Here is a 115,343-nt window from a genome sequence, read left to right as displayed (position 1 = left end):
AGTGTAATTATTTACAGATGTCCTGTAAATAATTACACTGTTTTATATATGAGCAAAACTATCTTATCAAAAAACCTTCTTTATCTTTTTTTTCTGTTTACGATTATGGCATGTAATACACCCCAACAGGCGGCTCGTATAAATCGTAATGCGCCAAAAGGGAATACATTGTTAACGGAAACCATTGATCAGCGTTTTAAGCATGCTGCTACGCAATATAAACTGATGATGGAAGACCTCCCTGATGATAAGTTTCCCAAGACATTTGTGAAAAATAAAAATTATTTCGAAACCAGCGGCCCCGATTGGTGGACAAGCGGTTTTTATCCCGGTACCTTGCTTTATTTATTTGAAGAGACACAGGATTCCACTCTTCAAAAAGAAGCAAATAGAGCGATGAGCATATTAGCTAAACAACAAAATAATCAAAAATCAGCCGATCTGGGGTTTATTATGTATAATAGTTTTGGTAATGCTATGAAAATAGAACCTGCTATCTCCTACCATAAAACGCTTCTTACGAGCGCTAAAACACTGGCTAAACGATATAATAAAAAAGTAAAGGCTATCAGGTCATGGGATACAAAGCAAAATGATAAAGAGTTCGTTATCGTAATCGATCATCTTATGAACCTCGAATTATTATTTTGGGCTACACATGCAACGGGCGATTCATCTTATTATAAAATGGCGGTTAACCATGCAGAAACAGTTCTGAAGAATAATGTAAGAGAAGATTACAGTACATGCCAAATTGTAAATTTAGATACGAAGACCGGTAAACTCAAGCAAAGACGTAATGCACAGGGATACAATGATACATCTACTTGGGCGCGTGGAGAAGCTTGGGTGCTTTATGGTCTTACCGTATTATATCGGGAAACCAAAGACCAAAAATATTTAGCACTGGCAAAAAATGTTGCTGATTATATTTTAAATCACCCAAATCTTCCGAAGGATAAAATTCCGTATTGGGATTTTGATTCGCCCGAGATACCGAACACCTATCGTGATGCCTCTGCTGGCGCTATTATGGCTTCTTCCTTGCTGGAACTCTCCGGTTATACACAAGAAAATGGAAAGACATATTTCAAAGCAGCGGAAAAAATGCTGGAAACACTCGCCTCTCCTGCATATACATCTCTTCTGGGGGCCAATGGTGGGTTCATACTCATGCATGGTGCGGGTTACATACCTGTTATGGCTGAAGTGGATGTGCCATTACCTTACGCAGATTATTACTATATTCAAGCATTGAAAAGATATAAAGCGATTGTAACGGGAGTGAGAAGCAATAACGCAAGCGTTGTTTACCCTTAAATATTTATTCAAAAAAGCGATAAAAAAAAATGGATTTTGTTGAGTAATTTCAGGAATATTTTTATGTTTGTCTTTTGCTAAAACGATTTAACTATATTTGCACACGTTTTAATAAAATTGTAAACTTTAATGAAATCTGCATATTTATAGAGCATTGCAGGTAAGCAAACAGGACCAAAAACTTTAATAATATTTACGAATGAATAATAAGATCGTTGTAGGTTGCGATATCGGCGGATCACATATTTCAACCGCTTTGGTTGATCTGGAGAATAGAATCTTAGTAGAAGATACCTTTGAAAGACAAACCGTAAATTCACACGACGAGATAGCCGCTATTATTGATTCGTGGAGTGACTGCATACAGTCTTCTATGAAAAAGGGCAATTTAGAAACTACTGCCATTGGTATCGCTATCCCTGGTCCATTTGACTATGAGAAGGGCGTAAGTCTCATGAAGAACCAAAATAAATACGAGGCGCTTTATGAGATCAATGTGAAAGTACTATTGGCAAAAAAAATTGGTATAAATACAGAAGACATTACTTTCTTAAATGATGCTGCTTGCTTTCTACAGGGGGAGATGTTTGCTGGTGCTGGGGTGTTATTTAAACGTGCGGTCGGTTTAACGCTAGGAACAGGGTTGGGTAGTGCATTGTTCCTGAATGGGCATGCGGAGGATGGAGACCTATGGTGTGTGAAATTTAGGGAGAGCATTGCAGAAGATTACCTTTCAGGACATTGGCTGAAAAGCACCTATATAAAACGTACAGGCAAACACATAGAGAGCGTAAAAGCATTGTGTGCCATTGCAGAAGCAGATGCGGATGCGAGCGCAATTTTACGTGAGTTTGGTTATACCTTAGCAGAGTTTGTTTCTGAGCACCTATTGGATAAAGAACCTGAAGGACTTATTCTTGGAGGCAATATTGCAAAAGGATATGAACACTTTCTAAGTCATACACAAGACAGGTTAAAAGAGAGAGGGATATCACTTCCTATCAAAATTGCGCAGTTAGGTGAAATGGCTGCTATATATGGTGCGGCCGGAGCTCTTAAAACAGGTCTTTGAGCTCCACTAGCTCTTTAATACTATGTTTGATGTCTGTTGGTTCCTGAAGCCCGTTCGGATTGAAATAAATGGCCTCTAACCCAAATGCCTGAGCACCCCTAATATCTGCCTCAACACTATCGCCAATCATAATGCTTTCTGCTTTTTCGGCTTTCGCTGCCCGAAGTGAATACTGATAAATATCAGGATGAGGTTTGTGTACACCAACATCTTCTGAGATCACGATTTGAGAAAAATATTTTTTGAGATCTGTTTTCTCTACCTTAATTTCTGCAGCGTCCTTAAAACCATTAGAAATTAAATGAAGAACATACTTTTCTTTTAAGTAAGAAAGCGTCTCATGTGTGCCTGGAAATAAATTTGTTTTAGTGGGGCAGATGCGTAGATAATCAGCTTCAAAAGAAGCAGGAAACAAAGTAGGAGACAGCCCTAGTTCCGTAAAAGTATCTGCAAAGCGTGCTTTGCGTAATTGTGCCTTATCTATTTTTCCGTTATGGTATAAAGCCCATACGCGCTGATTGTTCCTTCCGTAGGTTTCGATGAACTTATCCGCAGAACTTATTCCTAAATCAACAAATTTATAAACCAGAAAAAGCTCTTGTAAAGCTTCCGTTGCATTTTTGTCAAAATCCCATAAGGTATGATCTAAATCAAAAAATATATGCTTTTTGTTTGAGTAACGCATAGGGCAAAGATAGTGATTTTAGTTGTGAGTTGCCAGTTATGAGTTTCGAGTTTTTACACTGGCAACTCATAACTGGCAACTCACAACTCTCTAAAAGCTTCACATCTTCTCTCCATAAGATAGGTCACCTGCATCGCCAAGACCTGGCACAATATAAGCCTTGCTGGTCATCTCGCTATCCACCGCTCCAATCCATAATTTTGCCTTGGGCAAATAGGCTTTTACATGTTCAATACCTTCTTCACTAGCAATGGCCGACACGATGTGTAGTTGTTTAATTGGATAGGTAGCCAACAGCTCTTTGCAGCATAATACCATGCTTCTTCCCGTTGCCAGCATGGGGTCTGCCATGACAACAATCTTATCTTTTAAATCCGGAGAAGTAACATATTTCTTCTCTATTTCGAAGGCGCCACTTTTCTTCGTTTTGCGATAGGCGCCAATAAAGCCGCTATCTGCCTTATCAAAATAGTTCAATAAGCCTTGATGTAGCGGAATGCCTGCTCTTACAATCGTCATAAGTACAGGTTGATCAGGAATTAATAATGTTTCTGAGATGCCCAGCGGTGTTTCTACTTCCCCCGGTTCGTAGAACATGGTTTTACTTATTTCATAAGCAAATATTTCTCCTAAGCGTTCCATGTTACGTCTAAAACGCATGCGATCCCGTTGAATTTTTATATCACGCAACTCCGAGATAAAATGATTTGCGATGCTCGTATGATTACTTAAGATAAAGGTCATGTCTGCTTGTTTTGGTTATTAGTTATTTGTTGTTAGTTATCCCTCAAACCACCTAACTACGCAACGATTTAACAACTTAACGATACAACTATTTAAGGATTCAATTAACTATCAAACACCTTTTTCGTATCTTTGTTTACATACCAATCAAGATTGCTTTAGACCATTCTGTTATAGTAGTCGACTATAAAACAAGATAAATGAACCCGACATGATTAATATAATCATTAAACACATAAGGCAATGATCACCTTAACCATCAAAGGTTCCATCTTACAGCTAAAAAAACAAAATATAAACGGATGAAATTTAAACTATCATCAACATACATACCAACAGGCGATCAGCCAGAAGCAATTCGTCAGTTGGTAGAAGGAATAAATGGAGGCGAGCATTACCAAACACTATTAGGCGTAACCGGTTCGGGGAAGACCTTTACCGTAGCGAACGTCATTGAGCAGACGCAGCGACCAACATTAATTTTAAGCCATAATAAAACCTTAGCAGCACAGCTATATGGAGAGATGAAGCAATTTTTTCCTGAAAATGCGGTGAACTATTTTGTTTCTTATTATGATTATTATCAGCCAGAAGCTTACATCGCAACTTCCAATACGTATATAGAAAAAGACTTGCAGATTAACGATGAAATAGAAAAATTGAGGCTTAGAACTACTTCCGCACTGATGTCGGGAAGAAGAGATGTTGTCGTCGTTTCATCTATATCCTGTATTTATGGTATGGGTAACCCAGAAGATTTTTCTCGATCGATATTCCGTTTTGGGGTAGGTACTACTATTACCCGGAACGCTTTTTTACATCGTCTCGTGGAAATTTTATATGCGCGTACTACCGCTGATTTTAAAAGAGGTACCTTCAGAGTAAAAGGTGATACTGTTGATGTATTCCCCGCTTATATGGATGATGCCTACCGCATTATTTTTTTTGGCGACGAAATAGAAGAGCTCAGTATTATTGATCCTGTCTCGGGGAAAACCCTAGAAAAAATGGAAACATTAGCCTTGTTTCCGGCAAATTTATTTGTCACTCCCAAGGAAAAATTCACGCAATCAATCTGGGCTATTCAAGACGAGCTAGTTCAACGGAAAGAACAACTTGTAAAAGATGGCAGAATGCTGGAAGCTAAGCGGCTGGAAGAACGCGTGAACTATGATTTGGAGATGATGCGTGAATTGGGATATTGTAGTGGCATAGAAAATTATTCCAGATTTTTCGATGGTAGACAGCCTGGGATGAGACCTTTCTGTTTATTAGACTATTTTCCTGATGATTATTTAATGGTAATTGATGAGAGCCATGTTACCGTTCCACAGATAAGGGCGATGTATGGAGGTGATAGGTCAAGAAAAATTTCACTTGTGGAATATGGATTTCGGTTGCCTGCGGCCTTAGATAATAGACCGCTTAATTTTCAGGAATTTGAATCACTTGCTCCGCAAACAATTTATGTAAGTGCCACACCAAGTGATTATGAACTTCAGAAAACAGAGGGTGTTGTCATTGAGCAGGTGATTAGACCTACGGGCTTATTAGACCCAACCATTGAAATTAGGCCAGTAATTAATCAAGTTGACGACCTGCTTGATGAAGTGGATAAAGTAACCAAAGAGGGTGGTAGAATATTAGTAACTACGCTCACCAAAAGAATGTCGGAAGAGCTTACCAAGTACATGACTCGTTTGGGTATTAAAGTACGTTATATACATTCTGAAATTAAAACCTTAGAACGTGTCGAAATTCTCAGGGGATTACGCTTAGGGGAATTTGACGTTTTAGTAGGGATTAATCTTCTACGGGAAGGTTTAGATCTACCGGAAGTTACCCTAGTAGCTATCTTAGATGCCGACAAAGAAGGGTTTTTACGTTCTCAAACGTCTCTTATACAGACGATTGGAAGAGCTGCTAGAAATGATCGAGGAAAAGTGATTATGTATGCAGATAAGGTTACGGATAGCATGCGGGCTACTATTGACGAAACGAATAGAAGAAGAGAAAAACAGATTGCATACAATGAGGACCATGGAATCACACCGCGTACAGTGGGCAAAAGCCGAGAGGCAATTATGGAGCAAACGTCTGTTGCCGATTTTAAAGGTGGAGCCGCAAAAGCTTATGTGGATCCTGATCCCGCAAGTAGTGTTGCGGCCGACCCTGTAGTACAGTATATGAGCAAGGGCCAATTGCAAAAAGCGATTGATACGGCTAAAAAGGATATGGAAAAGGCTGCAAAGGAAATGGACTTCTTACAAGCAGCTAAACTGAGAGATGAAATGTTTGCATTGGAAAAAACATTTAATGAAAAGTTCGGGTAGTAAGCCAATTAATCTTGTTAGGAACTCTTTGGCCAATGAAGTATGCTACTAATAGAGCTATGTAAAGAAAAAGCCCCAAAAAAAACGGGGCTTTTTCGACTTAATTTGTTGTATTTGAATTAAGTTGATCTATAGTGTATACTTAAAAGTAAGACCAAATCTTCCTGCCTCAAAGTCAGAGCCCGGCGATATAGTCCATGCCGGCCGCCAGTCGAAACCAACGCTAATAGGTATTTGAGATACCTTATATTCTAAACCTACTTGCGGTCTAATCACAAAACCTGTATCACCATCTCCAAAAAGCACTTGCGGCCCAATTCCAGCGTTCCACATTAAACCACCTGCATTAGGGATTGCTTTATTATAAGAATATTCTACTCCCAAAATTGTAATATCGTTGCCAAAAAGTACCATCGCTTGTCCGGCGTCTTGTGCAGTAAAAAAATGTTTTACATGCGGACCGACATAGGTGCCCCCATTACCTAGATCTAAAAATAAGCCAAAAGCCGTATTATACGGCGTACTATTCTGAGCTGACGCAGGCTTTAGCAGAACAACCTGAAGTAACACGAAGAAAGTTGAAAATAGAAAAAATTGTTTCATTTTATATTTAATTATTAAGGTTAATTACTAGATCTTTCCTTCTTTTTTCCACTAATTATTTATGCAGATTCAAAGAAATGTCATGCCTCAAAAATGTTGCTTTTTTTTCGTTTATAATATACTGTGCTTACGGTATTTTTCTCTAATGGTTTTCAGGTATATCATAAAACCTTTTCTTTATGCTTCATAGAATAAGTAGATTTGTTAGGGAGTTAACGTTATTTTATGCACTATTTATTCGTAATAGGAATGTGCGTTGCCTTTTGCTTTAAAGTAAACGCGCAACAAAAGCTTTCTTTCAATCAAGACAGCTTGCTGAATGTCGTCAATGGCAATACTTCTGAAAAGCAGAAAATACAGGCCCTTCAAGATTTATCAGATCATTGGCTTTATATAGATTCGGCTAAGTCGATGCAATATGCGCAAAATGCATTCGCACGAAGTGTTAAAACCAACGATAACTTGGCCACTGCTATCGCACACTATTATGTGGCAGGTGTCTATATGGAGCACTATAATTTGATAAAAGCTCGAAATGAATTTCAGCGAACAGTATCTCTGTTAAAGACAGATACTTCTTACACGGCGCAACGATATTTAGCCAGAACGTGGCATAATATAGGAGCGATCGCTCAGCGCGAAGATAATACAGAAGAATTTCTTCGACTCTTAATAGAAAAAGCCTGTCCGATTTTAGAGCGTATAGGTGACTCTCTTCTGCTTGCCGGGAATTATTATGATATAGGAAATGTATTCTGTGATATTAGACAATACGGGAAGGCATTTTCCTATTTCCAAAAAGCTTCCAATATATTTTCAGCGCATAATGGATATGCACAAGCAGTAGAAAGCCGTTTAGGAATGGTCAAAGCATTACTTTATCAAGAAGATTTCTCTACTGCGAACAAGAAAAAAATGCAAGATAATCTGACTTTTTCTTTCCAGTTATTGAAGAATCATCCCCAAGCCTATCCCTGGTTAGGGTATTATATTTTACAAGGAATGTTTCAACAATATGTAAATAAAAATTATCCCGAGGCTTTAGCTAATTATAACAAAGGTTTAGCTTTTGCCGACAAACGACAGGAACCATATAACCGCATTGAACTGCTTAATCGTAAGTATTATTTGTTCTATGATCAAAAACAATACGCCAAAGCCCGGGATATGGCTTATAGCGTTTATAAAGAAAATGCGAATTATCCTCTTTCTAGAAATAAACTCATTAATCTAAAAAATTTGATTGATGTGGAGGAGGTATTGGGAAATAAGGACAGAGCTTTTTCTCTACTCAAAGAATACGTTGATTTAGCTGATACGGTTAACAAAAAGCAAACGAATGTAAAACTTAACCTCATTGAACAGAAATACGAACATGAAAAAAAAGAGAGAGAGATCGTTGAGCTGAAGGCTGAAAATCACCTAAATGCAGTTGAATTGAAGTATAATCGGGCCATATTGACGGGAACGGTTTTAGCACTGGGCCTATTACTGATCTTGTTGTTTTTAGGGTATCTTTTATATAGGAATAAACAAATGCTTTCCAAACAGGAGAAAGAGCTTCATGAGCAGCAAATAGAGCGATTAAGAAAAGAACAACAACTGAATTTTTTTAATGCCATGATACAAGGACAAGAGCAAGAGAGAAAAAGGCTTGCAAGCGATTTGCATGATGGTTTGGGCGGCCTCTTGTCGAATATCAAACTCCTTTTGTCGAAAAATCCATGTGTAGAGGAAAATGAAATGGCGCAGCAACAGCATCAGACTATCTTAAACAAACTAGACGCTGCGGTGAATGAATTAAGAAGGATAGCCAGAAATATGATGCCAGAAACACTTTTACGATTCGGATTGGTCACCGCTTTGCGGGATTTCTGTGAAGACCTGGAAAGATCAGGCGTAAAAATATCGCTTCAAACCTATGGTTTTTCTCCACAAGATGATAAAAATCAGCAAATTATGATTTATCGCATCTTGCAAGAACTGATTAATAATGCTGTGCGACATGCTTCGGCAAAGAATATTTTGGTGCAATGCATTCAAAATGAAGAAAAGGCCTATATTACGGTAGAAGATGATGGTTTGGGCTTTAATCTTAATGAGCTTGAACAGAAAAAAGGTATCGGTTTACATAACGTTAAAAATCGTGTGAGCTATCTCAATGGTCAGCTCGACATACAATCTGAAAGACATGTTGGAACGACGATAAACATCGAATTTAATCTTATCAATGAAACAAATAAACAAGCGATTTTGGTATAAATGTTATATTAAATGGAACAGCGTATACATATATTAATTGTTGACGATCATCCTGTCGTATTGGAAGGTATGAAGGCTTTATTACAGGATAATGATATGGTGGAAGTGGACGCCTGCTGTAGCAATGGTCAGGATGCGTTGGCGTTTTTACTCGAAAATAAGGTAGATGTTATTTTGTTAGATATTAACCTGCCTGATATTAGTGGTATAGATTTATGCAAGTTAATAAAGCAACAGTACGCTGATATACATATCGTTGCTATTAGCAACTACAATGAAAGAAGCATGATTACCAAGATGTTGCAAAATGGTGCGACAGGTTATGTGCTTAAGAATGCTTCTGCAGAAGAAATTATTGACGCCATTCGGGCAGTAGTAAAAAAAACAGTGTACTTCAGTCCTGAAGTACAAAAATCCCTTTTTGAAGCGGCCTTAGATGACCCTTTGGATTTACCAAAACTTACACGGAGAGAACAGGAAGTACTTCGCTGCATTGCAGAAGGAAAAACAACAGCTGAGATTGGAGATACCTTGTTTATCAGTCCACATACGGTAGAGACACACCGACGAAACCTGATGCAGAAATTTCAGGTCTCTAATGCTGCCGCTTTGATTAGGGTTGCGAGTCAATACCAGTTAATTTAGGTCGCTTTTTTCATAAGTAGTATTTAGAGAAAATATCAATTTCTTCCTTCATAGAGAATTGTTTTCTTTTGTACCTGTCGTATACATTAATTATAAACCACGCCTTTTTATGAAACGAATTACGGGTCTTTTAATCTTTTTTTTATGTTCGTCTATCGGCTATTTACAGGCACAGAAAATATCAAAAGGAATAGCGGTGACCAAGGATGGTCATTTTTTTCAGTACAACGATGGCAGTCCTTTCTTCTGGCTCGGCGACACTGCATGGGAGCTTTTTCATAGACTTACGAAGGAAGAGATTAACAAGTACTTGGATAATAGAAAATCTAAAGGGTTTAATGTTATACAGGCTGTAATACTAGCAGAGATGGATGGCCTTCAAGCTCCTAATAAAGAAGGTGAAGTGCCCTTTAATGGATTAGATCCATCCAGACCAAATGAAGCATATTTTCGATTTGTTGATTGGGTAGTTAATAAGGCAGCACAAAAGGGGCTATTTATAGCACTTCTTCCAACTTGGGGTGATAAGGTCATGAAAGCATGGGGAAAGGGGCCGGTAGTATTCAATGAAAAAAATGCTTATCAATACGGATTATTTTTGGCTGAACGTTATGCTAAGTTCGCAAATGTGATATGGATTGCAGGAGGAGATAGACCCGCATATGTGGATACAATGGATACCCGTCCTATATGGAGAGCCATGATAAAAGGACTTCGAAAGGGCAATACAAATAAAAATTTAATCACATACCATCCTGCGGGAGAGTCTTCATCCACTAATTTTTGGAAAGAGGAAAACATATTGGATTTTAATATGCTACAGTCTGGTCATGCACGCAAGGATATCCCTGTTTGGGAGTGGGTCCTAAGGGATCGTTCAATTAATCCAACAAAACCGATCATTGATGGAGAGCCGTCCTATGAGGATCATCCTATAAATTGGAAAAAAGCTAATGGTTATTTTAATGATTACGACATTCGGAAGCAGGTTTATAGGTCTGTTTTTTCAGGAGCGGCGGGTGTAACTTACGGGCATCACTCTGTTTGGCAATTTTATAGTAAAGAAGTGCCAAACACAGCTTTCGCAAAGATGTATTGGTATGAGGCGCTTAATCGACCTGCAGCCACACAGATGCAATACCTTAAACAATTAATAGAAACAAGATGTTCAAATGATCGGGAACCAGATCAGCGTCTTGTGTTGGATAAACAGCATGATGCAAGTGAATACATTGCCGCGTTAAAATGTCAAAAAAATAAACTGGCAATGTTTTACCTGCCAGTTGCTAAAGCTGTGCAGGTCGATTTATCTTGGTTTGAATCATCTACCATAAAAATTGAATGGTTCGAACCTTCCAGTGGAAAAATTATCAGCAAAGAAACAGCACAGAAGCAAAATCAGATGAGCTTTATACCGCCAAAGGGAGCATATAAAAAAGATTGGGTCTTGCTTGTTAGCTACTAACCTGCATTCCTTCTACTTTAAACGCATCTTCTACTTTTGAAATCTTTCCAAATGGCGCTCTGGTAGAATGATAAAACATACAAATCCAGCCATCCTTCACAGCACGTTCGCCATATTCTTCCCGAAGATGCATCGCCTTCTTTCCGTCAAAGTCATATTTGGCGGCAAATTTTCTAAGTAATTGCTCCGGTTCCGGTAGTTCGTCACCACCGAAAAAATAATGTTCGTTACCTTCTTTTACGTGAAATACTTGATGAAATTCGGTATGCCCACCGCTGTGTTCATAGGAGATTTCTCCATTTATAGAACCATTTCCTTCTACCAGCTGAAGATTGCCACTTCGTTGTAAAATATCAAAAACAGCCGTTTTATAGGAGGTAGATTTTCCACTGTAGGCGGTTTCCCACTCTCCACGTGAAACAACGTACTCCGCTTTCGGAAATGATAGCTGTAATTTTCCGTCTTTTTCATACACCATGCCACTAGCATGATCCTGATGTAAATGCGACATCAACACGAAACTTACATCATCGGGAGAAAAGCCTTTACTTTTTATATTTTTATGTAAAATCAATTCTCCTTTTTCGTCAGTGTAGCCTAAACCTGTATCTAAAAGAATTAAATCATTCGAGGTTTCAATTAGAAAAGGATGAACATGTATAAATAATGAACCCTTTCTATCCTTTTTGTCGTCTTTTTCAGGATCGAAAGGAATGAATTTTTTTGAACTATCGACAGAATATGAACCTTCGTATAAAGAAAATACTTGCATGCTGATAAGTAAAATTAAAAATTAAAAAACCTGCACCATTTACAGGATTGGGTATTAGATCAATCGCAGCGAGGGTATCACTTTTCGCTTTAAGCTTTTCGCTCCACAATTAAAAACGTATATTTACCCGTTGATTAGTGCAAAGATATGCAAAAAAGGTGGGTAGACAGATACAAAGCAGATACTAATAAGGTAGAAACATTAGCTAGTGCGCTCAACATTAATAAAGTGTTGGCTACATTGCTTATTCAGCGGGGGGTGGACGACTTCGATCAGGCGCGTAACTTCTTCCGACCGCGACTAGAACATTTACACGATCCATTCCTAATGAAAGATATGGAACGTGCCATTGGTCGTATTGAGCGTGCTATTGGCATGAAAGAAAATATCTTAATCTACGGAGATTATGATGTAGATGGAACCACTTCGGTCGCTGTACTCTTCAGTTTTCTGAATCGTTTTTATAATCATATAGGATATTATATTCCCGATCGATATAAAGAAGGATACGGTATTTCAACGCAAGGAATTGATTATGCGGCACAAAACAATTATTCGTTGATAATTGCCCTAGACTGCGGTATAAAGTCCATCGATAAAGTTGAATACGCTCGTACTAAAGGAATAGATTTTATAATCGGAGACCACCACACCCCGGGAAACGAGCTGCCGCAAGCTGTAGCTGTACTAGATCCTAAAAGAAAAGATTGTGATTATCCCTATAAAGAACTCTCTGGTTGCGGTATAGCCTTCAAAATTATTCAGGCATTTGCCAAAATAAATCAGCTGGAAGATATTACAGTGTATCAATATTTGGATTTGGTAGCGGTTAGTATTGCCTCTGATATTGTGCCGATCACTGGGGAAAATAGAGTGTTGGCCTATTATGGTTTGAAGAAACTGAATAACAATCCTTGCTTTGGTTTAAAGGCATTGATTGATTTAGCGACCAAAAGCAGTGATTTGAGTTTAACCGATGTTATTTTTCAAATAGGTCCACGTATCAATGCTGCAGGAAGAATCGACCATGCCAAAGACGCTGTTAAGTTGTTGATAGCTAAAAGTTCGGAAGAAGCTAAAACGTGTTGTGGACTGATTGATATACAAAACATGCAGCGGAAAGACTTCGATGCCCGTATAACAGCAGAAGCCCTAGAGCAAATACAGGCAAATGAGCATCTCATGCAACGAAAAACAACTGTTGTTTATCAGGAAGATTGGCATAAAGGAGTGATTGGAATCGTGGCGTCTCGGTTAACTGAAAAGTATTATCGGCCAACTATTGTGCTGACCAAATCAAATGGTCACGTGGCAGGTTCGGCAAGGTCAGTTGCTGGCTTTGATCTGTATGAGGCTCTCTCTGAGTGTAGTGACTTATTGGATCAGTTTGGAGGTCATAAATATGCTGCCGGGCTGACAATGAAGGTTGAAAATGTCATTGCGCTACAAAAACGTTTTGAAGAAGTAGTGGCCCAAAGCATCGACCCGGAATTACTTGAACCGGAAATAAGCATCGACGCAGAAATAAAGTTAGTAGATATAACAGCTAAGTTCTTTAGAGTGCTGCAGCAATTTGCACCATTCGGACCGGAAAATAATGCCCCCGTTTTTATTGCGCGGAATCTATATACGGTTGGAGCCGCAGCATTAGTTGGCGTTAATCATTTGAAAATGACCCTCACACAAGAAGGTGCTGGGATTTTTGATAGTATTGGTTTCGGATTAGGTGAATTTTTACCGCTCATTAATAAAGGCATACCGTTTGATGCATGTTTTAGCATTGAGGAGAATGTCTGGAGAGACAAAAGATCCCTTCAGTTGAATTTAAAGGGAATAAGGTTGGGAAGTTAATTGATAATGTAAATGGGTTAAGTCGTTAAATCGTTGTGTAGTTCAATAGGTGAGTCTTTGAATAGGTGGGTCGTTATTTGAAAGTGAGTTTGGGCTGTGATCATTAATTTAGGTAAATCAAAACGACTAAATCATGCTTACAGTTCGTAACTAATAACTAACAACGAATAACCAGTAACTAACATCGAATAGCTAAAAAAATGATTTTAAAAGCAGAACATCTGGTTAAGAAATATAAGCAACGTACTGTTGTTAACGATGTTTCATTTCATGTTGAACAAGGTGAAATTGTCGGCTTGTTGGGGCCTAATGGAGCAGGTAAAACGACCTCCTTTTATATGATCGTTGGTTTGATTAAACCAAATTCGGGAAATGTTTTTCTTGAAGAGCATGATATTACGGAAGATCCTATGTATAAAAGAGCTCAAAAAGGGATAGGTTATTTAGCGCAAGAGGCCTCCGTATTTAGAAAACTTTCTGTGGAAGATAATATTATGGCTGTTTTAGAAATACATCATAAGGATAAGGAAGTTCGAAAGGAAAAACTCGAGGAGCTCATCAATGAATTTAGTCTACATAAAGTTCGAAAAAATCGAGGTGATCTTTTATCTGGAGGAGAGCGCCGACGTACCGAAATAGCGCGTGCACTAGCCGCAAGCCCACACTTCATTTTGTTGGATGAGCCATTCGCTGGTGTTGATCCCATCGCCGTAGAAGAAATACAAACGATCGTTCATAAACTTAAGCATAGAAACATAGGTATTTTAATAACTGATCACAACGTTCAGGAAACCCTTTCCATTACTGATAGAGCATATCTCCTTACGGAGGGTAAAATTATGCTTACCGGAACACCCGAAGAAATAGCAGTGAATGAGATGGCAAGGACATTCTATCTTGGACAACATTTTGAATTGAGAAGAAAGAAGCTGGGCGGAGCCGTTACTAAGTAAATCTGTCTCCTTAATCAAGTAGTTAATATAGGAGCATCAAAAGTAGGCAGCAGCGGGTGGAAGATTAGCATATTATCGTTTGCATGACCGGTACACATGGAAGACACATTTAATAATGAAGCTAGCACCAACAACTAGTAACTAATAACGAACAACGATAAGGAATAACCATTAATAAACAACCAATAATTTTTATTAGTTTAGCGCTTATTACCTATAGTACCTGATATACCAGAATGGCAATAGTAAATTCCATTATCAATTGGATAATGAAAAAGCGCATCCACCAAATTGAGCTTTTCATGAAGTATCCTCATGAAGTGCAAGAAGAGTGGTTTCAGAGCCTTATAACGACTGCTCAAGCGACGGAGTGGGGAAAGAAATACGACTATAATTCCATATGCACGATCGCTACGTTTAAAGAACGTGTGCCGATTCAAGATTATAATAGCATCAAACCATTTATTGATCGTATGATTGCTGGAGAGCAGAACTTGCTGTGGCCCTCAGATATTAAATGGTTTGCAAAATCCTCTGGTACTACTTCAGATCGAAGTAAATTTATCCCGGTTAGCGAGGAGGCCTTGGAAGATTGCCACTTTCAAGGAGGTAAAGATTTATTGTCTATCTACTGCCATAATAGGCCAGACGCTAAGGTGTTTACGGGTAAAGGTGTTGTGCTCGGAGGAAGCCACAAAATAAATCAGATTGGGAATGGAGAAACAAGCTCGGGAGACTTATCTGCAATCTTAATCAGCAACCTTCCTTTTTGGGCGGAGATGTACCGAACACCTGATTTGGAAACTACGTTGAATCCTAATTTTGAAGAAAAAATAGAGCGCGTGGCGAACTTGATCATTCATGAAAATGTAACGAATCTCTCGGGTGTCCCCACTTGGAATGTTGTACTTGCTAAAAGGGTTCTAGAGCTTACAGGTAAGAATAATCTATTGGAAGTATGGCCTAATTTAGAGCTTTACTTACATGGAGGGGTTAGTTTTAAGCCTTATAAAGAGCAGTTTAAACAACTTATACCTTCCGATAATATGTATTATCTGGAGAATTATAACGCTTCTGAAGGATATTTTGGTATTCAAGACCAATCGGATTCGGAAGACTTATTACTCATGTTAGATTATGGCGTTTACTACGAGTTTTTGCCTATTGAACACCTCTACGATGAAAATCCTAAGACACTAAGTTTGGATGAGGTAGAATTGGGCAAAAATTATGCCTTGATAATTTCTACTAATGCAGGATTATGGCGATATATGATTGGAGATACCATCAAATTTACTACGCTACATCCATACCGAATACAAATTACAGGAAGAACGAAGCAGTATATCAATACTTTTGGAGAAGAACTTATAGTAGATAATGCCGATGATGGACTTCAAGCAGCCTGTAGAGCGACCAGCGCCATCGTAAGAGATTATACCGCTGGACCTGTTTATTTTAAAGATAAGGAAGCGGGAGCACATGAATGGATTATTGAGTTTGAGCAAAAACCTGATGACGTGACGCGTTTCTCACAACTATTAGATGAAAAATTAAGGGAAGTGAATTCGGATTATGATGCTAAACGATTTCGTAACCTCGCTTTAAAGGAACCGATTATTCATATTGCACCTGAGGGAACATTCTACAAATGGATGAAAGGTAGAGATAAACTTGGCGGACAGAATAAGGTGCCTCGTCTATCAAACGATCGTACTTATTTGGAAACCTTGCTGCCACTTTTAAAAAAATATTAATGCCTCTTACACCACTCTTGGTACCAATGACGTGTTACTTTTTTCCGCAAAAAGTAACCAAAAACTCCTGACTGCAAATCTTCTTTCAAAGTTAGTACTTCTACTTAGCTAGTGCTATCCGAAGATTTGGAGGCCAGTTTTTAGCTAACGAACAGCTGTTCCTTGGAGCCCTACAGGGCCAGGGAATATAACTAAATCGTCATTTGGACTCTTTTGTGTTTGCTAAAAAACTGAACTCTCGAAAAGACGATTTAGATTGGGGTCTACTACGTCATTGGTAGGTATCTCTTGGTACAGTGTTTTCTAAATTTTCTGTTTAGCTTTTATCTCTAAATATTTATTAATGGTATTTACCGTCAGTAAGTGCGGCGGACTGAGAATCGACTGGATGCCGTGTCTTGTGAGCTCTCTCACAATCATTTTTTTCTCATATACGAATTTCTCAGCTATGGTTTTTAGATATATCCCCTCTACGTTATAAGCCTTTTCTCGACTGAGGTTTGTCAGTTCTGTGTTTTCAAAAAAAATGACCACCAATAGGTGAAATTGAGCTATTTTCTTGAGATAAGGTAATTGGCGGTTTAAAGCGGAAATACTTTCGAAATTGCTAAACAGTAAAACCAAGCTTCTTTGTTTCATTGTACGCCTAATGATACTGTACAATACTTCCATATTGGTTTCCAGATACCTCGTTTTTTCTTTGTACAGCACTTCCATAATGTAGTGAAGTTGAATGGGGCGTTTGTCGGCAGGAACTACACTTCCTATTTTTTCTGATACGGTAATTAAACCTGCTTTATCTTCTTTTTTTAAAGCAATATTTGATAGTACCAAACTTGCATTGATCGCATAATCAAGTAAACTTAAGCCGTCAAAGGGCATCTTCATAGATCTCGATTTATCGATGATACAATAAACATGTTGTGATCTTTCGTCTATATAAGAATTGACCATTAAGTTACCATGTCTCGCCGTTGCCTTCCAATTCAATGTCCTATAATCGTCACCCTGTACATATGTTTTGATCTGTTCAAATTCCATGCTATGCCCAAGTCGACGTATTTTTTTTAGACCATAATCACTTAAGCGATCAGAAATCGCTAGGAGCTCATAACGCCTCATTTGAAGAAAAGATGGATATACCGGAATGTTTATTGCCGCAGCACTGTTAAATCTCCGTTGAATAAACTTTATGGGCGATTGAACAAATGTGTGAATATCGCCGAAAGCATAAATTCCTCTTTTTACCGGACGAAGCTGATAGGTAATACCTTCTGTCGCTTTGGCAAGAAGTGTTTTATTAAACCAAATGTCTCTTCTTTGAAACTGTGTCGGTATTTCATCAATAATACCCACATGCACATTAAATGGATAATGATTTTTGATGGTTAAATGGATGTCATTATCATCGCTATTACTAAGTCTAGATGCAACCTCCCGGGTTGTAGTCACCTTAGCGCCCTTACTTGCATACAATAAAAATAAATCGGCAACGAACACAATGGCAACGGTTAACAGAAAAATTACCGGAATAATTCCTAACCAAGGGAAAAAAAAAGAAAACAAAAATAATAGCGCGGCTAAACCTAATGCAATAAACAGACGACTGCAAAGGAAAAGATCAGTGTAGAAAAGCCTAAATAATCGATTCATATTTTATCATGTATCAAGATTTATAGTAGCAAGTAGCAAGATTAAAGTATCAAGACGTTCATCCCTCATCGTTCATCACTATTTGACTACTTAACGTTTCAATATCATCACCTCGGTATTTCAATGTTTTTAATAATTTGATTAATGACATCATCTGCTGTTATGCCTTCCATTTCTTTCTCGGGTGTTAACATTACTCGGTGTCGCAAAACAGGTAGGGCTACTTTTGTAATATCATCTGGTGTTACAAAGTCTCTACTGTTCATGGCAGCGATGGCTTTTGCGCTGTTAATAATAGCGAGGGACGCACGAGGTGACCCTCCCAGAAACAAAGATTTATTATTTCGGGTTTGGTAAACAATTTTGGCCACAAATTCTAATAATTTATCTTCTACATGTAGGTTTTTAGTAAGAAGCCTGAACATCTTGATCTGCGTGATATTGAGAATGGGTGATAAGGATAGTAGTTTCTCTTCAGTATTATGTTGATGGTGTTTAGCCAAGATATCGGTTTCTTCAACAAGTGAAGGGTAACCAACCTCGATTTTAAATAAAAAGCGATCTAGTTGTGCTTCAGGCAGGCGATAGGTGCCTTCCTGTTCAATGGGATTTTGCGTTGCTAGCACCATGAAGGGCTCTTCCATTTTATAGCAGTTACCATCCATTGTTATTTGACGTTCTTCCATTACTTCAAATAATGCCGATTGCGTTTTTGCTGGAGCCCTATTTATTTCATCCACTAAAATAATATTGCCAAAAATAGGTCCCCGCCTAAATTCAAAATCAGTACGTTGCGGATTAAAAATGGATGTGCCTAATACATCCGATGGCATAAGATCCGGTGTGAACTGAATCCTACTGAATTGCGCATCAATGCACTTCGCTATTAATTTTGCCGTTAAAGTTTTGGCTACTCCAGGCACGCCTTCAATTAAAACATGTCCATCAGCTAGAATTGCAGCAATTAGCAGTTCTATCATTTCCTGTTGGCCTACTATTATTTGAGATAAGGCCTCTTTAATATGGCGAACCGCCTCATTTAATTCGGTCAAATCTGTTCTTCGTTCAAAAAATTCTTGTTCCATATGTCCCGGATTGGTCGTAAAATGCTTCAATATTATTATTCAGTTCAATCAACTCCTGATCGTTGAGGTATTTTCCTTTATAAATGGCTTTGATTTCCTTAATTAGTTCACGCACAGTGTCAGCGTTTGCACCTGATCGTTGGATGAGGAGTTCTTGGAACTCATCGTTCAGATCTCTTGTTTTTAAACGATAATTTGTACGGATATAATTTAATAAATAAATCACTTTCTTATTGGCAATGTCTTTATTATCCCGCTGCTGATAATAGATACTTCCCACTACTTTTGCGAATTCCACACTTGTGTTAGACATAGGGTCCACTAAGGGAATAACACGTTGTCGACGTTTAATTTCGTATAATACGAAAAGTACGAGACCGAGTAAAGTGATGTAATAGGCCCATTTTAATGCAGGATTTTCAAAAATTACCCGTAGTACTGATTTCGCCCCTCGCATACCGAGAAGTTGGAACTCATCATATAAGAGTTGACGATCAGGATTGAGATAGGATAGCGCAGTGGCGGCGAATAAGGCCCCCTCTGTATTTAATAGCGCATAGTTACTAAAAAAATCAGGCGAAGCTAGTAAATATAAAGAACCACTACCATATTGATAGCGCAGAAAATTTGCGTCACCTTTGTTATTCCGGGCAAGCACAATGGTCTTTGTCGTATCAAATTTGCTGAAATAGTGAGAAGCCATGCCGCGATCAAATTTGTAATTTTTTGTAGAATCTAATCGAGGGTTTAAAAAATGGAAACGAAGACTGTCTTTGGCAAATAGAATATCCCGTGATTGAAGGGCTAAATTTAAAGAGTCTAGTAAGGAATGATTAAAGTTATTAGCTGCAATGAAGATATCGTTACCCTTATTCATGTGCTCACGCATCCGCTGGTAGTCGACAGTACTGATATCAATAGAGGGTGCAATAATTAACAAACTTGAAGTATCTGCCTTCTGAAGTGTTTCAGTTATAGATTCTCTAGCGCTTGTGATCCCCGCCTTGAAGAGCTGAGGAAGTTCATGATATAATACATAAGTGCCGAAAGGAATTTTATCAGTCCTGTTAAAGGTAGGTGTCCAGTCCAGCGGAATAGGCTTATTATATTCTACAAATAGGTAAAGACCCAGCATAAAAAAGGCTACAATGAGATATATTTTTAGATCTTTCATGTTTATCGTTTCTTTCTTAGCCGTCTATTTGTCACTTATTAGCTGTGTTAAATTGTTAAATGCTTCTTTGATGATAATAAAGTGTTGTTTTTGTACAGCGAAATCTCCGTAGCAAGTATATTCAAACTGACTGGTGAGCAATGCAAAATTAGCTTGAAAAGATCTCTCGCTCAATTCTTGAATATATGCTTGATTCGTTTTTCCGGGTTGCCAATCAATATATTGCTGATCTGTAAGTTGTTTCAAGCTCCGAAGGTAAAGAAGTCTAATAGCTGATTTGAAATTGTTATTTTCAATAGCTTGCCGTAGTTCTGCATCGAAATCTATCACATGTATGTTTTCAGCCGGATCAACCAACTGATTTTGATCTGAATGGCTTTTTTTTCCAAAAACAGACATGATGTCCATTCCCAATAGTTTGTATACAAGGAAAATAAGTGCGCTTGCCCCCAATAAAATAAAGAACCATTTAGCGACGATAGTCGACTTTTTGTTTACTAACAAACTACCGAGTTTATTATAAAACCAATGTTTAAATCGTTGCCACCAATTTGAAGGGGCCATCTCTTCCGTATAGTTAAAAGCAGGATCCGTTTTGTAAGCAGCTAATTTTTCTGTTTTGAATGACCTAAAAAGAGGAACAGTGTTGTCGGTATTTATCCTAAGTGTGTCTTTAACCACATGCTGCTGAGGGTCTCTACCTATCGCAGCAGATATATGAAGAATGGTAAAAACAAAGAAAAAAAAGATTCGTCTTTTATTCATAAATTAATATTCCTCTTTGGGCCAGTCGTTTTGATCGTTGCGCTCATTTGAGCCAAAATTTTCGATCCTTTCAAAAAGACCTAGGCCATCTTTTTCCTCACTTAAACTATAGTACCATAATGCGCTCACAATGGCCGGGAGTATGTATATTATTTGAGAGATGCCTGTTAAAAGAGAACTAAAAATACTTCCAGCTAACACTAAATTGGGAGAATCCTCTAAAAATAATGCAAAAATATTTAATAGTGCACCAGGAAGTCCGAGTATACCCATACTAAAATAAGCGATTAATCCTGATATTAGAATTAGCCCAAAGGTTTTCCACCAATTGTCTTTTAACAATTCCATACTTCGGGAAAATGAATCTGCTATACCCTTCTCCTCCATTACCATGATTGGCAAAGCTAGTGTAACGATCGGTAGAAGATAAAATCCAGGGATTAAGCAGAAGAGAAAGCCAATAACAGATAGAATACTCAGCAGTATCATGGCAATAAAATATCGGAGTGCATTACGCTTAAAAGCAAGCCAAACTTCCTCCGCACTGGGTGGGCTGTTGTGTCGGTCTTTATATAATTTAATATAGCAGTAAGTGACTAAATAAATAGCTCCAACGGTAAGCACACTAAACAATATAAGCAGTACATATTCAACACCAAAGACATAAGATGAAAATTCTGTCGAATAAGTCTTTGTGGTGGAAGCTTTAGCAAGCCCTAGTAGCCGCACCGTTTTTAGTTGCTGCATTACTGAGCTAGCCATCGTCGCAATGATAAAAAATCCACAAATATAGAGCATTGGACGAATCAAATTTTTAAAATTCTGCTTTATAAAAGTAAAACTATCATTGATAGTTTGGCTAAAATCCCTAACCTGCCGGAACTCTATTTTTGGTTCAATATTTTCCATTTAATGCACTGTTTTTTAAAATTTTTCTTGGATATATAATTACGTACCAAATGAGAAAAACTAAAGAGCCCATTAATATTAAGCCGCTAAGCCATGTAGGCATTTCTGTATGCCTTGTCACAAAAGACTCCAATAAGGCAGCAGCAATAAAAATTGGAACTAAACCAATGATTATTTTAACACCGTCCTTTCCTCCCCGTTTAAAGGAGATCAATCTTGTGTAAGTGCCAGGAAAGAGCAAACTATTACCTAAAATAAGGCCTGCGGCTCCCGAAAGGATGATGGCCGCTATTTCAAGTGTTCCGTGTACCCAGATTACCATCACAGAAGCTAATCCTAAACCCTTACTGAAAAAATAATATTGGAAAGATCCGAGCATGATACCATTATACATAAGTAACACAACAGTTCCTACGGAACATAAAATGCCCAATAAAAAAGCGAAGCATGATACCTTGATGTTGTTTACAGCAATCATTAAAAACATCATAAAGGGGTCCATTTTTTTGTAAACGCCGAAGGGATCACCTTTGTCTATATTGGCATTTGTCATATCAACATAAGCGTCACCCAATATAAGCCTGACAAAAGTGTCGTCTTTTGCTGCTGAAAAGGCACCAATAACAACAAATGTTATAAAAAAGATAAACGCATATAATAATTGTTTACGATACTCATAAAAAATTAAGGGAAGTTCCAATTTCCAAAAAGTGACGAATCTACTGGTTTGTTCCTTTTTATTGATGTATAAAGATTGATGGAGACGCGCTGCTAGACCATTCAGATACGCAGTTGTTTTCGATTTTGGATAAAAAGTCTTTGAAAAAGCTAAATCATCCGTAATTTCTATGAAGCGCTCTGCCAGCTCATCGGGATGCTTTACTTGCATTTGTTCATAAATTTCCCATTTGTTACTGTTCTGCTTTACAAATAATGCCTCTCGCATACGATTTGAGGTGTAAAAATTTAAACTACTTAGGTATTATCCAAAAGTAACAAAAATCTAATTTAAATATAATTAAATAAGAAATAGGGCTGAACACCTACACTAACAAACAACTATTTCGCTAAAGTCTATTTTTTGGCCATGGGTTGGTATATGAGGAGTAAACATTTTGTCAATGTCCAATTAAGAATATTCATTTTATTTCTAAATCTCCCCGTTTTAATATAATTTAGCTAAAGATGAATCATGTAAGTGTTGTCACTTCGCAGAATATTGCCATCGATTATGATGTGGCTGGGGTGGGCGAAAGAATCGCCGCCCGGATGATTGATTATGCTATTTTTTTAGCCATATATCTATTCTTTTTAATTAGTGCTGGTTCTCTAGGCTTGATTGATAATAGCGGTTATATTATATTATTAATTATATTCGGTGTTTTGTTCGTTTTTTACGATTTACTCTGCGAAACACTTTTTAACGGACAAAGTATAGGGAAACGAGTATTGCATATTAAAGTAATAAGCTTAGATGGTTATCAACCCAGCTTGGGTCAATATTTTTTGAGGTGGTTATTTCGTTTTGTCGATTTTACGCTTACCCTACAAGTTGGAGGATTGATCTGTGCTGCTGTAACCCCCAATAAGCAGCGTATTGGAGATCTCGTTGCCGGCACCACACTGATAAAAACAGTACCACGTACCTCACTAGATGCTGTTGTTTTTAAACCGCAGATACAGGAAGACGATTATGTGCCATTGTTGCCTGAAGCGATGCAGTTATCAGATCAAGAAATTGCGCTTGTACATGAGGTGATAAGTAATTTCAATAAATCGGGTAATGATATGCTTATTTATAAAATGGCAATGAAGGTTAGAGAGACAATAGGAGTAACAATCCCCGAAGCAATGGACGAACTGCAATTCTTACAGCAAATAATTAAAGATTATAATTATTTAACATCGAGAACTGATAGATCTACAGGATTAGTGTAGACTCAAATGGCAAATTCCAAGACCTTCCACGCTCGTCTTTTTGCGGCCGGTTTCTTCTGTTTTATTAAAGCTGCCACATTTTTTGAATATAAGATGCAATAATAATTCCGCCCACAAGACAGGCAAGAATAGTGGCAATTGATTCGCTTTTTTTGAATATAAAATAATGTTTTACAAGAAAGAAAATACCTAAAGATATCAAGGGAATGGCAGGCGGATATAGTTGAATGCTCGCTTTTAAGTCACCCTGCATGAGGTGTAACAAGGAACGTTGAAAGCCACATCCCGGACAGTCAATACCAGTAACAAATTTAAAAGGGCAAGGAATTAAATGGTGTTGCAGCCAAGATATGAAGTCTTGACTGCAAATAATTAGGAATATAGCCCTTGAGATATACCTATTAAACGGTTGGATCTTGAGGCCTGTCGTCGTTTTTCGGTGGATCTTGGGGTTTATCATTATTGTCAAAGGGATTCTTGTAGTTTTTAAATTGATTAAAAGAGTCACCACCTTGTGCTTCTGCTGCCGTTGGACCTAAATAACGATCACTACCGAAGCCAATCATAGGATAGATGATGTACGGAAAAATAAGGGCTAGAACGGTATAGATAACATCCTTCCCAAAACTTTTTATTAACAGGTTAGTAACCCAAATGATTACTACAAAATTTACACAGGGAATAAGGATGCCGATGATCCACCAAAGGGGTTTTCCAACGATTTCTAACATGATAATAAAATTGTAGACCGGAATAATAGCGGCCCATCCGGGTTTGCCAGCCTTCTCAAACATTTTCCATAATCCAGCGATTGCAAGCACAGCCGCAGCAAGGCCAATCAGCGTACCACCGATGCCAATACCAGCTAAAAAGCCTGAGCCCATTGACTCGTCATAATTGTAAGTGTCCATATTGATTGTTGAATTAGTGATGAAATAAGGTTTTATCTATTGTTTTTTTACATTCAAGCCTACCACTTTAGAGGTAGAAATAATAAAGAAAAATTAATCGTTTTTTAAGTTTATTGGTTTATAATAACCAAATATAAAAAGAGCAACTGAAAAAACGGTTAAAATGTTTTGTTTAAGTTAAATATTTTAGGATAATGATAATTGAAGCAGCGTTAACTCGTAATGAAATAACGATAATATAGCTTAACTTCGTAGGGCATTTTTACATTGTTCATTGCTGTCAAATAATGTAAAGGCCGACTTGATATGGTGTTTCACAGATAAGAGCGTAACTTTTGAATGAATAAAGAGCAAATTTCAATTTTTGATATTTTTAAGATAGGTGTGGGGCCTTCTAGTTCACATACCTTAGGCCCTTGGCGTGCGGCCCAAAAGTTCATACAGAAGCTTGATGGGGAGGGATTGCTCGCTTCCACGGAACGTATCAAGATTCTATTATATGGATCGCTCGCAAAGACGGGTAGAGGGCACGGTACAGATATAGCAATACTGCTTGGTTTAAGTGGCGATGATCCTGTTACCTGTGATGTTAGCTTAATACAGATAAAAGTAAATACGATCAAAGAGAGAGAAGTTATTGCACTTGGAGGAACACATTCGATTGAATTTAATTATATAGATGACTTACTGTTTCTTTTTAATGAAAGTTTGCCTTATCATCCGAACGCTGTTACTTTTCAAGCACTATTAAATGATGGAAGGGCGCGTTCAGAGACCTACTACTCCATAGGAGGAGGCTTTGTTGTCCAAGAGGAAGAAGAGCGTGACGGCTCAAAAGAAGTAGATTTGCCATTTCCGGTTCAAAATGCAAAAGAGCTACTGGTATGGTGTATGCGTACCGGTTTAAAGGTGTCGGAAATAGTAATGGAAAATGAGCATGCATGGCGCAGTGAGGAAGAAACTGACAAAGGGGTTTTGAATTTATACTATACTATCCGTGATTGTATATACCGTGGATGTCATACTGGAGGGGTTTTACCTGGAGGGCTAAATGTTGAGCGTAGAGCGGCTAAACTAAATAAAAAACTTTTGAACGGGCGCACGTATTCAGATTATAATAGTTGGATGGAGGCTATTCGGGCAGGGGGAGCATCCTTTCAATACACATTAGATTGGGTTAGCTGTTTTGCGTTAGCTGTAAATGAAGAAAATGCTTCCTTTGGTAGGGTGGTTACTGCCCCTACCAATGGTGCTGCTGGCGTCATACCAGCGGTCATGCAGTATTATCTAACTTTTTGTGATGGTTATAGAGAAGATAAAATATTGCAATTTATCGCTACTGCTTCCGAAATTGGGAGTATTTTTAAGAAAGGATCTACTATTTCCGCAGCAATGGGAGGATGTCAGGCGGAGATAGGTGTTTCCTCCGCTATGGCCGCTGCTGCTCTCACGGAATGTCTCGGAGGTTCGCAACGACAAGTACTAATGGCCGCTGAGATTGCGATGGAGCATCATTTAGGACTCACCTGCGATCCCATCGGAGGTTTGGTCCAAGTTCCTTGCATTGAGCGGAACACAATGGGAGCAATAAAAGCAATTACCGCCTCTCAACTGGCCTTGCAATCTAATCCAGACAAAGCAAAAGTAAGTTTAGATGCGGTGGTTCATACCATGTGGGAAACGGCCCTGGATATGAATGCTAAATATAAAGAAACATCTGATGGCGGCTTGGCTACCAACATTCCGTTGAGTTTGCCTGAGTGTTAAGTAACTAGACCTTCGCTTCTAGTTACATGTATACGCAGCTTTTAGAGATACGCTATTTGATAAGATTTCTGATAGTGTATACTGTGGAACGATTGAGTAAGCTTTTTTGTTACTTTATGGCGATATCTGTTTCATTCATCAACTCCATTTCAAACAAATTCGTGAGATGCTTCTTTAGTTTGTCTTTAACCTCTTCAATGTTTACTTCTTCTCCCAGTTCACCTTTCATGGAGGTTACTGCCTTGTCTTCAATGCCGCAGGGAATGATATTATTGAAATAAGATAAATCGGTATTAATATTAAATGCAAAGCCATGCATGGTTACCCATCTACTGGCGCGCACACCGATGGCACAGATTTTTCGTGCGTTGTCATTGTCGGCATCTAACCACACACCCGTATAGCCAGGATAGCGGCCGGCTGCTATACCATAATCGGCTAGTGTTAAAATAACGGCCTCCTCAATCGTTCGCATATAAAGATGGATATCCGTAAAGAAATTATCTAGATCTAAAATAGGGTATCCAACTAATTGTCCGGGGCCATGATAGGTGATGTCGCCTCCACGGTTGATTTTATAATAAGTTGCGTGCTTATCAAGCAATCCCTGTTCGTCTAACAACAAGTTTTCCGGTTTGCCGCTTTTACCTAGCGTGTAAACATGTGGGTGCTCTACAAAAACCAAGTAGTTATCGGTAGGATTGCTTGTTCCATTTACTCGATTATCCATTTTTTGTTGGACCACCTGCGCAAAAATACCTTCTTGACGGTTCCAAGCTCCTTGATACTCCACCATGCCCCAGTCTTGAAAAAACACTTTTTTATTCATTTTTTTCTCTTTTGGAGATTTTTTACAAAGGTATAGATTTTTATTTTGTTGATTTATTAAATAGTCGAATCGTTAAATGGTTTAAGTTGTTGATTAGTTGAGTGGTTGATTTGTTAAATGGTCGAATAGTTAAATAGCAAAATTTTATGTAGGGATTGTTAATTTGTGGCTCTGATAACTAATAACCAACAATTAATGCTCACAACTCACAACTCGTAACTAATATTGTCTTGATACTGATGTCTTGCTACTAATAACCAATAACGAACAACTGATAACCAACAACTAATCTACCCCATCACATAACCTAACATATATTCTTGAAAGCGCTCATAATATACTTTGTAGGTGACGTTTTGATAAGGGCCATTCAAATGCGCTGTAATATAACCACCTTCCGATTGATAAGAAAATGGGTCGACCCAGATATTATCTTTGAATGAAACTCCCTTTTTGCCTTGTAGCTTGTAAACCGCTTCTTTGGCACACCAGCAGACATATAGCTGTTCTATATACTGATTGGCTGAAAGCTGATTTAGTTCCCCTTCCTGCATAAATTTATTTGCAATGAGTTCGATTTTTGGCTTTACCAATTCCATGTCAATTCCTACTTCATGTTGGGTACTGAGCATCACGGCAGCATAATCAAAAGAATGACTCAGTGAGATCTTATGAGGAAAATTTACCAGGTAAGGTTTCCCATTTTCATCTGACGGACAATCGATATAACCGGGTGTGTCTAACATGGAGCGTAGCAGCACACGCGTGCCTAACCAATTGAGCGTACGTTTACCTTTGTTTAGTCGTTCCAAAAACGCCCGTTCGCTTCTGCTTAACTGTAGCTTACTAAGTAATTCATCTGCAGATTCTTCTATTTTCCATATAGCAAAACGTGTATGTTGATTAATTTCTTTAAGGTATACTAGTGCCATGATCTAAATTAAGCAAAATATCTAAATTAAAAAATAGATAAAAGGTGGCATTGCAGATAAAAGCAAATTGTCTATGTTTGTCGTTCTTCTTGATCGAAGAATATACAGCGTAAATACAATCTCAAAAAAATGATTTTATCAGATAAAAGAATCCTAGAAGAAATAGAAAAAGGAACCATTATTATCGAGCCGTTCGAGAAAGAGTGCTTAGGTTCTAATTCATATGACGTTCATTTGGGTAAATATTTGGCTACCTATAAAGATAGAGTGCTCGATGCGAAAGCGCATAATGAGATTATACATTTTGAGATTCCAAAAAGCGGTTATTTGTTAGAACCAAACACGTTGTATCTGGGGGTGACCTTAGAATATACGGAGACGCATAAACATGTTCCTTTTCTGGAAGGTAAAAGTAGTACCGGCCGATTGGGGATCGATATACACGCTACTGCAGGGAAAGGCGATGTGGGGTTCTGTAATACCTGGACATTGGAAATTTCCGTAGCACAGCCTGTAAGGGTTTATGCCGGAATGCCAATCGGACAGCTTATTTACTTTAGTGTGGAAGGAGATGTCCACACCATGTATAACACAAAGGGTAATGCAAAGTATAACCGTAAAACAACACGCCCCGTAGAATCTATGATGTGGAAGAATAAATTTTAGTTACCACCAAATTCCATTAGATAAGATTTTAAGAACTCATCAATTTCCCCGTCCAGTACAGCTTGTGTGTTGGACGTTTCGTGGCTCGTTCTTAAATCTTTCACTAATTTATAAGGGTGTAACACATAATTTCTAATCTGAGAGCCCCATTCAATTTTTTTCTTGTTCCCTTCAATGGCAGCGGTGGTTTCCATTCGTTTCCGCATTTCAATTTCATACAGCTGAGATTTAAGTAATCTCATTGCATTTTCTTTGTTCTGCAACTGAGAGCGTGACTCCTGATTTTTAATAACGATGCCCGAAGGTTTATGGTGCAAACGAACTGCGGTTTCTACTTTATTTACATTTTGACCGCCAGCACCACCGGAGCGAAAAGTGTCCCACTCTATGTCTGCATCTTTTACATCGATTTCAATAGTATCATTTACCAAGGGGTATACATATACAGACGCGAACGAGGTATGCCGTTTTGCATTTGAATCAAAAGGGGAAATGCGCACAAGACGATGCACACCGTTTTCACCTTTTAAATACCCATAAGCAAAGTTTCCTTCAAATTGAAGTGTTACCGATTTTACGCCAACAACATCCCCCTCAAGAAAATCCTGTTCTGTGACTTTATAACCATTTTTTTCTCCCCACATGATGTACATTCGCATAAGCATCGCGGCCCAGTCACAACTTTCTGTTCCACCTGCTCCAGCAGTAATCTGTAAAATGGCTGTAAGCTGATCTTCTTCGGCACTGAGCATATTCTTGAACTCTAACTCCTCTATTTTGCTTAATGCATCCTGATATATATCCTCGGTTTCTGCTTCGGAAGCATCACCGCTTTGATAGAAATCAAACATAACAGAAGCGTCATCGATCGCTTTGCTTAGCTCATCAAAACTATCCGTCCAGATTTTTTTACTCTTAATAGATTGAAGTACCTTTTCTGCTTCTTTTGGAGTATCCCAAAAAGTGGGACTAAGCGTGATTTCCTGCTCTTGGTTTATTAGCTTTTGTTTGGCGTCAATGTCAAAGATGCCTCCTCAGGGAAGCTGCTCTATCCCTCAAACTTTGAATATTCTCTTTGGTCATGCTGCAAAGTTAATGATTTTTGTGTAAGTAGTTGAATCGTTAAGCGGTGGAATAGTTAAGTGGTTGAACCGTTGAATAGTTAAATCGTTAAGTTGTCGAGTCGTCAAGTAGTGATCAGTAATTGCTCACAACTGGCAACCGGCAACTCGGAACTAATATATGCTCACAACTCGCAACCGATATAGTCTTGTTACTTGCTACTGATATCTTGCTACTAAACATTAAATCAATGTCTTACGCAATTCTTCAGCCTTTGGGTAAATTGACGATTCCTTTGGGATTTTTTTAAGCCACTTTAAAGCACTTTCCTTGTAATCCTCTTCATCCTCCTCTTCTGTATAGCTAAGCGCTATATAGTAAGCTGCTTCATACATTTGTACAGTGTTGGCAGTATAAATCTTTAAAAAATCTCTACGGGCAGAACCCAGGTATTTTAGATTTAGAAAGGTGAGGCCCCTATAATAGCGTATATACAGGTCATCAGGCTTTTCAGTGAGCGCAGTATTTAGAAGCGGTAGTACTTCGGCATATTTGTTTTTATTGAATAAGTCAATGATATCAGCATATTTGTTGTCAACAGGTATTCCTTCGGCACTAACCGTAGTCATTTTTACTTTGGTTGCTTCTTGAATTCTATTATTTTGCCAAGGCGACCAAATAAGAATACCCCCAAAAATTAAAGCAATTGTAATTAGGGCAACCCATCTGATGGTGCTCATGTCTTGTTGTTTTTTTGTGTTTAGGGATTTAAAGGTGGTATGCTCGTCGTAATATTTAAAAGAAGAATGATGATGAAGGCATTCTGAAATGCTTTGATTGACATACATATAAAAATGGAGTTCCTGAGCTAGATCTTCATTTTCATCTAACTCGTTTTCAAAGCTGTCACGCTCTTTTTCAGACATGTCGCCAGCGAGGTAACGTTCAATATTTTCGTAATTTACATCAGTCATCTCGAACTCCCTTTAAGATGGTTGATACATTTTTTAGCCGTTTAGTTTAATAGCTGATTTACAAATGTTTTTTGTGAAATCATCACGATAAAGGTATTGAAATTTTATGTTTTTTTAAAGCAAAAAATGTTAAAAAGACTAAATGTATAAATAATGAGAATAATGCCACAAGCAATCGCTCGATCATCTCTTTGATCAACGCAAATTAAATTAATATTGTACCGATTTTTTTGTGTTGGGGTGTTGAGCTATAAAAAAATGATAATGGATAATGATATTTAACGCAAGAGAGAATGAAACACGCTTGTGGACCAGGGGCGGTACGCTAATAGCTATTATTAAGTCAATAAATGGTGAGCACTATCTTTAAGAAAATTTACTGATCAGCAAATAGCTTCATTACCTTTAAAAGACAATTTTATTCAAATGAAAATTGTAGTTTCGTGAAAATTTTGATGCAATTATGTTACCAAAAATAAATTTCACCGAAACAGATGCTTACAGCTATTTAAGTAACCACTACATTAATATTGCTCCGAAGCATCTACGCGATTTGTTCGCTTATGATCCTAATCGTTTTGAAAAGTTTTCAATTGCGTTTGAAGATATTTTATTTGATTATTCAAAAAATCGTATTGATGAACAAACAATTGCTTTACTCATACAGTTGGCGAGAGAATGCAAACTTGAAGAAGCTATTGAAGCCATGTTTGATGGTTCACCCATCAATCAAACAGAAAACCGTGCGGTACTTCATACTGCACTGCGGAACGTGAGTGGTAAATCGATAAAAGTAGACGGTCAGGATGTAATGCCAGCCGTAAACAGCGTGCTAAATCATATGAAAGAATTTAGTGAGTCGGTTATCAATGGTAATTGGAAGGGTTACAGCGGTAAGGCCATTACAGATATTGTTAATATAGGAATTGGCGGCTCTGATTTAGGTCCGGTAATGGTTACAGAAGCGTTGAAAGCTTATAAAAATCATTTGAATTTACATTTTGTTTCAAACGTTGATGGTACGCACATTGCAGAAGTTTTAAAGACAGTTAATGCTGAAACCACCTTGTTTTTAATAGCGTCTAAAACTTTTACTACACAAGAAACAATGGCCAATGCACATAGTGCGCGTGATTGGTTTTTATCTAAGGGCGCGAACGAAAATGATATAGCTAAGCATTTTGTAGCCTTAAGTACCAATACAAAAGCAGTCCAAAGTTTTGGGATAGATCCTAAAAATATGTTTGAATTTTGGGATTGGGTAGGTGGACGTTATTCTTTATGGAGCGCTATAGGTCTTTCAATCGCTTTGGGAGTAGGCTATGATAATTTCTATGAGCTATTAACTGGTGCGCATGCCGCCGATGAACATTTTAAGAATATACCTTTCGAAGAAAATATTCCTGTCATTATGGCTGTTTTAGGCATATGGTATAATAACTTCTTCGATGCCGAAAGTCATGCTATATTGCCATACGACCAATATATGCATCGCTTTGCTGCCTATTTCCAGCAAGGTGATATGGAGAGTAACGGTAAGTATGTAGATAGAAACGGTGTTCCCGTTGAATATCAAACAGGGCCAATCATTTGGGGAGAGCCCGGCACTAACGGACAACATGCATTCTATCAACTCATTCATCAAGGCACAAAAATGATTCCATGCGATTTCATAGCGCCTGCGCAAACCCATAATCCTATAGGTGATCATCACGTCTTGTTGCTTTCTAATTTCTTTGCCCAAACAGAGGCCTTAATGAACGGAAAAATGGAAGATGAAGTAGAAGAGGAACTCCGCGCTACAGGAAAGTCAGAAGAAGAGATTAAAACACTGATACCTTTCAAAGTTTTTGAAGGCAATCGTCCAAGTAATTCGTTTCTTATTAAAAAAATTACTCCTTATACGTTGGGAAGCTTGATCGCCTTATATGAACATAAGATTTTCACACAAGGCGTGATCTGGAATATCTTTAGTTTTGATCAGTGGGGAGTTGAACTCGGTAAGCAGTTGGCAGGGAAAATACTTCCCGAATTGAGAAACAATGAAGACGTGATCTCTCACGATGGATCTACAAATGGTCTAATTAATAAGTATAAAGCTTGGCGATAAAACTTTTTTAATTTCACGGTGTTGAGCTATAGAACAATAGCCTAAATGCAATGAAATTAAAAGTGTTATTCGTTTTCATATCATTCCTTTCACTCGCTTGCATTACGTCTTGTAAAGGGAGTGGGCCTGATGAAGGCAAGAAAGATGACACACCTACAGATTCGGTGAGTGAATACGGGGCAACTGTTACACTCGCTGAACCTTTTGCTACAAAGTCTGTGTCAGTACGACCAAAAGTTGTTGGCTGGCCGGCCGAAAAAACGCCTATAGCACCTGCCGGGTATCGTGTAGTAAAATTTGCTGGTGAACTCAAGAGTCCCAGATGGGTTTATGTTGCGGCTAACGGAGATGTTTTTGTCGCCGAATCTGAGGCGAATCGCATTAGCCTTTTTCGTGATACTAATGGAGATGGAATAGCGGATACGAAAAGTTCCTTTCTCGAAGGACTTAATCGTCCGTTTGGTATGCTACTGCTGGGAGCGTACTTCTATGTCGCAAATACAGATGGTTTATTAAGGTATCCATACAAATCTGGAGATACTAAGCTTTCAACGAAAGGTCAAAAGATTTTATCGCTTCCCGCTGGTGGGTACAATAATCATTGGACGCGTAATATCTTAGCGAGCCAAGATAGCTCAAGTATTTATGTAACCGTAGGTTCAGGGAGCAATGTGGGAGAAAACGGTATGGAACAGGAACGAAGGAGGGCCAACATCCTTGTTGTAAATCCTGAGGGAAGCAATGAGCGGGTTTTTGCTGCTGGTCTGAGAAATCCAGTGGGACTGGCCTGGGAGCCAAGCACTGGTAAATTATGGACCGCTGTTAATGAGCGGGATGAGCTTGGCGATCAATTAGTGCCCGATTATATTACAAGTGTTCAAGAAAACGGCTTTTATGGTTGGCCATATGCCTATTGGGGTAAAAACGCTGATCCTCGGATGAAAGGAAAAAGAGAAGACCTCGTTGCAGAATCAATTATTCCTGATTTTGCGGTAGGTGCTCATACGGCATCCCTGGGTCTGGCTTTTAGCAAATCGAATAGATTTCAAGCAGGAGCATATGTTGGCCAACATGGCTCTTGGAATCGTTCACAACTTGTTGGCTATAAGGTTCTTTTTGTTCCTTTCGAAAATGGAAACCCCATTGGGGAACATAAAGATTTTCTTACTGGTTTTGTTGGAGATGGCACGGACGCTGCGGTATACGGAAGACCCGTTGGGATCGCTTTTGCAAAGCAAGGTTATATGCTGGTGGCTGATGATGCCGGTAATACGGTTTGGGCTGTTGTGGCTAAGTAGTTATTCGTTATTGGTTGTTAGTTATTTGTTATTAGTAGCAAGACTATCTTAGTTACGAGTGCGAGTTGTGAGTATGATCACTACTTAAAACTTGACGATTTAACAACTTAACGATTTAACTATTCGACTATTTAACCAATGAACTACTCAACAATTTAACTACTTAACCATTCAATAATTCATCACTCATCACTCAACACTCATTCATAATTTAACCTACGCGAACAAATATTCTATATAAAAATCACTAACTTTGTCAATTGTATTGATGTCAATATGACGGATTGCAGAATTTGGCGCATTTGTTGAAACCAAAAGCGTATATTATTAGATTTATTTTTAACATGTTAGGATTCTTAAGTAAAATTTTTGGCAGTAAATCTGACCGCGATATAAAACATATTCGTCCCCTAGTTGATAAAATAAAAGAGGAGTTTGCAAAACTGGAGTCGTTAAGTAACGATGAACTGCGGGCTAAGACATCCGATTTCAAGCAACGTATTACAGCATATCTAGCAGATATAGATCAAGAAATAAATAGTTTAAAAACAGAAGCTGAGCAAGCAGAGGTAGAAATGGCAGAAAAAAATGCCATTTATGACAAAGTTGATAAGCTAACAAAAGAACGCGATAAAAAATTAGAGGAAGTATTAATGGAAATACTTCCAGAAGCATTTGCTGTAGTGAAAGAAACAGCAAGACGCTTTACTGAGAACACTTCATTAGAAGTGACAGCAAACGATTTTGATAGAGAATTGGCTGCACAGAAGGGCAATATTGAAATAAAGGGAGATAAAGCTTTGTGGCGGAATTCTTGGATGGCTGCAGGTACTACCGTTACTTGGAACATGGTACATTACGATGTACAGTTAATAGGCGGTATTGTGTTGCATGAAGGTAAGATAGCCGAAATGGCCACGGGTGAAGGTAAAACCTTAGTGGGTACTTTGCCAGCTTATCTGAATGCGCTTTCCGGTCAAGGGGTTCATATTGTAACGGTGAATGACTACCTGGCACGTCGTGACTCTGAATGGAACGGTCCTTTATTTGAATTTCATGGATTGCGGGTAGACTGTATAGATAAACATCAACCTAATTCTGCAGCAAGAAGGAACGCTTATGCCGCTGATATTGTTTTTGGTACTAATAATGAATTTGGTTTTGACTATTTGCGTGACAACATGTCGCAGGCTCCTGAAGGCTTAGTACAGCGTAAGTTACATTATGCAATGGTGGATGAGGTGGATTCAGTGCTAATTGATGATGCGCGTACACCTTTAATTATATCAGGCCCTATACCTCGTGGCGATGAGCATGAGTTTTATGATCTTAAACCTAGAATTGAGCGATTAGTAAATGCACAAAAAGCATTCGTTAACGGCGTACTCAATGAGGCAAAAAAAGGGATTAACGCCGGTGAAACGGATGTTGATGGAGCAGGCAAAGCTTTGTTACGTGCTCATAGAGGTTTACCGAAAAGTAAAGCGTTAATTAAATTCCTAAGCGAAGGGAGTAACCGTCAGGTTCTTACAAAGACGGAAAACTACTATATGCAAGAGCAGAGCAAAAATATGCCAAAGGTAGATGCGGAACTGTTCTTCGTAATAGATGAAAAGAATAATCAGGTTGAACTTACAGAAAAGGGGATTGAGTTGATTACCACTTCTGGCGAAGATCCTCATTTCTTTGTGATGCCTGACGTGGGGTCTGAAATTGCTGAGATTGAGAAATTACAGATTTCAAATGAAGAGAAGGCACAGAAGAAGGATGAATTAATGCGCGATTTTTCTATCAAATCTGAACGTATTCACTCCGTTAATCAATTGTTGAAAGCCTATACACTTTTTGAAAAAGATGTAGAATATATTATTGAAGAAGCTAAGGTTAAAATTGTAGATGAGCAAACCGGCCGTATTATGGAGGGTCGCCGTTACTCTGATGGTTTACATCAAGCAATAGAGGCCAAAGAAAACGTAAAGGTGGAAGATGCTACGCAGACTTATGCTACCATCACCTTGCAAAACTATTTTAGAATGTATCACAAGCTTGCGGGGATGACAGGTACGGCAGTAACGGAGGCAGGTGAGCTGTGGCAAATTTATAAATTAGATGTGGTAGAAATTCCTACCAATGTTAATATTCAACGTGACGATCGTGAGGATTTGGTTTATCGTACGGCACGTGAGAAATACAATGCGGTAGCAGAAGAAATTCAGAAACTAACAGAAGCAGGAAGACCCGTATTAGTGGGTACTACTTCCGTTGAAATATCGGAGCTATTGAGCCGAATGCTGAAACTTCGGGGTATTAAACACAATGTGCTGAATGCAAAATTACACCAAAGGGAGGCAGACATTGTTGCTGAAGCTGGTCAAGCAGGTACGGTAACAATCGCAACCAATATGGCCGGTCGTGGTACGGATATTAAATTGGGAGCAGGCGTGAAAGATGCTGGTGGGTTGGCCATCGTTGGTACTGAGCGGCATGAGTCTCGACGTGTTGACCGTCAGTTACGTGGACGTGCAGGTCGTCAAGGAGATCCCGGTTCTTCGCAGTTCTTCGTTTCACTGGAAGACAATTTGATGAGATTGTTCGGTTCTGAACGAATTTCGAACATTATGGTCCGTATGGGGATTGAAGAGGGGGAAGTAATTCAGCACTCGATGATTACCAAATCAATCGAAAGAGCACAGAAAAAAGTAGAAGAAAATAATTTCGGGATACGGAAGCGTCTATTAGAATATGATGACGTAATGAATTCCCAACGTACCGTCATTTATGCTAAAAGGAAAAATGCGTTATTCGGGGAGCGTTTAGATGTAGATTTAAATAACACCGTTTATGATGTTGTAGAAGATATCGTAACTGAATTTAAAGAGACAGGAACCTATGAAGATTTTCAGTTGGAATTTATCCGCGTTTTTTCTGTCGATCCTGCATTAGATGCCAATACTTTTGATAGTGGAAATATAGCATCTTTAACGGATACTGTATTTGAAAACGTGATAGATTTCTATCATCGTAAAGCTACCAATATAGCCGCACAAACTTTACCGGTGTTAAAAGATGTGTTTGCGACAAGAGGCGAGCAGATTGAAAATATCGTAGTGCCATTTACGGATGGTTTAAGAGGATTACAGGTAGCCGCTAATTTGAAGAGGGCAGTGGAAACGGAAGGAAAAGAAGTGTTTAAGTCTTTCGAAAAGGGTGTGGTGTTATCGTTGATTGATGAAGCTTGGAAAGAACATTTAAGAGAAATGGATGATCTAAAGCAATCTGTACAAAATGCAGTTTATGAGCAGAAGGATCCTATCATTATTTATAAGATGGAAGCTTTCAATCTCTTTAAACAGATGTTGGTAACGATGAATAAAGATATCGTATCTTTCTTGTTCAAGGGGGAGATCCCTCATCAACAACCGCAAGAAGTACGGGAAGCACGTAAAATACCAAACCAAGAGCCTAAAGTACAAGTTTCTAAACCAGAACTGGCTTCAGCCACATCTGGGGGAGGGATTCCAGTAGAAGATACAAGAGAAATTCAGAAGACTCAACCCATAAGAAACGATAATAAAATTGGAAGAAATGATCCTTGTCCTTGTGGAAGTGGCAAGAAGTATAAAAACTGTCACGGCATAGGACAGGTATAAAATCAGTTACGAGTTTTTAGTTATGAGTTACGAGAATTTTTAGGCCTCATAGCTGATAACTCACAACTCACAACGCTATGAAAAGATATTTTCTTTTAACGTGTTTTTTTAGTTTGTTATCTATTGCTTCTTACGCGCAAGATAGCTATGGAATTGTAGAGGAGCATAAAAGTGCACTCATTGGTCGCTTGCAAAAACAACGAATGTTGATGGGAAGCAGTATGCCAAATGGCGGGAGCCCAGAAAACAGTAGTAATAAGCCTGGTGTTCCTGAGAAAACGGGAAGGAAAGTAACGGCACGTGGCTATCGTGTGCAAATTTATTCAGGATCTAGCAGATCAGAAGCATATGACGCCCAAGCTAGATTTAAAAAAGTATACCAAGATTTAAATACCTATTTAGGTTATGAACAACCCAATTATAGGGTTAAAGTTGGCGATTTTACCAGCCGAAGTCAAGCGCAGGCATTGATGAATCAGTTAAGAAAGAATTTCAGCGCAGTCTTCATATTCACGGAAACCGTCAATATTGAATATTAATATTAGGCCCTCATGTTAAAAGATACTATACAAGCCCTTGCCCAATCTATTTTTTCTGAAGTCGTAGCAAATAGACGTCATATTCATGCGAATCCTGAACTCTCTTTTGTAGAATATAATACTTCCACATTTATTAAACAACAGCTTGATGTGCTAGGTATTGACTGGCAAGAAATGGCCAATACCGGAATTGTAGCCCTCATACAGGGAGCCATACCGAGCGACAAGGTTATAGCATTGAGGGCTGATATTGATGCTTTACCTATAACGGAAGTGGAGGGCAGGGTTTATGGGTCTAAGAATGCGGGTGTTATGCATGCATGCGGACATGATGTACACAGTTCTTCTTTATTAGGGACAGCCAAGATATTACATTCGCTAAAAGATCAGTTTGCGGGAACGATAAAGTTGATCTTTCAACCAGGTGAAGAGAAATTACCAGGGGGTGCTAGCATCATGATTAAAGAGGGTGTACTTGAAAACCCAGCACCGCAGGCTATAGTAGGGCAGCATGTCATGCCTTTGATTGAAGCGGGGAAAGTTGGATTTCGTTCTGGGAAATACATGGCTTCTACTGATGAGTTATACGTAACCGTAAAAGGTAAAGGTGGACACGGAGCGCAACCTCAACAGAACATAGACCCCATTGTTATTACAGCGCATATTATCACAGCCTTACAGCAGATCGTGAGTCGTATCGCCGATCCAAAAATGCCCACAGTACTTTCTTTTGGAAAAATAGTTGCCAACGGAGCGACAAACGTTATACCTAACGAAGTGAAATTGGAAGGAACCTTCCGTACTTTTGATGAAGACTGGCGTGTTGAAGCACACCAGAAAATGAAGAAGATGGCAGAAGGTATTGCTGAAAGCATGGGCGGTTCTTGTGATTTTGAGATAGCGAACGGTTATCCTTTTTTAGTGAATAATGAAGCGTTAACCAGCGATGTAAAATCTTATGCTGTAGACTACCTAGGGAAAGAAAACGTATTGGATTTAGATATGTGGATGGCAGGAGAAGATTTTGCCTTCTATTCTCAACTAACAGATGCTTGTTTTTATCGTTTAGGAACCCGTAATGAACAACAAGGGATTACGGCATCCGTTCATACCCCAAATTTTGATATCGATGAAAAAGCACTGTCACTTAGTACAGGGCTGATGGCTTACATTGCCATCAAACAACTTGGAAACTAAGATCAAAATTGTATATTTCCTCTATGCAAGGAGATTATCTTGCATATAAAAGAAAATTTATCTAAGTTTGCTTACTTCAATGAGGGGCTCTCTATAGCTCTTTATTTAATTCTATCACCTCTTTATTCGTTGAGAATAACCGGCGGGAAACAATAGAACTTATTTTTTTATCTAATTTTCCTTATCCTTATTTTAAGGGAAGGCGAGTTAAAAAACCTATTCCAACAAATGGACAACTTAGAAAATAGTCTTGAAAAATCTTCCAATTTTATTAGTCGTTTTACTTATCATAAGCTTATTGACGCAGGTGTAAATGAAAGTATCGCATCGTACGTAAATGTTTTTATTTTATTAGCCGTTTTAATATTACTGGTTTACATTGTTCAGTACTTAGTGAGGAATATGCTTCGGATAGTTTTTACGAAATTAGCTACCTCTTCTAATCTACGCTTTTTTGATTACCTACTTAAAAACAAATTTCCGCACTTCCTTGCTTTAATAGCACCTTTCAGTTTAATTAAGAACGCCATTCCGATCGTTTTCGACGATTTTCCAACGCTTATCAAACCCTTGGATATGCTAATGGATATTTATATGGTCTTTATGATTATATCGATAATTATGTCTATTGTACGTTCGGGCACGGATGTGTTAAGAGAACGACCTGCATTTCATGCAAAACCAATGGAAAGCTATTTATCTGTTGTACGAATGGTGTTTTTTTTATTCGGAGCAGTATCTATATTCTCTACTGTAACCGGAGAGTCGCCAGCGGCATTTTTTACAGCGATGGGTGCAGCATCAGCTGTATTGCTTTTAATGTTTAAAGATAGTATTATGGGTTTTGTTGCGAGTATACAAGTAACGACTAACGATATGGTGCGTATAGGTGATTGGATCACGATGCCTAAATATGGAGCCGATGGTGATGTAATGGAAATTAATCTTACTACTGTTAAGGTGCAAAATTTTGACAAAACAATCACGACCATTCCTACATATACCTTAATTTCGGACTCCTTTCAAAATTGGCGTGGTATGCAAGATTCTGGTGGACGAAGAATTAAGCGGTCCATCATCATTAAGCAATCCAGTATTCGTTTCATCAATGATGATGAATTAACTCGCTTCCAAAAAATACAAGGAATTAAAGATTACATAGAGAACAGAAGCCAGGAAATTAAAAAACATAATGAGCAAATTGGTGCGGATCGAAGTGTAGCATTGAATGGCCGTAATTTTACTAATTTCGGACTTTATAGAAAGTATATCGATTGGTATCTCAATAACCATCCGGGAATCCGGAAAGATATGACATTAATGGTGAGGCAACTTGCGCCATCAGAAAATGGCTTACCATTAGAGCTCTATGTCTTTACCAATACAACAAAGTGGACAGAATACGAATACATAATGGCGGATGTTTTTGATCATTTGATTGCCGCAGTACCTTATTTTGATCTTAATATTTTTGAACTGGAATCTGGTTCTGATGTTTTCGGTATTAAATTCGCTAATGAACTAAAGGTAAAGAGCAATCGTTAGGTAGTTGAGCCGTTGAACAGTTAAGTCGTCGATTAGTTAAGTGGTTGAATAGTATTACCCTAAGGAACGTTATTACTAATAACTAACAACGAACATAACTCACAACCAACAACCAACAACTACTATAATCTTGATACTTCTGTCTTGATACTTAACAACTATTAACCAACAACCAAAATTACTATCTTTACAATAATGATTAAGCAAGAAACCGTAGGTAAGATATTAGATGCTGCTCGTATAGAAGAGGTAGTGGGGGATTTTGTTGAGTTAAAAAAACGGGGAACAAGTCTTATTGGCGTTTGTCCTTTTCATAATGAAAAAACACCCTCCTTTCATGTTTCTGTAAGTAAGGGTATTTATAAATGTTTTGGCTGTGGTGCGGGGGGAGATTCCGTGCGTTTTGTTATGGATCTCGAAAAATATTCTTATCCGGAAGCCCTCCGGTATTTAGCTCAGAAATATAATATAGAAGTAGAAGAGACCGAGCAGTCCGCCGAACAACTAGCCGCCAATGATCAACGCGAGAGCCTGATGATCGTTACTAATTGGGCAGCTAAATTTTTTCGGGAGACCTTATGGAATTCGGATGATGGGCAAGCAATAGGTTTAAGCTATTTTAAGGAAAGAGGCTATCGCGAAGATATCATCAAAAAGTTCGAATTAGGTTATTCTCCTGAGGCGTGGGAAGCATTATATGAGCGGGCTATCAAAGAAGGTTTTGGAGAAGAATTTTTGCAGGAAACAGGACTTATTGTAAAACGGGATGATGGTAAGTGTTATGATCGTTTTCGTGGGCGTGTTATGTTTCCTATTCATAACCTAACGGGCCGTGTGTTAGGTTTTGGTGGACGTACATTAAAAACCGATAAAAAGGTACCTAAGTATGTCAACTCGCCAGAAAGTTTAATCTACCACAAATCGGATGTACTCTACGGCTTATTTTTTGCCAAAAAGGCCATTACGGAACAAGATAATTGCTTCCTTGTGGAAGGTTACGCAGATGTTATCTCTATGCACCAGGCAGGGGTGGAGAATGTGGTGGCCTCCTCTGGTACATCACTAACTACCGGGCAGATTCGGTTAATCGCTCGCTACACAAAAAATGTAACCATCTTATATGACGGAGATGCGGCTGGTATAAAGGCTTCTCTGAGAGGCTTAGATATGTTGCTGGAAGAGGGGATGAATGTAAAAGTGTTGTTATTTCCAGACGGAGATGATCCTGATTCTTTTGCGATGAAGCATGGAGCAGAGTCCTTTAAACAATATATCGCTGGAAATAGTAAAGATTTTATTTTTTATAAAACAGATGTTCTCTTAAAAGACGCGGGGAATGATCCAATAAAGCGAGCTGAAGTAATACACGATGTTGTAGAAAGTATTTCGCTTATACCGGATGACATCAAGGCTTCGGTTTTTATAAGAGAGTGTAGTCTTCTATTAAATATTGAAGAACGTCTGCTGATTTCTGAGCTAAATAAATTAAAGCTTACGGCGGCCAAGAAAAGTCAAAAAGCGAGCGAAAGACCCCAACCTCCTTTTGGAGGGAATGAACCTCCACCTGATCTTTTTATGGATCCTATGCCGATAGGCGCTGGACCATCGGCAGAAGAAGTTGATGAATCTATCAGCGGTCCTGAATCGCTTGTTCTTCAAGAACGTGAGATCATTCGGATTCTCCTGCACTATGGCGAAATACCTGCGAAGTGGGAGCAAGATTATCCCATCGCGATTGTACTCTTTGCGGGTCTAGAGGACGTCATGTTTACAGATCCCATATGCCAACGAATAGCTGCCGTTTATTTGGAATTTATGGAAAAGGAAGAACTGCCCGACGAAAGGTATTTTATCACGCATAAGGATAGGGAAATTGCTGATTTGGCCATCACCTTATTAGCTTCTCCTTATAGCCTGAGCCCTAATTGGAACGATGAAAAGCGTAAAATATATGTCGCTCAAGAAACAGATAACCTAAAAAATGTTGTACTAGGCGCATTATACAGAATAAAAAGGCGTAAGGTAGAACAAAACATGCAAGAGATCAGAGAGGAGTTAAAACGGGAAGACAATATGGAGAACATTGAAATCCTGATGGGGAAGTATCAGAAATTAAAAACGATGGAAAGAGAGTTGACAGGATTTCTGGGGACTGTAATTGTTAAATAAGGAATTATGGCGCAGCATCATATTACCGGAGCAAAAGGAGAGGAGGCAGCGTTGGCTCACCTGCTTAAGTTGGGCTATCGATTGGAGTGCAAGAATTGGCGGCATAAACAGCTGGAAGTTGATCTTATTATGTCTGATGAAAAAATCTTAATTTTCGTCGAGGTGAAAACACGGTCAAGTGGTAATTTTGGCTTGCCTTATGAATCTGTAAATTGGCATAAACAACATAAATTGGCAAGAGCGGCAAATATTTTTATTCACCAAAGAAGGTATCAAGGAGAAATCAGATTTGACGTCGTTTCTATATTTGCAAATCAGGATAATGAGTTTAATATCAGACATATCAAAGATGCTTTTTGGCCAAGATATTCGTAAATAGCGTTGAATCGTTAAGTTGTTGACTTGCTAAATCGTTGAGTAGTTGATTTGTCAAGCTTTAAGTAGTGATCATACTCACAACTCGCAACCGGCAACTCGTAACTAAGATAGTCTTGCTACCAATAACTAACAACGAATAACCAATAACCAAAAGCTTATACTTATTAAATTATGTCATATACCTTACATATTCTATATTTGTGTATGAATAAATTTTTGCTGTTCTGTTTAGCAACTTTATGTAGTGTAGCAGCCTGTAATCGTGATAAATCTGCTAATGGATCTTCTTCCGATACTTCTTTCAATTTTGAATCACCTGAATCAGGGACATTAATCAACAAAGGAGATAGTGTCGCCTTACAACTCAATATACCTGCCAATCTCCCTTATGATTCGATTGTTTATAAATTGGATAATAAACCTTATAGAATAACGAAAGATAGTAGTGCCATTTGGCTTAGAACAGACAGTTTGCGAATGGGGAGCAGGTTGGTAACAGCTACTGTATATGCTAAAGGTGAGACAGAAACTGCGAATACAAACGTGGTGGTCATTGCATCAAAACTACCAGAACAATACAGCTTCAGCGTGATAAATACTTACCCGCATGATGACCATGCCTATACACAGGGACTGGAATTCCATAACGGATTTTTGTATGAAAGTACCGGTCAACGAGGACAGTCTACTTTACGAAAAGTGGAGCTGAAAACAGGTAAAGTAGTCCAAAAATACGACCTACCTTCCAAATATTTCGGTGAGGGTATGACCTTTGTTGGAGATAAGATTATTCAGCTTACTTGGCAGGAGGGTGTTGGTTTTGTGTATAATAAAAATACTTTCGAAAAGGTTGGTGAGTTTTCTTATCAATCTAGCACAGAGGGGTGGGGAATTTGTTATGACGGGAAAAGGCTTATTAAATCGGATGGTTCCAATAAACTATATTTTTTAAATAAAGATACCTATAAAGAAGAAGGATTTATTGAAGTTTATAATAACAAAGGACCAGTAGACAACCTGAATGAGTTGGAATATATTGATGGTAAAATATACGCTAATATTTATTATTCAGATATTATTGCCGTTATTAATCCTACATCTGGAGAGGTAGAAGCTGAAATAAACCTGATTGGTTTACTTCCTCAAAAAGATGTAAAAGAAGATACCAACGTACTCAATGGTATCGCTTATGACCCGCAAGGGAAACATCTATATGTAACGGGTAAAAATTGGGATAAGCTATTTGAGATTAAGCTTCTTCAAAACTAAATTTTTTTCCTAAATAATTTTTGGATACCATTGGCAATTTGCCTCAGGCAACTTGTCGTTGGAACGCCGTTGTATCGTGTTATGATAATAGTCGGTTAAGCAATCGATTGCGTTTTCTTTCTTGTTGTAAATACGGACGATAAAGATTATTATTGATTGTCCTTAAGATACTAAACGATTAATAAACCATGAAGATCGCTAATCAACGCCGAAAATTTCTAAGCCAGCTAACAGCTGCTTCTGCATTAACAGTCGTTAATATAAGTCCTTTAAAGGCAAGTGTTTTCGAGCCGATGCAGCAGGGCGAACACCGGTTCTTGACGCCTCCATATTTACAGGTACTTACGCCAACTAGTGTTGATCTCGTTTTTCTGACATCCAATAAGGCCTATAGTTGGGTAGAGTATGGGGAAGACCAGCTGGAGCATAAGGCGCAAGAAGAAAGCGATGGATTTGTGGAAGCATATCAGCGTATAAACAATATACATATTCGCAACTTGAAGCCTGGAACTACTTATAAGTATCGTGTTATTTCAAAGGAAATATCGTTATTTAAACCCTACGAGCTTGTTTACGGTAAACAAATAACAAGTGAACAATATAGTTTTACGACGCCGGTAGAAGATGCTGAAAGTGTTACTTGTTTAGTTTTTAATGATATTCACGATCGCCCGCATTCTTTTAAAGACCTGATGGCTATACGAGGCGAAAAATCCTATGATTTTGCTTTTTTGAATGGCGATATGTTTGATTATCAAGAGGATGAACAACAGATTATTGATCATTTACTGCTTCCGGTGACTACCCTATTCGCCAGTGAAAAGCCTTTTATCATGAGCAGAGGAAATCATGAAACCAGGGGTAAATTCAGAAGAGAATTTAAAGACTATTTTTCTTATCCAACGGATAGCTATTATTATAGTTTTAAACAAGGCCCAGTTTATTGGATTATTCTTGATACGGGTGAAGATAAACCGGACGATCATCCGGTTTATGCAGGTATAGTAGATTTTGATAGTTATAGAAAAGAACAAGCTCTTTGGTTAGAACAAGTGACGCAGCATGAGGAATATAAGCGGGCGACATATAGAGTGGTGATGATGCATATTCCTCCCTTCCATTCGGGCGACTGGCATGGGACCTTACATTGTCGCGAGGTTTTCGATCCTATTTTTGAGCATAATAAAGTAGATCTAGTAATTTCAGGGCACACGCACCGATATGGCGTACATCCACCTAATGAGGAACATACTTATCCAATTATAATAGGAGGTGGCCCTAAAGAGGGGAATCGTACCATTATCCATTTTGAAGCCAACCAAAAAAACTTAATAATCGAAATGAAGAGAGATGATGGGCAAGTGGTAGGTGAATACGAAATAAAGAAATAAAAGTACCGATCATATCGATTAATCCTATCATTAGGAGAAAGCTTCAATCCTTTTTAGCGCAATCGGTTGCGTTTAAGAAGGATTTGTTTTTCTTCTAAAAAGTTTCTACACTTGATTAAAATAATCAATCTTTCAGATTAAATAGCTAATACAATTTTATAGACCAGTATTAAACACAGGGTATTTAAAGGATATTTAATTATCTACATTAAAGTAAATACGCTTTATGATAAGTCGGCGCATTCATAGGGATCAATCTGGTCTTTTATCAATTGAAGAATTGTTTAAAAGATATTATCCTCGTCTTTTTGAATTTGCATATCATTTATTGGAAAATGAAGAAGAGGCCGAAGATCTCGTGCAAGATGCATTCGTCATTTTCTGGGAACAAAGAGCGCATATTGCCATGAATGATCAGGTGGTAAAATCTTATCTCTATACAACGATTAAGCATGATGCCTTAAATCGTATACGGCATGGAAAGGTCATTAAAAATTATCAAAAGAATTATCCTCCTGTATTAGTTGATGAAAAACAGGTAATAGATGAACTTATTCATAGCGAAGTGCTAGGAGAACTAATGGAAGCATTGGAAAAACTTCCTAAAGGTTGTTCGATGGTCTGTCGATTAGGGTATCTTGAAGGGCTTAAAAATCCACAAATTGCCGAGCTGATGGGCCTTAGCATTCATACGGTTAAAAGTCAAAAACAACGGGCATTGACTTTATTAAAACAACGGCTTAAACCAGAGCTATTTAGTGTTTTAATAGCAATCCTTTTTCGTTAGATATACTTTTTCAATCAGTGTTATTTCCGATGCCAATGTAAGAAGAGGTAGTGGGGAGTGGAGAAATTTATTTTTAGCCACGATCGACAAGACCTAGTATGAAGATAAACCAAATTCCAATAACTCCATACCTCAAAAACATCCTTTACTAATTTTTTTTAAAAAAATTCCATTCTTTTTTCATGCCTAGGTGCCTTAGTAATAAAAGGAAAAAAACAGGTATGAAGCACGATCCTTTGGAAATAGCTCGATTGATTTCTGGATATATACATCAAACGCTTTCGAAAGAAGAAGAGGAGGCATTCTTGGCCTTAAAAAGGAAGGATGATCATATCAGAAACCTTTTAGAATCATATAAAGAAACCGCATCGATCGAGCATAGATTAGCTTCTATGAAAGAGCGTGACGCAACAGCCGCTTGGGAGCGGTTCAAGGGGAAGAAGATCAAAAGGCAGAAAAACTCTTGGAAACAATGGTTAGGAGCCGCGGCAGCTATTATGTTTTTTTTATTTTTTAGTTTATGGTATAAAAAAAAGGACGACAAAATCGTTCCCGATAAATCTCATCGCTACGCAAATGATGTACTGCCCGGAGGGAATCAAGCAAGGCTTGTTTTATCGAACGGACGATCTATCGCACTAACGGATGCTTCCATAGAGTTAAATGAAAAGAATGGAACGAGTGTAAAAGGAAAAGATGGCGAGTTAGTATACGGTAATAATGCTAATGAAAATAAGATAGATGCGCTTTTTAATACGTTGGAAATACCCAAAGGAGGAACTTATAAACTTTCGCTAGCGGACGGTACACGTGTATGGATAAATGCCTCCTCTAGCTTGAGCTTTCCAATCAACTTTACGGCTAAGGAGCGAAGAGTTAAACTCAAAGGGGAAGCGTATTTTGAGGTTGCTAAAAATAGCTCCTTTCCGTTTAAAGTCGAACTTGACGATACTGAAATAACTGTGCTGGGAACCAGCTTCAATGTATCAAACTATACTAGTTCTAGTATTACGACATTGGTAGAAGGGGCCGTTCGTGTACAGCGAGCTGAACAACAGAACTACCTAAAACCAGGTGAACAGGCAGTCGTTAACAATGGGAGAATTAAGGTTAGCCCGGCAGACATCGAGAAAACCATTGCCTGGAAAGACGGATATTTTTTGTTCAACGAAGATCTTCTTAAGCCCATATTGGAAGAAGTTGCACGTTGGTATGACTTAGAGTTGATTTTTAAGAAGGATATACCCGATATCCACATTGGAGGAAGCATTAGCCGTAAGGAAAATCTAAGTGAGGTGCTTGAAATGTTAAAAGATGTTAGTGGACTAACCTTTAGCATTGATGGGCGCAAGTTAATCGTTGATGGTGAAGCACCTAATTAATATGTTTAATATGAAAGCAAAACCAACCTAGTGGTGATAAAATAAAGTTTAAAACAAAAACCGGAAGTGCTCCAACACTCCCGGATAATTGTTAAGGCTAGTCTGAAATTATTTAATGTCTCTAATTAACACCCAACCCTAACTATACGAAAATATGAATTACTTATTTTATGACAAAGAACCGAATGATAAAGGGCTTTGTTTTTTAATTGCAAGGATTATGAAATTGACATTATTAATGGTCTTTGCTTTTTCTCTGGGGCTATATGCTGCTGGAAATGCACAGCAAGTTAGTATATCAGTAAAAAATGCATCCCTTAAAGAGGTATTGTCAGTATTAAAGAAACAAACTAATTACAGGTTTCTTTATAACGAAGAACAGCTTAAACAGGTCGGAGAAGTTTCAGTACAAGCGGATAAGACTCCCATGAAAGAAGTATTGGAAAAAGTCTTAACCGATAAGAACCTTGATTATAGGATACATAATAGCACCATTACAATTATTCCCGTGAATAAGAATAAGCCACCGAAATTTCTCCAAGATATAGAGATCAGCGGGACAGTGAAAGATTCATTGGCCTTTTTAGCGGGAGTTTCGGTGTTTGTTAAAGGAGCAACATCGAAGGGAACTACTACCAATGCTAATGGGAATTATACCCTTAAAGTTCCGGCAAATGCAATTTTGGTTTTCCGATTTGTTGGATATGCAGAAAAAGAAATTCCTGTAGGTAGCGGCGGCACCGTCAATGTGGTTTTACAAAGCGTTGAGTCTAGGTTAGATGAGGTCGTAGTAGTTGGATATGGTACGCAAAAGAAAGGTGATTTAACCGGTGCTATTTCATCCTTAAGTGCGGACGACTTGACCAAAGGGGGAGCTGTCAGCAATGTCGCACAAGCCTTGCAAGGTCGTGCATCGGGCGTGGTTGTAACCCAAAATTCCAAGGCTCCTGGAGGTAGTATGTCTATCCGTATCAGGGGTTCTAATTCTGTAAGCAGTACCAATGAGCCGCTCTATGTAATTGATGGTTTTCCAAGTAATAATGGCGTTAACATTAATCCGGACGACATCGCATCGATGGAAATTTTGAAAGATGCTTCTGCAACAGCTATCTATGGTTCCAGAGGAGCCAATGGAGTGGTTATGATCACCACAAAAAGAGGGAAATCAGGACAAAATAATATTGCTTACAGCGGCTATACAGGGGTTCAAAAGGCGATTGTGCCCTTTGAGATGTTAGATGCCAAGCCTTATATGGAACTATCAAATGCGCTATATAAAGAGATAAACGGACAGGAGAATCAAGAATATGGTGTGTATACTCCTTCTCAACTTGAATCGGACGTAAATACAGATTGGATCGCGGCAACTACACGAAAGGGGGTGGTGCAAAACCATAATCTCCAGTTTACTGGTGGGGGCGATAAAACCAGAGTATTGAGCAGCCTAGGGTACTTTAATCAGAAGGGGATTTTACAGAACACGGATTTTAGTAGGTTCTCCGGAAGAGTAAACATTGATCAAACGATAAACGACTACATAAAAGCGGGAGCCACTATATTTGCCCAGCGCGAAAATTCAAATTACCAAGTATATGATGGGAATATACTGAATTCAAATGTGTTATATGGCATCTTAACCTATGATCCTACTGTTCCTGTGTATAACGCTGATGGCTCTTTTGGACGCCCTCCAGGGGGTAAAGGTGATAACCCTTTAGCGAACCTTTTATCGAGAAGAAATGATGTGCAGCGGGATAAATTTAATGGCAATATGTACCTGGAAATTACACCCATGAAAGGATTGACTGCTCGCTTTGATGCAGGTACTGAAATTTTAAATGATCAACTGGGCGGATACTTAAGTCGTGAATCGTATCAAGGAAGTATTGATAATGGTGTGGCAAATGTAGCAGATTATGGTTTGACACATAATTTGGCAGACATGTTTGTAACTTATAATAAGACTTTTGCTTCGAATCATAACCTGAGTGTTATGGGGGGGTATTCTTACGAAAAATTCATTAATAACAGGAAGGGAATAGATGTATATGGCTTTTCAACAGATCTATACGGCTATAATAATTTAGGTGCGGCTTCTACCATTACAGGGGTGAGCTCCTATAAATCTGAAAATATCCTGGTATCTTTCTTTGGCAGAGCCAACTACTCATTCGACGATAAATATTTATTTACATTCACGGTTCGACATGATGGGTCTTCGAGATTCGGTGCCGATAATCGGTGGGGCACCTTTCCGTCCGGATCTTTCGCTTGGAAAATTATCAATGAGTCTTTTATGAAGGGCCAAACGACTTTTTCGGATATGAAATTTCGCCTTGGTTATGGTAAGACAGGTAATGAGCGAATTGGTAACTACGCCTCTTATGGTTTAATGAGCAATGCTAACTATACTTTTGACGGAATAAATAACGTAAGTGGAAGTTACCTGAATGCCACGTCTCCTGAAAACAGTAAATTGAAATGGGAAACTACTTCGCAGTATAATGCCGGGGTTGATCTGGCAGTATTAAATGACCGCATCTCCTTTACGATGGATGCCTATTACAAGAAAACAAATGACCTACTTATTAAGGTAAACCTTCCTATCTATACGGGTTATACCACTGGACAAAGTAATGTGGGCTCGGTTGAAAATAAAGGTTTGGAGTTTGCCGTGGCTAGTAAAAACCTAACAGGCGAATTTAAATGGGATACGAAGGTTAATATTGCTATGAATCGCAATAAGGTGTTGAGTTTGGGTGGTCAAAATGAAATTTTATTAACATCTTCTAAACCAATAGGAAATGTTTCTGAAGAAGCATATGCTATCATTCGCGAGGGAGAGCCGCTCGGCTCTCTATTTGGATATAAATATAATGGTGTATTGCAGCAGGGAGAGAATTATGGTCCGCAACCAAATGCGAAACCTGGAGATCCTAAATTTGAGGATGTGAATGGCGATGGCTTGATTACATCTGCTGATAGAGCGATTATAGGTTCTGCCTATCCGAAATTAACGTACGGTATCACCAACACTTTTTCTTATAAGAATTTTGATCTTGCCGTCTTTATTTACGGAAATCTGGGTAATGACCTGCTCAATATGACCCGTATGAATATGGAGTGGAAACGTACTACCGAAGCATTGAATCGCTGGACTCCAGAAAATACGGATACCAACTTACCGAGAAACGGCTTCTTTTATTCACAATATGGAGGGTATGTGAATGATCATTTTATTGAAGATGCTTCTTTTTTAAGGTTGAAAAATCTAACCTTAGGTTATACAGTGCCTTTTAAAACAAAAGCCATTAGTTCTTTAAGAGTGTACGTGATGGCAGAGAATTTATTCACCATCAGTGGTTATTCTGGCTGGGATCCGGAGGTCGATACGAAGGCCTATGAAAATGATGCGCTCATAAAATATAGCGGAAATGCACAAACCGCTAATGCAGGAGCGGGATTAGACTTTAACTCGTATCCAAGTATGCGGGTATTCACTTTTGGGATAAATGCCAATTTTTAACGTAGCCTAACTTAAAATACAATACAAATGACACGGATTAAAACAACTATAAAAGAGCTTACATTAAGCATGTTAGTGTTCATAACGCTCGGAGGGACATTTAGTGCATGCACTAAATTAGAACCGGAATTGTACAGTGATCTAACAACCAAAAATGCCTATTCGACAGAAAGTGATATTGATGCAGCTTTGACGGGTATCTATGCCAGTTTATCACCTTACCCAGGCGATGCCTATCTTTATTACGCTGGTTATTTGGTTATGACAACGGATTACACCACTGATATGGGTTTTTCAACGGCTGCCGGTGATCCCACGAAGCTGAGTAATTTTACCTATGATGATAATAACCGGTATTTTAAATTCAACTGGCAGAATATGTATCAGGTAATCAGTAATGCGAATATGTTAATTGCAAATATTGATAATGTACAGATGGCAGACGATCGAAAAAATCAGATATTGGGTCAAGCAAGATTCTTAAGAGCCTTATCTTATAGTGATCTTGTCGATGCCTGGGGACCAGTACCTTTAATTGTTGAAACAAAAAATCCGGCAGAGAGTTACAATGAACCGCTGGCATCAGTTGAAAGGGTAGACTCATTGATTGCTGAGGATTGTCAATTTGCCATCGCGAACCTGCCTGAAAAATGGGCAGCAGAATTAGGGTTGGGTAGAGCTACTAAAGGGGCTGCGTTAACGCTGTTGGGTAAAATGTATATGCGATCGCATGATTATGTGAACGCTAAAGTTTATATCGATCAAGTACTTGAATTAAGGGCTCGCGGAGTTTACAAGCTTAACCCCGATTTTAAAAATGAATGGTCGGATAACAATAAGGTGGATATGGGGATGATTTTCGGTGTGCTTCATGAACCGGCACTTAATGGTGGGGAAATAACCAATCACTTTGGACCTTCGGATAATCGAGAAGTACCCGATCGATGGCAGTATTATGGCGTATCGCTGCAGTTTTGGAGAAAGTACGCTGATAGCGATCCCAGAAAGCAATTCTTTTATTATAACTATGAAGGGAGAGCTGAAAGAGATGCGTCTACTACACACGGCTTTTATTATATGATGCCCGATGAAGGACAAACAAAGCCACCTGCAGATACCGTCAAATTATTACAGAATGTTGCCACGAAAAAATACTCTTACGAAATGGTTAACAACTCGTATTTAGACGGTCGGACTATTCAGGTCTTTCGTATCGCGGACGTTATTTTATGTAAAGCAGAGATTGAAAATGAGCTAGGGGGCCCAGCGCAGGCCTTGCTCTATTTAAATGAGATCAGAGGAAGAGCGGGCGCTCCTAAATATGGAGAGAGTGCTGATTTTCCAGCACCCGCTTCTAAAGAAGCGATGGTGCAAGCAATTGTTGATGAAAGAGGATTCGAATTGGTTTTTGAGTACAAAAGAAGACCAGATTTAATACGTCTTGGTAAATATGAGGAAATAAGCAATGCCTACTTACAGGCTTGCGGACTGCAACCGGTTGTTACGGAGAAAATGAGACTTTTTCCGTACCCACTAGACGAGGCACGCCTACACCCGGAAATGGCCGCAGCGAATGCACAACGTTTGCCTTAACATGTATTATATGAAAAAGGTCAGGTTTATTGTCATATTAGTTAGTATAGCGGCTATCGGATACATTAGCTACTATTTTTACAGTAGTGCTGTTTCCATTATTAATATAGCCCTTAGCTCACCAGATAACTCGGCAATCAAAGAGGATATTCAGGTTACACTGAATAAATCTGCAAAGCTTTATGTTGAGTATTGGAAAGAGGGGTCCTCTCAACATTTTAAAACACCAGTAGCCAGTGATCGAAAAGAGCATACTATTCATTTATTGCTTTTGGAAGCGGGGTCAACCTATCATTATCAAGTGATTTTGGACCGTGCCTTTGATGTGAAATCAAAAGTGATGACTTTTCAAACGAGGAAACAATCTCCCTGGATGATACACGATTGGATCAAAGAGCATAATCCCCATGATGAAAAAGCGTTGGGGAACGGATTAGTGATGCTTTGTTACAGGGGATACCCTGGTTATATTGCAATGGTTGATGGCAAAGGGGCGATTAGATGGTATTGGCAAGACAGCAAGCTTGGCGTACGGGTAGCATCCATTACACCTAGAGGAACTATCTTGGCTTTATTAGCTCCCGCAAGTAAGGATGAGTTTAATAAACCTCAAACAAGCAGCAAAGTAAAAAGAAACGCCGGATATTACTTGCGAAGTGGAAAAACAGGATTTGTAGGAGGAACAGAATTAGTGGAAATAGATTTAACAGGGAAAGTGTTGTGGAGAATAAACCTCGAAAAGAAAGGGATTATCATGCATCATGATCTCCGCATGGACAAGGCCAACCATATCGTCGGTGTGGTGAGAGATTTTAAATTGTGGGATCTTAATGGGAAAGGCTTGGCACAAGATACCCTCTGGGGTGACGCCGTTATGGTAATGGATACCGAGGGTAAAGTACTAAAAAAATGGTCGGCCTGGGATGTGTGGGATATTGCTAAGGATACGCGAATGGATAGTCTCAAGCACGATCGCTTTCATTTTAATACCATTTCATTCGATACAGATAGTAACTATCTGATCTCCTCACCGATCGAAAACCAAGTATGGAAAGTAAATCCAAAGAACGGTAAGATTGTATGGAAACTTGGAAAAGGAGGAGATTTCAAAATGGATGAGAAAAGTTATTTTTATTTTCAGCATGCTCCTCATATCAATCAAGATGGAGATCTGATGTTATTTGATAATGGTGACTTCTCTCCCAAAGATACCGCCACGGTAAATAAGCGCTCGCGTGCGCTATCTTTTACGCTTGATACTGTTGGCATGATCGCTACTGCGAAAATTAATGCAGCTATTCCTAAGAAGCAGTATACTGCAAGGATGGGGAGTGCCTATTTGTTACCGAACGAAAAAATATTACAAACGAGCTCTAAAACTGGAGGAGTGCTTATCACGGATAAAGACGGGAAAGTGTTTTGGGAGTTGAACGCCTATTTTATTCCCTACAGGGCGGAATACGTGCCCACGACATTATGGAATAAATACATAAGAGCCAATTAATAATAGTCATGTATACTAAAACAAAATTTTTACTAATTATTGCTTGTGTATTAAACCTATTCGCTGCCAATGCACAACATATATATCCACCTCAACAAGCACGTTGGGACGCAGATTCTTTAGGAAATCAACGCGCAGTATTGTTGGTAAATGGAACAGCTAAACTTGTCAAAGCCGTTATTCCCTGGAGAAATCTACGTGTAGCGAATGATCAGCAGATTATTATCGTGGATAGCTCAACAAATCGTAAAATAACGCCATCGTCTTATATTTCAATGGCGCAGGAAGAAGGTGTTATTCTCTTTGATGCAATTTCTGGACCGGGCGTTTATTATGTTTATTATTTGCCCTATCATTTGGGCGGAAGGAGTAAATATTATCCTGATGCAGAATACCTGAAAAGATCTGATATGCCTTTGCTTAATGATGCGCCGAAGAATGCTAATGGGGTGAAAAATGAAGCAAAAATTGTACGTTTCGATGCGGTGGACGATTTCAATAGTAACGATCCGATGGAGGTACTTGCTACGCAGGAAGAGGTGAAAGAATTTTTAAACACACGCGATCAGGCAGCTTATTATGTATTCCCAGAGACTGGTGAATTTCCAATTAAGATGAGCCATCATATTCCTAAAAGGTGGACGGATCCAAAACGAGATAACAGTTTTTTCACTGGAGCGGCCAAACGAGGGGAGTACTGCTCCTTCCAACTAGGCGTGTGGCCAATGAAAACCGATTTAAAAGATGTACGGATTTCCTGCTCTGCATTAAAGAGTGCTACAGGAGAAATTATTGATGAAGGTTCATTTGATTGTCTCAATACAGAAGGTGTAAGCTATACAGGCGATAAAATGAAGATGCAAGTGGCCATACCTAAGAAACAAGTACAGGCCTTCTGGTACGGGATAAAAATCCCTGAGAAAACGAAATCAGGAACATACGATGGTACCCTAACAGTGAAGCCTGCTAATGGCCCGACAAAAGAAATACGCATTCAACTGAAGGTCATTGATTCGCTAGCATTCAATGGGGGGACGAACGAACCCTGGAAAATGACGCGCCTGCCTTGGCTAAATTCGACTTTGGCACAAGAAAATACCGTTATAAAACCCTATACTCCGCTTCAAGTTGAAGGGGATACAGCGGTAACGCTATTAGGTAGAAAAGTGATGCTAGCAGCGAATGGGTTCCCGAAACAGATTCAAACTTTTTTTACGCCTGAAATGACCGGGGTTTCTGATAAAGCGAATAATATATTGTTTGAACCGATACATTTTCACTTCTTGCGACTGGAGGATAAGAAAGACATTAACCTCAAAACGAAGGGTTTTTCTTTTACAAAAAGAGAACCCGGTACGGTGTCATGGAAGAGCATCAGTAGCGCAGACGAGTTGCAAATGGAAGTGAGCGCATCGCTGGAGTTTGACGGCTTTCTAAATTATACGGTTAAAGTTATAGCATTGAAAGACGTTTCACTGCAAGATATTGCAATGCATATCCCTTATAAGCAAGATATGGCTACCTATATAATGGGTTTAGGCTTAAAAGGCGGTTACCGGCCGGATAAGGTTTCTTGGAAATGGGATGTAGCAAAGAAAAATCAAGATGGGGCATGGCTCGGAAATGTAAATGCAGGTATTCAGTTTTCATTACGAGATGAAAAATACTCGCGGCCGCTGAATACCAATTTCTATTTGCAAAAACCATTGCTATTACCGCATTCGTGGGGCAATGAAAATAAGGGTGGTATTGACGTTGGCGTAAAGGGATCTTCTATGTTAGTGAACAGCTATAGCGGAGAACGAAGGATGATAAAAGGCGATACCTTATATTATAATTTTAATTTATTAATTACACCCTTCCATGCGCTAAATACCAATGCACAATGGAACGATCGATATTTTCATGCATATAAGCCAGTTGATACGGTTAAAGAAAGTGGTGCGAATGTGATCAATATTCATCACGGAAACGCGCTAAATCCTTATATTAACTATCCATTTATCGCCACCAAAGAGATGAAGAGCTATATCGACTCTGCCCACCGGCTTGGCCTAAAAGTGAAGATCTATAATACGGTTAGAGAAGTATCTAATAGGCTGTATGAATTATACCCGCTTAGAAGTCTAGGCCATGAGGTATTTTCGAAGGGACCGGGCAAGGGGTATTCTTGGTTACAGGAGCATGTTCATGAGGACTACATCGCGGCATGGTTTGTACCCTATTATAAAGATGCAGCGATTATTAATAGTGGTATGAACCGTTGGCACAACTACTATGTTGAAGGTATGAACTGGCTCGTGGATAATGTGGGTATTGACGGTATTTATTTGGATGATGTCGCCTTTGATCGGGTAACGATGAAACGTATCAAGCGGGTGATGACGAAGGCGGGGCATCCTGGATTGATAGATCTGCATTCGGCTAATCAATACAATGAACGTGATGGATTTAACAATAGTGCAAATCTTTATTTGGAACATTTCCCTTACATCAACCGCTTATGGTTTGGTGAGTATTTCGACTATGAAAATAATCAGCCAGACTTTTTTCTAACGGAGGTAAGTGGTATTCCTTTTGGTTTAATGGGGGAGATGTTGCAAGATGGTGGTAACCCTTGGAGAGGGATGGTTTATGGGATGACGAATAGATTACCCTATCAGAAAAGTGGGCCACAGGGTCTTTGGAAAGTATGGGACGACTTTGGCATAAAGGGCTCAAGCATGATAGGTTATTGGGTGGAGGATAATCCGATAAAAGTGAATCGCAAGGATGTGTTGGCAACAATCTATAAGAAGGAAGGGAGCGTAATGGTTTCCATCGCTTCTTGGGCGAACGAAGATGTAGACGTTGATTTACTAATTGACTGGAAAAAGCTTAGGATCGATCCAGCAAAGGCCAGCATACAAGCGCCTGCTATAGTTGATTTTCAAACTGCTCAGCGTTTTAAACTGAGCCAACCAATTCACGTTGCTAAGAACAAGGGCTGTCTATTAATTATACAGTAAGGGGTTTTGCAGTGGAGGAGGGTATTTCCCCGCTCCATTGCAATTTGACTGATGTGATGATTTACAATTTCCTGATGCACGATGCTGTCAGGTTTCTAAACATGCTGCTAATAAATTATATTCCAATGATGAAGCCTATTTTTATAACTTTAATATGCTTGCCTCTTGCTTTAGGAGCTCAACAGGCCGCAACAATCAAAGAGACAACGAAAACCTATACCACCTATCCGTTCTCTGATCCAGATCCTATACCTTCTACAGCGAAAATCTATCCATATTATAGGTTTGACGGATTTACAGATAAGCCTGTACAAAGGGATTGGAAAGTAGTAGAGTTGGAGAATGATTTTATTAAGGTGCAGATTATGCCCGAGATAGGAGGGAAAATCTGGACGGCCTTTGATAAAAAAGCGCAAAGAGATTTTCTCTATAATAATGGTGTCGTGAAATTTAGGGATATTGCTATGCGAGGGCCATGGACGAGTGGTGGAATTGAGGCAAATTATGGCATTATTGGACATACACCGAACACTTCAACGCCTGTTGACTATCTCACGAAAACAAATGAAGACGGCAGCGTTAGTTGCTTCATTAGTACGCTTGATTTATTAACAAGGACACGATGGGTATTGGAAATAAAACTAGAAAAAGACAAAGCTTTTTTTGCTACGAGATCCTTTTGGAGTAATACGAATCCCGTTGAACAGCCTTATTATACCTGGATGAATTTAGGCGTCCCAGCTGGTGATGACTTGCAGTTTATTTACCCTGGTAATCACTATATTGGCCACGATGGCGATAGTCATGCTTGGCCTTTAGATAGTAATGGTCGTGACCTTTCTTTTTACGCACAAAACAATTTTGAAGGTTCCAAATCTTATCATGTGTTGGGCACTCATAGCAATTATTTTAGCGCTTATTGGAAAGATCATGATTATGGAATGGTACGTTATGCGGATAGAGAGGACAAATTAGGTAAAAAGATTTTTCTTTGGGCACAGTCGGGCGAAGGAAAAATATGGGAAACGTTGCTGACCGATAAAAGTGGACAATATGTGGAGATTCAAAGTGGACGACTTTTTAATCAAAATGTTTTTGAGAGTAATTTTACACCCTTTAAGCAGTTAGGTTTTGCTCCCTACCAAAGTGATACATGGACAGAATATTGGTATCCTTATAAAAATATAGGGAAACCAGTAGGGGCAAACTTGCTGGGAACTTTTGCCATCACGCAGCAAGCTAATAAGGTGCAGATAAAACTGAACCCTAACTGTTCAATAAATGACAGTTTGTTTCTTTATAATGACGAGAACGAAATCATTGCTGCTAAATATGTCAAGCTTGCCGTCGGACAAATGTTTCGTGAAGAAGTGGTATTACCGTCTAACGAAATAGCAACGAAATTGAAATTGCAAGGAACAGTTTTAAATTTTAGTGGTGTAGAAAGTAATAAAGCTTTACATAGGCCCTTAGATGCGCCCACCAATGTAGATACTGCTACCGCTTATGGGTTATATTTGCAAGGGAGAGACCTGATGCGTTTTAGGAATTATTCTGATGCGAAACCTAAAATAAGGCAATCTTTAAGCAAGGAAGCTTATTTTGTGCCATCGCTCGTGGAGATGGCCAAGCTACAGTGGTTTCATATGGCATATGATTCGGTCTTTTTTTATATGCAAAGGGCATTAAGTGTGGATACCTATCACGCTGAAGCCAATTACTATTATGGGCTTGCTTCGACGAAACTTGGAAAAACATATGATGCCCTCGATGGTTTTGAAGTGGCTTCACTTGATCCCGGAATGCAGGCTGCCGCGTACACGGCTTTAAGTAAATGTTATGTGCGTAAAGGCGATATTATCAAGTCTCTTGATTATGCCGGGAGAGCCTTGAAAAATAATCAAGTGAATATAGAAGCCTTACAATTACAATACCTCAATGCTCGCCTCCTTAATTTAAAAGAACTTAAGAGTTCGGTAGAAAAAGACATTTTAAGAATAGATCCGCTAAATCATTTTGTACGTTTCGAGCAATATTTAGAGAAAAGGGACAGTCATACAAAGGAGCTTTTTGTCTCCTTGATTCGCAATGAAATGCCTGTACAAACTTTTCTTGAACTGGCAATTTGGTATGCAAATCTTCAGCAGCATCGAACAGCCGTAGCGGTATTGGACTTAGCACCTAAAAATGCAGAAGTAATATACTGGCTTGCTTGGCTTAATAAAGATCGAGATGAAGAGAAGCAGAAATGGTTGGAATTGGCACAAAAAGCGGATATGCAGCAGATTTTTCCATTTAGGGAAGAAAGCGCCGAAGTGCTGAATTGGGCTCTTCAGGAAGATACCTCATGGCGACCATCTTACCTGTTAGCGTTAATCCAATCTTTTAGAAATAATAAGACCCAGGCATTCCAGTTATTGAGCAAAGTAACGAAAGCGGTAGACTTTGCGCCATTTTACATATTGAGGGCTCGACTGACCGAAGAGCAATACAGAGATAGGCAGCTGAAAGATCTAGAACAGGCTGTTAAAATAGACAATAAGGAATGGAGGTATGGACAATTGCTGGCAAGATCCTTAAGCAATAAAAAGATGTACGAGCAGGCGCTGGAGGAGCTGAAGCCTTATTATGAGGCAAATCCAGCTAATTATATTATTGGAATGGATTACGTTCGAATATTGATATTAAACCATGACTATCTGGAGGCAGATAATGTGCTAAAACACATACATATTTTACCCTTTGAGGGAGCAACGGCCGGTCATAAATACTATGAAGAAGTCAAGCTAATGCTAGCCATCCAAGCTTTAGACGATAAGAAATATACCCTAGCACGCTCAAAACTTGTAGAGGCAAAAGCTTGGCCTATAAATTTAGGTGTTGGTGAGCCATATGAAGAGATGAAAGACCAAAGAGTTATTGATTGGATAGACGCGGAGCTAAATAGGAAAATGGGAAATAAACAAGAATATCAAAAACTATTGCTAAAGATAGCAGAAAGTAACATAAATCCTACTGCTGCTGCAACACTGCTTCAGGTTGCTGCTTATAAGAAATTAGGTAGAAATGATGAGGCAAATTTGTTGGGAAAGAGATGGTTTGAAAGTCAAAAGGACCCGATAGTAAAAACCAAAATTGCGCCAATGTTGGAGAGGCTACAGCATGATGCGGAGGTCGATGTAAAACAGATTATTAGTTTAACGGCTCGTAAAGAAGATGAGCGCTTGTTTTAGAAAAGAATAGAAAATAATTCCCGAGCATTGATTATTCGCTCGGGAATTTATTGTTTTTATTTTAAACCTCTGTTTTTTAGCATTGGTTGAATATCTGGATCATGCCCTCTGAAGGTCTTGAATAACTTAGCATATTCTTCTGTATTCCCTTTAGAAAGAATCATATCACGGAAACGCTGACCGTTTTTGCGTGTCAACCCGCCATTCTCTTCGAACCATGAAAAAGCATCATGGTCCAACATTTCCGTCCAAGAGTACGCATAGTAGCCTGCGGCATAGCCATTGCCCCATATATGGAGAAAATAGCTGGAACGATATCTAGGTGGAACCTGCGGCAGATTAAGTTTCTTGTCAACTAATGCTTGGTTTTCAAATGAATCTACTGCACTTCCAGTTATTTCATTACCAGGCTTTCTCGTATGCCAAGACATATCTACGCTTGCAGATGCGAGCTGCTCCGTAAGCGCATAACCTTGATTAAAGGTTCCTGCTTTTTTTATTTTTTCTACTAACTCCTGCGGCATCGATTCACCTGTTTGATAGTGCTTAGCATAGTGACTAAACACTTGTGATTCCAATGCCCAATGTTCATTAAACTGTGAAGGGAATTCTACAAAATCGCGTGCTACACTGGTTCCGGAAAGGCTAGGATATTGCTGGTTGGCAAAAAGACCATGTAGTGCATGTCCAAACTCGTGAAACATGGTGGTTACGTCATCAAAACTGATAAGAGCAGCTTGACCGGCAGCGGGTTTGGTGAAATTACATACGTTATAAATAACGGGCTTCGTACCTAATAATTTAGATTGATCTACTAAATTACTCATCCATGCACCGCCCGACTTATTGTCTCTTTTAAAATAATCTCCATAAAAGAGGCCTATACTTGTTCCATTTTCTTCAAAAACTTCAAATACGCGTACATCTGGTTGATATACCGGTATATCATGTCTTTCTTTAAAAGTGATACCGTAAAGCAATTTAGCAGCATAAAACACACCATCTTCCAATACTTTATTGAGCTCAAAATAGGGTTTAATCTGTTGCTCATCTAGATCAAATTTTGCTTTCCTAACCTTTTCAGCATAATAATCCCAATCCCACGCTGCTAATTGAAACCCGCCCTTATCCTTGTCTATTACTCCCTGTATATCCAAGGCTTCTTTTTTTGCTTTAGCCGTTGCCGCAGGCACTAGGTCGGATAGAAATTTTTCTACAATCGCTGGATTTTTGGCCATTTGGTTTTGTAGTTTCCAAGCTGCATAGTTGTCAAAACCAATGAGGTTCGCTTTTTTCGCTCTTATTTCGGCGATCCGTGCTAAGGCACTTCTGGTATCATTTTTATCACCCTTTTCTGCTCGATTCCAAGATTTATCGAATAACTCTTTGCGAGTTTCTCGCTTCTTCAATGATTGAAGAGCAGGTTGTTGTGTGGTATTTTGTAAGGAAAGCGTCCAGCTGTTATTCTTGTGTGCAGCGGCTAAATCTCCGTCGTTAAGCCCCTCCAATGATGTTTGATCGTCAACACTTAAGGCCGCTGCTTTGGTAGCAGCGAGGAGCTGATTGGTGAATTTTGCACTTAAAGTGGCCTCTTCTTCATTTAGCTTTTTCAAACTACTCTTGTCATTTTCTGATAATTTGGCCCCATTTAGTACAAACTTTTGGTAATAATAGTCGACCAACCGATCCGACTCTGCATCTAATTTAAGCTGACTTTTATCTGTATAAATTTTTTCGATACGTTTAAACAGCTTATCGTTGAAAGTGATAGCATCCTCGTGGGCAGCAAGCTTAGGTGCTATTTCTGCTTCTATTTGCTGAAGGGTATCATTTGTGTTCGCACCTGTAAGCAAGTTGAATACATTGTTTACACGGGTTAACAACGCGCCGCTTTTCTCCATAGCGGTCAGCGTGTTTTCGAAAGTTGCTTCCTCTTTGTTCGTTGCTATTTTTTCAATCTCCTCCAGATGATCTTTCATACCTTGGTCAAATGCAGCACGGAAATCAGTGATTTTGATTTTGGAAAAATCAGGAGCTTGATAGGGAAGGTCACTTTCTTTGTAAAAGGGATTTTGTGCCGACCATTTGTTGTCGGTTTGATTTTTACTTGAATTGCAACTTGTAGCTACAATAAAGCATAAGAGTATTCCTAAAAAAAATTTGGTCATAAAAAGTGTTTAAGCCTTAATATTTCTGATATAGACAATAAGGTGCCGAGTCTCTAAAAAGCGAATGTATAAAATATTAGACTATTTATAAGAATGTTATGAAAAAGTGACTATGAACCGTCCATGTTTATCCGCCAACTGGCGGATTCATCACACAGGGGAATGTAAATTTATTCACGGATTTTAAATATTCTTTGTGTTCATGAGCCCTTCGGGGTTTAAACAGGGTAAGCTCCATCTGACCGATGGATTAAAAACCGCTTTGCGGTTCATGAGTGCCTTAAAAAGTAAAAGATGAACGAACTAATTATTTACGGATGAAATAAGTAAGAATTATATATTAACTTTTTTATCTCGGTACATATAGCAATATTTTCTATTATATTTAACAATCATTCCACGCGAAGAACAACTGACTTGAGCAAAAGAGTGGCAAAACCAATAAAAACTGTGGGGGAACAGTTTAAACATTAAACCGAATGAATGGATGAGTACTACAACGTTAAAAAAGACCCTTACCCCATTTGCTTTATGGGCTTTAGGGGTTGGCTATGTTATCTCTGGGATGTATTTTGGATGGAACCTGGGTTTGGAAAAGGGCGGGACATTGGGCATGGCAATAGCAACTTTTGTGGTAATGCTCATGTACATCACTTTTACCTTCAGTTATACAGAGCTAGCTTGTGCTATTCCGAAAGCCGGCGGTGTATTTGACTATGCAGGGAGGGTACTAGGAAAGGATCTTGCTTTTATTTCGGGGATTGCACAAACCGTTGAATTTGTGTTTGCTCCTCCAGCCATTGCCTTTGCAATCGGAGCCTATTTTAATGCATTCTTTCCAGAAGCGCCAATTATTCAAACGGCGATTATCGCCTATATACTATTTACCGGATTAAATATTATTGGGATAAAAGCCGCTGCAACATTTGAAATAATCATTACGGTGCTAGCTGTGGGGGAGCTATTACTGTTTGTCGGAATTGCGACCCCTCACTTTACTGCAAAAAATCTAGTGCATAATGCATTTCCAAATGGTTGGTCAGGAGCGTTCGCTTCTATTCCCTTTGCTATATGGTTTTTTCTAGGAATAGAAGGGATTGCCAATGTAGCAGAGGAAACTAAAAACCCGCAAAGAGATATTAAGAAAGGATTCGGATGGGCCATTTTTACCCTGGCAATGCTTTGTATATTGGTCTTTGCCTCATCGGTTGGTGTCGCAGGATGGGAGGCGATTGTTTTTCGTAATGGTGCAAGCGGTGAAACGTCCGATTCGCCTCTTCCTTTAGCATTGGCGCAGATCACAGGCGATAATCATATTTTGTATCACCTGCTTATAACGGTCGGTTTATTTGGTTTGGTTGCTTCTTTTCATGGACTGATATTGGCGGCAGGACGATCGACTTACGAAATGGGGAAAGCGCAAAATATGCCGGTTTTTTTGGGAGGTATCTCAAAAAGGTTTCAAACGCCTGCCTATGCTCTCGTGGGTAATATGACAGTAGGGATATTGGCATTACTTTCAGGAAAAACAGGTGAAATCATCACCTTATCAGTTTTTGGAGCCTTAACGCTGTATGTGATTGCAATGGTGGCCTTAATAAGACTGAGAAAAAAAGAACCCGACTTACATAGACCTTTCCGTGTACCCTCCTACCCCTTATTTCCGATCATCGTGCTAACAGTAGGTATCATTTCCTTGGTATCGATGTTTATATATAATTGGGAGGTTGGGGCGATTTACTTGATGATTATTTTAGTTTCTTATGGTTTATTTAAAGTGATTAAAAGATGAAAATAACAGTAGAGCAAGTTAAAGAATATATAGCGCAACATCCTGCTGGCAGAGTAAAATTAGCAGCTTCTGACATTGATGGTGTATTACGTGGGAAATATATTTCTGTTGATAAATTCAATGCTGTATTAAAAGGTGAATTGGGTTTTTGCGATGTCGTATTTGGATGGGATGCGCATGATTTAGCTTACGATAATGTGAAATTTACCGGCTGGCATTCAGGTTATCCGGATATGCCGCTACAACTAGATCTTTCCACTTTTCGTAAAATACCCTGGGAAAATGATGTCCCCTTTTTTTTGGGAGATTTTTTAGATATTAAGGGTGAAGGTGCCTATGTTTGTCCACGACAGCTATTAAAGAAGGTTATTAATGAATGCACTCTCTTAGGTTATACACCTTACTTTTCACAAGAATTTGAATGGTTTAACTTTGAAGAAACGCCTGATACATTAGCGCAGAAAGATTACAAAGATCCAAAACCTTTAACTCCCGGTATGTTTGGTTATTCCATATTAAGAAGCTCCTTAAAGAATGCATTCTTTAGTGATTTATTTGAGTTATTAGCTAAATTTGAGATACCGCTCGAAGGTTTACACACTGAAACGGGACCAGGAGTTTACGAGGCAGCTATTGTTTATGCAGAGGCGTTAGAAGCCGCTGATAGGGCTATATTATTCAAGACTGCGGTAAAGGAAATCGCTTATAAACATGGTATAGTCGCCTCATTTATGGCCAAGTGGCGAGCCGACTTACCGGGTTGCAGCGGACATGTACACCAAAGTCTATGGGATAAAAATTCAGAGACAAATTTATTTTTTGAAGGTCATGCTCCAACTAAAATGAGCGAAATTATGCGGCAATATGTAGCCGGACAATTATATTGTCTACCTCATATATTACCGATGTTTGCGCCGACCGTAAATAGTTACAAGCGACTGGTAGAAGGAGCTTGGGCACCCACTACGTTAACATGGGGTATGGATAATAGAACGGTAGCCTTGAGAGTCTTATCAGCGGGAAAGAAGTCATCCCGGATAGAAACCAGGGTTGTAGGTTCGGATACAAATCCTTACTTGGCTATTGCCGCTTGTCTGGCAGCAGGTCTGTATGGAATCAAAAACAAACTCGCATTAGATCAGCCAGCTACAGTAGGTAATGGTTATCGGGATTACTCAAATGGAACTTTGCCGGTAAATTTGTATGAAGCAACTAAGCAAATGAGGCAGTCGGACATCGCGAAAGAGCTTTTTGGTGATAATTTCGTCGACCATTTTTGCTCCAGCCGCGAATGGGAATGGCAACAATTTTCGAAAGCTGTAACCGACTGGGAACTGAAACGATATTTTGAGATAATATAGTTAAGAGGCTTTAAGTAATAAGTTGTAAGTACTAAGTTTTAGGAAGCGAAAAGCAAAGAGTTTAAAGCTGAAAGGTATAAGGCAAAGGGCGGAACGTATAGGGTGAGAGGTGCTCGCAACGTCGCTACTAAATATGAATAACTAACAACTAAATAACGTAGAAGGTTGGATATAGAAGGTAAGGGTACTCACAACGGGCAACTAATAACTAACAACAAAAATGATTCATCAATTTAATATTCCAACCACCATTCGTTTTGGTTGTGGTGCGGTAAAAGAATTACCAGCTTATCTAAAGAGCAACGGTTTGAGCAAACCGTTAATTGTAACCGATTCGATAATTGTGCAGTTACCTTTTTTTCAAGATATTGTAAACGATCTTACATCAAAAGGGGTACAAGTCGAAATTTTTTCCGATACACATAAAAATCCGGTAAAATCGGATGTTTATAAGGGCACAGATGTTTGGGATCAAACGACGCGGGATTGTATTATTGGAATAGGTGGCGGAGCGGCTTTGGATATTACACGAGCAATCGCTTTACGTATCAATCATCGTGAAGATCTATTTAAATATGATGATTTAATAGGAGGAGATGTTTATGTGACAAATGAGGTGCCTCCTTTTATCACGGTTCCAACTACTTCTGGAACGGGTAGTGAAGTAGGTAGAAGTGCTATCATTGCGGACGACGAAACACATCAAAAACGCATTCTTTTTTCACCAAAACTAATGGCCAAAGTGGTGTTTGCAGACCCTCTATTAACAATGGATTTACCTCCTCACATAACTGCCGCTACTGGGATGGATGCTTTAACGCACAATATGGAGGCTTTTTTAGCAAAGAATCTAAATCCTATTTGCGACGGGATTGCCCTAGAAGGGATACGGTTAATTGGACAGTCGCTCGAAAAAGCAGTGCTCATGCCTGATGAAGGTGTACGAAGTAATATGTTGGTTGCCTCTATGATGGGTGCGATCGCATTTCAAAAAGGATTAGGAGTTGTACATTCACTTGCTCACCCATTGTCCTCCCTGCTTGATACGCATCATGGCTTAGCAAATGCGGTGAATATTCCCTATGGTATGGCCTTTAATTTAAAAGATAACGAAGACAAGTTTAGGCGTATAGCCCGCGCGCTGGAACTTCGAGAAGAGAACGGTGATGCGGTTGTGCAATACTTATTTCAGCTGAATGAGCGTATCGGGATTCCAAGAAACCTGCGGCATATAGGCGTGCGGAGCGAACACATCAATACATTGGTTGATTTGGCAATAGCCGATTTTGCACATCCCAATAACCCGAAACCGGTAACTAGGGCAGACTTTAAGAGGCTATATGAGGAAGCGTTATAATTAGTTAAAATGGTTGAATCGTTGAGTAGCTAAATAGTTGAGTTTTGAATCGTTGAGTTTAAATCCGGTTTAGGCTATGATCAGTAATTTAGACTATTTCATTTGATTCGCATAACAAACTCACAGCTAATAACTATATAAGGATGAGACCCCTCGGCTTTGCTCGGGGTGACGGGTTAGGAATGGTTGTGCTATTTCGATACCTATCAATAACGAATAACCAATAACGAATAACTAACAACCAACAACGACAAAAGAAGGTATGCAGAAGAAAATAAAGATCGGAATGACTGATGGAAGGATGTACCAATTATATGCCAATTGGATAAAGGGAACTGATGAAAATATAGAAGTTATCCGCATAGGATATGGCCTTGATAATTTTGAAGAAGTAAAAAAATGTGAGGCGATGGTTTTTACAGGGGGAGAGGATGTGCATCCCAGATATTATAATCAACTAGATTATCTATCTTATTGTATGCCGGTTGATTTTGATGAGCGACGGGATGACTTCGAACTAGCGCTTATGCAACATGTACAAACCGAACAACTACCCCTTCTAGGGATATGCAGAGGCCTACAGCTAGTAAACGTTTTCTTTGGCGGAACCTTAATTCCAGATCTACCCTCATGGGGCAAATTTAACCATGCAAAATTACCGAATGGAAACTTAAGCGAGCATATTGTATATGTGAATCAACAATCTCAATTGTTTGATGTTGTTGATTGCACAGAGGGAATGATTAATAGTTTGCATCATCAGAGTGCGGATAAGATAGGAAAAGGTTTAGTCTCATCGGCTGTCTCCCGGGATGGCGTTGTGGAAGCATTGGAAAGAAAGAATCCAGCTGAAGCACCCTTCCTATGCTTGGTTCAATGGCATCCCGAAAGGATGGAAGATATGAACAGTCCTTTTGTGAAGAACATAAGAGAGGCTTTTTTGGAAACAATATGGTAATTAGCTGATTAGCCAATTACCGAATTAGCTAATTAATTCTACGAATCTCACAACTCGTAACTCACAACCAATAACGTTTTGCTACTTTTGTCTTACATCTTGATACTTAACAACAATGAAAGTAATAAATCCAGCAACAGAAGAAATAATTGCCACAATAGTAGACGATCATGTTGACAGCTTGGAAGAAAAATATCAACAGTTAAAAAGCGGCCAAGTACTATGGGCAAAAAAAACACTGGAAGAACGAACGAAGATTCTAATACGTTTTAAAGAGTTATTAAAAGAAAATATTAGTTTTTTAGCTGACATTTTAACAACAGAAACCGGTAAACCCTTGCAACAGGCTAAAAATGAAATCAATGGTGCTATTGCACGCATAACTTGGTTAACAACTAATGCGGAGAAATACCTGTCGGATGAAGTTATGCGAGTAGAAGGTTCTTTAAAAGAAATAATCAGCTATGAACCCTTAGGAGTCGTTGCTAATATCTCTGCTTGGAATTACCCTTATCTTGTTGGGGTAAATGTGTTTGTTCCAGCCTTATTAGCCGGCAACGCGGTATTCTATAAACCGTCTGAGTTTGCTACAAATACGGGCATGCAGATTAATCGTTTACTAAAAGAGGCCGGCGTTCCAGAAAATACCTTTAAAATAGCTGTCGGGTCGGGAGAGGTAGGAAAGTACTTGCTATCAATGGATCTTAATGGTTATTTTTTTACCGGTTCATATGTTACAGGAAAATACATATACCAACAAGTAGCACCTAGGATGGTTCCCTGCCAACTGGAGCTGGGTGGTAAAGATGCTCTTTATATTACAGAAGATATCGCCAATATAAAGGCTGTTGCGGAAGCCACTGCTGATGGAGCATTTTATAATAATGGACAAAGTTGTTGTGCTGTAGAGCGGATATATGTACATGAGCAGGTATATGATGCCTATTTAGAAGCCTTTGTTAATCAAGTTAAAACTTGGAAAATTGGAAATCCCACCGAAGAGGGAACTTACTTCGGACCGATTACCCGTGGATCACATATACGAGTATTACAAGAACAAATACAAGATGCGCTGGAAAAAGGAGCAACACTTCTTCTTGGTGGAAAAGCGATGGAGAGGCCAGGTTTTTATTTTGAACCTACCATCTTAACGGAGGTGACACATGAAATGACGCTTATGCGTGAAGAAAGTTTCGGTCCTATAATTGGGATTATGCGCGTGAAAAATGATCAAGAAGCGCTGAAGTTGATGCAGGACACCGCTTATGGCCTGACAGCTGGAGTCTATTCCGACAAGCAAGAGCGGGCAGTTGCGATTCTTAAAGAATTAAATGTAGGGTCTGGATATTGGAACTGCTGCGATCGGGTAAGTGCTGCGTTACCATGGAGTGGAAGACAGCATTCTGGTGTCGGAGCTACTCTGTCTCATCAAGGAATAAGGGCCTTCACCAAACCTAAGGGTTGGCATCTGGTTGAAAGGTAAGGGCGGACTGCCCATGACAGTTGATCATTATAAATAAATTACCTTAGTAGACGATTTAATAGAGGGCGCATAACAAGAACTTAGTAAAGATAGCTTAATAAATAGTAAAAATTGTAAAACGAAGCTATGCCTAAAGTTCTTTACTTTGTGCTTCTATACCTTATTTTAAACTAAACATAAACAAATACACATGGAGGTTGCATTATTTGTACCATGCTATGTAGACCAATTTTACCCTGGGGCGGCGCGTGCTACATTGGAACTTTTAGAGAAACTAGGCGTAACGGTTCGTTATCCTGAAGGGCAAACATGTTGCGGGCAACCAATGGCAAATTCGGGCTACGAACATCTTGCAGGTGGGTGCAATGAAAATTTTGTTGAGCGTTTTAGCGGTTATGATTATATTATCTCACCGTCAGGAAGTTGTGTGTTGCATTTGAAAGAGCATTTGCATTCAGAGAAACACCCTGTGCAGGGCGAAGAAATAAGACACCGTATTTTTGAGCTCACCGAATTTTTAACCGACATATTAAAGGTGGAAGAATTGGACGCTCGTTTTCCGCATAAAGTAGGCGTTCATCAAAGTTGTCATGGACAGCGAGGCTTAAAGCTCTCTCAAATGAGTGAGTTAACGGCTCCTGCTTTTTCGAAACCAGGAAAATTATTACATCTGGTGAAGGATATCGAATTGGTGGAACTTGATCGTATAGATGAATGCTGTGGTTTTGGAGGAACTTTTTGCGTTGCAGAGGAGGCCGTATCTGTAAAAATGGGAAAAGATCGTGTGGCGGATCACCTCAGACATGGAGCAGAATATATTACGGGAGCAGATATGTCTTGTTTAATGCATATGGAAGGGATTCTTCGTAGGAATAAAAGCAACACGAAAGTAATACATATTGCGGAGATATTGAATAGCCATTAATTGTAAAGAGTTACCAGTTGTTAGTCGCCGGTCACTCGGTATGGGGCTCCTGCTACCAATTTTCTCACAACTCGCAACACACAACGCAAAACTAAAAAGCAATGCAAGCAAACGAAAAAAAACATCATACGTTAGCCGACCACTTTAATGCTGATGAAGCACGTGTGGATTGGCATGATAAAACCCTTTGGTTTGTTAGAACGAAAAGAGACCGTTTGACACATGATCTTTTGGAATGGGAAGAATTGAGAGACACCGCATCTCAAATAAAAAGTCATGTACTTTCTAATTTGTCACAATATCTAGAGGAATTTGAGCAAAAGGCTTCAGCCAATGGTGTTGTAGTACATTGGGCTGCTGATGCCGAAGAGCATAACAACATTGTGTTCAATCTATTGAAAAAACAAGGTATTGACCGTATGGTGAAAAGTAAATCCATGTTAACGGAAGAATGCCATTTGAATGATTATTTAGCAAAACAGGGAATAGAAGTGATCGATTCCGATTTAGGCGAACGGATTGTCCAGTTAGCTAAAGAGATGCCCAGTCATATTGTTCTTCCCTGTATCCATAAAAAGAAAGAAGAAATTGGTGATCTTTTCCATGAACATTTAGGAACGGAAGCAGGCGTGTCAGATCCTCAAATTTTAACTGAAACGGCGCGTCAACATCTTCGCGATGTGTTCATCACAAGAAAGGCTGCATTAACAGGTGTTAATTTCGCGATTGCCGAAACAGGAGAGATGGTGATCTGTACCAATGAGGGGAATGCAGACATGGGAGCCCATCTTTCGAATATTCATATTGCAAGTATGGGCATAGAAAAGATTATTCCTAAAAGAGCACATTTGGGTGTTTTCTTGCGTTTGCTTACTAGAAGTGCTACCGGACAGCCCATTACTACTTATTCAAGTCATTTTAAAAAACCTCGTAAAGGACAAGAAATGCACGTGATATTAGTTGATAATGGTAGAAGTAGACAGCTGGGAAGAACGAATTTTCGTAATTCATTAAAATGTATCCGTTGCGGTGCCTGCATGAACACTTGTCCGGTTTATAGAAGAAGTGGCGGACATAGTTATCACAATGCAGTGAGTGGGCCTATAGGGTCTATATTGGCACCAAATTTGGATATGAAAGAATTTTCAGATTTGCCTTTTGCTTCTACTCTTTGTGGTTCATGCAGTAATGTGTGCCCTGTAAAAATCGATATACATGATCAATTGTATAAATGGCGACAAGAATTGGTGAAAGCGGGGTATACCGACAAGAAGAAAACGGTGGCCATGAAACTGATGGCGGCTACTTTGTCTTCCCCAACAAAGTTCAAATTGGCTGGCAAACTAGGTAGGCTCACGTTGAAATATGCACCTTTTACTGTTAATAATGGGTTAAACCCTTGGTATAAAGGGCGCGAAATGCCTGCTCCTCCAAAGGAATCGTTTAGTGAATGGTATGCTAATAGGGGGAAGGATAAAAAGATTTAAGAATAGTGATGAATGATGAGCAATGAACGATGAATTTAAGTGCAAAGTATAAGCAGATGAGTGATGAATATCTTTATCACGCAGAACGTGTTACGACTTATGTCTTGCTACTTGATACTTATGTCTTGCTACTAAAAAAATAATATGAATAGCAGAGAAAAAATACTTCAAGCTGTTAAGTTAGCACAACCTGAGGTTCTTCCCTTGCCTACGGCGCTTGAAACTCCTACGGTATATAGTGATCCTGTTGTTAAGTTTACAGAGGTAGCCCAAGCTGTTGGGAGTAGTGTGATAGAAGTCAATAGCTTGGAAGCGATTGAAGATCATCTAAAGGAAGTATATCTGCCTGAACTGCAGAAGAAATGGCAAGCAAGTGGCAAGTTAAGGGTGGTTTCCACTTCTGTTGGCTTTGAAAATTTCGCTGAGCAGATTGATTCTTCAGACATCGATCCACATACTTTCCAAGATGTAGAGGTGGCCATCATGAAAGCCGATTTGGGAGTAGCCGAAAATAGTGCTCTTTGGGTGCCAGAAACAATAATACGTGTACTTCCTTTTATCTGTCAACATCTAATTCTTCTGGTAGATAAGAAAACGATTGTAAGCAACATGCACCAGGCTTATGAGCGTATGGGCTTGGGACAAGATGATTATGGGGCCTTTATTGCAGGACCTTCTAAGACTGCTGATATTGAGCAGTCTCTGGTATTGGGCGCTCACGGTCCCCGTAGTTTATGGATTTATTTGATTGGTGACGTTGAATAGTTAATTAGTTAAATTGTTGATTAGTTAAGTGCTCGCAACTCATAACGGGCAACTCGTAACTAAAACAAATAACCAATAACGATATGGCTAATATAGCTGAACATTAGGCTAATAATCCTGAATGATTAAATTTGATGTAAGTTTATGTTTGTAGACTATGTATGTCAAAAAAAATCTTCTCTTTGGATTTGCTGCTTGTTTATTGGCAGGTAGCACTATCGCGCAGGACTTCGATGATGCTCCAAAACCTTATGGTGCGTTGCCGAGTAAACATCAACTGGCTTGGCATGAAACAGAAATGTATTGTCTTATCCATTTTACACCTACTACATTTCAAGATAAGGAGTGGGGCTATGGTGATGCTGATCCGGCCATCTTTAATCCCACAAAATTTGATGCAAGTCAGATTGTAGAAGCGGCTAAAGCCGGCGGTTTTAAAGGAATAATTTCTGTGGCGAAGCATCATGATGGCTTTGCGCTTTGGCCCACAAAAACAGCTGCATATAATATCAGTGAGAGTCCTTGGCGAAATGGTAAAGGCGACATGGTGAAAGAATTTCAGCAGGCAGCAAATAAAGCAGGCTTAAAATTTGGTGTATACTGTTCGCCTTGGGACAGGAATAATCCAGCCTATGGAACACCAGCTTATGTGGAAATATATCGTAATCAACTAAAAGAACTTTACAGTAACTACGGTAATCTTTTTATGAGTTGGCACGATGGTGCAAATGGCGGCGATGGATATTATGGAGGGAAGAAAGAAAAGAGGAAAGTGGATCAGTCTACCTATTATGACTGGAAAAATACATGGGCTATTACACGATCCATGCAACCAAAGGCCAATATCTTCAGTGATATTGGTTTAGATGTGCGCTGGGTCGGGAATGAAAAAGGTATTGCACCAGAAACCAGCTGGTCTACGATTACGCTAGTAGGTAAAGAGGGTAAACCTCCTATGCCCGGTTATATGGATGATGCTAATCTTGGCAGTGGAACAAGAAACGGAGAACAGTGGATACCTACCGAATGTGATGTGCCTTTGAGACCAGGATGGTTTTATCATGCATCCCAAGATGATCAAGTGAAAACACCAGCCATGTTGTTTGATTTATATTGTAAAAGTGTAGGAAGGGGTGGAGCATTTGATCTAGGCTTGTCGCCTAACACAGATGGTTTACTTCACCCAAATGATGTACAGGCACTTAAAGCGTTTGGTACACTGTTGCAGAATGTGTTTGGGGAAAATCTGATAAAGGGTGCTACCTTCCAGCCATCTAATGTTCGTAAAAGTAATAATAAAAAATACGGAGTAGTGAACTTAGTCGATGCCGACCGTTATAGTTATTGGGCTACAGATGATGCTGTTCATCAGGCAGAACTATTGATTGATCTTCCTGCTGCCCGTGAGTTCAATATTATTCGTTTGCGTGAAAATATAAAATTGGGACAGCGCATTGATAGTGTTTTAATAGATGAATGGAAAGATGGCGAGTGGGTAAATATTGCAAAAGCAACTAGTATTGGTGCTAACCGGATTATTCGTATGGATAATTTTGTGGAAACGTCCAAGCTACGCATAAAAGTCTTCGCACCTGTTAGTATCGCCTTAAGTGATGTAGGCCTTTTCGCGGAGCCTAAAGCATTGCGAAATGCAGGGACAAATGAACGACAAGGAATAGCAAAAACCACATGGTCCGTTGAAAGTGCAGATGCAAAAAAAGCAATAGATGGAGATAAAAAAACATTTTGGCTAGCTACAGAAGATAATTCCATCATAATCGACTTAGGCTCGGTTCAGCATTTTTCAGCTTTAGGTTATCTCCCAAGACAGGACGGGAAACATGATGGTATTGTTGAGAAATATGAATATTTTGTGAGTGGTGACGGAAAAGAATGGAATAAAATCGCAGAGGGCGAATTTTCAAACATAAAAGCTAACCCAATTCTACAATATATACCATTAAAAGCAGAAGCAAGTGCGAAATTTATTAAACTTATAGCTAAACAGTCTATAGGAAATGAAAACCGTCAATTAAGTATTGCTGAGTTTGAAGTCTACGAATAAATCGAATCGGCAGATAGGACTCATTTCGCGCAACTGGCAACTCGTAAATAAACGTAACCAACAACAAATAAATAATGTATAAACAGATAATCGTTATGCTGCTTGCCGTTTTGTGCGTAAGTGGCGCGAGCGCACAGGATAAGGTGCATGCGCTGATTCCAAAGCCTCAATCAATTCAAGTGGGCACGGGTTTTTTTAAGTTGGACAATCAAACCACATTAGTAGCAAAAGATGATGCCGCTAGGAAAAACTTGGAGCTATTTAATGATTTTTTATGGAATCGCTATCAATTAAGGTTACCTATTGGTACCGAGGCCAGAGGCAAATATATTTTAATTGAAAATGGAGGCGGTGATACCACAAGTGAAGCTTATAGCCTATCCGTTTCTGAAAAAAATATCACAGTAAAAGGCGGGAAAAGTGGCAGCTTCTATGCGTTACAATCTGTACTGCAACTCATCCAACAAAACGATGGCGGGTTCTTGATCCCTGTAGTTAACATCGCAGATAAGCCTGAATTTGGATATAGAGGTGTAATGGTTGATGTTGGTCGCCATTTCTTCTCCTTAGCTGAGATGAAAAAGATAGTGGACTTAATGGCGTATTTTAAGTTTAATAAGTTGCACTGGCATTTAACTGAAGATCAGGGCTGGCGCTTGGAGATTAAAAAATATCCAAAGCTAACTCAAATTTCTGCTTGGAGAGATTCGAGCATTATCGGGCAGTATGGTGACTTTAAGCCATTTGTGTATGATGGACAAAAGCATGGAGGATATTATACGCAAGAGGAGGCGCGCGAATTAGTGAAATATGCAGGTGACCGTAAAATCTCTGTTATTCCTGAAATTGAGTTGCCAGGCCATAGTACGGCGGTATTGGCAGCATATCCCGAACTTGGTGTAAAAGATACGACCTATCAAGTGCCTGGATATTGGGGCGTACATCCAAGTATCTTTGCACCCAAGGAGGAAACATTCAAATTCTTGGAAGATGTGTTAACCGAGGTGATGGATATTTTTCCGAGCGAATATATTCATATCGGTGGAGACGAAGCGCCAAAAGAGCATTGGGAAGAATCTGAGTTAGCACAAAAGCTGATTAAGAAGAATAAGCTGAAAGATGAACATGGCTTACAGAGCTATTTTATAACAAGAATTGAAAAATTTCTAAACGAACATGGTAGACGTATAATCGGATGGGATGAAATTTTAGAGGGAGGGCTAGCACCAAATGCCACCGTCATGAGCTGGCGTGGAGAAGAAGGAGGTATTGCTGCTGCTAAGATGGGACATGATGTAATCATGACACCAAATAGCCATTTATATATTGATCATTATCAATCGAAAGATATTGCCAATGAGCCAACGGCTATTGGAGGTTTTCTTCCGCTTGATCGTGTGTATAGCTACCATCCCCGCCCCGAGTCTTTAACGGCCGATGAACAGAAGCACGTGTTGGGTGTACAGGCAAATATGTGGACAGAGTATGTTGGAACAAACAATAAACTGGAATATATGCTTTTTCCACGAATTTTAGCACTGGCAGAAATTGCATGGACAGATAAGGATAAACAAAATTATGATGAATTTGCGACAGAACGCTTGCCTACAAGGTTGCAGGAACTTGAACAATTAAACGTCTTTTACCGCATTCCGGAAGCAAAAATAAGTTTTGGAACAAATCCTTCCAATGGTAGAAAGACGGTAGAAATAATACCGTTCATCGCGAATAGCACGATTTATTATACCGTAGATAACCATAAAGCAGATCAAACAAGTAATTTATATGCCGGACCAATCGACCTGCCTTGGGCCGGAAAGAGGGAGAAACCTATTGTATTAAATTATATTATTGTAACGCCGGGTGGGCGTGTAAGTAATATGTTTAGCGTTCCCTATACAGAATAAGAATAGAATTTTGTGGTTTAATAAATTGAAAGAAGGCTGTCTCAGTGAAGTAAAAAGTGAGACAGCCTTCTTTATTGAATAAATTGTGGATAAATCTAATATTTATCATTCACAAGACCGTCTCAGTTCAATTTAAAATAAAGGAGCTTACGAGATCTTTCTTTAGAAATTGATGAATATTTTTAAAGACATTATCTATATTTATTCTAAATAAATATATTTGCCATGAGATGGATGATCAAAGCACAAATAGGTTAGCGCAGGAGAATACCATTAAATGGGATGTGGCTAGTTTTGAAAAAATTTATCGACAGTATTGGCACGCACTTACCCTTTATTGTACCTCGTACCTTGACAATGAAGTACTCGCAGAAGAGATCGTACAGGAAGTTTTCTTGAATATATGGCGGCGAAAGGAAGAAATCCATTTAACATATGCTAAGCTAAAAAATTATCTCATCAGAGCTGTTAAATTCAAAATATTTGATTATTTCCGTGCACAAGCCATAAAGCAAAAGCATGAAGATTGTCTATGTCAACAAAACTGCAATCAGAATCCACAAGATACAGACCAGATCATCCTATACCGGGAGCTTAGCGGTACGTTGCGAATTCTCATTAACGAATTACCTTGCAAATGTCGTGAAGTGTATCTATTACATGAAGCAGGTATAGAAGTAATCGAAATTGCCGAGAAATTGCAAATTTCGATACATACCGTAAAATACCATCTTCAGTATGCACAAAAATTCCTTAGACAAGAGCTAAAATCGACAACCTATCTTTAAGCTTTATACCTTTCTTAATTTTTTTTCTCATTAGGCCTATCTAAAGTTTCCGCTTATACGACTTATGGGTATGGAAGATAACAGAAACAAGATAGATGCGCAAATGCTCAAACGCTATCATCAAGGTTTATGTACACCAGAAGAGTGCGAACAGATTGAATATTGGTTAAATGCTTCCACGATAGGGGACGAATTAGATTATTCGCATATTCCAAAAAATTCGGCTAAGGAGAATTTATCCTGGGCCGCCTTAAAACAACAACTGACAAAAGAAGATGAGCAAGCATCAGTTGCCATACTTCATCAAACGACAAATACAGACATCAAAAGAAAATGGACATTTGCGGCAGCCAGCATCCTATTGGCTGCTTGCTTCGCATCGTTTGCATATTATCTCATTAGCCAATCTGCAAATATAAAACCTGTAAATGTCTCAGTAGTAGCGAAAGCCGGACAAAGGATAAAAACAGCTCTTCCTGACGGTACAATCGTTATGCTCAATGCTGGCAGTACACTATCCTATCCTAAACCCTTTACAGGCAGCATGCGATCAGTGTTTTTAGAAGGTGAAGCTTGGTTTGATGTAAAGCAGGATATGCATCGCCCCTTTATATTAAAAACACCTAACACAATAACGGAGGTATTGGGAACTCAGTTCAATTTAAATACATTCAAGAACAATATAGATGAAATATATGTAGAAAGTGGCCAAATAAAATTTAGCCCTGCAAAGAACAAAACGATCGGTTTAATACTTAGTGCACGGGAAGGGGCACAGTCTACCCCTTTGGGAAAAATAGAACGTACAGCCACCTTAAGCGCTTCCGCATGGAAAGATGGTAAACTAATCTTTAAGGATGCTACACTACTTGAAGTTTGTGACAGATTATCACGTTGGTATGGGTTAAACATCAAGCTGGCAGATAAAAACTTACAAAATATACCTTACACGGCTGAATTTAACAACCCTAATATAAATGTAGTACTCCAAAACATCGCTTTCGTAACTAATACTTCTTATACCATTAAAGGGCAACAAATTTACATCAAATAACATTTTAAATAACGCACTTAATATGTCAGAATAACCCACTATGTTCTCAATACTAATATAAGAAAGCCAAGTGAACCGTCTCGCAAACTTATCACTTGGCATACATACTCATTTTTTAATCAGTACATCAACAAAAATATGAAATCAATCCTAGCTTCAACCTCAAAAGGGTATTTTTTAACTTTTATCTTTCTTTTTCTATACATTATCCGACCTGTTTCTTTATACAGTCAAAATGCAGTATTGGAACGTGCCATTAGCATTAACTACCAAGGTGAAATAGCAGGGCTTTTAGACGAGCTTGGAATGCAGACAGGTTATAGCTTTTCTTACAGTAGTAAATTGCTACGAACCGAACGTCACATACAAGTGCAATATCAACAAACAAAACTTGCCACGATCTTGAAAGAAATTTTTGGCAGTGATTTAGCCGCCGCTAAAGTAAGCGGTACACAAATTCTATTACAGTCTTTACAAGATAAAGCTAGTATAAGCGGCAGCGTGCAAACACGGGATGGTAAGCCTGCTCCCTCTGTATCTGTTCAGTTAGGGGATAATCGCTACACACAAACTGACGCTAATGGCTACTATCGTATAGAACAGGTAAGTACTGGCCGGTATTTGCTAAAAGTGAGTTTGGTAGGGATGAACGCACAAGAACGTAAGATTGAAGTGCAGCATTCCGATTCTTATTTAGTTGATTTTATTCTCCAGGAAGACGAACAGCAATTACGGGAAGTAGTTATCAATAGCGCTTACAATAAATTTTCTCAGAAAGAAACAGCATATGTTGCACGTATGCCACTCAAGAATTTAGAGAATCCGCAGGTGTACAATGTAATCCCAAAAGAGCTATTTGAAGAGCAACTTGTTACAGATTATAATGACATTTTGCGTAATATCACCGGTGGAAATGTTTCTACCTCTAACAACTCCAGCAACCAATCGATGCTTCGAGGTTTCCGTACGTTTAATGGGATGCGCAATGGAATGACCGCCTATACGCTAGTTGCTATAGATCCAGCGAATATTGAAAAGGTAGAGGCTATTAAAGGACCATCTGCAACACTTTTTGGTGCAAGTAATGGTAGCCTAGTTACTTTCGGTGGCTTGATGAATAGGGTGACGAAAAAACCAGTTGATTATTTTATGACCGACTTGAGCTTTTCAACAGGTTCATGGGGATTAAGTAGAATTGCAGCAGATTTCAACACACCACTCAATGAAGAAAAAAGCGCTTTATTCCGCCTTAATACGGCCTATCATACACAGAATAGTTTTCAAACGGCCGGATACGAACGAAATTTTTTGATTGCTCCGAGCTTTTCCTATGTTGTCAACGACCGCTTAACCTTATTGTTTGACGCAGAAATTTATCGAACTACTCGCTTCCTACCAACTAACTTTAGTTTTGGTGGTAGCAATTTTACCATTAACAACTTTAAAGATCTACCGCTCGGCTATGAAACGTCGTTAAGCAGTAATGATCTTTCAAGTAAAGTAGGTACTACCAATTATTATGCGCAGGCGAATTATAAAATTTCCGATCAGTGGACCTCTAGCACCAATTTTTCTTACACCATGACGGAGTATTTTGATGCGTATCGTTTGTATGCTAACTGGCTTTCTGATACGAGTATTGTACGGGCTGTGATGGCTCAAAAACCTCAAAGACAAATTGCTACCAGTATTCAGCAAAACTTCAACGGCGATTTCAACATCGGTCGTTTGCGAAACCGATTGGTTGTTGGCGTCAATTATTACTATTTTGTAGCTAATCTTCGTTATACGAATCCAACACCATACGATCAAATTAATGTAAACCAAGCGGGAGCTGTGGATTTCTCCCGAGCTAAGCTCGATGCTATTTTAGCAGGTACAAATTTCAATACTCAAAAAAGTGAAGAGAGTGCATTTGCAGTTTATGCATCGGATGTATTAAACATTACAGATAAGCTAGCGGCCATGGCCAGTTTACGTTTGGATCGATTCAATAACAAAGGAACCACCCTGAATGGAACGCTTCGCGGCGACTACGGACAAACATCATTGTCGCCTAAATTCGGGTTAGTTTACCAACTTATCAAGGATGGCATTGCTGTCTTCGGTAATTATATGAGTGGTTTCTCTAACCAAAGTGGTGCCGATATTAATGGCAATACCTTTAAACCTATGTTAGCCGCACAAACAGAGGGGGGAATAAAATTGAATCTTTTGAATGGTCGTATTAGTTCCACATTAAGTTACTATCATATTGCAGTGAATGATATTATTAGGCAAGATCCATCCAATCAGGCTTTTAATATTCAGGATGGGAAACAGGTAAGTAAGGGCTTTGAAGGTGAGCTGGTTATTAATCCGTTCAGGGGTTTTAACTTTATAGGGGGATATGGCTATAACCACAATCGCTACGTACGTTCAAACGCAAATATAGAAGGTAAAACACCTTTTGGGAGCCCGGCACATATTGCGAATTTATGGATGAGTTACCGCGTTCCCACAGGTTTCGCAGAGGGTTTTGGTGCTGGTTTCGGTGGTAACTATGCCAGTGAATCTTATTTTGATGATATGAACACCTTTACTATTCCAGCGGCCAAAGTTATCAATGCCTCCTTATTTTATGATCAGGCTAAATTCAGGTTAGGCTTCAAGTTAAATAACCTCTTCAATGAACACTACTGGAGCTACATTGGAATGCCACAAAATACACGGCAATTTATTGTCAATTTAACTTATAGAATCCGTTAAATGTTGCGAAAGATTGTTTATCAAATTCATCTCTGGTTAGGCTTCATAACAGGTATTGTCATATTCTTTGTAAGCTTAACAGGTTGTATTCTTGCTTTTGAAGATGAGATTAAAGCGCAAGTAGAAGACTTTCACCATATTTCAAAAAGCGCCAATCGGTTTCAATCGATCGCCGCCATTCGGCAAGCTGCGGCCAAAGCGATGCCTTTTGATGTCGAGAAAATGGGTTGTCGTATTGATTTAAGGGGAGGACACAAGAGCGCATTGGTGATGTTTTTTGGTTCAAAGGGATTATATTATTGCTACATCAATCCGTATAATGCAGAGGTGCTACGTGTGGCCGACATGTCGAAAGATTTTTTTCGAATTATACGAACCGGACATAGAGCCCTTTTCCTCGGTAATATAGGTAAAACATTGATCAGCTATTGCATGCTTCTTTTTGTACTCATTATACTAAGTGGGCTGATATTATGGTGGCCGAAGAAATGGAAGAAATCACAATTAAGGAGCAGTTTTAAAATAAAGTGGACGGCTGGGAGTAAACGGTTAAACTACGAGCTTCATAAAATACTTGGTTTTTACACGTTGATTCCAGCACTCCTTTTCGCTATTACTGGGTTAGTAATTGGCTTTCCATGGTTTGCACAAACTTACTTTCATGTCATATCTGGAGGAGGGGGCCTGATAACACAAGAAAAAATAGTTTCTGATACGCTATCTCATTTAGAAAATGAATATCGAGCTATCGGCTTTTTAGATACCATCAGTAGGGAACATGCTTCTAATAAAAATGAACACGTTGCTTATCTTTTGCCCAATTTGCCAGCAGACCCTATATGGATCATTTACAATCCTCTTATACCTACTTTCAATAATCTGGAAAAACGTTACCATCGGTACTTTCGATATTACGACCGGAATACGTTAAAAGAACTTCCCTCAAGTAATATTGAAAGCAAACCGATCGACCAGGCAAACATAGCTGAGAAATTATTCCGCATGAATTACGATCTGCATACCGGTAGGGTTTTGGATATTCCATCCAAAATTTTCGTCTTTGTTGCCAGCTTAATTTGCAGTAGTCTACCAATAACGGGCTTTTTAATGTGGAAGAATCGTCGATTCAAAGTTCGAAAAAAAAGGAACCTTCCGATTCACAAAACAATATAACCCGTTAATCTTCGTGATAGGCGTTTGTCAATTAATTACAACCTTTTTCTTGTTTACCTTATTTGATTGCAACATGTAGGCGAATTTTGAGCAACCGATTGCGTTACTAAATGCTTTGCTTTTATGAAATTAGCTCCTTATAATTGCTTGAGCAGCGGAAAAATTCCGGCTTTTTAGAAAACCTACAATTATGAACCGTCCATATTTAAAATTATTTACAGATGAATAAGAAAAGATCGCTATTACTAAGCATTATACTCTTGTCGTTTATCATGGAATCTTTTTCAAGGGATATTATTCCACAACCTTTGGAAATGACAGAAAAAGAAGGTGTATTTTCATTTGATAAACGCATTAACATCTATGCTAACGAGGCTAATATGCCAGAAGCAAACTATCTTACAAAACTCTTGCAGAACGAATTTCATATAACGGCTATTCCAGCTAAATCTGCTAAAACAAAAGGACTTGTTTTGCTGGTGGATAGTAGCCTAAAGGATCATCTAGGGGCGGAGGGTTATACGTTATCCATAGATGGCAATGGTGTGAGGATAGAGGGGGCAACCAGCGCTGGAGTTTTTTATGGGATACAATCATTGCGACAATTATTAGTAAAACAAGGTGAGCTTTGGCAGGTGAAATTTGTAGATATAAAAGATAATCCTCGATTTTCCTGGCGTAGCTACATGTTGGATGAGGGAAGGTATTTTAAAGGCAAGGAAACCGTTAAGAAGCTTTTAGATGAGATGGCGCTTTTAAAGATGAATGTTTTTCATTGGCATCTTACAGAAGATCAGGGATGGCGGTTGGCCATAGAGAAATATCCTGAGCTAACAACTATTGGCAGCAAGCGCGATTCCACGCAGATTGGAAATTGGGAAAGTAAGGTATATGACGGTAAACGGCATGAGGGTTATTATACAAAAGAAGATGTCAAAGAGATCGTCTCTTATGCCACTGAACGGCACATAAAAGTGGTGCCGGAAATTGAAATGCCCGGGCATTCCAGTGCTGCCATTGCCGCGTATCCATGGTTAGGTGTCACAAAGGAACCAATTAAAGTACCTACGAGCTTCGGTGTGAAGTATGATGTATTTGACGTGACGGATCCAAAGGTGATCACCTTTTTACAGGATGTTCTAAATGAAGTTATTCAGTTATTCCCTTCTGATGTGGTGCATATTGGCGGAGACGAGGTAAAATATAAGCAGTGGTTAGAGAACAAAAAGGTACAAGCCTATATGAAAAAACATAAACTGCCTTCTCCTGCAGATCTACAAATTGCCTTTACGAACGATATTTCCAATTACTTGGAGAAAAAACAAAAGCGGATGATGGGCTGGAATGATATTATGGGAGCAGAGCTTCATGCGTTTAATAAAGATGCAGCGCCTGTAACAGGGCGCCTTGCTCCTTCTACTATTGTTCATTTCTGGAAGGGAGAGCTGGATATGGTGAAAGATGCGGTTAGTAAAGGGTATGATGTAGTAAATTCTTATCATGTGTTTACCTATTTAGATTACGATTACAAATCGATTCCTCTAAAAAAAGCATATGATTTTGACCCGATTCCAGACGGGTTGGAGCCCAAATACCATAAAAAGATATTAGGTTTAGGCTGTCAGATGTGGGGAGAATGGACTCCAACAGTAGCATCCGTCTATAGAATGACATTTCCTCGAATAGCGGCTTACGCAGAAGTGGGTTGGACCGCTAAGGAAAATAAAAACTTTGATCGTTTTAACCAAGCTTTAAAAGCGTTTTATACCCGTTGGGGTGATGAGCATATTTTGTATACAAAGGAATAATGTTAGTCTCCGATGAACTTTTTTTAGTAAGTTGATAGTAGACAAAAATATATTTAGGTTTGGAGAAGCTAATAGTTCTTCTTCCGGATATGTTTACATTCATCACTAATTCAATACTTTTTAGGTATAATATAGTTGTACTTATTGTATTGTTGTTATTATCGAAGCCCTTAATTGCTCATAGTCAAGCGACTTCTATTGGGAAAATTAGTGATTTGCAACGATTTTCAGCGATTGACAGTTTGGTCCAACGTAATAAGTTAGAGGAGGCGGAGCATGTATTAACAGCATTAGTAAACAAGAGTAAAACAACAAAGGAAGATTGGTTGCTGGGAAAGGCTTATGCAGGATTGGGAAATATATTCCTTATAAAAGGGAAGTTTGATAATGCTTTAGAAAACTATTTGTTAAGCTTAAGATACTTAGAAAACAAGGGTTATCCAGTTGATGTTGCTAAAATTTATGCTAATCTGGCTACCTTATATTCAAAGCTAAAACAGTTCCCGATAGCGGAAGACTACCTGCTGAAAGCGCTGAAGCAAGATCTCGGTGAAAATAACAAGCTTAAATATCTAGCGAACCTAGCAGGTATTTATGTTGAAAGGGGTAAAAGAGCGGAGGCCTTAAATACATTTAAACAGGCTGTTTTGTTGGCTAAATCGCTGAAAAACAAGGCTGTTGAGGCGATTCTTTATACGAACTTGAGCAACTATTTTATTCAGGAGAAACAATGGGATGAAGCCATCGTCAATGCGCAGAAAAGTGTTCGCTTGAGAACATACTTGAAGCAAGCCCCATCCGTTATTACCCTAAATAATCTTGGCTATGCGCTCGTGCAAGAGGGAAATTATAAGGAAGGAGTTGGCTATTATGAACGTGCCTTACAAAATGCGAATTTGGCAGAAAAGAAGCAGCTTTACTATAATCTGTATCAAGCGTATAAATTACTAGGAAATAGCCAAAAAACTTGGAATTATATTGAATCCTATGATCGTGTAAAAGATTCTTTATCAACCCTAAATTATGAGCAAAAGGTGGCGGAGCTAGCCGCTACTTATCAAGCCGCTCAGAAGCAGCGAAAGATCGAACAACTTGCTGTCGAAAACAATCTTCAAAGAATACAGCTCAAGCAACAGACTTACTTGATGTTTGCAGGCATATTCATATTATTATTGATTTTGGGAATTGGTTATTTAAAGTGGAAACATTTTAAAGTAGAGGAAAAGCTTGAAAAGTCACAATTAAAATATCGCTTTCTCCTACTACAGCTAAACCCTCATTTTATTTTTAATGCACTTCAAAGTGTACAACATTTTATCTACCAAAATGATCGTCAGAACTCTATGGAATACCTTACTAGTTTTAGTAGATTAATTCGGTTGGTATTGGAGAATTCAGAAAAGGACATGATTTCCTTGGATGAAGAAATAGAAATTTTAGACCGCTATTTGCATTTACAACAATTAAATCGTAACCCAACATTTTCTTATAATATTAAAGTTGGCAAGGGTATAAACCAAGGTGATGTTTTGGTACCGACTATGCTCTTGCAGCCTTTAGTAGAAAATGCGGTTATACATGGGATAAAAGAACGTGTTGACGGAAAAATAGAGCTTATTTTTGAAGGAGCAGATCATTCGCTTGACATCTTTATAAAGGATAATGGGATAGGCATTTCGCCTGCAAAAAATGCGAATACGTTACATAAATCGATGGGCATGGATATTTTACATAAACGTATAGCGGAGTTAAACGGAATGGGCAAGTATCAAATCAACGTAGAAATAGGGGCCAACACAATGGATGAAGAATATGCAGGGACCTGTATACACCTAAATATCGCCTCTTAACAAACATTAATTTATGTCATCAGAACCAATTGTTTGCTTATTATTAGAAGATGATCACGCTTCTATTTTTATAATAGAAAATGTCATAAAGGAATTTTTTCCTGCTATTAGCTTAATTACCTGTAAAAGCATCGAAGAGGCGAGATCCGTTTTTTATGCAAAAAAACCATCTTTGCTATTGTTAGATATCAATCTACCTGACGGACTTTCCTTTGATTGGTTGAGGGAGTTATCTATAAATGAACGCACTTTTAGCGTCATTTTTACAACAGCATACTCGCAGTATGCAATAGAAGCTTTTAAGTTTAGTGCACTTGATTTTTTATTAAAGCCATTTACACAAAATGAACTCATTATTGCTGTTAACAAGGCTTTAAAAGAGGTCGATGATCGGAATTATCGTATGCAGTTAGAAACCCTTTTTTATAATTTGCATACGGAAAAAGTGATTGATAAAAAGATTGTACTGAAAATGGTAGATGAAATCCGGATAATAGATACGATGGATATATTAGCGGTGGAAGCAGACAATAGTTATTCAACATTTCATTTAAAGGGCGGAGAAAAGTTAACGGTTTCACAAGCCATTAAAGAATACGATCAACAGTTGCGTACAAATGGATTTATGAGAGTTCATCAGTCTTATTTAGTGCACCTTCGTTATATCAACAGTTTCAAGAAAAAAAACAATATATTAATACTTAAAGAAGGATTATCAATACCTGTCTCCCTGAAAAAGAAATCTCTTGTGTTAGCATACTTACAGCATTTGAAGTAAAAAGGTGCGAATTCAAGTTAGATCAATACAATTACAAGATAACCAACCACTGTTTAGTGTTTAATGATTTTCCATCTTTAGATTTGATCTATGTTTAATAGATTATCATTAACGTGGATCATGAAGAATAGACTTATAATAGGAATGTTTTTTACTTTTTTTGTGTTTACCGGTCAACTTAGCTACGGTCAGATTTGGAAAAAAGTTCAAAAGAAGTTGGAAGATAAAATAGATAAAAAGGTGGATGACGTTCTAGCCGGTGGGGAAGAACACAACACCATGAGTACAGGATCTGGTAATGCAAGTTTACCGAATGTTGAAAAAATTTATTCGTTTAGCGCTGGAGATGCCATCATCTTCGCGGATAATTTTAGTGCCGATCCGGTCGGTAGAATGGCGAAACATTGGGCCTCTAGCGGTGGAGGTAGTGTAGCGACAATTGATGGTATGCCAGGGCAATGGCTCGCGTTGGCTCCTTATACTTCTTATCGTATTGATAGCTTGTTGACACTACCGGAAATATTTACAATAGAGTTTGACTTAACAACGAGAAGTATGGAAGCAGCAGATATTGGCAGCATGAGCTTTGGCTTTGGTAGAGATAATTCCAGTCGATCTTACATCATGGATGCTTACAATGATAATGCCATTACAAATACGCAATTGCACTTCCATAACAAAGAAATCACGAATTCCAGTAGTGATACAAAAATTTATAATCCAATTAAATTTCCCCTGGGTGATTTTTCAAATGGAATACTCCATGTAGCCATTGCCGTTGAAGGAGAAAATATGCGTGTATATGTCAACAAATCCAAATTGTTAGATACACGCATGTTTAATAAAGGTGCAATAAAATATTTTTATTTAAGTGCTCCATTTGATTATAAATCAGATGCGGAAGTTTTTTTTGGCAATTTTGCTATTGCTCATTAGTGGATAGTTTTTGTAAAATATTCAAGATGAACATGTTTTAGCTTGCATTCTTCGGGTTGGATTAGTAAGTTTGAATTAGCGTTGAACCAATAAACCGAAGAATCATGCTAAGAGAAATTGATTTAATTAGGCTGTTAATGTCTTACCATCAAGAGTGGGAAAACAATCCGGAAGCTTTTTTGGAGTTAACTATTCTTATTTCTTCCATAGATTGTAGATGTATCGATTCTGGGGAAGTGAATTTAGAGCAGATTATGGGGCCTAAGTTAGATAATGTCGCAAAGGTTCTTATGTCTATTACCACAATTAATCTAGTGCCCTACAAAGATTTTATTGATTTAAAGAATCATGCACATCCCACAACTTTTTTGAGTGAAAGACTAGTCGAAGTGTTAGAGACCATTGAACAAAGTAACCCCAGTGCAGCGGTTGAGAATATCATAAACCAGCGGACAGAAAACACGGTTGAAAATTATTTTCAAGATAAGGTTTCCGAAAAATTGTTTGTAAAACTTTGGCCGTATATTACGCCGGTTGAGGATTAATGGAAAGACACCACCTGGCGTCTTTCCATTAATAGAATTCAGGTTATTAGTTTGCGTCCCACCACACACGTGATGTCAATAAATCGCCACCGCTCAAATTTGCAACGGCGGCCTGGTAATTGTTTGGATTGAGTGTCGTTTCTGTGGTTGGATAAATCATCCGTCGCGGGATACGGCCGCTAGTAACATTTCCTGGATAAACTACGGGTGTTAACGCGGGGAACCCAGATCTTTTCCAGTTCAACCAGCATTCAATAAAATTAAAGGTAGTTACATCCGTAAGCCAATACTGCTCATTGATCATTTGCATTGCCTTGGCATTATCCAATGGATGCGCACTTACGTAGCTGGCTATCGTACCGCTTGAAATTGCGGCACTGGCATCCAGCTGTGCCATTGCTTCTAATGCTCCGGTTAAACCATTCGCATAGTGGGTAGCAGCATCACCATTAACATTCCATCCCCTAACCGCCGCTTCTGCTAACAGGAATTCTGTTTCTGCGTAACTCAAAATGAAGTTTGCTCCATCATCTTTCATGTACACATTGACACGTGGTCTTGAATAAAGCCCCAGAGGAGCCGTGTTGCTACCCGATCCAGTTCCTCCCGGATAGCCGACAGAACGACGAATATCAGTCGTGCCCCCACCCAGATCAAAGCCATTAGGTAAACCCAATTGTACCGTCGAATCGGTATTTCCGGTAAGTGTTTGATTTTGATTGTTTGCAAGTCCTTCTAAAGGGATTTCACCAATTACGCTTAACCGCGGATCGGAGGTGCTTCGCAGGTAATTGATAAGTGTCTGGCTCCAGCGAACCTCTCGGAAGTCGTCGGCAGTTTTCAGCGCGTTGGTGGTTGCATTGTTGGTTTCACCACTGGCAGGATCAGTATAAACAATTGCATTATCCGCCGCATTCGCCAACGTGCCACCGGCAGCCGCACGTTCTGCCCATTCCTGAGCGGTCGCTGGATCGATTTTAGTGAGGCGCATCGCTACGCGAAGCATTAAGGAATAGCCGAACCTTCTCCATTGCGCTACATTACCGTCATAAAAGAGATCACCGGATAAGGGAGTCGCCTGGTCATTGAGTTGATTTATGGCCGAATCTAACTGCGTAAGCATATCCGTGTATATATTTTGCTGTCTGTCATATACCGGAGTAACGTTGCCCTCCTGTGCACTAAGTGCCTCACTATACGGAATGTCTCCATATGTATCAGTAAGCCGTTGGAAGATAAGCGTACGCAGAATTTTCGAACCGGCAATTATGTTGGTATATTCATCCCCTCCTCTTGATTCGCTGATTTTTATTGCTTGGTTTAGCCGACTAAGGGCGGTATAACCGCCAGTAAAAATCAATGCCTGATAACCCGCAGAACCATTTGTGTTCACATATTTATCGCCATTGCCATAATAGCCAAAGGTGCTAGCAAGTCCTTGCATTGCCGTGCTTTGGTACAGAAGCTGTGAATAGCCTGTATTGGAAAAGGTTAATTGCGCATCAGTAAAAAGGAAGTTCGGATCCATCTGTTCTTCCGTAGCTGCCTTTGGGTCGGTATTCGTTTCATCTAAGCTATCTTTCGAGCAAGCGGAAAGCCCTGTGACAGCGATTAAACTTATATATAAATATTTTAGTCTCATGGTGTTATTTAAATTTGAAGTTAACATTTACTCCATAGGTTCTTGCGAAAGGTAATGAGCCACCTTCAACGCCTGCTGAGCCAACAAGTGAAGAGAAGGTATTTTCCGGATCTATGTTGTCGGTATGTTTCATGATGGTGAACAAATTGCGGCCAACCACTGAAACATTGATGGCACTAAATAATTTATCGCCTAATATTTTCGGTGTAAAGCTATAGCCGAAGGTCAATTGTCTGAACTTGATGAAGCTTCCGTCTAATACAGACGTCTTAGACACGTTTTGTGCTAATCCCTGATAATATGCTTCCGCGCTTATATTTTGCGTGTTTGCTGATCCATCTTCCAACACGCCTTCTGCTACAATTCCCGTTTCGCGGCCCGGAAGGGTGGCCTTGTTTAAGCCATACTGATAAGAATAATACTCCGTAGCACTCAATATTTTGTTTCCGAACTTGTAATCAATCAGGAAGGATAAATTGAAGTTCTTATAAGAAAAATCGTTGCTTAAGCCACCATAGAATTTAGGTAAGCCCGATCCCATCGGTGTCAAATTACCGCGCATAGGTACGCCGTCTGATCCGATCACAACATTTCCATTCGTATCGTATTTATAATCGTAGGCCATGATCTGCGCTACCGAATAATCCTGCACGACAGATACAAATGCATTTAGCGGACGGTAGTTTCCTGTTGTCAATGGGTTGTTGGCTTCTCCATCGATACTCAATACCTTATTTTGGATGTAAGTGAAGTTGAAAGAGGCGTTCCAGGAGAAATTGTCTTTTTTAATAGGGGTGCCTGAAAGCATTACTTCTATACCCTTATTTTGCGTAGATCCAAGGTTTACATAGCGATACTCATACCCTGAAGCAACAGAAGTTTGCGCTTTCACGATCTCTCCATCTGTTTTCCGTTGGAAGTAGGTGGCATCAATGCCAAAACGATTGTCAAAGAATTTCAACTCCGTACCAACTTCAAATTCTTCTAAACTATAGGGTCTAAGATTGGAATTTGGTAAAATATTGCTAAAAGTTCCGCGCGCATAGCCGTTGATTGCATTTCCTATATTGAAATACTGTTGGGTTAAATAGGCATCTACTGGTTCGCCGCTGGTTTGCGCATAAGAAACGCGCAATTTCCCATAAGTTAGTTTCGGAGCATCTAATAGTTCGGAGAAGATGAAACTTCCTGAAACAGAAGGGGTAAAGATACTTCTGTCGTTCCTCGGTAAAGTAGAAAAGGTATCGTATCGGCCTGTTGTACTCAGCGTCAGGAAATTTTTATAGCTAAAGTCTGCCGTGTAGTAGTACGAGGGGGTTTCTAGATCTGTATATTCGTATACAGGTGTTCTTGTAAATAGGTTTGTTGGCGTATACAGGTAGGGTACGATAAACCTACTTCCGGAAGTGCCTGAATTCTCAAAAGTTGCTCTCCGATAGTTAGCACCTACGCTTGCATCGATGCTGATATCATCTGTTACCGCTTTGGAAAAGGATAGCAAGGCGTCCGTATTCAATTCAGAGCGACGTGCCAGTGCTAATGAGTTTAATTGGCCCTGTCCGTTATTACTATAAGCTGTACCGGTAGGCGTTACAGAGAAGATGCGATCGCTCGATAAATCATATCCTACACGCCCCATTAAAGACAGGTAGTCGGTAAACTCGTATTTAGCCGAGATAGCACTAATTAAGCGTTTTCGAGATAAATCGTTTTTGAATTGATTGACCACGAACCAGGGGTTGGTTACAAAAGCATTGTCGTTCCATACGCTTTCTGCACCGGTGGCTTCATTATATCCCGGAGCAAGTATTGCCTGGTCTGTATTCGTGGGTAAAAATGCTAAACCGTAGTTTGCATTTAGTGGAGAATCACTTAAATAGGGCTTATTCTGGTCTTGCTGATCGATGTAATTAGCCATCAAGTTGAAGCTCAACTTGTCGGTAAGCTGCTGCTGTGTACTGAAGTTTATCGTTTTACGATCCATACCGCTATTGCGTAAAATGGATTTACTATCCAGATTCGACAAGGACAAGCGGTATGTTCCTTTCTCACCACCACCGGAAACCGCTACTGTGTTTGTCCATGTTGGTGCGGTGCGATAAAAGCGACTTGGATTATCTGTAACGGGACTGTATGCATACTCATTTCCATCATAAGCGATTGTTGGTGCGCCGTCGAGCCGTTCGCCCCAGCTGTATAAGCCTGATTGTACTGCAGACGATACATCGCTCGGGCGGATTCCATTTCTACCCTGACCATATTCGTATTGCCAGTCGGTATTATCGACTGCCTTGTCGAACTGTAAGTTGGTATTATATTCAATCGATATCCGGTCTTTCACTCCGCTCTTGGTGGTGATCTGTATCACACCGTTTGCGGCACGTGCACCATAAAGTGCAGAAGCAGTAGAACCTTTTAAGACGGTCATCGTTTCTATGTCGTCCGGATTGATATTACTGAAGCCATCCCCTTGGTCGGCTCCCCCATATTCACCTGCTGTACCTCTGGTAGCATTGTTCATTGGGACTCCGTTTATTACGATGAGTGGGGTCGTACTACCGCTGAAAGAGGTAGCTCCCCGTATATTTAATCTAGCCGACGAGCCTGGGCCACCGCTGGTTCCGCCGACGCTTAATCCTGCTACCCGACCGCCTAAGGAATTGGCTACATTTGTTTCACGTGCTTTATTTAAAACCTCGCCGCCCACCTTTGTAACGGCATAACCTACTTTGCGCTCGTCTTTTCTAATGCCTAAAGCAGTAACAACCACCTGGCTTAGCTCTTGCGCTGTTTCTCCCAAAGTAATCGTGAGCGTCGTTTGATCACCAACGGTAATCTCTTTCGCTTCATAAGCTACAGAAGAAAATACGAGTACATCATTAGGGGTGGCATTGATACTGAATTTACCATTCCCATCTGTTTGCGTGCCACCAGATTTCCCTTTAATACTTACGGTAACGCCTGGGATAGTTTCTCCTTTAGCATCTTTAACAGTCCCGGTTATACTTCCAGGTTGTTTATTAGCTATCGGCATTATGCCATTAGGCATTCTTTTACCACTTTCAGCCATCAATTGATGAGGCATAAAAAAGGTTGACGAATAAAGCAATAAACTAGTTACTGCCTTGATAGTTAGTTTTTTGTCCATACTTAAATCTAAATTTTACGGAAAATCCTTTCTGTTCAGTATGTCCTAGTATCTGCTATCATAATGGTTTGTCTGGTTTCAGGAAAAGGCCCTTATTATAGAGTTTAATACGGCATGAGAGAGAGAAAATGTTTTAGTAGCGCCAAATTAAACGATTATTTTTGATAACAATTGTATATTTAACGATTTATTTTAAAAGTTTAGTATGTTTTTATATTAAAAAGAAGATAAGTGTGAGCACTTATTGTAAAAATTAATAAATCATATCTGCACTTCGAGGGCAGTTTCTTTTTTTATTTCTTTAAGTACGAAGTTGCTGCTGACATTCGAAACATTCGGGATTGCAGATAAATTTTTCATAACAAAAATATGATAGTCTTCCACATCCTTAACAGCAATTTTTAAAAGATAGTCGTGATTGCCAGCAATGCACATGATTTCTAATACTTCACTAAATTTCGAAACCGCTTCTTCAAAACTTTTAAGTGTTTCTAAGGATTGTTGTTTCAAAGTTACCGTACAGATTACCAATAAATGCTTGCCTAATTTTTCTCGATTTACTAATACTACATAGCGTTCTATATAACCTTCCTTTCGAAGACGTTTAATGCGTTCAAAAGTAGGTGAAACACTAAGCCCTATTTCGGCTGCTATTTCTTTAACGCCTAAAGAAGCATCACGTTGTAAAAGATTAAGGATGCGTGCATCCATTTTATCTAATTTATCAGACATAAAAAAATCCTGAATTATGCTTGCAAAGATAGTTAAATAGTATAAAATTCTGCTATATGTGTATATTTTGGTTTTATTTTCTGATATATAAATATTGTTGAACTTATATTTTATTTATAGTTAATTTTGCAGAATATTATTAATATATATGGATTTGTTGAACCCTCTTGACGAGCAAAGATTAAAGACTTATATGGTCAAGGCTGAAGAGCGGGCTAATAACTTCTTGGGTTATCCAATTGCACGTGATTTTGACTATTCTGCGCTATACCCTTTATTGGCGCTGCCCCTGAATAATATAGGGGATCCTATGGTGGAGTCTACTTATGATTTGAATTCTCGGTCATTGGAACAAGAGGTGCTGGTTTTTTTTGCTGACTTATTTCGTGCACCAGAAAAAAATTGGTGGGGATATATCACCAGCGGTGGCTCTGAAGGCAATCTATATGGTTTATATGTTGCGCGCGAACTTTACCCCAATGGGATCGTCTATTATTCGGAAGCTACACACTATAGCGTACAAAAGAATATTCAATTACTAAATATAAGAAGTATTGTTATTCGTACGGATGAGCAGGGAGAAATGGACTATGCAGACCTTTCACAGATGTTACAAACACATCGTGACCAGCCGGCCATCATTTTTGCTAATATCGGAACGACCATGATGGAAGCAAAAGATGATTTAGCACAGATAACAACAGCGCTTAAGAAGGCTGCAATTAAGAGCCATTATATTCATTGTGATGCTGCTTTGGCCGGTGTCTACAGTGCCCTTTTAGACTTAAAACCTGGTTTTGATTTTACTTATGGGGCTGACAGCATCGCCATCAGTGGTCACAAATTCATAGGTTCGCCCATTCCATGTGGAATGGTCATGGTAAAGAAAAATTACAAAGAGCGAATAGGTAAGGTGATCCCTTACATTGGAACAGTAGATACGACTATTACGGGTAGTAGAAATGGGCATAGTCCAGTTTTCATGTGGTACGCTATTAAAAAATTAGGAATAGGCGGGCTAAAAAAGAGAGCGGAAGACAGTTTAGCTTTAGCGAGGTACACTGAGGAGAGATTAAATTTTATCGGAATAAAGGCCTGGAGAAATCCGTCGGCACTTACGGTGATTTTCCCTGAGCCATCTTTATTTTTACGGCAAAAATGACAACTGGCTACTGAAAATGGATTTAGCCATATCGTGTGTATGCCGGGAGTTGAAAAAGATCAAATAGATCAGTTCATTGAAGAACTGAATAGAGAATTAAATGAAGATCGTCGGACGCAGTCGTTGGTCAAAGCGGCTAATCTTTAAAGAACATGTGTTTGGTAAGGTCGTCTAAAATTTTTAGGCGGCCTTTTTATTTATATCTATTAGGGGCATCTGGATGCTCTTTTAGATAACGGCGAGCCTCGGCATCATAATTCGATAGCCATTCCTTTAAGGGCACCTTCTCTTCTAAATTGCCATAAGGAATCTGATAGATATCGCCTATTTCCGTAGCATAAAACAATAAATCTGGATTATCTGCTTTGCGATAGGCGCCATCTGCATCATAGCGAAATGCATTGATGATATAATAGGGGAAATCGTTACTTGGCTTTTCGACGATCTCAAAATGGAGCTGTTTTTCTTCCTCCGTTAGTCGATTATAGTAATTGGCAAAATGGGCTTTGCTTATTAGATCTAGATCGTTTAATTTCTTTAGCAAGTTAGATTCGAACGGACTGTAGCTAAATTGGTAAGGAAGAAAAATACTGTCGATTGTTTGATCGTGCTTAGATTGCTTTTTTTGAAGTGCTTGTATGACGCGACCGTTTTTATCAATATAATAGGTGTTTGCTTTTGACAGGTCTAAGCTGGGATGTTCGGCGTCTTTGCTATAATCAATAAAACAGCCATTGCAAGCTCGTGCGATCCCATATTCAAAAGGGCTTACCCAATCCCATTGTGCCTTGATAACCTTTTCTCCATAGCGGTTAACGAAGCCGATTTTGTCATTTTCGACGTAACGGGATAATCCCTCCTCTAGAAAATCAGGACCGTTGTCAAATAAATAAGGTGCGTATAATACCTTCCCATTTCGATTATATGCCAATCCATAAGGCTTCGGGTCCTTTAAGTTAAAAGTACGTTTCGGAACGAGGATAAGGATGCTATCATTAATAGGCAAACGAAAGTCGTCATATGCAATGGGAAGGAAGTAATGTGTGGCTGGGATAACAATTGTACCTTTTTCATCTTTAACACCCAATAAACTGTCGGGAGAGAGAAAATAAAATAATTTCTTATGCTCCTGACTAGCTCCCTTTAAGCTATAACAACACAGCGCCACACAAATGAAAATTACTAAGCTTGTATATTTCTTCATAGATAAGGTGAAGCTAAGCATTTTAACATAATTTTAAGCCAATTCTACCCCTTTAATTGCTGTTCCTGCTTAAAAATCACGGTTTTCAGTGGTTTTGGAGAATCCTATCCACTAACAAAACGATCATATGTAAATAGGTATTTATTCTAAATGCAATTTTTCCTTCAATTCTTTTGATAACGCAGCCTTTGGCACAACCAAGCTTACTGTATTAATGGCGAAATAAGCAGGCGAGACTGCAATATATCCTTTAAACAGTCCTACTTCTCCCCACGAGTTTTTCACTTTAAAGAAGGATTTCCCCCCTTTGGATTGTTCTATGCCAACTAGATGCATAAGGTGGTCATCTTGGGTGGTGAGATTTTCATACAATTGTTGTCGGACCTTTTCTGAAAAGGGAGTTTCGCGAGCTTCTGGATTAATGGAGATTTGTTTAGCATCCGTGCTGTCTGCAAAGAGCATGGCAAATCCCTTTTTTTGCTGGAAATTTTTGTTACTTACATCTGCGTCCCACATAATTGTATAGCCATTTTTTAAAGCCTCCTCGGTAAGCGTAATCATTTCATTCAATGGCAGGTTATAGAATGACCCATTTGCAAAATTATCGGGTGTCTCTAACACAAAAGATGTATAAAAAGGATGGTGGGTAAAAGAAGTAATGTTCACATAATCATTTGGATCAAATTTCAGCACCTCTTTAGCAAAAGTGAGTGGGGTATAATTTTTTCCTTCATAGTCAAAGTTATCAGGTGCTGCGCCTATTTTTTTAGTTAGTATCTCTTCATAACCAACGAGCCAGTTGGCAGGTACAGGCCGGGTCTCCAATATTTTATCTAAATAGTTTTTAAGTATCCTATCAAGTCCTTCGTGATTGGGTATTTCACCCGATACATTGCGAAAAACATCTTGGGGAACAGCTCCATAAACAGCAATTGCTTGTATGAGATCATGCCCTAAGCCCCCTTCACTAAACTGGGCTTTCCCCTGCCGTAAAATGTAATTCTTGGCTTTTTCAATGTATACATTTCTTACCGTAAACATTTCAGATAGATCGGGATTATTTAGTAATCCTTTTCGTATTGATTCTGATTCCACCAATGAAGTGGTAGAATAATTCCAACAGGTCCCTGTTTGTCCCTGGTTCTTAATAGAGGTAGCTTGATTCTCTTTTATAATTTTTAGAGTAGCTTCTTGTGCCTTTACCCAGAGAGAATAGCATAAAAATAAATTTAGTAGCAGGAGTGGTTTCATGTGTAATATATTTTAATATCGGTATTGCTGTTAAACTGCTTGACCGAAAGGCTAAATTAGCAATTAAATGCCTTTTTTGAATAGGGTCTATAATATTTTTAGATCTGTAAGGACCTAGGAAAGCTTGTGTTTATTGTAACAAATACGTTGTAATTAAACCATTTATTCAACTTTCTGTCTTACTTTACACTAAACAAACAGTATATTTTATATATCAGGATAATTACCCTTAAAAAGGTAATGATACTAGCCCGACTTGTCGGGCTAGTTTTTTGTCCATACCTAATTATTATAAATGCGTCAGATACATTTATTGATTATTTTTTGTTCTTTTTTTTGTCTTCTATTTACAGTTGCGTCAGCGCAGCACAAAATTTCCGGAAATGTCTTAGATAGTGCCGATGGAGTGGGCCTCAAGGGAGCGCGTATTAGTTTAAAGACATTGGCTGATTCTATCGTGAGGCAAACAGCTGCGCAGGACGACGGTGTATACTCGCTAGCAGGTATACCTGCTAGCGAGTATACGTTAATGGTTAGCTACGTAGGGTATAAACCGGTGCAAAGAAGGCTTCGTGTTAAGGGGGCCGACCTACGCGTTGACATTCCATTGAATCTGGATTTCACTATGCTTGAGGCCGTGAATATTACGGTAACACCACAAGAGGTTGCTATTAAGGGAGATACAACTGAATTTAATGCAGCAGCATATAGTACTGAAGCTTATGCAGACGCGGATGCACTGGTTACTCAAATACCGGGTGTTGAAATAGATGCAGATGGTAAGATTAAGGCGCAAGGTGAGGATGTACAGCGAATTATTGTTGATGGTAAAGAGTTTTTTAGTGCAGATCCAGCTGTTGCGTTAAAGTCATTACCAGCAGATGTTATCGATAAGATTCAGTTGATTGACGAAAAGAGTGAGCAGTCAAAATTAACCGGCTTTGATGATGGAAAACGGCGTAAAATAATCAATATCGTCACGAAGCCTGAAAAGCGGCATGGCTATTTTGGCCGCATGGCAGGTGCGACAGGAAACGAGGACCGTTACAATATGGGTGGTTTTCTAAATATGTTTAGTGGCGATAGACGAATTAGCGCTAATATAGTATCCAACAATATTAACCAAGGAAGTTTTTCTTCCACAGAACTAGTTGGTGCTGGAGGACGTGGGGGAGGAAATGGACGTCAAGGAGGAGGAATTGGCCCTAATCACCGGATAGCAGTAAATTATAATAATACCTGGTGGAAGGATGTACAGTTTAATGCCCATTACAACTTTAATACTTCCAATAAGGATTTGATAGAAAGTTCAAACCGCGAAACGCTTATAGGAGAAAACGCTAATCAATTTAATCTATCATCACAACAAACCAATAGAAATAATCAAAATCATACTGTTGGATTTCGCGTGGAGTATGAGCAGGATTCCACGCAACGTTTAACATTTAGTCCGAGCATCAACTTCAGTAACGGTAAGACTATCAATAGCAACAATACGCGGACGCTCGGTGCCATGCAGGACCTTATCAATACCTCTAGCCGCCAAAATAATGGGGAAAACAATACATTTACAGTAGGCGGAAGCTTGGATTATGGTTTGCGGTTGAACGAAAAAGGGCGATCCATTACAGCACATTTGCAAAGTAATTACAACAAGAATGACAATGATGCTTTTGCGTTGTCTTATAATTTGTTTTATGACAACGAACAGTTAAGCAGGTCAGATACTGTAAATAACCGTAACACCAGCTTCTCAAATAGCAATAGCTGGGAGGGACGAGTTACTTATACAGAACCGTTGGGAAAAACTTCCCGGGTGATGGCTAACTTAAACAGCCGTAATAACAATAGTTACGCGGATAGGAAGATGTTTGATTTTCTAGCTGAAACAGGTCAGTACTCAGAATTGAATCGATCGTTATCAAACGAGTTTAGAAATGACAATAAATTTTACGGTGCTGGCCTAAATTATCAATTCTCAGAAGAATTTTTTTTGTTTGATGTCGGAATAGATTATCAGCAGACAAAAATGAATAACGATAGACTCTTTCCGGAAGAGGTTCGTACAGTCCATCATTTTAAGAATTATCTTCCAAATGCTAATATTATGTATCGCTTTTCGCGTGATCAACGTCTTCGATTCAACTACAACAGTTCCACCAATGCACCTAATGTATTGCAGTTACAGGATGTAATAAATAATCAAAATCCTTTAAACATTACAGGTGGAAACCCCAACTTGAAACAAGAGTTCCAACATGCCTTCAGTCTGAACTATAACAGTGTAAAAAGAGAGAGTGGGGCTAGCTTTTCGGTTGGCTTAAACGCGAATCTTATCAGCAATGGGATCGTGAATTCGACATTGGTTGCATCAGTTGATACATTTATTGTCGACAATGTCTTGCTAGGAAAAGGGGCGCAATTCGTTCGACCAGAAAATGTGAACGGATATTACAGCATGCGTGCAAATACATCTTTTGGCATTCCTATCAAGTCCTTAAAAATTAATTTAAATACAAATACTACACTACATCATAGTAGAGATGTAGGTTTATTGAATGATGTGGTCACGCATAATAATACTTTTGGAATCAACCAGCGGATTGCCATTAACAGCAATATCAGCCGCAAAATCATTTTCAATTTATCCTATTCTGGAAATTACAGCATGATCAGAAATGGTAATAATCAAAGTTTAAGTAATAACTATTATAACCAAACCATTCGAAATGAGATTACTTATAATTTTTGGAAAGGTATTCGAGTCGCTTCGAGTTTAAATTATCGCTACAATACCGGTGTAGCAGACGGTTTTGACCAAAGCTTCTTATTGTGGAACGCTTCCATAGGGAAGAAATTATTCAAAAAGGAAGAAGCGGAGATCTCCTTATCCGCATTTGACTTACTTAACAGTAATACGCAGATTAGCCGTGACATTACAGAACGATATATTGAAGACTCGCAAACCAATATCTTGCGACAGTATTTTCTGTTGAGTTTTACGTATAATCTGCGACAATTTGGCGGGGGCGGACGCGGCATGCATCGTACGCGTTAGTCATATCCCCCTTCGATCAAGCTCGATATCCGGCATGAAATTGGGCATACCTACCAACAGGCGGCATGGACTTGGGATGGTCTTACTGAAACAACTGTGAATGTATACTCCCTTGCCTCAGAACGTTTGTTTGGCTTGCCGGTAACTCGTATAACAGCCAATAATAGCTGGCTTAAACTGGATACTTATCTAGCCAAGCCAATCGCAGAACGAGACTATAATGCCGGTGACAATGATCTTAAGCTCATTATGTTTCATCAACTCTGGTTAGCATTCGGAGACAGCTACTATGTCCAATTGAGTCGACAAACCCGGGAAGAAAAACCTAATTTAAGCAATACAGCAGAAAAAATGCGTTACTTCATGCTAAAAACATGTCGCATAACGCAACAGGATCTGACAGATTTCTTCCAAAAATGGGGCTTCAAAGTCGATGAATCTGTTTATTCTGAAATAGCGAATCTTAACCTCCCTGCGCCCGATGAAGATCTGACCGTATTAAGAGACTAAGAAACATGATTCTTATTTAGCAGCACCACGGTCTTATGGCGTGGTGCTTGCTGTATAAGACCTGATCAAATGCGACCGTTACAAAAGTGGAAACAGGTTATTGTATACGTCAGGGCTACTACATCGATTTCGTAAAATAGGCAATCGATTGCGTGTAACTTTATTGTTGCGCGAACCATATCTTCTTCCTATCATTGCTGCAAACAACTAATTGTTCTAGCCAATTTATATTATTCTTAGGAGACATTATCCATACATATTTACTAATGAAGTAAAGCGTAAAGACCTTACTTGGCGTGAGGGTTTTGCCAACGTATAAAACTATAAATAGTGACTTATAGCATGAGGTATTTTTTATTGTTGACGATAGTCCTCTCTCATTTTAATGGATATGGACAAGATTTGCACACGGTGAAATCTGATAAAATCGAATGGTTTAAAGAAGCACGGTTTGGAATGTTTGTACATTGGGGGCTATATAGCTTGCTTGGCGGCACTTATAAAGAGCATACGCTGCCTGATACTAGCTTGCCTAATGGTGAAAGTTGGTACTCTGAATGGATTCAACAGCGATTGGAGATTCCAAACAATGAGTACCAGTCCTTAGTCAAGCAATTTAATCCGGTGAACTTTAATGCAGACGAATGGATTAAAGAGGCCAAGAATGCTGGAATGAAATACTTTGTCATCACGGCGAAGCATCACGATGGTTTTGCATTGTGGGACTCAAAAGTATCTGACTATGATATCGGTGCTACGCCTTTCAAGAACAGGGATATTTTAGGTGAATTAGTGGATGCCTGTAAAAAATATGGATTAAAGTACGGATTTTATTATTCGCATTGGCAAGACTGGGAACATCCTCAGGGAGCGGTTCCTTATTGGAAAGCACCTCGGCCTGATCGTGAATTCGAAAAATATTGGAAAGAAAAAAGCTTGCCTCAAGTACAAGAATTGATAGAACGCTATGATCCTGATCTACTATGGTTTGATACTTGGGATGATGAAGCAAAAGAGCTCATAACTCCTGGAAGAAGAGATGAGCTGATTACGTTGATTCGTAAATTAAGTGATAAGTGTCTCATCAATGGACGCATAGCCATGCACGACCCTGGTGATCATATCGATTTCTTGGAGATGATGGATAATGCATATCCTCAGGAGATGCAGCAAAAGCCGTGGCAAACACCAGCAACCATGAACCATACGTGGGCTTGGCATAGCAAAGATTTTAATTGGAAGTCGTCCGGACAGATGTTAAGATACCTGGTAAGCAATGCAGGCAAAGGTGGAAATTACCTGCTCAATATCGGTCCGAAAGGAGATGGGACCATGCCTGTAGCGGGCGTCAGACGTTTGCGTGAAATGGGCGCTTGGATGCTAAGCAATGGTGAAGCGGTATATGCTACTCAACCATTTACGGAGCTTGCACCTATGGAAAATGTGGTATTTACGCAGCGGAACATCAAAGGGAAGCGCTATCTATATATCCACATGATGGATGAGGGGAAACGCGATCGATTGAATCTTTCGCTATCCAAGCAAAAAATTGGCTCCTGTCAGCTGTTGGATACGCATGAAGATATAGCCGTAAATGTAACCGATACGGGGGTAGCGCTTGTACTCCCTGCGCGACAAAAGTTTGATAATAGTATACAGGTGGTTAGACTGGAGATCAAATAATATGAATGACGCTCGACGGTGATTTTATTTTTTTATAACGATTCGGTAGCGAAATTTTCCTAAGAAGAGTGCGTACATTGAACGACCAATCAAAATCAGCTATACAAGACTATCATGTGCTGTGGCCGGTACCGCAGGAAGTAATTGATGCCAATACAGGGGCCGAATTTCCGCAGAATCCAGGTTACAATTAATTGTTCCTAGCTCATTATTGGAGAATCCGTATGAATTATAAACTTGATGGAGAAGACTATTCATACGGATTTAAAAAAAATCAATTTACATCGTTTTCGTAATCTGCGCAACCGATTGATTAAGCGGGCGGGTTGCTTAAGCAAACATTCCTGTTTATATTGTGAAGGACGAATGAATCACATTAAAAATCTAAAAGAACATCTTATTTCGTGGAAGAAAAACTAATTAAACATGAAGGAGCGATGAGTGAATAGTTAAGTAGTGATAGTAGTTAAGTAGTCTAACAAACTATTCAACAACTCAACTATTCGACAAATAACGAATAACCAATAACGAATAACCAATAACAAGTAACGAAAAACGAATATGGTAAACCGATTTTTAATCTGGATTGTCTTTGTAGTACTGACAGTCCCTAGCTATGGCCAGCAGCTTTGCCCGATTATCCCGGCCCCATTGAAAGCGAGCCGTGGCGATGGCGTATTTATCTTGGATAAACATACGTTTTTGCTGGCGGAGGATTCCGCCTTACAAGATGTAGCCTCGTACCTGCAATATGAATTGCTGCGTTTGAAGTCTTTACCCCTGGCGCAAAGCAATAATAAGAGGTCGACTGCCTCTGCTATTCATTTAAGGTTAGGAGGAAAAAAGAATATGGATAACGAAGCCTATCATTTAATGATTAAAGAACAGGAGATTGTGATTGAGGCCGGTTCGACTGCGGGTATTTTTAATGGGGCTTCTAGCTTGGTTCAACTGATTAGTGGTATTGATGCAAGTAATGATAAAATTTTAATTCCTGCCTGGCAAATTGAGGATGAACCTGCTTACCCTTGGCGGGGATTGATGCTGGATGAATCGCGCTTTTTCATTGGAAAAGAGAAGGTCATGGATTTAATCGATTGGATGGCCTTCTACAAATTAAATAAGTTGCATTGGCATTTGACCGACGAACCTGCTTGGCGTTTGGAAATCAAAAAGTATCCTAAATTGGCATTAATCGGTGGCGTAGGCGATCACAATAATCCTACAAAACCTGCTGCTTTCTACACACAACGGGAGATTGCAGAAATAGTAAGTTATGCCGCTAAAAGAAATATCAGTGTAATTCCGGAAATTGATATGCCCGGGCATGCTACAGCTGCCAATAGGGCATATCCACAATATAATGGTGGTGGAAGTAAACAGCATCCGGACTTTACATTTGATCCTGGTAAAGAAGAGACCTATACTTTTCTGTCAAATATAGTAAGTGAAGCAAATGCGTTATTCCCGGGAGGTATGATGCATTTGGGGGGCGATGAAGTAAGCTTCGGTTCGGATAAATGGATGCAAAATGAAGGTATAAAAAAGCTCATGCAAAAGCATGAATTGAAGGGGCTAAAGGATATCGAGCGTTATTTTATGGAACGCATGGCTGACTCTGTATATCAGCTAAACTCCAAACTGCTGGTATGGGACGAGATGGCTGATATTAATTTGCCGAAGGACAGCACCATTATATTTTGGTGGCGACATGATAAGCCGGAGCAATTGCAAAAATCATTGGATAAGGGGTATCAAACCGTTATTTGTCCGCGACTACCCTACTATTTCGATTTTGTACAGGATAGCACCCATCGTGCCGGAAGAAAATGGGGGAAGCGGTACAATCCCCTACGGGAAGTATATAGCTTTTCGGTAGACAGCCTCCTTGGAAATGTGGATCAAAAGAATTTGGTGTTAGGTTTGCAAGCGAATCTTTGGACGGAAACCGTAACCAATCTAAGTCGAGTTGATTATTTGCTTTTCCCTCGATTGGCAGGCTTAGCGGAAGCTGCTTGGAGCGATAAGAAAGTAAAAAGCTATGCATCTTTTGAGGAACGCTTAAAAGGACATCTACAGCTATATCGAACGCAAAACATCTATTTCTATAATCCTTTTCAACCAAACGAGATTCCGGAACCGGTTTATTTTAAGAAAGATCGGAAGGATTTAAATGCGGAGGAGAATTAACAATTAGTATCAAGATAAGAGACACAAGTATCAAGACTCTCCTTAAATGTGGAAGTCTTATATACTCTAATTAATTGCAAGTTCTCATGCGACCACCTTGCTGCGAAAAAAATGAAAACATGAAAAAACTAGCATATTTAACATTATTCCTTTGTCTAGAAATATATCAGCCTTTAATGGCGCAATTTCCGGGTGCAGTTGAAAAAAGATCCTCGATAACGCTAAAACATGGTTCGCATCGTTTAGGTAAACGAACCGATGCAGCCATGGAGACTTGGCGAAATTATGGTCTGGGTCAATTTATACATTGGGGGCTTTACGCTATTCCCGGAGGACATTGGAATGGAAAATATTATGCGGGTGCCGCCGAATGGATCCGTTCGTGGGAGGGCATGCCAAAAGGCGATTATGATAACTTGTATAAGGAATTTAATCCAAAACAGTTCGATGCTAAAGCCTGGGCTGCACAAGCTAAACAAATGGGTGCGCGTTACGTCATCATCACAACCAAACATCATGATGGCTTTTGTATATGGCCAAGCAAATACACCAGCTATACAATTGCCAATTCGCCTTATAGAAAAGATGCTCTCAAAGAAATTGTGGATGCTTATGATGCTGAGGGTATTGATGTTTACCTTTACTTTTCCATTATTGATTGGAATCATAAGGGCTATCGTTCGGCCTCACCGCAAACGATTGAAGAGAAGCGGTCATATGAGGAATTTAAGAAATTTACCGCCAATCAACTGAAGGAATTGTTGGTCAATTATCCTAGCGCGAAAGGATTATGGTTTGATGGGACTTGGGATAAAGCTTGGATAGAGCAGACAGCCTTTGCTGATAGTTTGGAAACTGAACTTCGAGCGATACGACCAGGTTTGATTATTGGAAGCCGCTTCAGGGCTGATGAATTTGGCAGAAGGCATTTTGATAGTAACGGTGATTTGATGGGTGACTACGAACAGGGTTGGGAACGTAAATTACCTAACACTATCGAAGATGTACATGGTAACGATTGGGATTGTGTGATGACGGTGCCTGAAAATCAATGGGGCTACCATTCCGAATGGCGCGGTCATGTGAAAACCAGCGTGGAGCTCATTGAAATGATGGCCAAATCGGTAGCCCTCGATGGAAATTTTGTACTTAACTTTGGTCCTGATGGACAAGGGAATATTCGTCCCGAAGAAACAAAAATAGCCAAAGAAATTGGTGAGTGGATGAAAGTGAATAACGAAGCCATCTATGATTGCGGTTATGCCGGTCTGGAAAAACAAGATTGGGGATATATCACTAAAAGCAGGAAGACAGGGAAATACTATCTTATCGTCTTCAATTTGCCTGTGTCTGGTGACCTACGAATTAAAGTGTCTCCTGGTTCGGGTATCAAAAAGCTCTATGATTTAGTTGAACCGAAGACGGTATACAATGCAGAGGAAATTCATCGAAGCAAAACGGAGGGCAATGAGTACTTTATTCATTTAAAAGATAAACCTTTGGAGCCGAAAGTAATCGTGTTGGAAAGTACGGAAAAAGAGAAGGACAGTGAGGTGCTTTATGAGAGGGCGAAAACCTAAGTAGAGAAGATTGTCTACAGCGGTATTGCTTCAAGCAGCAACTGTCTAAGGCGAATTTTAAGTAGAACGGCCTTGGAGGATACGGTTGCAGCGAGCAGTAAAGCATAAGCAGAATTGTTCATTTTGTAGTAACCAAGCGGATTGGGAAAGCGAAGCGGCTGCAATACGCGCTATCTATGCTTTGCAATCAGATACAGCGTAGCATCCACAGACTTGATTTATTCACTTTGTTTATTTTCAAAGGCGTTCATGAGCTCATCGCTCCGCTCTTCGGTTTTGCTCAACTTTTGATCAAGCAAAAATTGAATAAATTATTTCTTATCCTAGATTAATTTTTTGGAACAAATGGATGCCGACATTTGTATCATAAACAAAAAGAAAAAGGACTAATCATGGAAAATAAGATAAAAGGAATCCATCACATAACGGCTATAGCTGGTGACGCGAAAAAAAATTATGACTTCTACACACGTGTTTTGGGCTTACGCCTTGTAAAGAAAACAGTTAATTTCGACGATCCTGAAACCTATCATTTTTATTATGGAGATAAAGTGGGTACACCGGGAGCCATTTTAACTTTTTTCCCTTGGGGAGGAATTTCAGCGGGCAGGCGTGGAACACGGCAGGTAACCGAAATCGGTTATGCAGTACCCGAAGGCAGTTTGGATTTTTGGATGAAACGCTTTGAAGCAAATAATGTAACCTATAATAAGGTAGCTGAGAAATTTGGTGAGCAGTACCTAACCTTTTTAGACCCTGATGGATTAAAGTTTGAGTTAACCGTTCCTAAAAATGAGGATATGCGTCAACCTTGGACCACAGGGGAAGTTAGTGAATTAGTGGCTACAAGGGGATTCCATCATATTACCATTACTACAAATAAGGCAGAGGCTACGGCAAAAGTATTGACAGATATTTTAGGTTATCGCTTAGCAGAACAACACGTCAACCGTTTTCGTTTTATCACCGATCACGCCGAACAGGCAAATTTGGTTGATCTTGTGGAAGCACCCGGCGAAAGTGCTGGGCATGTGGCAGGAGGCTCTGTACATCACGTAGCCTTTAGAGTAGAGAATGAAGAAATACTTATGTACTATCGCCAGAAAGTGCTGGAAGCCGGATTGCAGATAACAGAAAAGATAGATAGGAATTATTTTTATTCCTTGTATTTCCGTGAGCCAGGTGGCGTACTTTTTGAAATCGCAACGGATAATCCTGGTTTTGCCACCGATGAAACGGTGGAGCAATTAGGGAGTGGCTTGAAGCTACCCGCACAGTATGAGTCCTACCGGGAACGGTTGGAACAAGTGCTTCCTTCCTTGGGATAAGCAACAGCTAGTTTTAAGTTCTAAGTTGTATGTTATAAGTGTATTAAGTCTTAGAAGTGGGAATGGACGTGAGGCTTAAGATGCATGAATAACCGACAATATGTTTAAGGTACAAGATAGAAGCAGGTTAGGAAAAGTTGTTAGTAGCAGTCGCGCAGGTCTTGCTCTGCGCATTGCTACTAACAACTACCAATAACTCGCAACTCACAACTCACAACTAAATATGTATACACATCGTAAACAATTTATAAAGGGTGGGAAGCCCTTTACAGAGACGGACAAAGCAATTGTCATGATTCATGGCCGAGGTGGTAGTGCTGAGGATATTATATCGCTTCAGCGTTTCTTGAGCATTGAGGATATGGCTATCTATGCGCCACAAGCTACCAATAACAGTTGGTATCCTTATAGTTTTATGGCTTCTGAGCAGGATAATCAGCCTGCGTTAGACTCCGCTATCGTGACCATCGGCGAAGCGGTTGAAGAGATCAAGGCGAACGGCATCAAGGAAGAAGATATCTATTTTTTGGGCTTTTCACAAGGTGCCTGTCTGACATTAGAATATGTCGCACGCAATGCTAAGAAATATGGAGGCGTTATTGCTTTTACTGGTGGACTAATAGGAAAGCAGCTGATAAACGATCGTTATCGAGGCGATTTTCAGGGTAGCCGAATTTTAATATCCAGTAGTGACCCCGATCCGCATGTGCCGGTTTCCCGTGTAATGGAGACGGTCGAAGTATTAAAAACGTTTGGTGGAGAAATTACTTTACAGTTATATAAAAATAAGTCGCATAGTATTTCGAAAGAAGAACTGGAGTTAGCTAACAAACTTTTAGTTCACGCGTAAATACCACGAAACGATACTTCATATGGTTTATGAAGCAGGATACAAGACGCGTGCAAGTATTTAATAAATTGCACGCGTCTTTAGTAAAACCCCTTTTTTAACCAATTATAAAACATAAAATTAACGATAACTTAACCTTAAGCTTGGCAGATAATTCATAGTTTTGCTCTCGCAGACGCACTTAAGAACCGGGTTTTTATCCATGGATCAACCTCTAATTAATCAAGCAGGAGAGTATATACGCTTCACCAGAGAGAATTACCCTACTATCTTCAAACAGTATTGGGAAGATCTCTATGTTTTAGCCTATAGACGATTGCGAGACGAAGACTTGGCAAAAGATATAGTGCAGGAAGTCTTTGTTTATTGCTGGAAACAAAAGGACGTGATCCTGATAAAAGAATCTTTAGAGGCTTATCTTCGTACTGCCCTCCAATATCAGATTATAGCACATTTTCGGAAAGAGAAAATTCAAAGTAAAGCCTTTTCTCATCTGTACGAGCGCATGATCGATGTGAATACGGAGATGCGAGATTTACTTACAGAAAAGGCCTTAAGCCAAACCTTACAAGGTGAACTAGAGCAAATGCCAAAAACGATGCAGGAGGTATTTCAATTACGTATCCAAGACTACAGTGTTGATGAAATAGCCGACTCGCTTAACCTCGCTCAGAAAACCGTAAAGAACAATATTACACTTGGTACCCACCGTCTTCGTAAAGCGTTGATGAAACGTTTTCCGGAGGATCATATAATTATTGCCATAGTGCTATCCAGCCTATTATTATAAGTGCTTACCGGCATTTATGATTAATTAACCTAATCTTAATAATAATATAATCATTTTTTTCGGGACAAATCCTGGGCATATGCTACTTCTGATCGTAACGATAAATACAACGATTCGAAGGGATGCCTATTTGATTGTTTATTTTTCGTGCCCTCTTGGAAAATGAGGTGTCATAGCTTTATTTATGGATAAAAAACAGTTCAAGGCCCTGATAGAGGCCTTTCATGAAAATAAATTAAGTACAGAAGATCAAGCTTTCATGCAAAGATGGTATGATTCTTTTGGAGATGATAAACAAGGGGTACCAAGTTTAGACGATGAAACTGCCAAACAACGAATTGAACAAGAGCTAGACGAGCGCATCCGGACTTCTTTATGGGAAGATCCCTTAAAAAGGAAAACAAGGTCTTTTATAAAGTGGCAAATGGCAGCTGCGGTATTGGCTTTTGGTGTGGTAGGAACCATGATAGCTTGGTGGTTTATAATGAAGTCACCAAATGCGGCGAAGAGTGTGAAGTCTGAGGCTGTTGTAGCTATGAGAGAGATTCATACTGGAACACGGCAGGTGAAAAAACTGACGCTTCCCGACGGATCCACAATGTATGTCAACGCTCATTCCAGTGTACGCATTCCCGAAAAATTTTCTAAACTAGATCGACAGATTTTCCTTGATGAGGGTGAGGCTTTTTTTGAAGTGGCAAAAGACGAGAAAAGGCCTTTTGTGGTACATACGAAAACGCTTCAAGTTCAGGTATTGGGTACCTCTTTTAATGTAAGTGCCTACTCGCAACTACCCAATATTTCAGTCGCTGTACAAGATGGGAGGGTGCGTGTGTCTGATGACCGTGGTCCGCTTCGAGAACTAAGCAAAAATGAGCGAATACATTACCGTAAGAAAGATAGAGCGGTTGATTATGCGACGTTCAATATACGATATTTAAATACTTGGATTAAAGGGCGGTTGTATCTAGAAAGGGCAAGCTTTGAAGAGCTAGCATTGGCGATGCATAACCTGTATGGCATTACCCTAAAAAGTCGCGATGTCAGAACACTCAATTACCAATACAATTTAATGATCCGTACGGATAGAAGCCTAGAAAAAACAATGGAGTTAATTTGTTCAATTCATCAAAATCAATATAGGAGGGAAGGAGATGATCTAGTTATTTACCCATAAAAAGAACAAGCAAATACCCAATGGGTACTTGCCTGTATCGGACTATGTCGAAGCTTGAGACCCTTGAGACATAGCCACTCAGTAATTCATTTATCCAATAATCTACTAAGTATATACAAACTTATGAAGAAAACCGCATTGTTCATACGAAAAGTCATGCGTACAACTATTTTAATTTATACTGTATTGATTGCACTTTCGCAATTATTGCAAGCGATGCCATCAGAAGGTCAAGTCTTGAACAAAACTGTAGATGTATCTTTATCGGATGTTAATCTATACCAGGCCCTTCAACTATTGCAGGAAGAAGAACAGCTGGAATTTATTTTTGACGCCGGGGAACTGAAGCTCGAAAATAGACGTATCCAATCGCTTAAGCTTGAAGATGTTTCTCTTGACGAGGTATTGTCAAGGTTATTTGAAAAGGTGCCTGTTGATTATACAGGAAAGGGTGCCAATACAGTTTTGCTGTATAAAAAACAACAAGCTGGCCATATAACCGGCATCGTGAAAGACAGGGAAGGTCGCCCTTTAGCGGGTTCAACCGTTAAAGTTGTAGAACTTAACCGTACCGTAAGCACAGATACTGACGGTCATTTTTCCGTGTCATTAAAGCCAGGAACTTACTCCTTAGTGGTCAGCTATATTTCCTATGAGAGCGAGCAACGAGCGGGGATCTTAGTGGAAGAAGGTAAATCAGTTTCGGTTGATTTTAGTTTGGTAGAGACACAAGGAAGCTTAAATGAGGTTGTAGTGGTTGGTTATGGTACCCAAAAGAAAGCAAATTTAACAGGCGCGGTCTCACAGATCAGCGCAAGTACCTTGGAAAACCGTCCATCTCCCAATTTGACACGAATGCTCCAAGGAACGCTTCCAAACCTTAATATCAAAATGGTAGATGGTAGTCCAACGCGTGGAGCAACCTATAATGTACGTGGAACAACTTCTATTGGAGCAGAGGGTAGCGCATTGGTGCTCATTGATGGAGTTGAGGGCGACCCAAACAAGATTAATCCCAATGATATTGAGAGTGTAACTGTCTTAAAAGACGCATCGTCGGCAGCAGTCTATGGTTCCAGAGCAGCTTTTGGAGTTGTATTGATCACTACGAAAAATCCGATAAAAGGGCAGGTGAAAGTGAATTTCAGCTCGAACTATTCACTCAATCAGCGCACAGTGGAACCTAAATTAATTACCAATGGCTATGAGTGGGCTAAAAACTTCAATGATGCCTTTAACGCTTGGTATGATTACAAATCGAATCCAATATCTGTAAACAATATTTTTCCTTTTTCTTTGGATTATTTAGAAAGGTTAAAAGAGCATTCGGAAAATCCAGCTTTACCAGAAGTAGTGTACAATGAATCTTTGGGGCGATATGAATACTTTGGCAATAATGATTGGAATAATTTTATTTACAAGGATAATATGCCAGCGACCGAGCAGGCATTGAGTGTTTCCGGTGGGTCGGAAAAAATTGATTATTATCTCTCAGGCCGATATTATTACCAAGATGGTATTTTTAAATATAACTCCGATAAGTTTAATCGCTATAATCTTCGAGGGAAAGGTAATATCAAAATCAATAAATGGCTCGAACTGCAGAACAACACGGAGCTAAGTATTTATGATTATCACTACCCAATGTTTGCAGATGGCGACGGTAATATTTGGAGGCAATTTGAACACCAAGGCTATCCTATGGCGGTATTATATAATCCCGACGGCAGTTATACGCATTCGGCCGTGTATACAGGTATTGCCTCTTTCATGGACGGAAATAACGGCTCTGACCAGTCGAATACCTATTTTCGAAATACTGCGGGACTGGTTGCTAAACCATTGGACGGGCTGACCTTAAAAACGGACTTTACTTATGCTAAGACCATTGGGAAAGATACGAGGGCCAATAATTATATGTATTACAGCAATGCGCCGGGGAGCACCTCGCGCTTTGGAAGGAGTTTGTTGAGGCAATTTAATGAAGATACGCGTTATTTAGCGGGCAATGCAACTGCTACCTATGCCCAAACTTTTGCTGCCAAACATGATTTTAGTGCTTTAGTAGGCTTTAATATTGAAAATTCGCGTTTCGAAAATTTAGATGTGCAACGAGACGGAATTTTAGATCCTACCAAACCGGATTTCAACCTAATGGACGGGACAAATTATAATATTGTTGGAGGTGGACACGAATGGGCCTATTTAGGCTTGTTTTATCGGTTGAATTATGCTTATGCGGGTAAATATTTGCTAGAACTGAACGGAAGATATGATGGCTCTTCCAAATTTCCCGAAAACCAACGTTATGGCTTCTTCCCTTCCGTATCCGCAGGGTGGGTCTTGTCAAACGAATCATTCATGAAAGATGCTAAATCGTGGTTGAGTAACCTAAAAGTAAGGGCCTCATACGGTTCATTGGGCAATGGGAATGTAGACCCTTATCGCTATATGGAACAGATGAGTGTAAGTAAAGCCAGTGTCATTCTACAAGGGTTACAACCTAATTATACGCAATTACCTGCGGTGATTCCTGACGGCCTAACATGGGAGAGATCAACTACCTTTGATGTTGGACTGGATCTGGCTTTATTCAAAGATAAGTTGAATGTTACGTTCGACTGGTACAACAGAAAAACAAGTGATATGTTTACAGTGGGTCAACCTTTACCCAACGTTTTTGGAGCAGCGGTACCTTCTGGCAATTATGCAGATTTATCGACTAAAGGGTGGGAACTAACGCTTGCTTATAATGGCTCTTCTACCTTGTTTTCAAAACCTTTTACATGGGGAATATCAGGATCTCTTTGGGATAGCAAATCCCATATCGAACGTTTTAATAACCCGAATAACCTCTTGTCTTCCACTTATTATGTTGGACATGAGATCGGTGAGATCTGGGGTTATGAAACCTTAGGATTCTTTACTTCTGATGAGGATATTGCGAATCATGCCGATCAAAGCTTTCTCACAAATTCCAACAATAAAGAATGGCTCCCAGGTGATTTGAAGTTTGCAGACCTAAATGGCGATGGGGTAATTAATCAAGGAGACAATACGGTAGATAATCCAGGTGACCGTCGCATCATAGGAAACGATGCGCCGCGATACCAGTTCGGTTTTACCCTATCAGGCCGTTGGAATGGTTTTGGGCTTAGTGCCTTTTTCCAAGGTATAGGAAAACGAGATTGGTATTTTGCACCGGAGGCAGGACTCTTTTGGGGCCCTTATAATCGTCCCTATGGATACCAACCGGTAAAATTGATGGAAGATCATTGGACCGAAGAAGACCCAGATGCTTATTTTCCTCGATATAGAGGTTATACAGCATTGGGAACGGATCGATCTTTAGGGGCACCGCAAACCCGCTATTTGCAGGATGTG

At 39.2% G+C, this 115,343-nt stretch carries 82 protein-coding genes (1 of these 82 cut by a window edge); 60 read left to right on the top strand and 22 right to left on the bottom strand.

What is annotated here, in order from left to right; translation table 11 throughout:
* The first annotated feature begins 48 nt into the window (after positions 1-48).
* Positions 49-1,320, top strand: coding sequence for a glycoside hydrolase family 88 protein (locus BMY50_RS17275; RefSeq protein ID WP_093326745.1), 1,272 nt, complete (start codon positions 49-51; stop codon positions 1,318-1,320).
* 199 nt (positions 1,321-1,519) lie between these two features.
* The gene (locus tag BMY50_RS17270; protein WP_093326742.1) at positions 1,520-2,392 is read left to right on the top strand and encodes an ROK family protein; all 873 of its coding nucleotides are present in this window, start codon (positions 1,520-1,522) and stop codon (positions 2,390-2,392) included.
* Here the strand turns inward: BMY50_RS17270 and BMY50_RS17265 are convergent.
* Both BMY50_RS17265 and upp read right to left on the bottom strand, forming a co-directional pair.
* Positions 2,376-3,077, bottom strand: a complete 702-nt coding sequence (locus BMY50_RS17265; RefSeq protein WP_093326740.1) for a YjjG family noncanonical pyrimidine nucleotidase — start codon at positions 3,075-3,077, stop codon at positions 2,376-2,378. The genes BMY50_RS17270 and BMY50_RS17265 overlap by 17 nt on opposite strands.
* A gap of 99 nt (positions 3,078-3,176) precedes the next feature.
* Positions 3,177-3,821: a uracil phosphoribosyltransferase gene (gene upp, locus BMY50_RS17260; RefSeq protein WP_093326737.1), complete on the bottom strand. Its 645-nt coding sequence runs from the start codon at positions 3,819-3,821 to the stop codon at positions 3,177-3,179.
* A 302-nt stretch (positions 3,822-4,123) separates the two neighbouring features.
* Between upp and uvrB the strand changes: the two genes are divergently transcribed.
* Positions 4,124-6,154 carry an excinuclease ABC subunit UvrB gene (uvrB, locus tag BMY50_RS17255; RefSeq protein WP_093326734.1) on the top strand — a complete coding sequence of 677 codons (2,031 nt, stop codon included), beginning with the start codon at positions 4,124-4,126 and terminating at the stop codon, positions 6,152-6,154.
* Positions 6,155-6,283: 129 nt separating this feature from the next.
* On the opposite strand, the gene BMY50_RS17250 is transcribed toward uvrB, so the two are convergent.
* Positions 6,284-6,757: a hypothetical protein gene (locus tag BMY50_RS17250; RefSeq protein WP_093326732.1), complete on the bottom strand. Its 474-nt coding sequence runs from the start codon at positions 6,755-6,757 to the stop codon at positions 6,284-6,286.
* A 225-nt stretch (positions 6,758-6,982) separates the two neighbouring features.
* Here BMY50_RS17250 and BMY50_RS17245 point away from each other — a divergent pair, with 225 nt between their 5' ends.
* The 3 genes from BMY50_RS17245 to BMY50_RS17235 all read left to right on the top strand — a co-directional run bounded on the left by BMY50_RS17245 (position 6,983) and on the right by BMY50_RS17235 (position 11,129).
* Positions 6,983-9,019 carry a sensor histidine kinase gene (locus BMY50_RS17245; RefSeq protein ID WP_093326729.1) on the top strand — a complete coding sequence of 679 codons (2,037 nt, stop codon included), beginning with the start codon at positions 6,983-6,985 and terminating at the stop codon, positions 9,017-9,019.
* Positions 9,020-9,031: 12 nt separating this feature from the next.
* Positions 9,032-9,664 (top strand): response regulator transcription factor, encoded by a 633-nt coding sequence (locus BMY50_RS17240; RefSeq protein WP_093326727.1) that lies wholly within the window; start codon positions 9,032-9,034, stop codon positions 9,662-9,664.
* A 109-nt stretch (positions 9,665-9,773) separates the two neighbouring features.
* Complete coding sequence (locus BMY50_RS17235; RefSeq protein ID WP_093326724.1) at positions 9,774-11,129, top strand: apiosidase-like domain-containing protein; 1,356 nt, start codon at positions 9,774-9,776, stop codon at positions 11,127-11,129.
* Here BMY50_RS17235 and BMY50_RS17230 read toward each other — a convergent pair.
* Entirely contained in the window at positions 11,119-11,901 is a 783-nt protein-coding gene (locus tag BMY50_RS17230; RefSeq protein WP_093326721.1) for an MBL fold metallo-hydrolase, read from the bottom strand. The two genes, BMY50_RS17235 and BMY50_RS17230, sit on opposite strands and share 11 nt — an antisense overlap.
* A gap of 147 nt (positions 11,902-12,048) precedes the next feature.
* On the opposite strand from BMY50_RS17230, the gene recJ reads away from it, so the two are divergent.
* The 3 genes from recJ (at position 12,049) to BMY50_RS17215 (ending at position 16,462) form a co-directional block, all read left to right on the top strand.
* The gene (recJ, locus tag BMY50_RS17225) at positions 12,049-13,752 is read left to right on the top strand and encodes a single-stranded-DNA-specific exonuclease RecJ (protein ID WP_093326718.1); all 1,704 of its coding nucleotides are present in this window, start codon (positions 12,049-12,051) and stop codon (positions 13,750-13,752) included.
* A 200-nt stretch (positions 13,753-13,952) separates the two neighbouring features.
* On the top strand, positions 13,953-14,705 hold the full coding sequence (gene lptB, locus BMY50_RS17220; protein ID WP_093326715.1) for an LPS export ABC transporter ATP-binding protein: 753 nt from the start codon (positions 13,953-13,955) through the stop codon (positions 14,703-14,705).
* Positions 14,706-14,941: 236 nt separating this feature from the next.
* On the top strand, positions 14,942-16,462 hold the full coding sequence (locus BMY50_RS17215; protein ID WP_093326712.1) for a GH3 auxin-responsive promoter family protein: 1,521 nt from the start codon (positions 14,942-14,944) through the stop codon (positions 16,460-16,462).
* 303 nt (positions 16,463-16,765) lie between these two features.
* Here BMY50_RS17215 and BMY50_RS17210 read toward each other — a convergent pair whose 3' ends face one another.
* The 6 genes from BMY50_RS17210 to BMY50_RS17185 all read right to left on the bottom strand — a co-directional run bounded on the left by BMY50_RS17210 (position 16,766) and on the right by BMY50_RS17185 (position 22,994).
* Positions 16,766-18,115 (bottom strand): DUF58 domain-containing protein, encoded by a 1,350-nt coding sequence (locus tag BMY50_RS17210; RefSeq protein WP_093326709.1) that lies wholly within the window; start codon positions 18,113-18,115, stop codon positions 16,766-16,768.
* 107 nt (positions 18,116-18,222) lie between these two features.
* The gene (locus BMY50_RS17205; RefSeq protein ID WP_093326707.1) at positions 18,223-19,200 is read right to left on the bottom strand and encodes an AAA family ATPase; all 978 of its coding nucleotides are present in this window, start codon (positions 19,198-19,200) and stop codon (positions 18,223-18,225) included.
* Complete coding sequence (locus BMY50_RS17200) at positions 19,181-20,374, bottom strand: DUF4350 domain-containing protein (protein WP_093326704.1); 1,194 nt, start codon at positions 20,372-20,374, stop codon at positions 19,181-19,183. Before BMY50_RS17200 ends, BMY50_RS17205 begins: the two co-directional genes overlap by 20 nt.
* A 24-nt stretch (positions 20,375-20,398) precedes the next feature.
* Positions 20,399-21,139: a DUF4129 domain-containing protein gene (locus BMY50_RS17195; RefSeq protein ID WP_093326702.1), complete on the bottom strand. Its 741-nt coding sequence runs from the start codon at positions 21,137-21,139 to the stop codon at positions 20,399-20,401.
* 3 nt (positions 21,140-21,142) lie between these two features.
* On the bottom strand, positions 21,143-22,048 hold the full coding sequence (locus tag BMY50_RS17190; RefSeq protein ID WP_093326700.1) for a glycerophosphoryl diester phosphodiesterase membrane domain-containing protein: 906 nt from the start codon (positions 22,046-22,048) through the stop codon (positions 21,143-21,145).
* Positions 22,035-22,994 (bottom strand): stage II sporulation protein M, encoded by a 960-nt coding sequence (locus BMY50_RS17185; RefSeq protein WP_093326696.1) that lies wholly within the window; start codon positions 22,992-22,994, stop codon positions 22,035-22,037. The genes BMY50_RS17190 and BMY50_RS17185 overlap by 14 nt, the downstream gene beginning before the upstream one ends.
* Positions 22,995-23,233: 239 nt before the next feature.
* Between BMY50_RS17185 and BMY50_RS17180 the strand changes: the two genes are divergently transcribed.
* Positions 23,234-23,986 (top strand): RDD family protein, encoded by a 753-nt coding sequence (locus tag BMY50_RS17180; RefSeq protein ID WP_093326693.1) that lies wholly within the window; start codon positions 23,234-23,236, stop codon positions 23,984-23,986.
* Between the two features lie 64 nt (positions 23,987-24,050).
* Here the strand turns inward: BMY50_RS17180 and BMY50_RS17175 are convergent, their stop codons facing one another.
* The gene (locus BMY50_RS17175; protein ID WP_093326690.1) at positions 24,051-24,446 is read right to left on the bottom strand and encodes a DUF2752 domain-containing protein; all 396 of its coding nucleotides are present in this window, start codon (positions 24,444-24,446) and stop codon (positions 24,051-24,053) included.
* The gene (locus BMY50_RS17170) at positions 24,388-24,897 is read right to left on the bottom strand and encodes a DUF5684 domain-containing protein (protein WP_093326687.1); all 510 of its coding nucleotides are present in this window, start codon (positions 24,895-24,897) and stop codon (positions 24,388-24,390) included. Before BMY50_RS17170 ends, BMY50_RS17175 begins: the two co-directional genes overlap by 59 nt.
* Positions 24,898-25,236: 339 nt before the next feature.
* On the opposite strand from BMY50_RS17170, the gene BMY50_RS17165 reads away from it, so the two are divergent.
* Entirely contained in the window at positions 25,237-26,664 is a 1,428-nt protein-coding gene (locus BMY50_RS17165) for an L-serine ammonia-lyase (protein ID WP_093326683.1), read from the top strand.
* A gap of 109 nt (positions 26,665-26,773) precedes the next feature.
* Here BMY50_RS17165 and lipB read toward each other — a convergent pair whose 3' ends face one another.
* Together lipB and BMY50_RS17155 are read right to left on the bottom strand one after the other, a co-directional pair.
* Positions 26,774-27,493 carry a lipoyl(octanoyl) transferase LipB gene (gene lipB, locus BMY50_RS17160; RefSeq protein WP_093326679.1) on the bottom strand — a complete coding sequence of 240 codons (720 nt, stop codon included), beginning with the start codon at positions 27,491-27,493 and terminating at the stop codon, positions 26,774-26,776.
* A gap of 290 nt (positions 27,494-27,783) precedes the next feature.
* Positions 27,784-28,425, bottom strand: a complete 642-nt coding sequence (locus tag BMY50_RS17155; protein WP_093326676.1) for a 4'-phosphopantetheinyl transferase family protein — start codon at positions 28,423-28,425, stop codon at positions 27,784-27,786.
* A 129-nt stretch (positions 28,426-28,554) separates the two neighbouring features.
* Between BMY50_RS17155 and dcd the strand changes: the two genes are divergently transcribed.
* A complete protein-coding gene (dcd, locus tag BMY50_RS17150; protein WP_093326673.1) occupies positions 28,555-29,091 on the top strand; it encodes a dCTP deaminase in 537 nt (178 codons plus the stop codon).
* On the opposite strand, the gene prfB is transcribed toward dcd, so the two are convergent.
* Positions 29,088-30,174, bottom strand: a protein-coding gene (gene prfB, locus BMY50_RS17145) for a peptide chain release factor 2 (protein WP_139202281.1) whose coding sequence is annotated in 2 segments (ribosomal slippage) — positions 29,088-30,113 and positions 30,115-30,174 — 1,086 coding nt in all. Because the reading frame shifts where the segments join, the coding sequence is not laid out codon by codon here. The two genes, dcd and prfB, sit on opposite strands and share 4 nt — an antisense overlap.
* Before the next feature lie 221 nt (positions 30,175-30,395).
* Positions 30,396-31,127, bottom strand: a complete 732-nt coding sequence (locus BMY50_RS17140; protein ID WP_093326671.1) for a tetratricopeptide repeat protein — start codon at positions 31,125-31,127, stop codon at positions 30,396-30,398.
* A 463-nt stretch (positions 31,128-31,590) separates the two neighbouring features.
* On the opposite strand from BMY50_RS17140, the gene pgi reads away from it, so the two are divergent.
* The 17 genes from pgi to BMY50_RS17055 all read left to right on the top strand — a co-directional run bounded on the left by pgi (position 31,591) and on the right by BMY50_RS17055 (position 61,706).
* Entirely contained in the window at positions 31,591-33,237 is a 1,647-nt protein-coding gene (gene pgi / locus BMY50_RS17135; protein WP_093326668.1) for a glucose-6-phosphate isomerase, read from the top strand.
* Positions 33,238-33,287: 50 nt separating this feature from the next.
* Positions 33,288-34,535: a PQQ-dependent sugar dehydrogenase gene (locus BMY50_RS17130; protein ID WP_093326666.1), complete on the top strand. Its 1,248-nt coding sequence runs from the start codon at positions 33,288-33,290 to the stop codon at positions 34,533-34,535.
* A 344-nt stretch (positions 34,536-34,879) separates the two neighbouring features.
* On the top strand, positions 34,880-38,185 hold the full coding sequence (gene secA / locus BMY50_RS17125) for a preprotein translocase subunit SecA (RefSeq protein WP_093327084.1): 3,306 nt from the start codon (positions 34,880-34,882) through the stop codon (positions 38,183-38,185).
* A gap of 77 nt (positions 38,186-38,262) precedes the next feature.
* Positions 38,263-38,724 carry an SPOR domain-containing protein gene (locus BMY50_RS17120; protein ID WP_093326662.1) on the top strand — a complete coding sequence of 154 codons (462 nt, stop codon included), beginning with the start codon at positions 38,263-38,265 and terminating at the stop codon, positions 38,722-38,724.
* 12 nt (positions 38,725-38,736) lie between these two features.
* Positions 38,737-39,921 carry a M20 metallopeptidase family protein gene (locus BMY50_RS17115; protein WP_093326659.1) on the top strand — a complete coding sequence of 395 codons (1,185 nt, stop codon included), beginning with the start codon at positions 38,737-38,739 and terminating at the stop codon, positions 39,919-39,921.
* A gap of 228 nt (positions 39,922-40,149) precedes the next feature.
* The gene (locus BMY50_RS17110) at positions 40,150-41,466 is read left to right on the top strand and encodes a mechanosensitive ion channel family protein (protein ID WP_093326656.1); all 1,317 of its coding nucleotides are present in this window, start codon (positions 40,150-40,152) and stop codon (positions 41,464-41,466) included.
* A gap of 195 nt (positions 41,467-41,661) precedes the next feature.
* Positions 41,662-43,635 (top strand): DNA primase, encoded by a 1,974-nt coding sequence (gene dnaG / locus BMY50_RS17105; RefSeq protein WP_093326653.1) that lies wholly within the window; start codon positions 41,662-41,664, stop codon positions 43,633-43,635.
* A gap of 6 nt (positions 43,636-43,641) precedes the next feature.
* Positions 43,642-44,010 (top strand): YraN family protein, encoded by a 369-nt coding sequence (locus BMY50_RS17100; protein ID WP_093326650.1) that lies wholly within the window; start codon positions 43,642-43,644, stop codon positions 44,008-44,010.
* Positions 44,011-44,217: 207 nt separating this feature from the next.
* The gene (locus BMY50_RS17095; protein WP_238383803.1) at positions 44,218-45,282 is read left to right on the top strand and encodes a glutaminyl-peptide cyclotransferase; all 1,065 of its coding nucleotides are present in this window, start codon (positions 44,218-44,220) and stop codon (positions 45,280-45,282) included.
* A gap of 188 nt (positions 45,283-45,470) precedes the next feature.
* On the top strand, positions 45,471-46,673 hold the full coding sequence (locus BMY50_RS17090; protein WP_093326643.1) for an FN3 domain-containing metallophosphoesterase family protein: 1,203 nt from the start codon (positions 45,471-45,473) through the stop codon (positions 46,671-46,673).
* A gap of 226 nt (positions 46,674-46,899) precedes the next feature.
* Entirely contained in the window at positions 46,900-47,460 is a 561-nt protein-coding gene (locus BMY50_RS17085; RefSeq protein ID WP_093326640.1) for an RNA polymerase sigma-70 factor, read from the top strand.
* Between the two features lie 221 nt (positions 47,461-47,681).
* Positions 47,682-48,842 (top strand): FecR family protein, encoded by a 1,161-nt coding sequence (locus BMY50_RS17080; RefSeq protein ID WP_162276619.1) that lies wholly within the window; start codon positions 47,682-47,684, stop codon positions 48,840-48,842.
* 220 nt (positions 48,843-49,062) lie between these two features.
* Positions 49,063-52,368 carry a TonB-dependent receptor gene (locus BMY50_RS17075; RefSeq protein WP_093327082.1) on the top strand — a complete coding sequence of 1,102 codons (3,306 nt, stop codon included), beginning with the start codon at positions 49,063-49,065 and terminating at the stop codon, positions 52,366-52,368.
* Positions 52,369-52,395: 27 nt separating this feature from the next.
* Complete coding sequence (locus tag BMY50_RS17070) at positions 52,396-53,961, top strand: RagB/SusD family nutrient uptake outer membrane protein (protein ID WP_202907874.1); 1,566 nt, start codon at positions 52,396-52,398, stop codon at positions 53,959-53,961.
* A gap of 10 nt (positions 53,962-53,971) precedes the next feature.
* The gene (locus tag BMY50_RS17065; protein ID WP_162276618.1) at positions 53,972-55,465 is read left to right on the top strand and encodes an aryl-sulfate sulfotransferase; all 1,494 of its coding nucleotides are present in this window, start codon (positions 53,972-53,974) and stop codon (positions 55,463-55,465) included.
* Between the two features lie 8 nt (positions 55,466-55,473).
* Complete coding sequence (locus BMY50_RS17060; protein WP_093326631.1) at positions 55,474-58,473, top strand: glycoside hydrolase domain-containing protein; 3,000 nt, start codon at positions 55,474-55,476, stop codon at positions 58,471-58,473.
* Positions 58,474-58,598: 125 nt separating this feature from the next.
* On the top strand, positions 58,599-61,706 hold the full coding sequence (locus BMY50_RS17055) for a DUF5107 domain-containing protein (protein WP_162276617.1): 3,108 nt from the start codon (positions 58,599-58,601) through the stop codon (positions 61,704-61,706).
* 56 nt (positions 61,707-61,762) lie between these two features.
* On the opposite strand, the gene dcp is transcribed toward BMY50_RS17055, so the two are convergent.
* A complete protein-coding gene (gene dcp / locus BMY50_RS17050) occupies positions 61,763-63,874 on the bottom strand; it encodes a peptidyl-dipeptidase Dcp (protein ID WP_093326624.1) in 2,112 nt (703 codons plus the stop codon).
* Positions 63,875-64,361: 487 nt separating this feature from the next.
* On the opposite strand from dcp, the gene eat reads away from it, so the two are divergent.
* The 19 genes from eat to BMY50_RS16955 all read left to right on the top strand — a co-directional run bounded on the left by eat (position 64,362) and on the right by BMY50_RS16955 (position 89,654).
* Positions 64,362-65,666: an ethanolamine permease gene (eat, locus tag BMY50_RS17045; protein ID WP_093326621.1), complete on the top strand. Its 1,305-nt coding sequence runs from the start codon at positions 64,362-64,364 to the stop codon at positions 65,664-65,666.
* Positions 65,663-67,027, top strand: coding sequence for a glutamine synthetase family protein (locus tag BMY50_RS17040; protein ID WP_238383802.1), 1,365 nt, complete (start codon positions 65,663-65,665; stop codon positions 67,025-67,027). Before eat ends, BMY50_RS17040 begins: the two co-directional genes overlap by 4 nt.
* Positions 67,028-67,247: 220 nt before the next feature.
* On the top strand, positions 67,248-68,384 hold the full coding sequence (locus tag BMY50_RS17035) for an iron-containing alcohol dehydrogenase (RefSeq protein WP_093326618.1): 1,137 nt from the start codon (positions 67,248-67,250) through the stop codon (positions 68,382-68,384).
* Between the two features lie 262 nt (positions 68,385-68,646).
* Positions 68,647-69,342 (top strand): gamma-glutamyl-gamma-aminobutyrate hydrolase family protein, encoded by a 696-nt coding sequence (locus BMY50_RS17030; protein ID WP_093326615.1) that lies wholly within the window; start codon positions 68,647-68,649, stop codon positions 69,340-69,342.
* Between the two features lie 115 nt (positions 69,343-69,457).
* A complete protein-coding gene (locus BMY50_RS17025) occupies positions 69,458-70,825 on the top strand; it encodes an aldehyde dehydrogenase family protein (RefSeq protein WP_093326612.1) in 1,368 nt (455 codons plus the stop codon).
* Positions 70,826-71,015: 190 nt separating this feature from the next.
* A complete protein-coding gene (locus tag BMY50_RS17020) occupies positions 71,016-71,750 on the top strand; it encodes a (Fe-S)-binding protein (protein WP_093326610.1) in 735 nt (244 codons plus the stop codon).
* A gap of 101 nt (positions 71,751-71,851) precedes the next feature.
* Positions 71,852-73,237, top strand: coding sequence for a lactate utilization protein B (locus BMY50_RS17015; protein WP_093326609.1), 1,386 nt, complete (start codon positions 71,852-71,854; stop codon positions 73,235-73,237).
* Between the two features lie 144 nt (positions 73,238-73,381).
* Positions 73,382-74,002 carry a LutC/YkgG family protein gene (locus BMY50_RS17010; protein ID WP_093326608.1) on the top strand — a complete coding sequence of 207 codons (621 nt, stop codon included), beginning with the start codon at positions 73,382-73,384 and terminating at the stop codon, positions 74,000-74,002.
* A 157-nt stretch (positions 74,003-74,159) separates the two neighbouring features.
* Positions 74,160-76,067, top strand: coding sequence for an alpha-L-fucosidase (locus BMY50_RS17005; RefSeq protein ID WP_093326607.1), 1,908 nt, complete (start codon positions 74,160-74,162; stop codon positions 76,065-76,067).
* 74 nt (positions 76,068-76,141) lie between these two features.
* Entirely contained in the window at positions 76,142-77,974 is a 1,833-nt protein-coding gene (locus BMY50_RS17000; protein WP_093326606.1) for a beta-N-acetylhexosaminidase, read from the top strand.
* Between the two features lie 230 nt (positions 77,975-78,204).
* Complete coding sequence (locus BMY50_RS16995; RefSeq protein ID WP_093326605.1) at positions 78,205-78,762, top strand: RNA polymerase sigma-70 factor; 558 nt, start codon at positions 78,205-78,207, stop codon at positions 78,760-78,762.
* A 70-nt stretch (positions 78,763-78,832) separates the two neighbouring features.
* Positions 78,833-79,816: a FecR family protein gene (locus tag BMY50_RS16990; RefSeq protein ID WP_162276616.1), complete on the top strand. Its 984-nt coding sequence runs from the start codon at positions 78,833-78,835 to the stop codon at positions 79,814-79,816.
* A gap of 138 nt (positions 79,817-79,954) precedes the next feature.
* The gene (locus BMY50_RS16985) at positions 79,955-82,564 is read left to right on the top strand and encodes a TonB-dependent receptor (RefSeq protein ID WP_093326603.1); all 2,610 of its coding nucleotides are present in this window, start codon (positions 79,955-79,957) and stop codon (positions 82,562-82,564) included.
* Entirely contained in the window at positions 82,565-83,737 is a 1,173-nt protein-coding gene (locus tag BMY50_RS16980) for a PepSY-associated TM helix domain-containing protein (RefSeq protein WP_093326602.1), read from the top strand.
* A gap of 221 nt (positions 83,738-83,958) precedes the next feature.
* Complete coding sequence (locus tag BMY50_RS16975; RefSeq protein WP_093326601.1) at positions 83,959-85,545, top strand: beta-N-acetylhexosaminidase; 1,587 nt, start codon at positions 83,959-83,961, stop codon at positions 85,543-85,545.
* 59 nt (positions 85,546-85,604) lie between these two features.
* Complete coding sequence (locus BMY50_RS16970; RefSeq protein ID WP_139202280.1) at positions 85,605-87,395, top strand: tetratricopeptide repeat-containing sensor histidine kinase; 1,791 nt, start codon at positions 85,605-85,607, stop codon at positions 87,393-87,395.
* 13 nt (positions 87,396-87,408) lie between these two features.
* On the top strand, positions 87,409-88,173 hold the full coding sequence (locus tag BMY50_RS16965; protein WP_093326599.1) for a LytR/AlgR family response regulator transcription factor: 765 nt from the start codon (positions 87,409-87,411) through the stop codon (positions 88,171-88,173).
* A 120-nt stretch (positions 88,174-88,293) separates the two neighbouring features.
* Positions 88,294-89,109 carry a hypothetical protein gene (locus BMY50_RS16960; RefSeq protein ID WP_093326598.1) on the top strand — a complete coding sequence of 272 codons (816 nt, stop codon included), beginning with the start codon at positions 88,294-88,296 and terminating at the stop codon, positions 89,107-89,109.
* 104 nt (positions 89,110-89,213) lie between these two features.
* Positions 89,214-89,654 (top strand): hypothetical protein, encoded by a 441-nt coding sequence (locus tag BMY50_RS16955; RefSeq protein WP_093326597.1) that lies wholly within the window; start codon positions 89,214-89,216, stop codon positions 89,652-89,654.
* Between the two features lie 46 nt (positions 89,655-89,700).
* Here the strand turns inward: BMY50_RS16955 and BMY50_RS16950 are convergent, their stop codons facing one another.
* The 3 genes from BMY50_RS16950 to BMY50_RS16940 form a co-directional block, all read right to left on the bottom strand.
* Positions 89,701-91,296 carry a SusD/RagB family nutrient-binding outer membrane lipoprotein gene (locus BMY50_RS16950; protein ID WP_093327077.1) on the bottom strand — a complete coding sequence of 532 codons (1,596 nt, stop codon included), beginning with the start codon at positions 91,294-91,296 and terminating at the stop codon, positions 89,701-89,703.
* Between the two features lie 4 nt (positions 91,297-91,300).
* Entirely contained in the window at positions 91,301-94,444 is a 3,144-nt protein-coding gene (locus BMY50_RS16945) for a SusC/RagA family TonB-linked outer membrane protein (protein ID WP_202907873.1), read from the bottom strand.
* Positions 94,445-94,705: 261 nt separating this feature from the next.
* Positions 94,706-95,176, bottom strand: coding sequence for an Lrp/AsnC family transcriptional regulator (locus BMY50_RS16940; protein ID WP_093326596.1), 471 nt, complete (start codon positions 95,174-95,176; stop codon positions 94,706-94,708).
* Between the two features lie 148 nt (positions 95,177-95,324).
* On the opposite strand from BMY50_RS16940, the gene BMY50_RS16935 reads away from it, so the two are divergent.
* The gene (locus BMY50_RS16935; RefSeq protein WP_238383801.1) at positions 95,325-96,338 is read left to right on the top strand and encodes a histidine decarboxylase; all 1,014 of its coding nucleotides are present in this window, start codon (positions 95,325-95,327) and stop codon (positions 96,336-96,338) included.
* Positions 96,339-96,531: 193 nt separating this feature from the next.
* Here BMY50_RS16935 and BMY50_RS16930 read toward each other — a convergent pair whose 3' ends face one another.
* Together BMY50_RS16930 and BMY50_RS16925 are read right to left on the bottom strand one after the other, a co-directional pair.
* Positions 96,532-97,542 carry a WG repeat-containing protein gene (locus tag BMY50_RS16930; protein ID WP_162276615.1) on the bottom strand — a complete coding sequence of 337 codons (1,011 nt, stop codon included), beginning with the start codon at positions 97,540-97,542 and terminating at the stop codon, positions 96,532-96,534.
* Between the two features lie 141 nt (positions 97,543-97,683).
* Positions 97,684-98,793 carry a C1 family peptidase gene (locus BMY50_RS16925; protein ID WP_093326594.1) on the bottom strand — a complete coding sequence of 370 codons (1,110 nt, stop codon included), beginning with the start codon at positions 98,791-98,793 and terminating at the stop codon, positions 97,684-97,686.
* 295 nt (positions 98,794-99,088) lie between these two features.
* On the opposite strand from BMY50_RS16925, the gene BMY50_RS16920 reads away from it, so the two are divergent.
* The 11 genes from BMY50_RS16920 to BMY50_RS16875 form a co-directional block, all read left to right on the top strand.
* Positions 99,089-101,851: a TonB-dependent receptor gene (locus BMY50_RS16920; protein WP_093326593.1), complete on the top strand. Its 2,763-nt coding sequence runs from the start codon at positions 99,089-99,091 to the stop codon at positions 101,849-101,851.
* Between the two features lie 15 nt (positions 101,852-101,866).
* Entirely contained in the window at positions 101,867-102,361 is a 495-nt protein-coding gene (locus tag BMY50_RS16915; RefSeq protein ID WP_093326592.1) for a M60 family metallopeptidase, read from the top strand.
* A gap of 342 nt (positions 102,362-102,703) precedes the next feature.
* Positions 102,704-104,044 carry an alpha-L-fucosidase gene (locus BMY50_RS16910; RefSeq protein WP_093326591.1) on the top strand — a complete coding sequence of 447 codons (1,341 nt, stop codon included), beginning with the start codon at positions 102,704-102,706 and terminating at the stop codon, positions 104,042-104,044.
* Positions 104,045-104,112: 68 nt separating this feature from the next.
* Positions 104,113-104,238 (top strand): RagB/SusD family nutrient uptake outer membrane protein, encoded by a 126-nt coding sequence (locus BMY50_RS28485; RefSeq protein WP_238383800.1) that lies wholly within the window; start codon positions 104,113-104,115, stop codon positions 104,236-104,238.
* A gap of 367 nt (positions 104,239-104,605) precedes the next feature.
* The gene (locus tag BMY50_RS16905; RefSeq protein ID WP_093326590.1) at positions 104,606-106,234 is read left to right on the top strand and encodes a beta-N-acetylhexosaminidase; all 1,629 of its coding nucleotides are present in this window, start codon (positions 104,606-104,608) and stop codon (positions 106,232-106,234) included.
* A gap of 119 nt (positions 106,235-106,353) precedes the next feature.
* Positions 106,354-107,814, top strand: a complete 1,461-nt coding sequence (locus BMY50_RS16900; RefSeq protein ID WP_093326589.1) for an alpha-L-fucosidase — start codon at positions 106,354-106,356, stop codon at positions 107,812-107,814.
* Between the two features lie 392 nt (positions 107,815-108,206).
* Positions 108,207-109,142 (top strand): ring-cleaving dioxygenase, encoded by a 936-nt coding sequence (locus tag BMY50_RS16895; RefSeq protein WP_093326588.1) that lies wholly within the window; start codon positions 108,207-108,209, stop codon positions 109,140-109,142.
* A gap of 223 nt (positions 109,143-109,365) precedes the next feature.
* Positions 109,366-109,992: an alpha/beta hydrolase gene (locus BMY50_RS16890; protein ID WP_093326587.1), complete on the top strand. Its 627-nt coding sequence runs from the start codon at positions 109,366-109,368 to the stop codon at positions 109,990-109,992.
* Positions 109,993-110,194: 202 nt separating this feature from the next.
* On the top strand, positions 110,195-110,782 hold the full coding sequence (locus BMY50_RS16885; RefSeq protein WP_093326586.1) for an RNA polymerase sigma factor: 588 nt from the start codon (positions 110,195-110,197) through the stop codon (positions 110,780-110,782).
* A 184-nt stretch (positions 110,783-110,966) separates the two neighbouring features.
* Complete coding sequence (locus BMY50_RS16880; protein WP_093326585.1) at positions 110,967-111,959, top strand: FecR family protein; 993 nt, start codon at positions 110,967-110,969, stop codon at positions 111,957-111,959.
* 123 nt (positions 111,960-112,082) lie between these two features.
* Positions 112,083-115,343 carry the 5' portion of a SusC/RagA family TonB-linked outer membrane protein gene (locus BMY50_RS16875; protein ID WP_202907872.1) on the top strand. The gene runs 258 nt beyond the window's last position, so only the first 3,261 of its 3,519 coding nucleotides appear in the window; the start codon lies at positions 112,083-112,085; its stop codon lies off the right edge, out of view.

Source organism: Olivibacter domesticus (genome assembly GCF_900109575.1).
Lineage (GTDB): Bacteria > Bacteroidota > Bacteroidia > Sphingobacteriales > Sphingobacteriaceae > Olivibacter > Olivibacter domesticus.
Note: the sequence above shows the minus strand (reverse complement) of the source record. Positions and strands in the feature narration are given on the sequence as shown.

Excerpts from the sequence above, each read along its gene's own strand:
- BMY50_RS17275 (WP_093326745.1), top strand. The coding sequence starts at position 49 with ATGAGCAAAACTATCTTATCAAAAAACCTTCTTTATCTTTTTTTTCTG.
- BMY50_RS17270 (WP_093326742.1), top strand. The coding sequence starts at position 1,520 with ATGAATAATAAGATCGTTGTAGGTTGCGATATCGGCGGATCACATATT.
- BMY50_RS17265 (WP_093326740.1), bottom strand. The coding sequence starts at position 3,077 with ATGCGTTACTCAAACAAAAAGCATATATTTTTTGATTTAGATCATACC.
- upp (WP_093326737.1), bottom strand. The coding sequence starts at position 3,821 with ATGACCTTTATCTTAAGTAATCATACGAGCATCGCAAATCATTTTATC.
- uvrB (WP_093326734.1), top strand. The coding sequence starts at position 4,124 with ATGAAATTTAAACTATCATCAACATACATACCAACAGGCGATCAGCCA.
- BMY50_RS17250 (WP_093326732.1), bottom strand. The coding sequence starts at position 6,757 with ATGAAACAATTTTTTCTATTTTCAACTTTCTTCGTGTTACTTCAGGTT.
- BMY50_RS17245 (WP_093326729.1), top strand. The coding sequence starts at position 6,983 with ATGCACTATTTATTCGTAATAGGAATGTGCGTTGCCTTTTGCTTTAAA.
- BMY50_RS17240 (WP_093326727.1), top strand. The coding sequence starts at position 9,032 with ATGGAACAGCGTATACATATATTAATTGTTGACGATCATCCTGTCGTA.
- BMY50_RS17235 (WP_093326724.1), top strand. The coding sequence starts at position 9,774 with ATGAAACGAATTACGGGTCTTTTAATCTTTTTTTTATGTTCGTCTATC.
- BMY50_RS17230 (WP_093326721.1), bottom strand. The coding sequence starts at position 11,901 with ATGCAAGTATTTTCTTTATACGAAGGTTCATATTCTGTCGATAGTTCA.
- recJ (WP_093326718.1), top strand. The coding sequence starts at position 12,049 with ATGCAAAAAAGGTGGGTAGACAGATACAAAGCAGATACTAATAAGGTA.
- lptB (WP_093326715.1), top strand. The coding sequence starts at position 13,953 with ATGATTTTAAAAGCAGAACATCTGGTTAAGAAATATAAGCAACGTACT.
- BMY50_RS17215 (WP_093326712.1), top strand. The coding sequence starts at position 14,942 with ATGGCAATAGTAAATTCCATTATCAATTGGATAATGAAAAAGCGCATC.
- BMY50_RS17210 (WP_093326709.1), bottom strand. The coding sequence starts at position 18,115 with ATGAATCGATTATTTAGGCTTTTCTACACTGATCTTTTCCTTTGCAGT.
- BMY50_RS17205 (WP_093326707.1), bottom strand. The coding sequence starts at position 19,200 with ATGGAACAAGAATTTTTTGAACGAAGAACAGATTTGACCGAATTAAAT.
- BMY50_RS17200 (WP_093326704.1), bottom strand. The coding sequence starts at position 20,374 with ATGAAAGATCTAAAAATATATCTCATTGTAGCCTTTTTTATGCTGGGT.
- BMY50_RS17195 (WP_093326702.1), bottom strand. The coding sequence starts at position 21,139 with ATGAATAAAAGACGAATCTTTTTTTTCTTTGTTTTTACCATTCTTCAT.
- BMY50_RS17190 (WP_093326700.1), bottom strand. The coding sequence starts at position 22,048 with ATGGAAAATATTGAACCAAAAATAGAGTTCCGGCAGGTTAGGGATTTT.
- BMY50_RS17185 (WP_093326696.1), bottom strand. The coding sequence starts at position 22,994 with ATGCGAGAGGCATTATTTGTAAAGCAGAACAGTAACAAATGGGAAATT.
- BMY50_RS17180 (WP_093326693.1), top strand. The coding sequence starts at position 23,234 with ATGAATCATGTAAGTGTTGTCACTTCGCAGAATATTGCCATCGATTAT.
- BMY50_RS17175 (WP_093326690.1), bottom strand. The coding sequence starts at position 24,446 with ATGATAAACCCCAAGATCCACCGAAAAACGACGACAGGCCTCAAGATC.
- BMY50_RS17170 (WP_093326687.1), bottom strand. The coding sequence starts at position 24,897 with ATGGACACTTACAATTATGACGAGTCAATGGGCTCAGGCTTTTTAGCT.
- BMY50_RS17165 (WP_093326683.1), top strand. The coding sequence starts at position 25,237 with ATGAATAAAGAGCAAATTTCAATTTTTGATATTTTTAAGATAGGTGTG.
- lipB (WP_093326679.1), bottom strand. The coding sequence starts at position 27,493 with ATGAATAAAAAAGTGTTTTTTCAAGACTGGGGCATGGTGGAGTATCAA.
- BMY50_RS17155 (WP_093326676.1), bottom strand. The coding sequence starts at position 28,425 with ATGGCACTAGTATACCTTAAAGAAATTAATCAACATACACGTTTTGCT.
- dcd (WP_093326673.1), top strand. The coding sequence starts at position 28,555 with ATGATTTTATCAGATAAAAGAATCCTAGAAGAAATAGAAAAAGGAACC.
- BMY50_RS17140 (WP_093326671.1), bottom strand. The coding sequence starts at position 31,127 with ATGACTGATGTAAATTACGAAAATATTGAACGTTACCTCGCTGGCGAC.
- pgi (WP_093326668.1), top strand. The coding sequence starts at position 31,591 with ATGTTACCAAAAATAAATTTCACCGAAACAGATGCTTACAGCTATTTA.
- BMY50_RS17130 (WP_093326666.1), top strand. The coding sequence starts at position 33,288 with ATGAAATTAAAAGTGTTATTCGTTTTCATATCATTCCTTTCACTCGCT.
- secA (WP_093327084.1), top strand. The coding sequence starts at position 34,880 with ATGTTAGGATTCTTAAGTAAAATTTTTGGCAGTAAATCTGACCGCGAT.
- BMY50_RS17120 (WP_093326662.1), top strand. The coding sequence starts at position 38,263 with ATGAAAAGATATTTTCTTTTAACGTGTTTTTTTAGTTTGTTATCTATT.
- BMY50_RS17115 (WP_093326659.1), top strand. The coding sequence starts at position 38,737 with ATGTTAAAAGATACTATACAAGCCCTTGCCCAATCTATTTTTTCTGAA.
- BMY50_RS17110 (WP_093326656.1), top strand. The coding sequence starts at position 40,150 with ATGGACAACTTAGAAAATAGTCTTGAAAAATCTTCCAATTTTATTAGT.
- dnaG (WP_093326653.1), top strand. The coding sequence starts at position 41,662 with ATGATTAAGCAAGAAACCGTAGGTAAGATATTAGATGCTGCTCGTATA.
- BMY50_RS17100 (WP_093326650.1), top strand. The coding sequence starts at position 43,642 with ATGGCGCAGCATCATATTACCGGAGCAAAAGGAGAGGAGGCAGCGTTG.
- BMY50_RS17095 (WP_238383803.1), top strand. The coding sequence starts at position 44,218 with ATGAATAAATTTTTGCTGTTCTGTTTAGCAACTTTATGTAGTGTAGCA.
- BMY50_RS17090 (WP_093326643.1), top strand. The coding sequence starts at position 45,471 with ATGAAGATCGCTAATCAACGCCGAAAATTTCTAAGCCAGCTAACAGCT.
- BMY50_RS17085 (WP_093326640.1), top strand. The coding sequence starts at position 46,900 with ATGATAAGTCGGCGCATTCATAGGGATCAATCTGGTCTTTTATCAATT.
- BMY50_RS17080 (WP_162276619.1), top strand. The coding sequence starts at position 47,682 with ATGAAGCACGATCCTTTGGAAATAGCTCGATTGATTTCTGGATATATA.
- BMY50_RS17075 (WP_093327082.1), top strand. The coding sequence starts at position 49,063 with ATGAAATTGACATTATTAATGGTCTTTGCTTTTTCTCTGGGGCTATAT.
- BMY50_RS17070 (WP_202907874.1), top strand. The coding sequence starts at position 52,396 with ATGACACGGATTAAAACAACTATAAAAGAGCTTACATTAAGCATGTTA.
- BMY50_RS17065 (WP_162276618.1), top strand. The coding sequence starts at position 53,972 with ATGAAAAAGGTCAGGTTTATTGTCATATTAGTTAGTATAGCGGCTATC.
- BMY50_RS17060 (WP_093326631.1), top strand. The coding sequence starts at position 55,474 with ATGTATACTAAAACAAAATTTTTACTAATTATTGCTTGTGTATTAAAC.
- BMY50_RS17055 (WP_162276617.1), top strand. The coding sequence starts at position 58,599 with ATGATGAAGCCTATTTTTATAACTTTAATATGCTTGCCTCTTGCTTTA.
- dcp (WP_093326624.1), bottom strand. The coding sequence starts at position 63,874 with ATGACCAAATTTTTTTTAGGAATACTCTTATGCTTTATTGTAGCTACA.
- eat (WP_093326621.1), top strand. The coding sequence starts at position 64,362 with ATGAGTACTACAACGTTAAAAAAGACCCTTACCCCATTTGCTTTATGG.
- BMY50_RS17040 (WP_238383802.1), top strand. The coding sequence starts at position 65,663 with ATGAAAATAACAGTAGAGCAAGTTAAAGAATATATAGCGCAACATCCT.
- BMY50_RS17035 (WP_093326618.1), top strand. The coding sequence starts at position 67,248 with ATGATTCATCAATTTAATATTCCAACCACCATTCGTTTTGGTTGTGGT.
- BMY50_RS17030 (WP_093326615.1), top strand. The coding sequence starts at position 68,647 with ATGCAGAAGAAAATAAAGATCGGAATGACTGATGGAAGGATGTACCAA.
- BMY50_RS17025 (WP_093326612.1), top strand. The coding sequence starts at position 69,458 with ATGAAAGTAATAAATCCAGCAACAGAAGAAATAATTGCCACAATAGTA.
- BMY50_RS17020 (WP_093326610.1), top strand. The coding sequence starts at position 71,016 with ATGGAGGTTGCATTATTTGTACCATGCTATGTAGACCAATTTTACCCT.
- BMY50_RS17015 (WP_093326609.1), top strand. The coding sequence starts at position 71,852 with ATGCAAGCAAACGAAAAAAAACATCATACGTTAGCCGACCACTTTAAT.
- BMY50_RS17010 (WP_093326608.1), top strand. The coding sequence starts at position 73,382 with ATGAATAGCAGAGAAAAAATACTTCAAGCTGTTAAGTTAGCACAACCT.
- BMY50_RS17005 (WP_093326607.1), top strand. The coding sequence starts at position 74,160 with ATGTATGTCAAAAAAAATCTTCTCTTTGGATTTGCTGCTTGTTTATTG.
- BMY50_RS17000 (WP_093326606.1), top strand. The coding sequence starts at position 76,142 with ATGTATAAACAGATAATCGTTATGCTGCTTGCCGTTTTGTGCGTAAGT.
- BMY50_RS16995 (WP_093326605.1), top strand. The coding sequence starts at position 78,205 with ATGGATGATCAAAGCACAAATAGGTTAGCGCAGGAGAATACCATTAAA.
- BMY50_RS16990 (WP_162276616.1), top strand. The coding sequence starts at position 78,833 with ATGGAAGATAACAGAAACAAGATAGATGCGCAAATGCTCAAACGCTAT.
- BMY50_RS16985 (WP_093326603.1), top strand. The coding sequence starts at position 79,955 with ATGAAATCAATCCTAGCTTCAACCTCAAAAGGGTATTTTTTAACTTTT.
- BMY50_RS16980 (WP_093326602.1), top strand. The coding sequence starts at position 82,565 with ATGTTGCGAAAGATTGTTTATCAAATTCATCTCTGGTTAGGCTTCATA.
- BMY50_RS16975 (WP_093326601.1), top strand. The coding sequence starts at position 83,959 with ATGAATAAGAAAAGATCGCTATTACTAAGCATTATACTCTTGTCGTTT.
- BMY50_RS16965 (WP_093326599.1), top strand. The coding sequence starts at position 87,409 with ATGTCATCAGAACCAATTGTTTGCTTATTATTAGAAGATGATCACGCT.
- BMY50_RS16960 (WP_093326598.1), top strand. The coding sequence starts at position 88,294 with ATGAAGAATAGACTTATAATAGGAATGTTTTTTACTTTTTTTGTGTTT.
- BMY50_RS16955 (WP_093326597.1), top strand. The coding sequence starts at position 89,214 with ATGCTAAGAGAAATTGATTTAATTAGGCTGTTAATGTCTTACCATCAA.
- BMY50_RS16950 (WP_093327077.1), bottom strand. The coding sequence starts at position 91,296 with ATGAGACTAAAATATTTATATATAAGTTTAATCGCTGTCACAGGGCTT.
- BMY50_RS16945 (WP_202907873.1), bottom strand. The coding sequence starts at position 94,444 with ATGGACAAAAAACTAACTATCAAGGCAGTAACTAGTTTATTGCTTTAT.
- BMY50_RS16940 (WP_093326596.1), bottom strand. The coding sequence starts at position 95,176 with ATGTCTGATAAATTAGATAAAATGGATGCACGCATCCTTAATCTTTTA.
- BMY50_RS16935 (WP_238383801.1), top strand. The coding sequence starts at position 95,325 with ATGGATTTGTTGAACCCTCTTGACGAGCAAAGATTAAAGACTTATATG.
- BMY50_RS16930 (WP_162276615.1), bottom strand. The coding sequence starts at position 97,542 with ATGAAGAAATATACAAGCTTAGTAATTTTCATTTGTGTGGCGCTGTGT.
- BMY50_RS16925 (WP_093326594.1), bottom strand. The coding sequence starts at position 98,793 with ATGAAACCACTCCTGCTACTAAATTTATTTTTATGCTATTCTCTCTGG.
- BMY50_RS16920 (WP_093326593.1), top strand. The coding sequence starts at position 99,089 with ATGCGTCAGATACATTTATTGATTATTTTTTGTTCTTTTTTTTGTCTT.
- BMY50_RS16910 (WP_093326591.1), top strand. The coding sequence starts at position 102,704 with ATGAGGTATTTTTTATTGTTGACGATAGTCCTCTCTCATTTTAATGGA.
- BMY50_RS16905 (WP_093326590.1), top strand. The coding sequence starts at position 104,606 with ATGGTAAACCGATTTTTAATCTGGATTGTCTTTGTAGTACTGACAGTC.
- BMY50_RS16900 (WP_093326589.1), top strand. The coding sequence starts at position 106,354 with ATGAAAAAACTAGCATATTTAACATTATTCCTTTGTCTAGAAATATAT.
- BMY50_RS16895 (WP_093326588.1), top strand. The coding sequence starts at position 108,207 with ATGGAAAATAAGATAAAAGGAATCCATCACATAACGGCTATAGCTGGT.
- BMY50_RS16890 (WP_093326587.1), top strand. The coding sequence starts at position 109,366 with ATGTATACACATCGTAAACAATTTATAAAGGGTGGGAAGCCCTTTACA.
- BMY50_RS16885 (WP_093326586.1), top strand. The coding sequence starts at position 110,195 with ATGGATCAACCTCTAATTAATCAAGCAGGAGAGTATATACGCTTCACC.
- BMY50_RS16880 (WP_093326585.1), top strand. The coding sequence starts at position 110,967 with ATGGATAAAAAACAGTTCAAGGCCCTGATAGAGGCCTTTCATGAAAAT.